Annotated in this window: 105 protein-coding genes (2 of these 105 only partly in view); 46 read left to right on the forward strand and 59 right to left on the reverse strand. The window is 37.6% G+C overall.

Translation table 11 applies throughout. The features are described 5' to 3' along the window. Both DRF60_RS01485 and hflX read right to left on the reverse strand, forming a co-directional pair. A protein-coding gene (locus tag DRF60_RS01485; RefSeq protein ID WP_116010348.1) for a DUF4919 domain-containing protein crosses the window boundary here: on the reverse strand, positions 1 to 441 show its 5' portion. Its footprint begins 189 nt before the window's first position; 441 of the gene's 630 nt are visible here — the first part of the coding sequence; its start codon is at positions 439 to 441; the stop codon falls past the left edge of the window. Further along, positions 441 to 1,667 carry a GTPase HflX gene (hflX, locus tag DRF60_RS01490; RefSeq protein WP_116010349.1) on the reverse strand — a complete coding sequence of 409 codons (1,227 nt, stop codon included), beginning with the start codon at positions 1,665 to 1,667 and terminating at the stop codon, positions 441 to 443. Before hflX ends, DRF60_RS01485 begins: the two co-directional genes overlap by 1 nt. Before the next feature lie 204 nt (positions 1,668 to 1,871). Between hflX and DRF60_RS01495 the strand changes: the two genes are divergently transcribed. The 4 genes from DRF60_RS01495 (at position 1,872) to DRF60_RS01510 (ending at position 6,207) form a co-directional block, all read left to right on the forward strand. Continuing rightward, complete coding sequence (locus DRF60_RS01495) at positions 1,872 to 2,579, forward strand: LytR/AlgR family response regulator transcription factor (RefSeq protein WP_238639949.1); 708 nt, start codon at positions 1,872 to 1,874, stop codon at positions 2,577 to 2,579. Between the two features lie 162 nt (positions 2,580 to 2,741). Then, entirely contained in the window at positions 2,742 to 3,224 is a 483-nt protein-coding gene (locus tag DRF60_RS01500) for a T9SS type A sorting domain-containing protein (protein WP_116010350.1), read from the forward strand. Positions 3,225 to 3,228: 4 nt separating this feature from the next. After that, positions 3,229 to 5,775: a beta strand repeat-containing protein gene (locus DRF60_RS01505; RefSeq protein WP_116010351.1), complete on the forward strand. Its 2,547-nt coding sequence runs from the start codon at positions 3,229 to 3,231 to the stop codon at positions 5,773 to 5,775. 6 nt (positions 5,776 to 5,781) lie between these two features. Further along, positions 5,782 to 6,207, forward strand: coding sequence for a hypothetical protein (locus DRF60_RS01510; protein ID WP_116010352.1), 426 nt, complete (start codon positions 5,782 to 5,784; stop codon positions 6,205 to 6,207). 108 nt (positions 6,208 to 6,315) lie between these two features. Here DRF60_RS01510 and DRF60_RS01515 read toward each other — a convergent pair whose 3' ends face one another. Beyond that, the gene (locus DRF60_RS01515) at positions 6,316 to 6,750 is read right to left on the reverse strand and encodes an META domain-containing protein (protein ID WP_116010353.1); all 435 of its coding nucleotides are present in this window, start codon (positions 6,748 to 6,750) and stop codon (positions 6,316 to 6,318) included. An 86-nt stretch (positions 6,751 to 6,836) separates the two neighbouring features. Here DRF60_RS01515 and DRF60_RS01520 point away from each other — a divergent pair, with 86 nt between their 5' ends. Together DRF60_RS01520 and DRF60_RS01525 are read left to right on the forward strand one after the other, a co-directional pair. After that, positions 6,837 to 9,047 carry a S46 family peptidase gene (locus DRF60_RS01520; protein ID WP_116010354.1) on the forward strand — a complete coding sequence of 737 codons (2,211 nt, stop codon included), beginning with the start codon at positions 6,837 to 6,839 and terminating at the stop codon, positions 9,045 to 9,047. A gap of 74 nt (positions 9,048 to 9,121) precedes the next feature. Beyond that, entirely contained in the window at positions 9,122 to 9,595 is a 474-nt protein-coding gene (locus tag DRF60_RS01525; RefSeq protein ID WP_116010355.1) for a YdeI/OmpD-associated family protein, read from the forward strand. A gap of 67 nt (positions 9,596 to 9,662) precedes the next feature. Here DRF60_RS01525 and DRF60_RS01530 read toward each other — a convergent pair whose 3' ends face one another. The 14 genes from DRF60_RS01530 to DRF60_RS21490 all read right to left on the reverse strand — a co-directional run bounded on the left by DRF60_RS01530 (position 9,663) and on the right by DRF60_RS21490 (position 30,938). Further along, positions 9,663 to 12,764: a non-ribosomal peptide synthetase family protein gene (locus tag DRF60_RS01530; protein WP_116010356.1), complete on the reverse strand. Its 3,102-nt coding sequence runs from the start codon at positions 12,762 to 12,764 to the stop codon at positions 9,663 to 9,665. 427 nt (positions 12,765 to 13,191) lie between these two features. After that, positions 13,192 to 14,727 carry a YifB family Mg chelatase-like AAA ATPase gene (locus DRF60_RS01535; protein ID WP_116010357.1) on the reverse strand — a complete coding sequence of 512 codons (1,536 nt, stop codon included), beginning with the start codon at positions 14,725 to 14,727 and terminating at the stop codon, positions 13,192 to 13,194. A 224-nt stretch (positions 14,728 to 14,951) separates the two neighbouring features. Continuing rightward, a complete protein-coding gene (locus DRF60_RS01540; RefSeq protein ID WP_116010358.1) occupies positions 14,952 to 16,931 on the reverse strand; it encodes a right-handed parallel beta-helix repeat-containing protein in 1,980 nt (659 codons plus the stop codon). 189 nt (positions 16,932 to 17,120) lie between these two features. Beyond that, the gene (locus tag DRF60_RS01545; protein WP_116010359.1) at positions 17,121 to 18,083 is read right to left on the reverse strand and encodes a T9SS type A sorting domain-containing protein; all 963 of its coding nucleotides are present in this window, start codon (positions 18,081 to 18,083) and stop codon (positions 17,121 to 17,123) included. Positions 18,084 to 18,125: 42 nt separating this feature from the next. Continuing rightward, the gene (locus tag DRF60_RS01550; RefSeq protein ID WP_116010360.1) at positions 18,126 to 19,523 is read right to left on the reverse strand and encodes an outer membrane beta-barrel protein; all 1,398 of its coding nucleotides are present in this window, start codon (positions 19,521 to 19,523) and stop codon (positions 18,126 to 18,128) included. Further along, on the reverse strand, positions 19,516 to 20,082 hold the full coding sequence (locus DRF60_RS01555) for an RNA polymerase sigma factor (protein WP_116010361.1): 567 nt from the start codon (positions 20,080 to 20,082) through the stop codon (positions 19,516 to 19,518). Before DRF60_RS01555 ends, DRF60_RS01550 begins: the two co-directional genes overlap by 8 nt. A 93-nt stretch (positions 20,083 to 20,175) precedes the next feature. After that, complete coding sequence (locus DRF60_RS01560) at positions 20,176 to 20,757, reverse strand: DUF4840 domain-containing protein (RefSeq protein ID WP_116010362.1); 582 nt, start codon at positions 20,755 to 20,757, stop codon at positions 20,176 to 20,178. Between the two features lie 343 nt (positions 20,758 to 21,100). Continuing rightward, positions 21,101 to 21,454, reverse strand: a complete 354-nt coding sequence (locus DRF60_RS01565; RefSeq protein WP_116010363.1) for a hypothetical protein — start codon at positions 21,452 to 21,454, stop codon at positions 21,101 to 21,103. A gap of 191 nt (positions 21,455 to 21,645) precedes the next feature. Then, positions 21,646 to 22,149, reverse strand: a complete 504-nt coding sequence (locus DRF60_RS01575; protein ID WP_123902611.1) for a hypothetical protein — start codon at positions 22,147 to 22,149, stop codon at positions 21,646 to 21,648. Between the two features lie 212 nt (positions 22,150 to 22,361). Beyond that, entirely contained in the window at positions 22,362 to 22,724 is a 363-nt protein-coding gene (locus DRF60_RS01580) for a hypothetical protein (RefSeq protein ID WP_116010366.1), read from the reverse strand. A gap of 13 nt (positions 22,725 to 22,737) precedes the next feature. Continuing rightward, positions 22,738 to 25,143: a DUF3990 domain-containing protein gene (locus DRF60_RS01585; RefSeq protein ID WP_116010367.1), complete on the reverse strand. Its 2,406-nt coding sequence runs from the start codon at positions 25,141 to 25,143 to the stop codon at positions 22,738 to 22,740. A gap of 60 nt (positions 25,144 to 25,203) precedes the next feature. After that, positions 25,204 to 25,683, reverse strand: coding sequence for a hypothetical protein (locus DRF60_RS01590; RefSeq protein WP_116010368.1), 480 nt, complete (start codon positions 25,681 to 25,683; stop codon positions 25,204 to 25,206). Between the two features lie 19 nt (positions 25,684 to 25,702). Then, complete coding sequence (locus DRF60_RS01595) at positions 25,703 to 27,265, reverse strand: hypothetical protein (protein WP_116010369.1); 1,563 nt, start codon at positions 27,263 to 27,265, stop codon at positions 25,703 to 25,705. A 31-nt stretch (positions 27,266 to 27,296) separates the two neighbouring features. After that, positions 27,297 to 30,938: a hypothetical protein gene (locus DRF60_RS21490; protein WP_238639951.1), complete on the reverse strand. Its 3,642-nt coding sequence runs from the start codon at positions 30,936 to 30,938 to the stop codon at positions 27,297 to 27,299. Between the two features lie 635 nt (positions 30,939 to 31,573). Between DRF60_RS21490 and DRF60_RS01605 the strand changes: the two genes are divergently transcribed. The 8 genes from DRF60_RS01605 (at position 31,574) to DRF60_RS01640 (ending at position 36,285) form a co-directional block, all read left to right on the forward strand. Beyond that, the gene (locus tag DRF60_RS01605) at positions 31,574 to 32,137 is read left to right on the forward strand and encodes a hypothetical protein (protein ID WP_116010370.1); all 564 of its coding nucleotides are present in this window, start codon (positions 31,574 to 31,576) and stop codon (positions 32,135 to 32,137) included. A gap of 11 nt (positions 32,138 to 32,148) precedes the next feature. Continuing rightward, a complete protein-coding gene (locus DRF60_RS01610; RefSeq protein WP_123902612.1) occupies positions 32,149 to 32,793 on the forward strand; it encodes a hypothetical protein in 645 nt (214 codons plus the stop codon). 11 nt (positions 32,794 to 32,804) lie between these two features. Next, positions 32,805 to 33,575 (forward strand): sensor histidine kinase, encoded by a 771-nt coding sequence (locus DRF60_RS01615; RefSeq protein WP_116010372.1) that lies wholly within the window; start codon positions 32,805 to 32,807, stop codon positions 33,573 to 33,575. Beyond that, positions 33,572 to 34,216: a response regulator transcription factor gene (locus tag DRF60_RS01620; protein ID WP_116010373.1), complete on the forward strand. Its 645-nt coding sequence runs from the start codon at positions 33,572 to 33,574 to the stop codon at positions 34,214 to 34,216. Before DRF60_RS01615 ends, DRF60_RS01620 begins: the two co-directional genes overlap by 4 nt. 170 nt (positions 34,217 to 34,386) lie before the next feature. Further along, a complete protein-coding gene (locus DRF60_RS01625; RefSeq protein WP_116010374.1) occupies positions 34,387 to 34,896 on the forward strand; it encodes a hypothetical protein in 510 nt (169 codons plus the stop codon). After that, complete coding sequence (locus DRF60_RS01630) at positions 34,893 to 35,240, forward strand: tRNA-binding protein (RefSeq protein WP_116010375.1); 348 nt, start codon at positions 34,893 to 34,895, stop codon at positions 35,238 to 35,240. Before DRF60_RS01625 ends, DRF60_RS01630 begins: the two co-directional genes overlap by 4 nt. A gap of 13 nt (positions 35,241 to 35,253) precedes the next feature. Beyond that, positions 35,254 to 35,955, forward strand: a complete 702-nt coding sequence (locus tag DRF60_RS01635) for a 3'-5' exonuclease (RefSeq protein ID WP_116010376.1) — start codon at positions 35,254 to 35,256, stop codon at positions 35,953 to 35,955. A gap of 3 nt (positions 35,956 to 35,958) precedes the next feature. Next, positions 35,959 to 36,285, forward strand: a complete 327-nt coding sequence (locus tag DRF60_RS01640) for an SUF system Fe-S cluster assembly protein (protein ID WP_111954157.1) — start codon at positions 35,959 to 35,961, stop codon at positions 36,283 to 36,285. Positions 36,286 to 36,925: 640 nt separating this feature from the next. On the opposite strand, the gene DRF60_RS01645 is transcribed toward DRF60_RS01640, so the two are convergent. From DRF60_RS01645 to DRF60_RS01700, 12 genes are all read right to left on the reverse strand, one after another. Further along, positions 36,926 to 37,762, reverse strand: coding sequence for a sulfurtransferase (locus DRF60_RS01645; protein WP_116010377.1), 837 nt, complete (start codon positions 37,760 to 37,762; stop codon positions 36,926 to 36,928). Between the two features lie 181 nt (positions 37,763 to 37,943). After that, a complete protein-coding gene (locus DRF60_RS01650; protein ID WP_116010378.1) occupies positions 37,944 to 38,792 on the reverse strand; it encodes a hydroxymethylglutaryl-CoA lyase in 849 nt (282 codons plus the stop codon). Between the two features lie 193 nt (positions 38,793 to 38,985). After that, positions 38,986 to 40,509, reverse strand: coding sequence for a TSUP family transporter (locus tag DRF60_RS01655; protein ID WP_116010379.1), 1,524 nt, complete (start codon positions 40,507 to 40,509; stop codon positions 38,986 to 38,988). Positions 40,510 to 40,584: 75 nt separating this feature from the next. Continuing rightward, on the reverse strand, positions 40,585 to 42,258 hold the full coding sequence (locus tag DRF60_RS01660; protein ID WP_116010380.1) for an NADPH-dependent assimilatory sulfite reductase hemoprotein subunit: 1,674 nt from the start codon (positions 42,256 to 42,258) through the stop codon (positions 40,585 to 40,587). Positions 42,259 to 42,275: 17 nt separating this feature from the next. Further along, positions 42,276 to 43,985, reverse strand: coding sequence for a diflavin oxidoreductase (locus DRF60_RS01665; RefSeq protein WP_116010381.1), 1,710 nt, complete (start codon positions 43,983 to 43,985; stop codon positions 42,276 to 42,278). Next, a complete protein-coding gene (gene cobA, locus DRF60_RS01670) occupies positions 43,975 to 44,820 on the reverse strand; it encodes a uroporphyrinogen-III C-methyltransferase (protein WP_116010382.1) in 846 nt (281 codons plus the stop codon). The genes DRF60_RS01665 and cobA overlap by 11 nt, the downstream gene beginning before the upstream one ends. 24 nt (positions 44,821 to 44,844) lie before the next feature. Next, a complete protein-coding gene (gene cysK / locus DRF60_RS01675; RefSeq protein WP_116010383.1) occupies positions 44,845 to 45,756 on the reverse strand; it encodes a cysteine synthase A in 912 nt (303 codons plus the stop codon). A gap of 29 nt (positions 45,757 to 45,785) precedes the next feature. Beyond that, a complete protein-coding gene (gene epsC / locus DRF60_RS01680) occupies positions 45,786 to 46,616 on the reverse strand; it encodes a serine O-acetyltransferase EpsC (protein WP_116010384.1) in 831 nt (276 codons plus the stop codon). A gap of 3 nt (positions 46,617 to 46,619) precedes the next feature. Then, the gene (locus DRF60_RS01685; RefSeq protein WP_116010385.1) at positions 46,620 to 47,858 is read right to left on the reverse strand and encodes a sulfate adenylyltransferase subunit 1; all 1,239 of its coding nucleotides are present in this window, start codon (positions 47,856 to 47,858) and stop codon (positions 46,620 to 46,622) included. A gap of 52 nt (positions 47,859 to 47,910) precedes the next feature. Continuing rightward, on the reverse strand, positions 47,911 to 48,819 hold the full coding sequence (gene cysD / locus DRF60_RS01690; RefSeq protein ID WP_116010536.1) for a sulfate adenylyltransferase subunit CysD: 909 nt from the start codon (positions 48,817 to 48,819) through the stop codon (positions 47,911 to 47,913). A 10-nt stretch (positions 48,820 to 48,829) separates the two neighbouring features. After that, entirely contained in the window at positions 48,830 to 49,543 is a 714-nt protein-coding gene (locus tag DRF60_RS01695; RefSeq protein WP_116010386.1) for a phosphoadenylyl-sulfate reductase, read from the reverse strand. 84 nt (positions 49,544 to 49,627) lie between these two features. Further along, positions 49,628 to 50,044, reverse strand: a complete 417-nt coding sequence (locus tag DRF60_RS01700) for an RrF2 family transcriptional regulator (protein ID WP_083996783.1) — start codon at positions 50,042 to 50,044, stop codon at positions 49,628 to 49,630. Positions 50,045 to 50,201: 157 nt separating this feature from the next. On the opposite strand from DRF60_RS01700, the gene pepT reads away from it, so the two are divergent. The 6 genes from pepT (at position 50,202) to DRF60_RS01730 (ending at position 55,022) form a co-directional block, all read left to right on the forward strand. Then, positions 50,202 to 51,449 (forward strand): peptidase T, encoded by a 1,248-nt coding sequence (gene pepT, locus DRF60_RS01705; RefSeq protein WP_116010387.1) that lies wholly within the window; start codon positions 50,202 to 50,204, stop codon positions 51,447 to 51,449. Positions 51,450 to 51,454: 5 nt separating this feature from the next. Next, on the forward strand, positions 51,455 to 52,024 hold the full coding sequence (locus tag DRF60_RS01710; RefSeq protein ID WP_116010388.1) for an energy transducer TonB: 570 nt from the start codon (positions 51,455 to 51,457) through the stop codon (positions 52,022 to 52,024). A gap of 151 nt (positions 52,025 to 52,175) precedes the next feature. Continuing rightward, complete coding sequence (locus tag DRF60_RS01715) at positions 52,176 to 52,415, forward strand: hypothetical protein (RefSeq protein WP_116010389.1); 240 nt, start codon at positions 52,176 to 52,178, stop codon at positions 52,413 to 52,415. Positions 52,416 to 52,565: 150 nt separating this feature from the next. Next, on the forward strand, positions 52,566 to 53,162 hold the full coding sequence (locus DRF60_RS01720; protein WP_116010390.1) for a porin family protein: 597 nt from the start codon (positions 52,566 to 52,568) through the stop codon (positions 53,160 to 53,162). Between the two features lie 77 nt (positions 53,163 to 53,239). Beyond that, on the forward strand, positions 53,240 to 54,298 hold the full coding sequence (locus DRF60_RS01725) for a sensor histidine kinase (protein WP_116010391.1): 1,059 nt from the start codon (positions 53,240 to 53,242) through the stop codon (positions 54,296 to 54,298). Beyond that, positions 54,288 to 55,022: a LytR/AlgR family response regulator transcription factor gene (locus tag DRF60_RS01730; RefSeq protein WP_116010392.1), complete on the forward strand. Its 735-nt coding sequence runs from the start codon at positions 54,288 to 54,290 to the stop codon at positions 55,020 to 55,022. Before DRF60_RS01725 ends, DRF60_RS01730 begins: the two co-directional genes overlap by 11 nt. A gap of 177 nt (positions 55,023 to 55,199) precedes the next feature. Here the strand turns inward: DRF60_RS01730 and DRF60_RS01735 are convergent, their stop codons facing one another. The 11 genes from DRF60_RS01735 to DRF60_RS21495 form a co-directional block, all read right to left on the reverse strand. Then, a complete protein-coding gene (locus DRF60_RS01735; protein ID WP_116010393.1) occupies positions 55,200 to 56,102 on the reverse strand; it encodes a DUF6268 family outer membrane beta-barrel protein in 903 nt (300 codons plus the stop codon). Between the two features lie 140 nt (positions 56,103 to 56,242). Next, complete coding sequence (locus tag DRF60_RS01740; protein ID WP_116010394.1) at positions 56,243 to 57,433, reverse strand: multidrug effflux MFS transporter; 1,191 nt, start codon at positions 57,431 to 57,433, stop codon at positions 56,243 to 56,245. A 181-nt stretch (positions 57,434 to 57,614) separates the two neighbouring features. After that, positions 57,615 to 58,433 (reverse strand): helix-turn-helix domain-containing protein, encoded by an 819-nt coding sequence (locus DRF60_RS01745; protein ID WP_116010395.1) that lies wholly within the window; start codon positions 58,431 to 58,433, stop codon positions 57,615 to 57,617. A 350-nt stretch (positions 58,434 to 58,783) separates the two neighbouring features. Further along, on the reverse strand, positions 58,784 to 59,293 hold the full coding sequence (locus tag DRF60_RS01750) for a hypothetical protein (RefSeq protein WP_116010396.1): 510 nt from the start codon (positions 59,291 to 59,293) through the stop codon (positions 58,784 to 58,786). Positions 59,294 to 59,296: 3 nt separating this feature from the next. Then, on the reverse strand, positions 59,297 to 59,719 hold the full coding sequence (locus DRF60_RS01755; RefSeq protein WP_123902613.1) for a hypothetical protein: 423 nt from the start codon (positions 59,717 to 59,719) through the stop codon (positions 59,297 to 59,299). Further along, positions 59,680 to 60,354 carry an RHS repeat domain-containing protein gene (locus tag DRF60_RS01760; protein WP_116010398.1) on the reverse strand — a complete coding sequence of 225 codons (675 nt, stop codon included), beginning with the start codon at positions 60,352 to 60,354 and terminating at the stop codon, positions 59,680 to 59,682. The genes DRF60_RS01755 and DRF60_RS01760 overlap by 40 nt, the downstream gene beginning before the upstream one ends. A 294-nt stretch (positions 60,355 to 60,648) precedes the next feature. Further along, complete coding sequence (locus DRF60_RS01770) at positions 60,649 to 70,887, reverse strand: SpvB/TcaC N-terminal domain-containing protein (RefSeq protein ID WP_116010400.1); 10,239 nt, start codon at positions 70,885 to 70,887, stop codon at positions 60,649 to 60,651. 63 nt (positions 70,888 to 70,950) lie between these two features. Continuing rightward, positions 70,951 to 72,918 carry a T9SS type A sorting domain-containing protein gene (locus DRF60_RS01775; protein ID WP_116010401.1) on the reverse strand — a complete coding sequence of 656 codons (1,968 nt, stop codon included), beginning with the start codon at positions 72,916 to 72,918 and terminating at the stop codon, positions 70,951 to 70,953. Between the two features lie 11 nt (positions 72,919 to 72,929). Next, complete coding sequence (locus tag DRF60_RS01780; RefSeq protein ID WP_116010402.1) at positions 72,930 to 75,170, reverse strand: S8 family serine peptidase; 2,241 nt, start codon at positions 75,168 to 75,170, stop codon at positions 72,930 to 72,932. Positions 75,171 to 75,284: 114 nt separating this feature from the next. Further along, positions 75,285 to 76,124, reverse strand: coding sequence for a TMF family protein (locus DRF60_RS01785; protein WP_116010403.1), 840 nt, complete (start codon positions 76,122 to 76,124; stop codon positions 75,285 to 75,287). Between the two features lie 65 nt (positions 76,125 to 76,189). Then, on the reverse strand, positions 76,190 to 77,239 hold the full coding sequence (locus DRF60_RS21495) for a hypothetical protein (RefSeq protein WP_238639953.1): 1,050 nt from the start codon (positions 77,237 to 77,239) through the stop codon (positions 76,190 to 76,192). Positions 77,240 to 77,679: 440 nt separating this feature from the next. Here DRF60_RS21495 and DRF60_RS01795 point away from each other — a divergent pair, with 440 nt between their 5' ends. Next, positions 77,680 to 79,395: a helix-turn-helix domain-containing protein gene (locus tag DRF60_RS01795; protein ID WP_116010404.1), complete on the forward strand. Its 1,716-nt coding sequence runs from the start codon at positions 77,680 to 77,682 to the stop codon at positions 79,393 to 79,395. A gap of 89 nt (positions 79,396 to 79,484) precedes the next feature. On the opposite strand, the gene thiL is transcribed toward DRF60_RS01795, so the two are convergent. Both thiL and DRF60_RS01805 read right to left on the reverse strand, forming a co-directional pair. Next, the gene (thiL, locus tag DRF60_RS01800; protein ID WP_116010537.1) at positions 79,485 to 80,549 is read right to left on the reverse strand and encodes a thiamine-phosphate kinase; all 1,065 of its coding nucleotides are present in this window, start codon (positions 80,547 to 80,549) and stop codon (positions 79,485 to 79,487) included. 77 nt (positions 80,550 to 80,626) lie between these two features. Beyond that, a complete protein-coding gene (locus tag DRF60_RS01805) occupies positions 80,627 to 81,118 on the reverse strand; it encodes an acyl-CoA thioesterase (RefSeq protein ID WP_116010405.1) in 492 nt (163 codons plus the stop codon). 113 nt (positions 81,119 to 81,231) lie between these two features. Between DRF60_RS01805 and DRF60_RS01810 the strand changes: the two genes are divergently transcribed. The 5 genes from DRF60_RS01810 to DRF60_RS01830 are packed head-to-tail and all read left to right on the forward strand — an operon-like array spanning position 81,232 to position 84,841. Then, on the forward strand, positions 81,232 to 82,437 hold the full coding sequence (locus DRF60_RS01810; RefSeq protein WP_116010406.1) for a BaiN/RdsA family NAD(P)/FAD-dependent oxidoreductase: 1,206 nt from the start codon (positions 81,232 to 81,234) through the stop codon (positions 82,435 to 82,437). Then, complete coding sequence (locus DRF60_RS01815; protein ID WP_116010407.1) at positions 82,434 to 82,853, forward strand: energy transducer TonB; 420 nt, start codon at positions 82,434 to 82,436, stop codon at positions 82,851 to 82,853. Before DRF60_RS01810 ends, DRF60_RS01815 begins: the two co-directional genes overlap by 4 nt. Positions 82,854 to 82,861: 8 nt before the next feature. Continuing rightward, on the forward strand, positions 82,862 to 83,500 hold the full coding sequence (locus tag DRF60_RS01820; protein WP_116010408.1) for a DUF2306 domain-containing protein: 639 nt from the start codon (positions 82,862 to 82,864) through the stop codon (positions 83,498 to 83,500). Then, positions 83,497 to 84,417, forward strand: coding sequence for a YARHG domain-containing protein (locus DRF60_RS01825; RefSeq protein WP_116010409.1), 921 nt, complete (start codon positions 83,497 to 83,499; stop codon positions 84,415 to 84,417). The genes DRF60_RS01820 and DRF60_RS01825 overlap by 4 nt, the downstream gene beginning before the upstream one ends. Then, on the forward strand, positions 84,383 to 84,841 hold the full coding sequence (locus tag DRF60_RS01830) for an energy transducer TonB (protein ID WP_123902614.1): 459 nt from the start codon (positions 84,383 to 84,385) through the stop codon (positions 84,839 to 84,841). Before DRF60_RS01825 ends, DRF60_RS01830 begins: the two co-directional genes overlap by 35 nt. Here the strand turns inward: DRF60_RS01830 and DRF60_RS01835 are convergent. From DRF60_RS01835 to DRF60_RS01845, 3 genes are all read right to left on the reverse strand, one after another. After that, positions 84,828 to 85,229, reverse strand: a complete 402-nt coding sequence (locus tag DRF60_RS01835) for a ribosomal maturation YjgA family protein (protein ID WP_116010411.1) — start codon at positions 85,227 to 85,229, stop codon at positions 84,828 to 84,830. The genes DRF60_RS01830 and DRF60_RS01835 overlap by 14 nt on opposite strands. 152 nt (positions 85,230 to 85,381) lie before the next feature. Continuing rightward, positions 85,382 to 86,041 carry a thioredoxin family protein gene (locus tag DRF60_RS01840; RefSeq protein WP_116010412.1) on the reverse strand — a complete coding sequence of 220 codons (660 nt, stop codon included), beginning with the start codon at positions 86,039 to 86,041 and terminating at the stop codon, positions 85,382 to 85,384. 12 nt (positions 86,042 to 86,053) lie between these two features. Continuing rightward, a complete protein-coding gene (locus DRF60_RS01845) occupies positions 86,054 to 86,542 on the reverse strand; it encodes a TlpA family protein disulfide reductase (protein WP_116010413.1) in 489 nt (162 codons plus the stop codon). 149 nt (positions 86,543 to 86,691) lie between these two features. Here DRF60_RS01845 and DRF60_RS01850 point away from each other — a divergent pair, with 149 nt between their 5' ends. After that, positions 86,692 to 86,856, forward strand: coding sequence for a bacteriocin (locus DRF60_RS01850; RefSeq protein WP_116010414.1), 165 nt, complete (start codon positions 86,692 to 86,694; stop codon positions 86,854 to 86,856). A gap of 29 nt (positions 86,857 to 86,885) precedes the next feature. Continuing rightward, positions 86,886 to 87,044, forward strand: coding sequence for a bacteriocin (locus tag DRF60_RS01855; RefSeq protein WP_116010415.1), 159 nt, complete (start codon positions 86,886 to 86,888; stop codon positions 87,042 to 87,044). Between the two features lie 92 nt (positions 87,045 to 87,136). Here DRF60_RS01855 and mutS read toward each other — a convergent pair whose 3' ends face one another. Both mutS and DRF60_RS01865 read right to left on the reverse strand, forming a co-directional pair. After that, a complete protein-coding gene (mutS, locus tag DRF60_RS01860; RefSeq protein WP_116010416.1) occupies positions 87,137 to 89,725 on the reverse strand; it encodes a DNA mismatch repair protein MutS in 2,589 nt (862 codons plus the stop codon). A 65-nt stretch (positions 89,726 to 89,790) separates the two neighbouring features. Further along, entirely contained in the window at positions 89,791 to 91,344 is a 1,554-nt protein-coding gene (locus DRF60_RS01865) for a T9SS type A sorting domain-containing protein (protein WP_116010417.1), read from the reverse strand. Between the two features lie 223 nt (positions 91,345 to 91,567). Between DRF60_RS01865 and DRF60_RS01870 the strand changes: the two genes are divergently transcribed. Further along, positions 91,568 to 92,098 carry a GNAT family N-acetyltransferase gene (locus tag DRF60_RS01870; protein ID WP_116010538.1) on the forward strand — a complete coding sequence of 177 codons (531 nt, stop codon included), beginning with the start codon at positions 91,568 to 91,570 and terminating at the stop codon, positions 92,096 to 92,098. 160 nt (positions 92,099 to 92,258) lie between these two features. Here DRF60_RS01870 and DRF60_RS01875 read toward each other — a convergent pair whose 3' ends face one another. Then, positions 92,259 to 93,128, reverse strand: coding sequence for a cupin-like domain-containing protein (locus DRF60_RS01875; RefSeq protein WP_116010418.1), 870 nt, complete (start codon positions 93,126 to 93,128; stop codon positions 92,259 to 92,261). Between the two features lie 478 nt (positions 93,129 to 93,606). Here DRF60_RS01875 and DRF60_RS01880 point away from each other — a divergent pair, with 478 nt between their 5' ends. Further along, complete coding sequence (locus tag DRF60_RS01880) at positions 93,607 to 94,488, forward strand: bestrophin family protein (protein WP_116010419.1); 882 nt, start codon at positions 93,607 to 93,609, stop codon at positions 94,486 to 94,488. Positions 94,489 to 94,496: 8 nt separating this feature from the next. Here the strand turns inward: DRF60_RS01880 and DRF60_RS01885 are convergent, their stop codons facing one another. Next, entirely contained in the window at positions 94,497 to 95,096 is a 600-nt protein-coding gene (locus DRF60_RS01885; protein ID WP_116010420.1) for a hypothetical protein, read from the reverse strand. A gap of 55 nt (positions 95,097 to 95,151) precedes the next feature. Here DRF60_RS01885 and DRF60_RS01890 point away from each other — a divergent pair, with 55 nt between their 5' ends. The 11 genes from DRF60_RS01890 (at position 95,152) to DRF60_RS01935 (ending at position 103,139) form a co-directional block, all read left to right on the forward strand. After that, on the forward strand, positions 95,152 to 95,772 hold the full coding sequence (locus DRF60_RS01890; RefSeq protein WP_116010421.1) for a toxin-antitoxin system YwqK family antitoxin: 621 nt from the start codon (positions 95,152 to 95,154) through the stop codon (positions 95,770 to 95,772). Between the two features lie 6 nt (positions 95,773 to 95,778). Further along, positions 95,779 to 96,309: an RNA methyltransferase gene (locus tag DRF60_RS01895; protein ID WP_116010422.1), complete on the forward strand. Its 531-nt coding sequence runs from the start codon at positions 95,779 to 95,781 to the stop codon at positions 96,307 to 96,309. 187 nt (positions 96,310 to 96,496) lie between these two features. After that, positions 96,497 to 97,147: a CBS domain-containing protein gene (locus DRF60_RS01900; RefSeq protein WP_116010423.1), complete on the forward strand. Its 651-nt coding sequence runs from the start codon at positions 96,497 to 96,499 to the stop codon at positions 97,145 to 97,147. Between the two features lies 1 nt (position 97,148). Continuing rightward, positions 97,149 to 98,015 (forward strand): NAD kinase, encoded by an 867-nt coding sequence (locus DRF60_RS01905; RefSeq protein ID WP_116010424.1) that lies wholly within the window; start codon positions 97,149 to 97,151, stop codon positions 98,013 to 98,015. Positions 98,016 to 98,086: 71 nt separating this feature from the next. After that, positions 98,087 to 99,157 carry a class II fructose-bisphosphate aldolase gene (gene fbaA / locus DRF60_RS01910; RefSeq protein ID WP_116010425.1) on the forward strand — a complete coding sequence of 357 codons (1,071 nt, stop codon included), beginning with the start codon at positions 98,087 to 98,089 and terminating at the stop codon, positions 99,155 to 99,157. A gap of 97 nt (positions 99,158 to 99,254) precedes the next feature. Then, positions 99,255 to 100,109, forward strand: coding sequence for an acetyl-CoA carboxylase, carboxyltransferase subunit beta (accD, locus tag DRF60_RS01915; RefSeq protein ID WP_116010426.1), 855 nt, complete (start codon positions 99,255 to 99,257; stop codon positions 100,107 to 100,109). A gap of 53 nt (positions 100,110 to 100,162) precedes the next feature. Next, positions 100,163 to 100,672, forward strand: a complete 510-nt coding sequence (locus DRF60_RS01920) for a DUF6973 domain-containing protein (protein ID WP_116010427.1) — start codon at positions 100,163 to 100,165, stop codon at positions 100,670 to 100,672. A gap of 190 nt (positions 100,673 to 100,862) precedes the next feature. Next, on the forward strand, positions 100,863 to 102,266 hold the full coding sequence (locus DRF60_RS01925; protein WP_116010428.1) for a nucleoside recognition domain-containing protein: 1,404 nt from the start codon (positions 100,863 to 100,865) through the stop codon (positions 102,264 to 102,266). 66 nt (positions 102,267 to 102,332) lie between these two features. Further along, positions 102,333 to 102,491, forward strand: a complete 159-nt coding sequence (locus tag DRF60_RS21705) for a four helix bundle protein (RefSeq protein WP_262510852.1) — start codon at positions 102,333 to 102,335, stop codon at positions 102,489 to 102,491. 59 nt (positions 102,492 to 102,550) lie between these two features. Continuing rightward, positions 102,551 to 102,688, forward strand: a complete 138-nt coding sequence (locus tag DRF60_RS21710) for a hypothetical protein (RefSeq protein ID WP_262510853.1) — start codon at positions 102,551 to 102,553, stop codon at positions 102,686 to 102,688. 58 nt (positions 102,689 to 102,746) lie between these two features. Next, a complete protein-coding gene (locus DRF60_RS01935; RefSeq protein WP_116010429.1) occupies positions 102,747 to 103,139 on the forward strand; it encodes a hypothetical protein in 393 nt (130 codons plus the stop codon). Between the two features lie 12 nt (positions 103,140 to 103,151). Here the strand turns inward: DRF60_RS01935 and DRF60_RS01940 are convergent, their stop codons facing one another. The 4 genes from DRF60_RS01940 to DRF60_RS01955 form a co-directional block, all read right to left on the reverse strand. Beyond that, the gene (locus DRF60_RS01940; protein WP_116010430.1) at positions 103,152 to 104,039 is read right to left on the reverse strand and encodes an energy transducer TonB; all 888 of its coding nucleotides are present in this window, start codon (positions 104,037 to 104,039) and stop codon (positions 103,152 to 103,154) included. 33 nt (positions 104,040 to 104,072) lie between these two features. Then, positions 104,073 to 104,471, reverse strand: a complete 399-nt coding sequence (locus DRF60_RS01945) for an ExbD/TolR family protein (protein ID WP_116010431.1) — start codon at positions 104,469 to 104,471, stop codon at positions 104,073 to 104,075. Positions 104,472 to 104,566: 95 nt separating this feature from the next. Beyond that, positions 104,567 to 105,271 carry a MotA/TolQ/ExbB proton channel family protein gene (locus tag DRF60_RS01950; protein ID WP_116010432.1) on the reverse strand — a complete coding sequence of 235 codons (705 nt, stop codon included), beginning with the start codon at positions 105,269 to 105,271 and terminating at the stop codon, positions 104,567 to 104,569. 169 nt (positions 105,272 to 105,440) lie between these two features. Next, positions 105,441 to 105,902 carry a hypothetical protein gene (locus DRF60_RS01955; protein WP_116010433.1) on the reverse strand — a complete coding sequence of 154 codons (462 nt, stop codon included), beginning with the start codon at positions 105,900 to 105,902 and terminating at the stop codon, positions 105,441 to 105,443. Positions 105,903 to 106,070: 168 nt separating this feature from the next. Here DRF60_RS01955 and DRF60_RS01960 point away from each other — a divergent pair, with 168 nt between their 5' ends. From DRF60_RS01960 to DRF60_RS01975, 4 genes are all read left to right on the forward strand, one after another. After that, a complete protein-coding gene (locus DRF60_RS01960; protein ID WP_116010539.1) occupies positions 106,071 to 107,867 on the forward strand; it encodes a DUF885 domain-containing protein in 1,797 nt (598 codons plus the stop codon). A gap of 93 nt (positions 107,868 to 107,960) precedes the next feature. Beyond that, positions 107,961 to 108,407, forward strand: coding sequence for a DinB family protein (locus tag DRF60_RS01965; RefSeq protein WP_116010434.1), 447 nt, complete (start codon positions 107,961 to 107,963; stop codon positions 108,405 to 108,407). Between the two features lie 37 nt (positions 108,408 to 108,444). Next, positions 108,445 to 109,047: a hypothetical protein gene (locus tag DRF60_RS01970; protein ID WP_116010435.1), complete on the forward strand. Its 603-nt coding sequence runs from the start codon at positions 108,445 to 108,447 to the stop codon at positions 109,045 to 109,047. Beyond that, the gene (locus tag DRF60_RS01975; protein WP_116010436.1) at positions 109,034 to 109,702 is read left to right on the forward strand and encodes a glycosyltransferase family 25 protein; all 669 of its coding nucleotides are present in this window, start codon (positions 109,034 to 109,036) and stop codon (positions 109,700 to 109,702) included. Before DRF60_RS01970 ends, DRF60_RS01975 begins: the two co-directional genes overlap by 14 nt. Before the next feature lie 81 nt (positions 109,703 to 109,783). Here the strand turns inward: DRF60_RS01975 and DRF60_RS01980 are convergent, their stop codons facing one another. From DRF60_RS01980 to DRF60_RS02000, 5 genes are all read right to left on the reverse strand, one after another. After that, complete coding sequence (locus DRF60_RS01980; protein WP_116010437.1) at positions 109,784 to 110,614, reverse strand: DUF6625 family protein; 831 nt, start codon at positions 110,612 to 110,614, stop codon at positions 109,784 to 109,786. Positions 110,615 to 110,682: 68 nt separating this feature from the next. Beyond that, positions 110,683 to 110,865, reverse strand: coding sequence for a TIGR04149 family rSAM-modified RiPP (locus tag DRF60_RS01985; protein WP_116010438.1), 183 nt, complete (start codon positions 110,863 to 110,865; stop codon positions 110,683 to 110,685). Between the two features lie 61 nt (positions 110,866 to 110,926). Then, positions 110,927 to 112,564, reverse strand: coding sequence for a vitamin K epoxide reductase family protein (locus tag DRF60_RS01990; RefSeq protein ID WP_116010439.1), 1,638 nt, complete (start codon positions 112,562 to 112,564; stop codon positions 110,927 to 110,929). Between the two features lie 20 nt (positions 112,565 to 112,584). After that, on the reverse strand, positions 112,585 to 113,373 hold the full coding sequence (locus DRF60_RS01995) for a GLPGLI family protein (protein WP_116010440.1): 789 nt from the start codon (positions 113,371 to 113,373) through the stop codon (positions 112,585 to 112,587). A 302-nt stretch (positions 113,374 to 113,675) separates the two neighbouring features. Then, positions 113,676 to 114,296 (reverse strand): endonuclease III domain-containing protein, encoded by a 621-nt coding sequence (locus DRF60_RS02000; RefSeq protein ID WP_116010441.1) that lies wholly within the window; start codon positions 114,294 to 114,296, stop codon positions 113,676 to 113,678. A gap of 33 nt (positions 114,297 to 114,329) precedes the next feature. On the opposite strand from DRF60_RS02000, the gene bcp reads away from it, so the two are divergent. After that, the gene (gene bcp / locus DRF60_RS02005; RefSeq protein ID WP_116010442.1) at positions 114,330 to 114,779 is read left to right on the forward strand and encodes a thioredoxin-dependent thiol peroxidase; all 450 of its coding nucleotides are present in this window, start codon (positions 114,330 to 114,332) and stop codon (positions 114,777 to 114,779) included. Positions 114,780 to 114,870: 91 nt separating this feature from the next. On the opposite strand, the gene DRF60_RS02010 is transcribed toward bcp, so the two are convergent. Next, positions 114,871 to 115,343: the 3' portion of a GNAT family N-acetyltransferase gene (locus DRF60_RS02010; protein WP_116010443.1), read on the reverse strand. The gene runs 61 nt beyond the window's last position; 473 of the gene's 534 nt are visible here — the last part of the coding sequence; its start codon lies off the right edge, out of view — the gene reads right to left on this strand; its stop codon occupies positions 114,871 to 114,873.

Below are 115,343 nucleotides of genomic sequence, written 5' to 3' on the forward strand. Positions count from 1 at the left end.
GGAATTCTTTATCCCTTCGGTAAGCAAACGGAACTGGTTCAGATGATGCATAAAATTGCTTCCGTCTTTCCGGGAATCATAGGCCCTTAGAAGAACAAGAAGTATATCCAGATTAGTAGGATCTTTGCCATAAAGAACTTTACCCAGCCTGATGCATTCTTCGAAATTACCCTGCTTAAAAGCCTCCGTCAGATTCTTGAAGCTTTCATCAATCGCTGAAACCTTATCATTTCTGAAATTCCGACCATAGTAAAGGTATTGGGCCTCAACACTATCCAAGGATTTAGGATATCCTTTGTATTTAAAAATCAGCTTCTCATAATTATAGGGAGAATCAGGGTTTTTAAGGTTTTTCTCAATATTTTTCAAATCAACCTTTGACTTCTGGCTGAAACCGAAAACCGAAAGGAAAACCAATAACAGGAAAAATTGATATTTCATTAATCGTTGTTTTCTTCTTCCTCATCATTATCGAAATATTCAAAAAGGAAATCATTGTAAGGGAATCTGGAGATATGTATCTTCATTACCTCATCGTAGATCATTTTCTTCATTTCCGGGAAATTTTCTTTCGTCAGCGCAGAAATAAATACTGTCGGATATTTAGATTTAGCCATCCATGTTTTTTTCCACTCCTCCAGAGAAATGTTCCTTTTTGTAGACGGTGTAAGATCATCATCATCCTTCTTATCGTAACTGAAATCATCAATTTTATTAAAAACCATGATCATCGGTTTCTGATGAGCATTAATTTCCATTAACGTCTGATTAACAGATTCTACCTGATCTTCAAAGCTTTCATGGGAAATATCCACCACATGAATAAGCAAATCCGCCTCACGAACCTCATCCAGCGTAGATTTAAAAGATTCTACAAGCTGTGTCGGAAGCTTCCTGATGAATCCTACCGTATCGGTAAGCAAAAACGGTAAATTACCAATAACCACCTTTCTTACCGTTGTGTCTAAGGTTGCAAACAATTTATTTTCTGCAAAAACCTCAGATTTGGAAAGTGCATTCATCAGCGTAGATTTCCCAACGTTGGTATATCCCACCAAAGCGGCACGTACTACTTTCCCACGGTTGTTACGTTGGGTGGCCATCTGTCTGTCGATGGTTTTCAGTTTGTCTTTTAACAGGGAAATCCTGTCACGGATGATACGGCGGTCAGTTTCAATCTCTGTTTCGCCGGGACCTCTCATCCCGATTCCCCCTTTCTGGCGTTCAAGGTGAGTCCACATTCTTGTCAGACGTGGTAAAAGATATTGATATTGTGCCAATTCTACCTGGGTTCTTGCATAGGAAGTCTGTGCTCTCTGTGCAAAAATATCAAGAATAAGATTGGTTCTGTCCAGAATTTTCACTTCTATTTCTCTTTCGAGATTTTTAAGCTGGGAAGGAGAAAGCTCATCATCGAAAATAATGGTTCCGATTTCATTTTCCTTTACATATTCTTTTATTTCCTGGGCCTTTCCGCTTCCAATAAAAGTTTTGGAATCCGGCTGAGTTAATTTCTGAGTAAATCGTTTTTGAACCGTTGCCCCTGCTGTGAAGGCTAAAAACTCAAGTTCATCCATATATTCCGTTAGCTTGTCTTCATCCTGATTTTGGGTAATAACCCCTACCAAAACTGCTCTTTCGTAATTATGTTGTTTTTTATCTAGCATTAATTTCTGTCTATGTTTGTGATTTCCACAAGATACCAATTTTCAGGAAAAAAAACAAAATCATTTTTTAATTTCCCTTTATTTTTTAATGTAATTTAAGTTTACAATATCTTTCATTTATAAAAAATTAATACCTTTATGACGCAGATTTGTAATTAATAAACATTTAAAATTACAAATACTGCAAAAACTAACACTAAGATCATGAATTCCCATATTAAATGTATGATTATTGATGACGATGAACTGGACAGGCTGGTTCTTCAGCACCATATCAGGCAGTACGATAATATAGAGATTATTGCATCTTTTAACTCGGCGGAAAAGGCAGCTCCTTACCTGGAATACCCAATTGATCTGTTGATCTGCGAAACTAGACTTAGCGGAATGAGCGGATTGGAATTCAGGAAAATTGCTTATAAAATTCCTGCCTGCATCTTCGTAAGCTCCCAACCGGAGCTCGCAGCAGAAGCATTTGAAATTGATGCACTAGATTTTGTCACAAAACCCATTAAAGCAGAGCGTTTCCAACATTCTATAGAAAAAGTCTTCAATTTTTTTGAAATGAAAAAAAAATGCGAATGCTTCGATGCCCTTCTCGGTGAAAACTGTATTAAAATAAAAGAAAACGGTAACATTTCTCAAATCAGACTTACCGATATTCTTTATCTTGAAGCTTTAAAAGATTATACCCGGCTTGTCACACATGAAAAGAAGCACTGCGTTCTGGATTCCTTGGGAAATCTTCTTCATAAAAGCTTTTTTGATTCTTTTATAAGAATACATCGCAGCTATGCCGTACCCCGCCATTTCATCCGCGGAAAAAGCAGCCATGAGATAGAACTGATCCATCAGATCAGGCTTCCCATTGGTAGAACTTACAAAGAAAGCCTGTCCTTCCTCAACCCTTAAAAGCTGAATATCAACATTTTTATCGTAAAATGCCGTTGGTCGATTTTTTTTACCGTTAGTCTATTTTCCTTCAATCCGGTTGCGATATGTGGTAATTTAGTGTTCACAAATTTCTTTTTTGAAAACTTGGATAACCAATTATTAACCACAAAAATATTATACATGAAAAGAACATCTATTCACTGCTTCTTTCTCATTCCGCTCACCTTTTCCGTCAGTATTCTGAGTGCCCAATCGGCAGTTCTGGCCACGGGAACAAATGCATCAGGAGGCAACGGCTCGGTTTCTTACAGTGTAGGCCAGACAGCTTATCTGTATAAGGGAACCAATTCCCAGGTACTGGAAGGCGTACAGCAAGCCTATGAGATCACGACACTTTCTGCCAGTGAAACCACAACAAAGCAAGAAAGCATTCTACTCTATCCGAATCCGGCCAAAGATTATCTGTACATAGATTTTTCTTCTGTTCCATATAAAGGATCGGAATATCAGCTGTTCGACTCTCAGGGCAAACTGATCAAAAAGAACATGATCTCCCAGTCAAAGTCCGAACTGAACCTTTCATCTCTTCCTTCTGCGGTTTACATAATCAGGATCAACCAGAATGGAGAAAATCTAAAAACCTTTAAAGTCATAAAAAAATAACGCCATGAAAAAAATATTACTATCTCTGGGGATCATGCTAGGTCTCTTTCTCGGACACGCTCAGGTACCGGAAAAAATGAGCTATCAGGCCGTTATGAGAAACGGAGCAGGCCAGCTGCTGACCAATCAAAATATCGCTGTAAAAGTAAGTATAATCACAGGTTCTCTTATTGGGCCACTGGTCTATTCTGAAAGACTTACAGGAAGTACAAATGCCAACGGGCTGATTAGTCTGGAAATAGGAACAGGAACAGTGCTTTCCGGAACATTTTCAACAATCAACTGGTCTACAGGAAACTATTATTTAAAAACTGAAACCGACCCGGCCGGAGGTACCAATTATACAATAGCAGGAACAAGCCAGCTATTAAGCGTTCCTTATGCCATGTATGCTAAGTCTGCGGGCGGAACAGGTGGAAGCTTCACAATTCCGTACACCAATACGGTAAACAATGCTTCCTCTTTATTTTCACTGACCAATGATGGAGACGGGACCTCTGTAGAAGCGATAAATACTACAACGACTTCCAACATTGCCTCATTACGGGGTATTGTAAACAACGTGGCACCAGGAGGTTTTTCCAGTGGTGTCCGTGGTATCAATAACGGAACAGGAGGTCTCGGTGTTGGTGTATGGGGGAGCCAGAACGGTAGCGGATGGGGTGTTTATGGCGTTACTCCCAACGGTCTTGGAGTTTATGGAAACTCATCGGCCGCAGGAACAGGAGTATATGCCAACAGTAATACCGGAACAGGTCTTACCGCAACCAGTAACAACGGTATCGCGGCAAGTATATCTATTTTCAATAATGCCAATAACAATAACGTTCTGAATGCGAACACTCTTGGAAACGGAACGGTTCTTAATATTTCTTCTTCCGGCACCGGTGCAGGTGTTTTAAGTTCTACAGGAAGCGGTTTTGCAGTGCATGGTATTACTTCTGCACAGACTTCTGCAGGTATCATTGGTGATAATAATGGAGCCGGTGAAGCGGTAGTCGGCAGGACAACCAGTGATATTGCAGGGGCTGTAGTAGGTCGTAATGATGGTGGCGGATATGGGGTAAGAGGATTTGTAAGCGGCAATGCTACCGGAACTTCAATAGGGGTTTTGGGGCAGGTTGGACTTAATAGCGGAAAAGGACGCGCAGGAAGATTTGAAAACATTAACGCCACAAATGATTTTAATACTTTCGAGGTAAAAACCAACGGTAACGGGAATATTCCGAACAATACACAAGGTAATGCAGCTTCCTTCTTAGTTGACAATACAAACAGTGTAGGAGCGGCAGTAAGGGGTGAAGTAAATACTATTTTCGGCAACTTTGGAGCGGCAGGTATTTTTGGAATTTCTTCAGGAACAGGAGGACGTGCAGGGTTATTCTATGCATCAAATCCTTCGGGAAACGGAGCTGCATTAATTGCTTTGACTGATGGAAACGGAAATGCGATCACCGCCAATGCAGGTAAAGACGGAAACGGTGTTGAAACCAATATCGATGGTGCAGGAAATGCCCTGTATGCATGGGTTCCTACTTTTGCAACGGGGCGGGCGGGAAAGTTTAATATATTTAATAACGCCAATACAAGCGATGTAATAACGGCAACCACAGTAGGTAACGGTACTGCAGGAAATTTTAAGGTAGACAGGATAACAGGAACCTCAGCAGCCGTAAAAGGTGAAGTAAATTCACAGTTTGCCAATTTTGGCACTGCTGGAGTATATGGCCTTTCATCTGGCACCGGAGGATATGGAGGTTTGTTTTATTCCTCCAACGCGAGTGGTAACGGTCCTGCTTTATTGGCGCTTACGGAAGGTAATGGAAATGGCATTACCGCCAATGCAGGCGGCAACGGTGATGGTGTAGAGGCAACAGTGGACGGAACGGGATCGGCAATTTATGGCTGGGTGCCTAATTTTGGTACAGGTAAAGCGGGTAGATTTGCTAACTTTAATAATGCCAACGCCCAGCCTGTAGTCCATGTAACAACTACCGGCACCGGTTCTACCCTGCTTGTTAATCATCAGGGGCCATCAGGCAATATTTCCGTATATCAAAGCGCATCAGCAAACATGGCCCGTATCAATAAGGCGGGACGCGGATTCTTTAACGGAGGCACACAGAGCAGCGGAGCAGACGTTGCAGAAGTCTTTGATGTGGAGGGTAATATTTCTGAATATGAAACCGGAGATATTCTTGTGATCTCTACAAATACGGATCGAACTGTAGAAAGATCTTCGAAATCCTATTCTACTCTTGTAGCAGGAGTATATGCGACCAAACCGGGGGTATTGCTTACTGAAGAACATATAGATTCTGATATTTCCGGTAAAGTTCCTATGGGAGTTATCGGTGTCATTCCTACGAAGGTATGCCTGGAAGGCGGTAAAATTAAAAGGGGAGATCTTTTGGTAACCTCCTCAAAACCGGGAACCGCCATGAAAGCGAATCCTAAGAAAGTGAAAATAGGACAGGTGATCGGAAAAGCACTTCAGGACTATGACCAAACTTCAACTGGTAAAATTAAAGTATTGGTAAACATTAAATAAACTATCATGAAATCACTATATATCATTACATTTTTAGCATTAAGCGTATCCGTTTATGCTCAGGAAAACAAGAAAACTCCTGAATCTGAAGATCAGGCCCAGATCGTGAAACAGCTCAGAGAACGGGAAGCCCAGCTGGCAAAATCGTCTCAGGAAAATGCACCTAAAAAACAAAACGTAACCACACTGGCTTCAGAACAGGGTCTTGAAGTAAAAAAACAGGACACAAAAACTCAGGATTCCAATTTAAATAACACTTCAGGAAAACTGCTGCCCAATACAGCAACGTTAGCCGAAATAAAAGCTTCTATTCCCAACAGACAGGCATCCCGAACCAGTACAGCGAATTCCAGGAACACAAATAGCAATACCGTGGGTCTACCCAATACAGCAACATTAGAGGAAATAAAGAAAACAATTCCGAAAAACTAATAACCATAACCAGATTTAAAGTAAAAGTCCGCTCAGCGCGGACTTTTTATATTTTCATATTCGATGATTTACTTAAAAATTCAAGCTTTCTTAGCCCAAACAGTATTTTTAATCCCAATCCGCAGCTACGAATTTCATGGAGTTTCCACCGCCATCTGATAAGGTCAGAAAATGCCCTTCTATGGAATAATTGGTCATTTTATCAAATTTCTGGATAAAAACGTTTTCCAGTTCCATATTCTGACAGGTTTTCAATGTGCTCCCTACTCCTGAGATCTTTACTTTTCCGTTGGTTTTAAATTCGGAAGTAAAAAACATACTGTTGCATCCCATGTGGGCTCCACCCTTAATTTTCCCTTTTTCCATTATGCCTGTGAGGTTGATTTCCGCCTTATTTTTCACCAATTCCTCTTTAGAAAATTTATCAAAAGAAACAAGCATCCACTGTCTTTGAAGGCTTGGATTTTTTTCAGGGACTGAAGAGCAGCTGACCACAACCCCGAGAAGTAAAACTGCAAAAAATGATACAAGTATTTTTTTCATGGGGATTATCCTTCCATTTTCATACCATTCCGGGACAGAATATCGTAAAAATTAGTAAATTAGCGACACAAAAATTATTTTATAAAATGAAAAGACTATTTCTACTGTTCACTTTCTTATTGGGCTTTGCTCAGATGAGGGCGGATGAGGGGATGTGGCTGTTAATGCTCATCAAAAGACTTAACGGGGTCGACATGCAAAAAGAGGGACTGCATTTGACGCCTGAAGAAATTTATTCAGTAAACAATTCAAGCTTAAAGGATGCTATCGTAAGCTTCGGAGGTTTTTGTACTGGGGAAATTGTTTCTGACAAAGGACTTATTTTCACGAACCACCACTGTGGTTACGGTGCTGTAGCTGCCGCTTCTACTCCGGAAAAAGATTATCTGAAAAACGGATTCTGGGCTATGAAGCAGAAGGACGAATTTAACGCAAAGGATCTTTATGTAAGATTTTTAGTTAGGATGGATGATGCTACGCAGAGAATCACTTCCAAGCTAAACAACAATATGACCGGAGCAGAGAGAAAAGCAGTTATTGATGCTGAAACAAAAGCAATCCAGACTGAAAACTCTGAAAACGGAAAATACACAGTAGTAGTAAAAGATTTCTTCAATGGAAATGAATTCTATTATTTTGTATACCAGGATTATAAAGATATCAGATTGGTAGGTGCACCACCTTCATCATTAGGTAAATTCGGAGGTGATACAGATAACTGGGAATGGCCAAGACATACTGCTGACTTCACGGTATTCAGAGTATATGGAGATGCAGCAGGAAATCCTGCAGAATATGCAACAGGAAATGTTCCTTTGAAGCCCAAGCACTTCCTTCCGGTTTCTCTTAAAGGAATTAAGCCTGGTGATTTCTCTATGATCTTAGGATATCCTGGAAGAACTAACCGTTACCTTACGTCTTACGGAATCCAGCAGATGGTAAATAAAGACTATCCGGCTTGGGTAGAAGCTTCAAAACTTGCTATGGATGTTATGAAAAAGTATATGGACAAGGATAAAGCGACTCAGCTTAACTATGCGTCTCAATATGCTTCTGTAGCTAACTACTGGAAAAACAGACAGGGAACTATCGATGCAGTAGATAAAAACGGAACGATCGCCGACAAACAAAAGATTGAAGATACTTACAGAAAATGGTCTGCAATGCCAGGAAACGCAGAATATGATGGTATTTTAGAAGATATCGGAGCTTATTACAAGCAGGTTTCTGACAGAAATGTTGAAAGAAACTATGCTTCTCAGTTCTCAAGAAATGCAAAGTATATCACTCTTGCTTTACAGGTAGGATCTGTTCTTAAAGCTTATGCTGCTCAGGATATGCAGGGAAGACTAGCGATGAAAGCTAAAACTGAAACTGCAATTAAAGAAGCTTATGAAAACTTCAATCCTTCTCTGGAGGGAGAAATGCTTGCTTCTATGGCTGGACTTTACCAATCAAGAGTGACCAATAAAGAGGTGGCATCTGCTACTATTTTAGGATTAGACTCTAAGACGCTGTCTAATGTAGCTTATTCTTCAATTTTTGCGAATAAGACTTCTGCTACGAACTTCTTATTAAACCCAGACGCATTGAAACTTGATGCTGATCCACTTTGGAAAATCGCAAACGGAATTGTTGCTGACCAGAAAATGAGCATGGAGAAGTATTCTAAAGTTGATGATAACTTCAACAAGAACAACCGTCTATTCTTAGCTGGATTAATGAAGGCTATGCCTGAGAAAAAATTCTATCCGGATGCTAACTCTACAATGAGATTAACTTACGGAACGGTAGATAAACTTCCTGTAAGAAATGACAGAAATTACTTCGGAGTTACGGACAATTATTATACTGATATGACCGGTCTTGTAGGAAAATATAAGAAAGGTGATGAAGAATTTGATCTTCCGCAAAGAGTAATTGACCTTTATAATCTTAAGGATTTCGGACAGTATGCTGATGCTGCAGGATATATGCCTGTAAACTTCCTTTCTAACAATGATATCACGGGTGGTAACTCCGGTTCTCCTGTTATTGACGGAGACGGAAACCTTATCGGTATCGCATTCGATGGAAACAGTGAAGCCTTAAGTGGTGACATTGTATTTGAACAGAACTGGCAGAAAACGATCAACGTAGATGTACGTTTCGTTCTTTGGACGATCGACAAATATGCAGGAGCAAGAAGATTAATCGACGAATTAAAGCTTGTAAGAGGAGAAAACACACCTCCTGATACAAAGTCTAAAAATTCAGGAACTACTCAGATGCCTAAGAAAGCAAAAAAGGTAAAATAATCTTTTCTGATAAATTTTTAAAACCGTGAACACAAATTCACGGTTTTTTTATTTTTGAGCTCTAAATCTTTGTGATGAAACAGAAAATAGAATTTACAGGAATTATAAAGCAAAATGGATCCATGAATGCCGCTTTTGTAGAGTTTCCTTTTTCTGCGGAAGAATTGTTCGGCAAAAAAGGACAGATCAAAATTAAAGCAACATTTGACAATAAGGTCGAATACCGTGGAAGCCTTGCTAAAATGAAATCTGACTGTCATATTTTAGGTTTGACCCAGGAAGTCCGAAAGCAGTTGGGGAAAACATTTGGTGATGAGATTGTTGTAAGCCTTATTGAAGATCAAGAGGAAAGAATTGTTGAAATTGCTGATGATATTACGGTTGTTTTTAAGGAAAACCCTGTAGCCAAATCCCTGTTTGACAAAATGAGCTATACACACAGAAAAGAATACATCCGCTGGATAGAGGAAGCCAAGAAACCGGAAACCAGGGAAAATAGAAAAATTAAGATGATAGAAATGATTTTAAATGGAAAGAAGGGTATATAAAATCCATAAATAACGCTTGTAAAGAAGCCGGGCATACATCCCGGCTCTATTATTTCAAAATTTATTCCTACACAGGAATTCCCAGATACTTCAGGTATGCATCCAGCATCTTCCTATCAAATAACGGCTCCTCAATACCAGAGCCTTCCAAAAACTGAATGACATTGGAACAGTCCCAGACATAGGTATTCTGATATAATTCCACTGTAGAAAGCCCTTCATGCATATTATCTTTAAACAGACTAGTGAGTGGATACAAACGGTTCCGGCTGTCATCTTCCCACTGTTTCCTCCATTCTTTGTAAGGAAGCCCTTCAAGGGTAAGCGGATAATACTTCTTCAGGAGTCCAAAGAAACTTTCAAGAGTAAGGTTAGTTTCCGGTCTTGCGATCAGATTGAACTTTTTACCAACCGCATCTTTATTTTTTGTGATGTGAGCCATAGATCTGGTCATATAGTCTACTGTGATTAGTCCTTCTCTTAATTCAGTGAGTAAGGGATATGATTTAAATTCGACACAGTTTTTCACAAGACCGGACCACCATTGATAGGGAGCACTGGCACCCGTTTCACTGTGGCACATGGCATAGCCAAGACGGTAAGTAATTAACGGAAGGCCTTCTTTAGCCGCAAGATCTGCAACCGCCTCCATTACCCATTTGCTTCTTACATACCCGATATCTTTACTTACGGACATCAGGTTCTGAGCAATATCATCACTTTCCATCATCACGGTTTTCCCGGTGAAAATATGTCCCCAACTGTAAACCGAAATGGTAGACAGCAGGGCAAGGCATTTGGTTCTTTCAGCACCGGCAAGTTTTATGATTTCTCTTAATCCTTCTACGTTCGGAGCTTTCATATAAGAATAGGGCTCTATAAAATTAACGGAGCTGCCAGAGTGGTAAATAAGATCCAGTATTCCTGCAAGTTTTTTGAACTGGTCTTCAGAAAACCCTAACAACGGAAGGGATAGATCTCCTATTACAGGAATGATTCTCGATTTCTGCTCTTCTTTTCTATCGATATGATACTGTTTGTAGCAGCGGTCAATTTTGTCCATTGCATGAAATTCATCCTGAGCCCTTACCAGACAATAAATATCAGCTGATGTGGTATCTAAAAGTTCCTGAAGCAGATGGATCCCGACAAATCCGGTAACCCCGGTCAGGAATATGGTTTTAGGATTTTCCAGTTGTTTGGGATCGAAACCACCTGCAAAAACAGTTCCCGGAGCGAGATAAACATCCTGCTGAAGAGCTACATAAGGCTCTACATCTTCTTTCGGAATGACTTCACGGGCTTCTTTGGCTCTGTTGATCAATTCATCGGCAAGCTGCTTGAGAACCGGAAATTGGTAAATATCCCTCATGTAAACCTTGGTATCCAATCTTGAATTCAAGGCAGTTGCAACTATGGCGACAAGGAGGGAGTTTCCACCGATATCAAAGAAATTATCCGTCATATTAATCACCGGACGTTCTAGTTCTTCGGCCCAAATATCTGCAATAATTCTTTCGGTTTCATTGGTAGGAGGTTCTGTAAACATCAGTTCTTTTGCCTCTCTGTCTGCCAATTCCTTTAGCAAATGAGTGTCTGTTTTTCCGTTGGCCGTAAGTGGTATTTTATCAATATTGATGATCTGAGCTGGAATCATATAGCCGGGCAGCTCTTCTTTCAGCTGCTGTCTTACCCATACAGTATCTGCTTTTTCACCGGGCTTTACCATGATAAAGGCTACAATATATTTATTATTTCCATGCTCTTTTGTAATGACTGCAGCTTCCTGTATTCCTTCCAAACGGGCAAGGCAGCGTTCAATTTCGCCCAATTCGACGCGGAAACCTCTAATTTTCACCTGATTGTCTATTCTTCCTAAAAATTCAATATCTCCATCTGACTTCCAACGGGCAAGATCACCAGTGCGGTAGAGTTTTTCGTTTTCCCTGAATGGACTGTTAATGAATTTTGAAGATGTGAGTTCTTCATTATTAAGATAACCCTTAGCCAAAAGATTCCCTCCTATATGCAGCTCTCCCACGGCACCTACCGGCAACAGTTCGCTGTTTTCTCCTAAAATGTAAGCCTGTGAATTGGCTATGGGCCTTCCGATTGAAGAAACATACTGTCCATTCATATCTTTAACTTTTTTGAAGGTGGCATAGACCGTGCATTCAGTGGGACCGTAATAATCAACTAACTCATAACTTAATTCGCTGGTAAGTACAGGTTTAAGCTTTTCTCCTGCTGTAAAGAGGTATTTAAGTTTAAGATCACTATACTTTCGTGTTTCTTCAACAACAGAGGGAGCAAGAACAGAAGGAGTAAATCCATGGGTGATCCGGTTTTTACGGTAAAAATTCACAATCTCGGAAGCTCCTACTCTATCTTCATTGGCTGCGATATAGATTACAGCACCAGCAATAAGTGCTGACCATGTTTCCCATACAGAGATGTCGAATGCCAATCCGGCAATAAGGGTAAGGTGTGATGTGTCATCAACATGAAAATACTGATTGTGCCATGTCACTAAATGCTGAATGCTATGATGGGAAACCATGACCCCTTTAGGATTTCCTGTTGAGCCGGATGTGTAAATGGTATAGGCTAATGCATTCTGAGATATAGTAATATCGGGTAGTTTGGTAGATAAATAGGACAGGCTTTCTGTATTATCCAGATAAAAAATTTCAGCATTAATTCCTTCTGTCAGTGAATTTCCCCGCTGAGTATCGGTAATAAGTATTCCCGCTGAGGTATCGGCAAGGATATATTCTACACGTTTTACAGGATAAGCAGGGTCTATAGGCACATAAGCTGCTCCTGTCTTTAAAACACCCAGAATGGCAATCAGCCACTCCAGCGAACGGTCCAGCCAAACAGGAACAAATATTCCTTCTTTTACTCCTTTTTCTAACAGTACATTAGCAAGCTGGCTACTTTTCTGATCAAGCTCACGGTAGCTGATACTGCTGTCCTGATAAACAGCTGCAAGATTTTCGGGGTGAAGGAGTGTCTGGTTTTTGAAAAGGGAGATCAGTGTTTCTTCTTTGTGGTAATCCCAATTTGTATTATTAAAATCGTTGAGAAGCTTTTCTCTGTCTTCAGGGGATAAAAGAACCTGTACACCTGCGGGCTGCCCCGATGGCATTGATATTGTATTTGGCATATTAGTTTTTGGTTTGTTTGGTGATAGTAGTTTCAGATGAACTGCATTATGGCAGAACTGTAGACGTTTATAAAAACAGCCTAGTACATGTAAACAGCAAAGAATAGTATACATTCTATGCGATCAGTAATCAGAATTGATTTGCTTAAGCCTTATCTGTTGATTTTTCTTTCATAATGTAATACTTTTAAAAATTTGACATTCAAATTTAACATAATATTTAAAGAGGAGAAATAAATAATCGTAAATTTTCTCCAAATTAGGATTTAAATATTGCCATATTATGTATAATTTAAATCAAAAATATAATAAAAATTAGATCAGATCAGGAAAACAGAAGAAATAGCATTCTCATGATTAACAAAAATGTAGGAAACATTAAATAAGTCAGAATGTATTTTACAAAATCATATTGAGAATTTCATAATTACACATTCCAAAATTCCCTGTCCAGGCTTCTGTATTGTATGGCTTCTGAAATATGATGGGATAATATATTTTCAGTTCCTTCCAGATCGGCTGCAGTTCTGGCCACTTTCAAGATACGATCATAAGCTCTTGCTGAAAGATTCAGCTTCTCCATAGCGAGCTTAATGAGGTGCAGGGATGCTTCATCCAAGCTGCAAAATGCTTCAATTTCCTTAGGACCAATCTGGGCATTATAACTGATATTGAGGTTTTTATAGCGTTCATTCTGAATATTACGTGCTTTAAGTACCCGTTCCCTGATATCTGAGCTTTTCTCGCCTTTTCTTTTTTCTGCCAGCTGTTCAAATTCAACTTTTTGAACTTCTATATGAATATCGATCCTGTCTAATAAGGGCCCTGAAAGTTTATTCATATACCGCTGCATTTCGTAAACGGATGAGGTATTACCCGGGTCGTCCGGGAAAAAACCGCTGGGACTTGGGTTCATAGAGGCTACCAGCATAAAGCTGGCAGGATAGTTCACGGTAAACCGGGCTCTGGAAATCGTTACTTCCCGATCTTCAAGAGGCTGTCTCATGACTTCTAAAACCGTTCTTTTAAACTCGGGCATCTCATCAAGAAATAGGACCCCGTTGTGTGCAAGTGATATTTCTCCAGGCTGGGGATAGCTTCCGCCACCTACCAACGCAACATCTGAAATAGTGTGATGCGGCGACCTAAAGGGCCTTACGGTCATAAGAGACGTTTCTGCTCCCATTTTACCGGCTACAGAATGTATTTTTGTTGTTTCTAAAGCTTCTTTCAGGGTTAATGGAGGAAGAATGCCCGGTACTCTTTTGGCAAGCATGGTCTTTCCACTTCCCGGAGGACCGATGAGAATGATATTGTGTCCACCTGCAGCGGCTATTTCCATAGCTCTTTTTGCTGTTTCCTGTCCTTTAACTTCAGAAAAATCAAATGGAAAATCATTCACTTTTTCCTGAAATTCTTTTCTGGTGTCCAGTATTACTCTTTCGATAGGTTTTCCTTCGTTAAAAAAATCAATTACTTCTTTGATATTTTCTACCCCATAAACCTCCAGATTATCTACAATGGCAGCTTCACGGGTATTTTGTATGGGAAGTATAATTCCTTTAAAACCTTCTTCCCTAGCCTGAATTGCTATTGGCAACACTCCTTTTATAGGCTGCAGGCTTCCATCCAGGGAAAGTTCACCCATAATAACATATTCATGGATATTTTCGGCAAGGATCTGATCTGAAGCGGCAAGAATTCCTATCGCAATGGAAAGGTCGTAAGCAGCACCTTCTTTCCGAAGATCTGCAGGCGCCATATTAATCGTAATTTTCTTACCGGGAATTTTGTACCCTACATTCTTCAGGGCCGCGGAGATTCTGTAGCTGCTTTCTTTAATAGCGTTATCGGGAAGCCCTACGAGATGGTACCCTACTCCTCCTGTGTCTACATTTACCTCGATAGTAATGGTTTGTGCAGCTACTCCGAAGATGGCACTTCCATAAATTTTAACTAACATGATTGGTGTTTTTTGTAAAAATAGGATATTTTTCAATCCAAATTTTAATCGGAGTTTATAAAAAGTAAAAGAAAACTACCTTTTTAGTTTTTGTATAAATAAAATTTTAAACCATCTAACGGACATCAATAAATATTAGCATAAAAAAACCGGCAATCGCTGAATTACATTCAATGGTCACCGGCTTTTGGTTTATGCTATTAAATTTAAAAAAAATGAATTTATCATCGGATGTCATGTATTGTAACTGTAGGATTTGATATAATCTGATCCGGTCCGAAATTACTGTTGTTATGAGAATGTAGTGTTCTGAATGTACAATAATTTATTTGTGGTGATTGCGCAATAATTCCGACCGGTAGTGTCACAAGGTCCGGATAGTTGGCCAATATATTGTTTTCACAAATAATTTCGCTGGCTTCGCCCTCTATAACAATATGTCCATATTCAGTATTATTATCCACCAGCCCTATGTTATTGGTCTTATTTGCGATAACTGCCGTTCTCTTAATGTCCCCAATTTTTATTCCGTTAGTTCCGCTTCTTAAAATACTATTGTTTTCTATGGTAAGGAAAGAATGCCCCAGCAGATCTAAACCACTTTGCTGAACTGACTTCAGGGTATTGGCTTTAATGATAAGATTTTCTTTCTTGCTATCCGTATGATCATCTATAATGCACGTTTTAAGGGTTTCAATATAATTTCCTTCAAGCGTTATATTGTCACCTGATTTTCTAATTCTGACTCCATCTCCGTTTCCTATCATCTCCAAATCACTAATTTTCACATTGTGTACTTTGTACAAATCTACAAGTGGATAATCAAATGTATTTTCTATCCTTCCGTTTCTTATTTTAACACCATTTGTTCCCTCTATAAAGATCTGTGAAGCATGGTTTCCTGAAGATGTCAAATTATGGATGTTAATATTAAAGATTGTATGCGAATAGGAATCTCCTTCTGTTTTACAGGCAAAGCCATCTCTGATATTATTCCTTGTTGTTAAATTTAATATGTTTACATCTCTAATTGACGACAAAGAATCCGGAGTCGTAATTAAAACTCCATACCCTTCATTTCGATCGCAAGTGCAGTTAATAATATTCACGTTTCTAACATGGTTTTCAGAGTTAGGTTCAATATCTATTCCCGACTCCGGAGTTGTTCCAACAGTATTATTAAACTGGCTGTTCAATATATTGATCCCGTCACCACGGATAACTGATGCTCCCTGACGGCGATTGTCACTACATTTAACATTAACTATATTTCCATTGTAAGCATTATTTATATAGATTCCGTCTCCCCAGCATTCAGATATTTCAACATCCTGAACATGGAAATTTTCTGCATTCAATACACTTATTCCAAATCCCCACTCACCTAAATCCGTATTATGAATGACTTCATAGGTTACTGAGCCGTCCAATACAGTGACCTGAGTATTCTCATTATAACCGGGATTACAGTTAGATGGCACCAATTCAGGAGTGACAGATTCACATTTTATATACAATGGAGCCCATGGTTTTTCCCCACCGCTGGTCCCTGCACTGACTACTTTCAGAGGGCAGTTGTTTACATATATATATTCTCCTACCTGGTAGGATTGGTAAGCACGCCACATTTTATAATAGCTTCCATCCGGCGCTTTAAAGCTGTATTTATTTCCTTTAACTTTTCCTCCGGTCAGCTTTGTGTTTACCGTCTGTGCAAAGGATATCAGTTCATAGCCATTTGTCCTTCCCGGCATCGCCTCAACTGTTCCATTCAGGAAATAGTTTGTATCACTCTGAAGCTGAATTTTAGCCCCACTATCAACGTCTATTTTATTGATTCCTGTAATTGTAACATTCTTTACTTTCATATTGTAAAGTCTTACCAGAGCTTTATTTATTGCAATAGTTTCATCATTTATACCATCCCCTTTGATTCCGCAGTAAGCGAGGCTCATACTATCTCCAAAACTAAGCTCCAATTTATATTGACTGTTGTTTACGAGGTTAATAATACTAAAGCCATCATCCTGAGCGGTAGTTTCTGATAAATAATAAACAACTGGCCTATCATAAGGGGTTCCCGGATAGTACCCCATAAGCTTTATATATTCCGGCTTTCCTGTTGCTAGTGAAGCTATTAATACTGATATTTCTGCTCCGCTTACATTGCGAAGCTCATCCATTGAATTTTTTACTATTGCCATAATTCTTTTTTTTAATTAATTATTTTCCAAAAGTACATGGCAACAGCGACAAAACCTGTCGCTTTTTAAATTGATTGTATCAGGAGATCTGCTTTGCAAATAAATTAAAAAAGACAAGCCGATACAAACCACCTCTGTACCGGCTTATCATGATTAAAAAAAAACTAACTAAGGATTGATTTTATGCTATTATTTTTTTATGAATTTATTCTTATAGGTATTCCCTTCTGAGTCTTTGGAAAGAATAATATAGTTTCCGGGTAAGAGCCTGCTTACATCAATAGCTTCATTAAAACGGTGCTCATTTTTCTGAAGAACTACCTTTCCTGACATATCAATAATGGAAATAGCTTTGTATATTTTGTCCGATTCTTTTCCGATATAAAGGAACTGTGCTGTAGGATTCGGGTATATTTTCAGGCTGTTTTCCTTCCGTTTTGTTTCGTCTGTTCCCAGGCTGCAAAAATCCCAGTTTCCAAAATTCAGCTTTACAAAATTTCCTGTCCCTAAAAATTCACACTGATCCGGGCAATACTCTGTACAGGCATAAAATCCATATTCTCCGGATTCTGTAGCGATATAGGTATCACCAACTGCACCATTTATCACACATGGATCTCCATTGGAAGGCGGCGGGCTGCTGGGAATGCACTTATACCATACATGACTTCCATAGAGATCAGGAAAGACATCATCAAATTTTACGGATGCTCCGGCACAAATATTATATTCTCCAGGTCCTACCTGGGAAAAAGTTCCGGGTGTAAATGTGCTGAGCATTGCAGGAAGCGCATACATAAATCCGTCTGCCATAACCGCCGGGCTTTCTGCCACACAGTCGCCCTGTGTAACTGCCACTTTAAAATAATAAAGCTGGTCGTCATTTCCATTGATAGTCAAAGTTTGTGAAACTGCTCCAGGAATTGGGGTCCACGGATTGGTATTAGGTGTTTGCCAGGTCCATTGCTGTTTGTACCATTGATAGCTTCCGAATGTTTGTGTAGAAAGTATCTCTGTTTCGGTATTGCAGAACAGAATTTTATCCGGGAATTTTACGCCCAGCCTGGGGCTTGTGATGGTTGGGTTACACTGTGCTTTTATATTCAGAATGGTCATGAACAGAAAAGCCAAAAAAATCAGTTTTGGTTTCATATGTAAATATTTAATGGTTTGATTTAGTCTTATTCAGTGGCATCAGTCCAGTAATAGTCTGATCCCGAACTTCATATTAAAGTTTAATGGTTTTTCTTTGTAAAGGGTATTGAGCTGATTCTCATTTTTAAAATGATACCCTATACCGGGCTCTGCATATATCCCGATCTTATCAATGATTTTCACCTGCAACCCTACTGCCGAATTCACTGAAAACTGTACGGGTTTAACATCAAGCCGTTCGCCCTGCTCGTCCTGCACTTCATTATTTACTATATATTTTGTCTTAAGTTTTCCTGCTATGGCTTTTTCGGCAAGTATTCCGCCGGTAACATATCCTGTAAAGCGTCCTTTCTGAATGACATTATAGTTGGCCTGCATCGGAATCCCTATATAATGAATGCTCTGATCCCCTTTTATATAATTTGAATTGCTTCCGGAGTGAAGTTCTGAGGTAAGTTTTGTATAATTGATACCCGTTCCTATTCCCCATTTTTTTCCAAGGTTATAATACACGGAAATACCAAATGTCACAGGGATTTTATGTCTTATCCTTGCTTCAACCTCTTTGCTTTGGTTAGCCAGCAAAACTTCTGTAAGCGGATCGGGATCTGTACCGGAGATCCATACGTCACTGAAAGTCATAGGGCTTCCGCTGATGGAAGTGTAGCCCGGGAACTTCTGTTCGGAAGAATTTGAGGAAACATTTCCTGTAAGCATGCTCAGCATCCATTTTTTGGGCTGACGACCTGAAGCTTTAGGTTTATCGTTGACAGCATACTTTTCCGAAAGTTTATTTTCATCATTATAAAGGACTTCATCTTCATCTTGTTTCTTTTTCAATACAGGATTTCCATTGAATGAAGAAAATGGATCATATAGAGGTGATTCTTCTTTTGCTAATGGGATTAAACTGTTTTTATTTTCCGTAGATTTTAGTATGATATTATTGTTATCAATAGTTTCTTCATTAAATATATTTTTTAAAATAGTACCCATATGAGCTTTTCCTGTCAATATATTTCCCTGTCCACTATATTTTCCACCTGATTTGGTATTGATTTGCTCATTTGTACTTGCCTTTACTGATTCTTTGATTTTTTTGCCATCTTTTTTAATGTTATCAGCATTTTCAGAGTTTACCGCTATTTTAGGTTCTGTTTCTGCATTCATTTCCAGTAAAAACTTTCCTGTAAAGAACAGCATGGTAACGGCAGCAGCCATTCCAACAATACGGTAGAACAGAGTGCTTTTTTTAGTTACAGAAATAGTTTTACTTTCTTTTTTATCATCAGCTTCAGGCATTATTCCTCCTGCCATTCCGTTTTCTTCCTCTCCGGCAAAAAGTTCATCTTTAATATCTTCCCACAGCCCATCCGGAATATCCTCTTCGTGGTCTTCCATTTTCCTGTGCAGATCATTGAGCCACCGACTATTCATATTGTGCTTTTTTTGACATTTTAAATTCTTTAATTTTCTGAATCAGCATTCCTTTTGCCCTGTGAAACTGTGAGGCGGAAGAATTTTCTGCGATTCCTAAAAGCCCGGCAATCTCTTTATGGCTTTTTTTCTCAAATACAAACAGGTTAAAAACGGTTCTGTACCCGTCAGGAAGTGAACGTATCATTTTCATAATGGCTGCCTGGGGAATTTCCTCTAGGTCCGGTTCCTCGTCATTGGGAATGTCTGGAAACTCCGTGAGATCATCATTTGTTGTTATGCCGGAATGCTGCTTTATATGTTTTAAAGCTTCGTTTACGGTGATCCGGATCATCCATGCTTTCAAAGACCCGCTTCCTCTGTATTCAAATGTTGCTATGGAGCGGAACATTTTGATAAAGCTGTTCTGAAGAACGTCATGAACATCGTCTTTTCCTGAAAGATAACGGGAACAGACCCCGGCAAGGTTTCCGGAATAGTTTCCGAAAAGTTCTTTCCAGGCAGCTTCTTCCTTCGTGAGAAGGCGTCTTATCAAAATCTGCTCCTTGTTTTCTTCCATGTACGACTAAGGTCCGGTTTAGCACCGATTAAAATTTTAAAGCAAAAATAGACCGCATCCGGCAAACCACAATCTATTGTTTATATTATCTTATCAATTAGTTTTTATACAGTACGGGAAATTGTAGTTAATCGCCTCGAAGGGGCTCAACTCCGTTCCATTTACCGTTATTTTTTCTGCTGCCAAAGCAAATCTCAGCGTGTGATCCAGTCCTACAAAGTATCCTTTTTGCTTTGCCACTACCGTTACGACTGTGTTTTTGACCACTCCGTCTACCGGGATCTGAAGCTCAAGCACCTTGGGTTCAAAAGTAAGCTCTACCCAGTTTTTCTCAGCATTTAATACTGTTGTATAATTCAGATTATATTTCACTTTTCCCATCGCCGCTATGGCATTCTGGGTTTTTACCGGATCTTTTACTACCGCCATTACGATTTCTTTTAAAGGAAATTCCGGAAATGTCAGGGTATCTTTTTTTATTTTAAAGTCTACGATTTTCTCCGCTCTAAACTCTCCCTGCACCGTGATAAGCCTTCCTTTATAATTACCGTTAACGTCTTCCAGCTTTACGGGTGGTACTTCTATCCTGTCCTCGTTCATACACGAGAACAGGGAGAAGATAATTGATAAAATTAAAACGGCAGTAATAACCTTAAGTACTATTGAATTCTTCATTTCATTATTTTTTTACATTAAACATTAATTGTATTGAGTACTCATCTATAAAACCCATTTTTTGGAAAATCTTGCGTGAGATTTTGAAAAAAGAATGAAATTATATTGTAAAGCATTGGTTTACTGTGAATAAAATTTGAAATTTATTTTTTGGAAATAAAAAACCAGTGTGGGTTTCACGCTGGTTTGGGGTATTTAATGTAAAAAAATTATAATGCATCTATTTCTGATAGCTTGATCAGATAATATTTGGTAAAATGTTTATTTAGTTTAAAAATAATATCCTGCCTATAAAAGATCTTAAAAACAAAATACGGCAACTTGTGGTTGCCGTTAAATAATTTTATCTACCATTTTTTTGTAAAAAATCTTTAAAATCTTTTAAAAACTGGACAAATTTTTCCGTAGACCAAATAATATCTGCTTTTTTTTGCTCTCTATTCAGAAGATTGAATAAATGTGTTTCTTCTTTATCTGCAACTATCAATAAATGACCTACTTCTACAGAATACTCAAAATCTTTATTTGTGATTGAATTAATCTCATCCAACATATTTTGAACTTCTTCGGATGTCCAAGACCAAGATTCAATATGTTCTAAAGCAGAAATTGTTTTGTCGGATACTTCAACTCCATATTGCCAAAGAGGCTCAATATTTGGAGCGCTATAACTTATTTTTTTAAATTTATAACTCATTTTTAAATTTTATTAATTTACTATTGGATAAGCACTGGTTAGGTTGCCTAATTCATCGAATTCAATTTGAATCCTGAAAGAGCCATTACTGCAAGGAAAATCAAATTTTCTATTTGTTGCTCTGGGATCATATACTCTTCCACTTTTTAACATTTGATCATATACTAAAGCAATTTCCTCTTTTACTCTTTTTATATCCCAGTTTTTTGGAAAAAAAGAAGATGTATTTTTCTTTTCACAATACCACTTCCATATTTCATTTCTACATTAGCTTTGAAGGGAATATCATCTGGTAAATCATGAAAACTTTTTATTCCCGGTGATTTTCTTATAGGACCTAGTTGTATTTTAGTTCCCACCACATCGTGGTTGTGTGCTCCGAAAAGTTCTAAAACATCTTCTCCACTTTTTTGTTTAATTAAAATCTCTCCATCAAAGTGATGATGAAACTTAATCTTAAATTGACCTTCATATTTAATATAATTCTCAAATAGAAGATCCTTTAATATTTTCTCCCCCTTCTCTGCATTAGTGCTTGCTCTTTTTAAATACATTAAAGTCTTTTGGTAAGCTTTGTCATACCGGCTTCCTTGGGCTATAATTTCTCCTTCGTAGACTAATGCAAATTTCCTGTTGCTGCTTATTGAGCCTATAACATCCGGATTAATCCCATTTCCTTTATTAATGTTTTCCATAATAGTCGCCGCATCTAAAAGCACCATTCCGAACCAAAGCATCGCACTCTGCAGTTTTTGAAAAGAACCCTGCGCTTGGGATTACCCATTCTGTAGGACTAAACACACGAAGGTCTTTCCTTTGGAAAACTCCGCTATTCAAATCCAAAAATAAGGAAAGTATAAAATGAAAAGACCGCCCAATTCATTGAGCGGTTAAATTGTTATACAAATTATAACGGAATATTATCATTGCCTATAATAAAAGACCCTAAATTATTTTGTCTTCTAAAATTCGTTGAAATTTCCTTCATTCTTTCATCATAATTAAAAGAGTTTTTAGTATTATCATTTTCTATAATACTTAATGCCCAATAGGGAGGCATATAATGTTCAACAAAGTATACACCATGATAATCTTCTAAATTATTTAATAAATTCACAAAATAATTGTAAAAATCATTTTCTATAATTTCTTTTTTATAATAATCAGTAATTAAAAGACTTACAAATTCAAAATATTTTTCTCTCAGAAAAATTTTCTTTGTACCATCGTCATCAATAAATGTAAATTGGCTGTTTTTGATTGGATTCATTTTATTATATTATTTATTTTTGCAAATATTTAGTGAGAACTTTAGCCCCTTTTTCACTCGTTATTGCTATTTGAAACTCTTTGTGCGCTTTCGGTAATGCAATTCCTTCCTTTACATCCCAAGGATTTTTTAGTTTCGGTCCTATTACTATATCATATTCATGTACTATATTTCCGGTTCTAGCTTTGGTTACAAAATCTGCCCATTCCTCAGTTGGAGTATCAAATACTTTAATGTTTAATTTTAACAATTCCTTCTCAGGTATGTCAAACTGTATAATATCTGATTGTAATCCACGACTGCCAAATTTATACTTGTTATAGCCAACAGTTTCTTTATAGGATGAACTGGTATAAAATGCTCCTTGTCCTTTTGTGTTAAAATCCAACTCAATAATATTCGCTGATAATAAAACACCATTTTTCCTTATTGAAATAACTGCATTAGGACTTGTTCCATGAAAAACATCTAAACTTCCTTTATTTTTTATCAAAAATTTTACTTCTAAAACACTCTTAACCTTCTGCACGTCATAGCTCGCCCTTCTTAAATTCGCTAATGTTTCTTGATATGCTTTATCATATCGGCTTCCTTGGGCAATAATTTCCCCTTTGTAAACTAATGCAAATTTCCTATTGCTGCTTATTGCACCTATAACATCCGGATTAATCCCATTTCCTTTATTAATGTTTTCCATGATAGCCGCCGCATCTAGTTCCATAAAGAAAGCACCATTCCGAACCAAAGCATCGCACTCTGCAGCTTTTGAAAAGAACCCTGCGCTTGGGATTACCCATTCTGTAGGACTAAACACACGAAGGTCTTTCCTTTGGAAAACTCCGCTGTTCAAATCCAAAAATAAGGAAATTGCCATTGCTTTCAAACCTTGCTGCACATTTTTTGCAGCTTTTGGGATTAGTACAAAAATGCCTCTGTAAGCAGATACTATAAGTTGAGGAGCAGCAATAATAATACCTCCCACTCCATAAATAAGATCCCAGTCCTCCAGAAAACTTTCCCCTCCGGGTAATTTTGCAATCTCTTGCCGAAGCGCCTGTACAGTAAGATCTATTCCTGCCAAACTAAGATCTGCCATAGCAGCCAATATCAGATATGGATTTCCTGTGGTCGCCAATGTAACAATTCCAAGGGTAACCGCCAAAATATCTGCTGTAATACGAATAAAGTAGTTTATTTCTTCCCATTTTTCAGCATCAGCCATCGCTTTTACATAAATAGCAGGAACGATCATGGTTACCGGTGGCATTTGCTCACCTGTTTCCGGATTGATGTATTTTTCTTTTTCATTTACAAAATATACCATTTCCAATGGATGATATTGTGCTCCATCATTCAGATTTTTCATCCTGCTTTGGCTTTTTACAGTGGTAGTAATTCCTAAATCATCTGTTTCATATTCTGCAGACTCATCGGAAATATATTCCTGCTGTTGTTGCAGGAAAAATGTTTTGGAATCAGACTGTCCGAAGCCCAACCAGTTTCCAGATAGTTCCATTACATCTGTGTTAATTTTGTAACCTTTCCCTGTTAGAAACGTCGATGCATCTAATTTTGGACGGTTTTGGGAAAATAAACAGAATTGCTGCAGGATATTAGCAAAAATCACTCTGTTTGGCTGTGGCTTTCCATCAATATAACTTATCCCGTCTAAGCCATAGTAGATTTTATTACAAAGCTCCGGCTCTTTCTTAAACCTTTCCAATAAATAGATATGGCTGGAAAAAGCTTTCAATACATTCACCAAAGCAGAGCTTCCATCTTTCCACCCACTCCAAAATCCTGTGTCATCATAATCTGCGAGAGTAATAAGATGATCCATTACTTTCTCATTATCTAACAACATTCTTTCAAAGACAAAATCCGGAGTATTGGTATAAAGAAATAGAAGCTCTTCCGGTGTGCTTGCTTTCTGAAAATAAAACTGATAGACCTTCGTAAAATAGCCGAAATAATCATATGAAGTTCCCTGCTCAAAATCACCATAACCTACATACTGTATCAAATTCCTGAACTCTTCGTACGAAAAAGTCTCTAATACAATAGCTTTTCTTCGACGAAGGTTTTCATTATCTGCCTGCCTGCGAAAAAAATATTTCAATCGAAAACTCATTTTTTTTTCAGTCAGATCAATATCAAATTCTATTTCAGATTGACTTTGAACTAAATCTACCAGCTCTTTATTTTTATTGAGATAGGTTTTTAGCCTTATCACATTTTTTTCGTCTTTTATAGATAATTGTTCCGCATGCCAATCATAATCGTTTATGTCATATTCCAAAATAAAATGATTGCCAATGGTATTGCTCCTCCGAAGGTTATAACACAATTGTTGCTTGTTAATAAAATTATCAGTACGCCATTCGTTGCTTAATATATCTCTGATTTCTAGTGTGTCCATAATTTTTTTTCCCTTTTTGAAAAAGGCAGAGCATTACGCTCTGCCATTCATTAATACTTCTTAGGAAAGCTTGTCCAATGCTTCTTTGTGAGTTTTCACAAATTCATCCAGGTAAGAAGCCAGAAGCTCCGTAAAGCCAACCTTCTTATTCTTCAGCAGCCAAAGCATATATTGATAACTGGGAACTTTTACCTTGTCTGCAGCCATGCCATCTGTAGGTTCAACCAAAGGCTGCTCAATTGGTGCGCCGTAATTATCACGGAGATAGCTCCATGTTTCCTTATAGATGACCCACTCCGGGGCAGGAAGAGCTATATTAATCTCTTCGCCGGTTTCTTTGTCTTTCAGTACCTGCTCATAGCTGAAGCATATAAACTGCTGTTTAGATTTGGCATCAATATCCAGAACACGAATACTCCTATTGAATTGTGGAAGCTTCGGATGTTCAGATAATGGTAATTCTGCAAGATTTAATTCAACATTTTCGATGTCATTGATTAAAGCCTGTATTTGAGTCGTTATTTTTAATTGTTCGTTCATAATTTTTGATATTTTAAATTTAGAAAAGGGTTAATTCTGTAATGTTAAAGGAAATGTTTGCATTTACGCTCATATTGGTATTGAACATCGCAAATGAAAGTGCATCGGTTGAAATACTTTTAGAGTAATTGAGAACCGTACCATTTTTTGTAAGAACAAAATAGACTACAGATCCCCTTCTCATAATGGTATAATTAAAAGTTTCGGGATTTATCGGAGCTTGCGCATGCGTAATCGAGCTATTATCTAAATAAACCTGACGGCCCCATGAGTCCTGTCTTCCTACAACTCTCACACTAGCAATATTAAGATTAAGAAGGTCTAATGATGTAGAACTGAGCATCAAACCGATAGAATGATATGGAACTGTACTGCTGGGAGAGCTAAAGTTTACACTTACATCAAAACTTAAATAAAAATCCTGATTGGCTTCAATAATTTTTGAAGATTTAAGTGCCGATACCACCACAGCCTCATTAGCATAGGCTTTTACATTTGGATTACTCTGGTACTGCCCTGCGCCTGCATTTCCAAATACACTATCATTAGTAAGGTTATTGTAGATCTTTTTTGACCATACAATAGTACTCAGATCGAAGTTGTTGGATGAGGCCGATACAGTAACAATACTTGTCGTTCGGTGTACCTGAACAGTTGGAGTTGAAGTTCTGATAACAATATTATAATTTTGATTTGCAGAAAGAGAATCTCCATATAAAGTTACCACCATAGATTTTCCATCAGCAAAAGTCTGAAACCCTAAACAGTCAACTTCTCCAACTCCCAATTGGTTCTCTTGTGGTATAAATTTTACCGAAGTGTTTGCTGGATTTAAGTTTAAATTTAAGCCTTGTAGTACCAAATATTTTACCGTGTGTTCATGTTTAAGAATAGAAGGGGTGATAGAGTATACATTAAGTGCTGCATTACTGTATTGATTATTCCATGCAAGCCCAAATTGTTCTTTTTCTGCTGTTGTTAAAATATTTGGAAGCTGCAGAAGAAGATTCTTTCCGTTTGATTTTCCCAGCCTGCCGGATGCATTTTGAGCTAATAACATATTAAAAGTCGTATCACTCGAAACATCGGCTAATCCGGTTACTGAATAATAAAGCCCTGATGTATTCAATGTCCAGTTGGCACCGAGTGTCAGTCCGGCACCGGGTACCGTAGTCAGAGAAGAATTGGCAACGTTTTTTCCTAAATCACCAGCAGGTAATTTCGCTACATTTCCATTGTCATCCAAACCCACAATTTTCGGATAATCTAAAACATTACCATCTGTGGAAGGTATATCCAACTTCTGATTTAATTTTTCGCGTGTATTGGCGTTGTAGTCTCGTTGGTTTATGATTCCCTCCGCAATAAAAGAAGGGTTTGAAATCGAAAGATGAGTATCTGCCAGTTCCAGAGGAATACTTCCATCAGTAACAGCATGTGTTTTCAGATCTCCATTTTGATCAATGGCATAATCTGTATAAATGGGAGAGCCAGACTCGGCGACCTGGTAAATGACATTAGTTTCCCTCTCTTCAACCGGTGGTAATTCATTTACTCGTATAATTTTTCCTATTATAGACATATTTTTTATTTTTTTAAATTAGTAATTCTTGTTATTGCCAGTCTCCTGAAATAACTTTCTGTCCTTCAGTAGTTTCCACTCCAAGAAGATGATCGTTGGGTAAAAAATTAGTTTCACATATTGATCCCAATTCATCATCAAACTTTACTCCGGGCTCACAGTTACAAGGCAATGCTTTTTCCACTTTCAGCCCGATGGAACCCGCCTGGAGAATAGTAAGCGAAGTAGGAATCTTCTCTCTCCATGGCTCTCCTTCTTTTGTGGCTTTTGGTGAACGCAATTCGTCCACAATAGACAGGAACAGAGGATCATCAATTACCGGAATTTCTCCTCCGTTCCAGATTTGTCCTGTAGCTAAGAAATGTCTTACCGCTTCTTCAAATCCCGGTCTTACAGTAACGATAACTCTTGCCATCCCCGACTGCATAAAGGCTCTGAATACAGGATCATTATCATCAAACTGATAAAGATCCCCCCAGTTAGCTCTATTGCCCCAATAATAAGGGTACAAATAATAGCTTATGAGTTCCCATTCAAAAGCCTGTTCCATGAATTTTATAAAGGCTGCATATCTGTCCAGGGTTCCATCTACTTTTATTTCGGTATTGGTGAAACTTTCCGTAGAATTATCTGTCTGGTAATATTTATTTTTCCCGAATGTTAATTCTGCGTTTGGATTTTGACTCAGCATATAGGAAATACAGTTCCTTCTCAGGATGGTATTTTCTATTTTCCTGTAGAAACCTGGATTGGAACCTTTGATCTGGGCTCCTAATGCTTTTGCATCTGCTAAAGCAGCTTCATATTTAGCCAAATCAATTTCGTACGCTTCAATGATCTTATTGAAAGCTGTCTGGAGCCATTCATTTTTAGCTTCTGTAGTCAGTTTACATTTTACACTTGCATTAACATCAATGGCATGGGATCCAATCAAGGAGAAAGAAACAGGAACTACCTGATAGAAATTTCTAATCGTTACTTCCGAGCCATCCATATAGGTTCCGCCAATTCTTAAACAAGGGCTTAACACTCCTTCTCCTCCTGTCTGTATTACTCCTATAGCTGCAACGGTTACATAGTTTTCAGGGATCTGGATTTCCGCACCTCCGGCGATAGCTTCATCGTATTCTGATTTTCCATTTGAATCCCCGACCGTATTGGAAAAGGCTTTACCTACATAAATGATTTCTTCTGGCTTTTTATCAATATCTACCTTGTATTTGCTTAACCAGTATTTTAAAACCATATCTCCTGAAGCTCCATCCAAGGATGCAAAATTCTCCATCTTGTTAACGGTGGATGTTCTGGGGTCTATAGGCTTTATCAATAGGTTTTCAGTGGTTTTGCTGGCTTTCATTCCTAAATTATGGAGCTTTGCCGGTTCGGGAATCATAAATTCAAACATCATACGCTTACCATAGTTATAGATCTGGTTTTTTACCACTTTATCTACCCATCGGTAAACGCCCACTACATGGTTGCTTCCTTTGGTGTTGTCAAATCCATGTTTGTTGTTTTCTTCATATTCTTCCAGGATTTTATCAATACGCTCTTCCTTCACCTTGGTAACAATCCTGTCCAACGCCCTTGCTGTTATATCTTTGGCATCAGTGACTGCCTGACGGTTACTTTCTTCTTTGGAATTGTGGGTAGCATAGTTAGCTCCGGTACTTATACCGTATTTTGCGGAACCGGCTCCCCATGAAGCATTAAAACCAGCCTGTGTGGCAAAGTCTTTGGATTCCTGAAGTATTTTGGAAACTTCACTTTGCATTTCATGCCTTTCGGTAGAGGTAGTATCTGTCAGCTTTTCTTTTTCAGATTCTGATGATCTGGTGGTTTGGGATTCGCTACGCTTAAGTCTTCGTGTTGCTCTTTCTTTATACTCTCTTGCCATGATATTTTCGATGTGAGCCACATCTCCCTCCACATAGCAATATGTACTTTGTTCTACTTTTCGATAATCAGCAATACCTATATTTTTCATTCCGAAGCCTGAAGGAATAAATGCGCCTTCAGAGGTAGGATTGGCAGGGTTTTCCGGGTCCGTAGGATCTGTTGTCCTGTCTTTAGGGGTAAATATTCCGCGTCCCTGAAACAAATGTACATCATCATTGCTCCTGCTTAATGTCACCTGCATTGTATAGGAAAGCCCGTCACTTAAGACAACAGCTCCTTCCAGCTCTATAACCTCTAACTTTTCAATATCCACATGAGGAATTTTATTATTGTGAAAGAGGGAAGTTACGTTAGCGGCACCACTCCACGGGTCGGTACCGGAACCTGACGCAATGGTCTGTCCGCCTACTTTAACCTGATAATTTCCACTAATAATCTGTTTGGGCTGGTTTATATCCGTAGTAACAGCTATTGAATGTCCAATACCAGGCATAAGCGGAACCCTGCGAGTCGTTGTCGTGAAGGGGATAACTCCATTATTATTCAGTGAATTGGTAACAGGAACTAAAATGCCTCCTATATTGGTAAATGTAGGCTGGTTAATCACTGTATTGTTTAGGATCTGCTGCTGCTGTAATTGACTGTCTTGTATAACAGCTCCGGAAACTTCTGCAAAAGTAGAAATTCCTTCTAAAGCCTCACTGACAGATACTGCTCCGAAGATTTTACTTAATGCGTACTTGCTTTCATCGGTTAAAGCACGTTCCAGTTCTTCAGGATTAATTTCCGGCCTGAACTCAAAGCTAAACTCCGGTAAGTTAAGTGGAGACACGTGAAGGCTTAAAAGTTCTTCATTTAACCTGGATAATTCTTCTTTTAAGCCCGGATTTGAATCAAATAATTCAGGATTAGCAATGCTCAGCTCGGTAAGGTACTTAACTCTGTTTTCAATAACTTTTTTTCTGTTCTCTGTTTCTGATAACTGTTTCTGATAGTCGGCCTGAATGGGTTTTACTTCTTTCAGATAATTTTCATAGGCCACTTTATAGGCTTCCTGGTATTCTTTCTGATAAACTTTTTCCAGCTTATTCAGTGATGCTGATAAATCCTGGTTCAGATGCAGGTTACCCACTGCTTCTGTATACTTCTGGCCTTGTTCGTTGTAGAAAGGTTCACCCAGTTCTCCTTCTCCCGCTACAGCCATTCTGGAGAAACTCATTGCTTGGGAGCCACTTCCGGCCTTGAAAAGTTCTTTTGGAAGAACTACTTTTGCTTTTATCACATATTCATATCTTGATTGGGAAAAACCATCATAATATCTTAAGATATGATCAAGGTGTAAAAGATGCATCAATGTTTCCTTGGCATAAAAGTCTTTTTGAGTAACCACCTGATAAACAAGGTTATCCCAGATTTTAGAATCAATACGAATAATTTGTTGGTGGTATTCTCTATAATGGCTGATTTTAGCATCAAACTCCTCTTTAGTCGCTTTGGCTTTATTTCTTGCTACCCAAACAGCAAGTTCATAGAATGCTGTATCCTGCGCTTTTAAGGATTCTTCAGTTTCGATTGTTAAACCTGTAATTTCTTCACAAGTTTTCTGTAAAGATTCGCCAGCTTCAACTCTAGGGTCAATGACTCCTTTTTGAGTGGCATAATCTCTGAAAACAAACCTTCTTTCTTTGTTTTCGTGATCAGATAGCTCAGCATTACGCATAGTAGCGAACCTGAATAGTGTTTGTGAGCTATTATTTTGATTAATTTCTTCCATCTTTTTTTGTAAATTTGTTTGATTTTATAAAAAGGTTAAGGTCTGAAATCCTTTTTAGTAGGAGTCTTCAGGTTTTAGCCTTATTTTTTTAGGTGGTTTCCGGCTAGGATGTCCACCTTAATTTTTAATGTCAATTTTCATTTATGTGTTTTTCTTGAAGCAAATATCAGAGCCGGAAGCGACAGAACTTGACGTGTTGAAAATAAGTTTTGAATTTTCTTCAATTAAAATTTCACGTCTCACTGAACCCATTGAAAAATTAGGATATTTATTCTGACAGCCACAGGATTGCCTCATTTTATAGCAGCTCAAAAAAACCCTTCTCATTTAAATTTAGAAACTAAACATTTAGTTATTAGGATTGGGAGAGGAAAAGATAAGTATGCAGTTCTTTTTGGAATACTTAACGATCTGTACTCAATGATAAGAAGCCTTAGGTTTATTTCAAATAGTAGACAATGAAAAATAAAGTCTAAGAAGATAATATTCAGAAGCATTATCAAATAATAATTCATATCTCCTTGAAATTCAAAACAAAATGTCGTAAATTTATTCTTCACAAAAACAGTGTTTTCCCCCTTTTATAGAGTTGAGTAGTTACCTAATTTTGTTTTATAAAATTAAAAACCATAAAAATGAAAACTCCTTTTTTATTGAAAAATCTAAGCTCGCTTCTTGCTGTGCTTATTTTAAGTTTTTGTATGCTAAGCTGCACACGCTGCTCCGAACCTCCTAAAGAACCCGTGAGTGACAGCTATAAAAAGAAACTGATAAGTTACCGTGAAGGCAGAGTGCTTTATGATGAATACTCCAGGACCAACAATGTAATTCTTACAAAATACAGAAACGGAGAGCCGGATTCACGCTGGTACTGGTTTTCTGTAGAAGATATGGAAGGCTATCTTAAATATGTAAAAGAAACCGCCAAAAAACAACACCTGAAAAATCCGGGAATCAGAATTTATATGGGAAAATATCCCCAGAATCATCCTAAAAGCAAAATGGCAAAACCTGAATACGCCGGCTACCAGACCATTTTCTTAGTTCCTACTGCTCAGAATCTTAAAAGAGATACCTCAGGAACCATGTCCAGAGCAATAATGTCCACGGATGAAAATCTGAATGTAAAGGAGATGGAAGTTCTCAATATGACCAATCTTGCTCCTCCACCTAAAGTTTCCACCGCAGATATGCCGTAAAAAAGAAAGCCATGAACTGGAATATAGAAATAGGGAAGCAAATATCTATGGTTTTATCCGTTGTAGTGATGGTCTTAATGATTATCAAATACAGGAAAATCTGGAAAGAGAATTTATTTTTTGTCGTAGGATACATATTATTTTCCCTGATTGATATTTTTTGCTATTTCTATTTTAAAGCTATGAACCGGTCTACTGAAATATTTTTTGTGATTGGCTTTTTAATGATCGTGTTTTTCCTATATCTGCTGTATTATTATCAATTACTGTATTGGCCTCTTTTAAAAAAATTGCAGTTGATCCTTTTGATCCTTTTTGTTGTCAATATTGTTGTTATGTTTTATACAGAAGATGATCTGCTGCATCGCTTTTCTTTTAATATGCTGTATACTGATATCCTTTTGTTGCTGTTTTCCATTATTTTATTTTTATACCAGACGTTTAATTCTGATAAAATACTGGAACTTACTAATTATTTGCCTTTTTGGATTTCAGTCTCTTTACTGATTCTTTTTATTGGAAGTATTCCGATCCTGTATTTCAGGACTACCGTTTCAGAGCATATCTATTTTTTTATTTTATTTATGCTAAATCTTATCAGTAACGGAATACTTATATTGGGATTGATTTGGAACAGACAGAATAAACTTAGATAAGACTTTACAGTATGGAAGAAAACAATTTGGTCATTACCTTTACCATTACCTTACTTATTGTCGTTTTAATGATGATCTTCATCTATGTAGTTTTTATCAAAAAGAAGACAACCCTTCTGATCGAGCAGAAAGAAAAAGATATGCGGTTTGAAAGAGAGCTCGCAACCTCCCAGGTCGAAATAAAGGAACAGACACTGAATTACATCGGGCAGGAATTACATGATGATGTAGGTCAAAAGCTCTCCGTGGTCCGTTTGAGACAAAATCAGCTTATTTCCAAGCTGAAAAATGCAGAAAAAGAAGAACTGAGCGAGCTAAGTGAATTGTTGGGCGAATGTATTCAGGATATCAGAAATCTATCTAAAACCCTGATTACAGAGCAGATCATTCATTTCGGACTGACGGAATCCATTGAAAGAGAAGTAAAAAGAATACAGAAATTAAAATTATTAAAGATAGACTTCATCACCCAGAAACACGATATTGATATTGCTCCCAAACACGGTCTGATTCTTTTCCGGATCATTCAGGAAAGCATCAATAATATTTTAAAGCATTCCAGGGCCAAAAATGTATCTATAAAACTTGAAGATAACCAAAATTCATTAAGAATTAATATCTCAGATAACGGAAAAGGTTTTAATACCGACAAGATACAGGACGGTTCGGGACTGAAGAATATGGAACTGAGAGCCAAACTGATCCATGCGGAATTTTCCATACAGTCGGAACTTGATAAAGGAACACAAACCTCAATAACCTATTACAAACACTTCATATGAAAACTATTCCTATAGCTATCGTTGATGACCATACGTTAATGTCTAAGGCATTGGAAAATATGATCATGGAAAACCCTCAGTACAGCGTGATCATGAATCATCCCAACGGTGAAGATTTTATTGCCGCCATAGAAAAAGCTTCAGAATTACCTGCTGTAGTGCTGATGGATATTAATATGCCTTATAAAAATGGTATAGAAACCACAGAATGGCTCACCGAACATCACCCTGACATAAAAGTGATAGCCCTGACCATGGAAGATGATGAAAAAGTTCTTATCAAAATGCTCAAAGCTGGCGCGAAGGGATATCTGCTAAAAGATATGCAGCCAGACATCCTTTTTCAGGCAATAGATACCGTATTTGATAAAGGCAGCTTCTATACCGATTTCGTCGCTCAGAAATTATTAAAGGTAAAAACAGAAGACATTAAAAATGCGTCTCTCCTTTCCGAATTAAAAGGCCGGGAAAAAGAATTTATAAAATGGGCCTGCAGCGAGCTTACTTACAAAGAAATAGCAGACAAAATGTTTCTCAGCCCAAAAACCATTGATGGATACAGAGACTCTGTTTTCCTGAAACTGGAAGTAAAAAACAGAGTTGGGTTGGTTCTTTTCGCCCTAAAACATGACTTGAGCTGATCTAATTTTCTTTCTTTAATCAACATAGCCCAAAACCATTTATAACTCACTCATCCGGTAGATTTTCAAAATTTACCGGATTTTTCATTTTCGCTTTATTTATCATCCATAAAATAGTTCAGTTGTAAAAAATAAATACTTTTAATACATTTGTTTAAAACATATTCTGAATGAATTTCGAGCAGATCAACTTACACCTTGAGGCTTACAAAAAACACGACCAAATTCTGGATGCCGCCCGATTTTTAATCCATTCCTTTGACCTGGAACATGAAAACTTTGCAGGTTTTGGATTCAGGGAAGAGCTCTCTCCCACTTCTATGCTGTTGACCGCAGAAGGCGTACTGGGAGGGCCTCAGACCGTAATGATCCCAAAGAATTTATTTGATTTTGATCTGAACCTCGTTCTGAATATGGTTGCCCATGAAATGCTTCATGTACGGCAGAAAGCACCCGGACAGGTGATCGAAGACAAAAATGAGCGTGAATTTCAGGCGTATTATGAAATGCTTTTCCATAAAGTCTTTCCACAGATTCCGGAAGTTTCGGATCATTATAAAAAATTCTTTGGCGGTCAGGCACTTGAATATTACAGAAGAATGGGCGAAGGATCGGGACTGCAGCAGAAATATAAAGCAGAAAAAGCTGAAGTGGAACATTTAATCAATTCATTACTATGACGATAAAGCCGGAAATATCCTGGGCAGACTTTGAAAAAATAGACATGCGATGCGGAACGATAATTTCAGTTACCGATTTTGAGAAAGCAAGAAACCCTTCTTACCAACTGGAAATTGATTTCGGAGATCTTGGAATCAAAAAATCCTCTGCACAGATCACCTCTCTTTATCAAAAAGAAGAGCTCATAGGAAAGCAGGTAATGGCTGTTGTAAATTTTCCCAGAAAACAGATCGCTAATTTCTTCAGTGAATGTCTTGTAATGGGAGTGTATGGTGAAAATAAAAAAGATGTTACCCTTTTAACACCTTCACTACCCGTAAAAAACGGAATGTCGATAGGATAAAACACAAACATATATGATACAACACATTCCATTAGAAAAGATCTTATTCCTTGATATTGAAACCGTTCCGGGATCCGGATCATGGGAAGACCTTCCTGAAACAGAACAGATGCTTTGGGAAAAGAAAACAAGATTTCAGAGAAAAGAAGACGTTAGTGCAGCAGAATTCTATGACCGTGCCGGCATTATGGCCGAGTTTGGAAAAATTATCTGCATTACCATCGGAATGGTCGAAAAGAATGAAACCTTAAAGATCAAAAGCTTTTCAGGTCACGATGAGAAGAAGCTGCTTCGGAAATTCGGAGAAATCTTCAACAGCCCGAGACTGAATAACGTAATTCTCTGCGCCCACAACGGAAAAGAATTTGATTTTCCATGGATTGCGAGAAGGTATCTTATTAATGGAATCCAGCCTCCGGTTCCGTTCCAGATGTTTGGAAAAAAGCCCTGGGAGATTCCGCATATTGACACGATGGAGCTATGGAAATTCGGAGATTATAAAAGTTTTGTTTCCCTGGAACTGCTGGCCCATGTCTTTGGAATTCCTACTCCCAAGGATGATATAGACGGCTCAATGGTTTCATCAATCTACTACATAGAAAAAGACTTGCAGCGAATAGTTGACTATTGTGAAAAAGATGTCTTAACTTTGGCAAATGTTTTCCGGCGGATGCGTCAGGAAGATTTGTTGAAAAGGAATATCAATCTAGATTAAAAAATGAAATTTACAGACGATCAAATTGCTGACATTGGTGAGGAAATCATCAGCGTCTTAAAATCCGTATACGACCCGGAAATCCCGGTAGATATTTACGAATTAGGACTGATATATGATGTACAGATCTCCGAGGATGGCGATGTAAAAATTATAATGACCCTTACTACCCCGAACTGCCCGGTTGCAGAAAGTCTGCCTCAGGAAGTAAAAGACAAGGTAGGAGAAGTGGAAGGAGTGAAAAGCGTAGATTTAGAGCTTACTTTCGAGCCTAGCTGGAACAAGGATATGATGAGTGAAGAAGCAAAGTTTGAACTGGGAATGCTTTAAATTCTGGTAAGAAAGATGGAAGCAGGAAGATGGAGGTTTTCGGAATTCATAAAACTACTCTCTTCCCATAAAAACTCTTTTTTTACACAAATACAACATAAACCCCGGAAATTTCCGGGGTTTTCTATATTAGATTAAATTTTCACGCAGATTAATCAGATACTGCAGATTTTACATTAATCCGCTTTATTTGCATAATTGGGATAAAAAAAGAACCGTTAAGATTTAATTTAAGTTGTTAAGAATATTAAGTTTGAGCTTTGCTTTAAGGAGCTTTTGGTTTAAAAAAATTTTAGATTTTCCTTAATTATTCTTATCTCTTTCACAGATCATAATGTTTCAAAAAATATACATCGCCATCTGAGAAAATCTGTGTATTCTGAGCTTAAAAATATTAACCACAAAAGCTCAAAAGTTTTTTAACACTTAAGTTTAATTAAGATTAAATTGATGCTGCGAAAAAAGTTCACTCAAGTAAAAAAAATCAAAGATTTTGTGCATCATCCTAAATCTTCTCTTCTGCTTAATCTGCGTGAGCAAAGCTATCATAAAATCTAAATAAAGAAAGGTATACTTTTTAAAATCAAGCTGCCAGAAATAATAAGCCTGACAGTAACTTCCAGCGTCCCTCTTCCAGCCTTTAACCCTCTTTTGCAATCTCTTTTCCTTCTCTCCGGCTCCATTCGCTCCATGAACCTACATACAAATCAGGAATAGGAAAACCCGCATAATCCAGTGCTAAAATAGTGTGGCAGGCCGTAACTCCAGATCCGCAGTGGATGATGAGATGTGGAGGTTTATTTTTTAAAAGCTCCTTATATTTTTCTTTTAAAACTTCAGGTTTCAGGAAGCTTCCGTTCTCATCAAGATTTTCAGAAAAAGGAATATTAATTGCTCCCGGTATGTGTCCGGCTACAAGATCAATAGGTTCAGATTCGCCTTTGTAACGGTAAGCATCTCTTACATCAACAATGGTCGACGAATGGTTTATTATTTCATTCTCAACATCTTCCAAGATCTTAACCGGAAGAAGCCAATCTTCTTTTTTAATGACAGAAACTTTTTCAAGAGTTTCCTCACCAGATGAAAATTCTATACCTTCTTTCTCAGCAGCCTGAAATCCTCCATCCAGAACCTGAACGTTTTGCAATCCGAAGGATCTCAGCATCCACCATGCTCTTGCCGCTGCATTGGCTCCGTTTTTATCATCATAAATCACAACATGTGAATCTTCAGAAATCCCAAGCCTGGAAAGTGTTTCTGCAAATTTTGTAATATCAGGAAGTGGATGCCTTCCTCCAAAAGCAGCATTTTCTCCGATCTCTGCCAGATCTTTATCAAGATCTATAAAACGGGCATCTTTGATGTGTTTCTCAAGGTAAGTTTGATGTACATCTTTTCCTACTCTGGCATCAAGAATGATGAGGTTTTCTGGTGAAAGTTTTTTTAGCTGGGATGATGAGATTATGGGTGACATTTTTGGTGATTTTGGGGTTAAATGATAAGTTTTAGTTAAAGCCAAGCGAGTTTAATATAGGAGAGTTGATTAAAACCCGCTCCTATTGATATTTGTTTATTCCAGATTACGCAGATTTTTTATGCTTTAAAAGCAATTTCATCCGATCCATCTGCTTGATTTGCGAGATGCTATTTCTTAACTAAAAATGAAAGATATCCTTCGCTTTATTATATGAACTTTCAAAATTTAATAAATTCAACTTGTGCTCCACTTTTTCTACGCTCATAAAGTTGATCACCTGTTCTGTAGGCATATTTCCTACCAGATCATCTTTGGCCATAGGACAGCCTCCGATTCCTTTGATGGCACTGTCGAATCTTCTGCAGCCTTTATCGTAAGCAGCTTTCAGCTTTGAATAGGAATCTTCGTAACGGTTATGGAAATGTCCCCCGAAATTGATCTCAGGATATTGAGAAGGAATTTTTTCAAATAAAAGGGCAATGGTTTCAGGAGTGGCAACGCCTGTAGTGTCCGAAAGCAAAACATCTTTAATTCCAATGTCTGAAAACCTTTTGGCCCAGAAATCTACATCTTCCCATTTCCACATTTCTCCGTAAGGATTTCCAAAGGCCATAGAAAAATAGATATTCAGCTGCTTTCCTTCACTTTTTACGAGCTCAAGCATCCTGATGATTTCTTCAAAAGCCTCTTCCTGGTTTTTGTTGGTGTTCCTGTGCTGGAATGTTTCCGAAATAGAGAACGGAAAGCCTAAAATATCTACATTCTGATGTTTTAATGCTTTTTCAGCACCTCTGTAATTCCCGATGATGGCAGAAACTTTCGTATTGGATAAGGATTTATCTATATTTTCAGCCACCTCATCGGAATCAGCCATCTGTGGAATTGCTTTCGGGGAAACAAAGCTCAGACAGTCCAATACATCGAAGCCAACCTCCATCAGAGAGTTGATATAATCTATTTTTTTGCCGGTAGGGATAAATTCTCCCCAACCCTGCATGGCATCTCTAGGACATTCAGTAAGAAACATTTTTACTTTTTGATTTTCTCAAATATAATAAAACTAAACAAGTTTATAGATGAGGCATACAAATCTAACATTATTTTGATTTTCAAATATTTATATTCAATTTAAAATTTCGATAACTGATATGTAATTCCGGATAAACCAGACCAGACATGAAAACCGGTGTTTATCTCCAATATTCTGATTCAAAAAATAGCTATGTTAATGATTTTACAATCGTAATCAGGCTCATCACAATCACCACTACACCTACTACCGCAAACATTTTTTTGGCAGGCAGCCTTGAAGCAAACATCGCTGAAAAAGGAGCTGTAAAAACACCTCCCAGAAGAAGGCCAAGCACAATATTCCAGTGATGAATCCCAATGGTGAAAATAAAAGTCAGTGCACTGACTACGGTCAGTAAAAATTTAGCCATAGTCGAACTGCCCACTACATACCGCGGCGTTCTTCCCTCTTTAATCAGGGTTCCAGTCACAAGCGGTCCCCAGCCTCCTCCGGCAAAAGAATCAATAAACCCGCCTGCCAATCCCAATACCCTGAGATTTGTCCTCTTTTTCTGTATGTTGTTTCCTGATTTTTTATTCTTCCTTTTAAAAGCATTTCTAAGGATGTTGATTCCCAAATAAAGAGTGTAGCAGGCGATGACCGGCTTTACAATATGAGCATAGTGCTCCCCGAAATGAGACAGCGCAAAAGCTCCGATAAAAGCCCCCACAGCAGCCACAGGAAATAAAACCCAGACCATTTTTTTGTTGACATTTCCTAATTTATAATGGCTGATACTTCCCGCTGCCGATGTAAATGATTCTGCGGAATGAATACTTGCGCTCACCACCGGAGGCGGAACATTCAGGAGCAAAAGGATCGTTGTACAGATCACTCCATATCCCATGCCCATAGATCCGGCGACAATTTCTGCCAGAAATCCGGCCAACAGCATCCAGTAAAAAATATGCCCGTCTTTACTGAGAAAACTCTGGATATCCCCGGACAGGTTAAACTGGTAAATAATCAGTGCAAGGACACCTACCATTGTCAGGACACCTATAATTCCAAGGTAAATATTAGCTCTTCTCTGTACTGTTTTGGTGATGTTGATTAGTTTTTCCATCTCCAGTTTTCTTTCCGGCTGATCTTTTTTTTCACCCAGATATTGTGTTGTAAGCCTGTTCAGTTCTTTTACCTTGTATGTAAAATCTCCTTTTAGCTGGTTACGGATGTTTTGCATATTGTCTAAGAGACCGTCCATTTCTTCATCGGGAATTGTTTCCGTTAAAATCTCACGCAACCGTTTAGCAACCGTTGGAGATTTTCCATTGGTAGAAACTGCAATTTTAAGATTTCCTTTTCTTACAATGGAGCCCAGATAGAAATCACACAGATCCGGCTTATCGGCAATATTCACCAGTGTATTATTCTGATGAGCCCTGTCACGGATCTGCTCCGCTACAAAAATATCATTAACCGCTACAATCGCAAGATCGGCACTGTTAAAATCATTATCGGTAAAAGACCTCTCGTGCAGAGTAAGGTTGGGATAATTCTGTTTTAATTCTTTAACCTGGTCACTTATTTCCAGGGCTACCAGCTTAATGCGTGCTCCCGGAGAATTGACAAGAACAGATTCCAGTTTTTCCAAAGCAATATTGCCCCCGCCAATGACAAGCAGTGATAATTCCTCCAGTTTTAAGAAAATGGGATATAAAAAGTTACTCATCTATTTAAAGTTTTAGATCATAGGGCTGACAATATTTTTGCTTTTTCTGCCGGTAAAGAAGGGTGATCCTACGTTCTATTTTACGGTTTGTAAATAGCGGTAGGAGAAATCACCAAAGGTTTCTTCTGTATTTCTCTCTTCCGAATAGATTCTGAAAAGCTGGTCGAGGGTTTCTATGATTTCTTCCTCACCGATGCTTTCTTTAAATTTTGTATTCAGGCGTGTACCCAGTCTGTCCCCGCCGATATGAAGATTATATTTGCCATATGCTGTACCCACAAATCCAATTTCGGCATTGGGTGATCTTCCACACCCATTGGGACACCCAGTCATCCTGATGGTAATATCTTCGTTTTGAAGGCCATATTTTTCAAGGACAGGCTCTATTTTGGTGACTAAAGAGGGTAAATAGCGCTGAGCTTCTGCCAAAGCCAATGAACAGGTATTCAATGCTACGCAGGCAACGGAATTTTTACGCAGGGCACTAGCTTCGTCAGTATAGGTGGATATTCCTGATTCTTTAAGCAGGGCCTCAATTTCAGCTTTATCATTTTCCGAAATATCAGACAGAATCAGGTTTTGATTACAGGTAAAGCGGAAATTGACTTTCCCGGTTTCAGCAATTTTTAACAGCCCTGATTTTAAAGGATATTCATCTGTATCCAGTACACGTCCGTGCTCTACGAATAAAGTATAAAACCATTTTCCTTCATGATTCTGTACCCAACCGTAACGGTCTTTTCTCTGCTCAAACTTAAATTCCCTGGCAGGTTCAAAACTGAAACCACATCTTTTTTCTACTTCAGTTCTATATCCTTCGATGCCAAGTTTGTCTATTGTATATTTTAACCTTGATAATTTTCTGTCACTTCTGTTCCCGAAATCACGCTGTACCGTGATAATTTCATACACAGCTTTTAATACTTTTTCTTCTGTGTCTACAAAACCCAGGAGAGATGCCAAGCGTGCATAGGTTGCTTCATTCCCATGTGTGGCTCCCAATCCTCCGCCTGCCGCAATATTATAACCGACAATTTTATTATTTTCAATGATCGCAATCAGCGCGATGTCATTAATAAAAACATCCACATCGTTATTGGGAGGAACGGCAATTCCAATTTTCAGCTTTCTGGGCAGATACCTGTCCTGGTATAGAGGATCTTCTTCAGCTTTTCTGTCAACGACCAATTCGTCATTGATCCACAGATCATAATACGATTTTGTTTTGGGCAGGCACATTTCGCTTATTTTTCCCGCCAGTTCATAAGCCTCCTGATGCAAAGGCGATTCGGAAGGATTTGAGGTACAGGTCACATTTCTGTTCACATCACCACATGCTGCAATGGAATCCAGATGCTGCAAATTGAAACTCTGAATGGTGGGTTTTACATGAGATTTTAAAATCCCATGCAGCTGAATAGTCTGGCGTGTGGTAATTTTGATCACTCCTGTGGAATGATTTTCTGCAATTTCATGAAGTCCTGCCCATTGTTCAGAAGTTAAAAATCCTCCCGGAAGCCTCAACCGAATCATATAGGAGTACAGCCATTCCAGTTTTTTCGCGACTCTTTCTTCACGCCTGTCCCGGTCATCCTGCTGGTACATCCCGTGAAACTTGATTAGTGTTTGGTCATCTTCTCTGATGGCCCCTGTAAAATCGTCCAACAGGCTTTCTTTTAAAGTTCCTCTTAGCCCATTACTGGCTGTTTTAATCCTTTCTACGGGCGAAAGGTTATTATTATCTGTCATATTGATCCATTTATGATTTAGTACACATCTTTTACATATCTGCCGCTGAGTTCCAGTTCTTCCAAGTAAGCCTGAGCTTCTTCCACACTATGTTTTCCTTTATCCTGAATAATATTCAGAATGGTTTTTTCAACATCCTTGCTCATAGGATCTCTTGTTCCGCATACATAGAGTGATGCTCCGCTTTCCAACCAGTGATAGACCTCCTGTGCTTTTTGCTCCAGCCTGTGCTGAACGTATATTTTTTCGGCTGTATCTCTGGAAAAAGCAAGATCCAGATGGGTCAAAGTCCCGGTTTTCAGAAAGTCCTGTAGTTCGGCCTGATAAAGAAAATCTGAAACGAATGTCCGGTCACCAAAGAAAAGCCAGTTTCTCCCTTCTGCACCAATCGCATCGCGCTCATACAGAAAAGACCTGAAAGGCGCAATCCCGGTTCCGGGACCAATCATAATGATATCTTTATCCGGCTTGGGTAATCTGAAATGTTTGGCTTCCTGAATATAGAATTCAAGAGTTTCTCCTTCCTTAAATTCAGCCAGGAAATTACTGCAGAGTCCGTTCTGCTTTTTATCATTAATAAAAAACTCGGATTTTGTTACTGTGATGTGAATTTCTGCATCGCCATGAGCTTCCAAGGATGAAGAAATGGAATATAAACGTGGCGACTGCCCGGTTAAAACCTTAAGTACCTGTTCAAAATCCTCTGCATTTTTCACCGGATAGATCCTCAGCAGATCAAGAAGACTTAATCTTACTTCAGGAACATGCTGTCCTGTGATTTCTGCATATTGTGCAACTGTACTTTTAAGCAGATAACTGATATTAAGATGTTTGTAGAGAAGTTCTTCTGCGCTTGCTGTAATTTTAGCCGTTGTAATCTGTTTCTGAGGATTAATCCCGGTAAGGGCAATGATCTCATCCACTTCATGTTTCGGGTTGAGGGCAATAACGCCCAATGCATCCCCTGAGCTATAGGTTAATGGCTCTTCTGTCTCTATTTCAATATGATAGGTTTCTTTATCAGATCCTATATCATTTAAATTGATGATTGCTGAAATTTTGCCCTGATATTTTTTTCTTCCCGTTGTTGTCTTGGGTGCAACCGTAGTTTTCTGAGTAGTTTCTTTTGTTTTATTAGCCACATCCAGAATATGGTCAGCCCAGTCATGAGCTTCCTTTCCATAATCAATATCACATTTTTTCAGAGGAAGAATGCGCTGGGCACCCAATACTTCAAAACGGGAATCAATGTCCTCTCCTGTCTTGCAGAACAACGGATAGCTGCTGTCTCCCAGAGCAAGGATTCCGAATTTCAAATTACTGATGTTCAAGTCATTTTCATGAATATGATCATAAAACTTCTTCGCAAGAATGGGCGGCTCACCTTCTCCCTGTGTGCTGATGATGACAAAGAAAAGGTCTTCTTTGGCAAGATCTTTAGGCTTATACTGGGAAAGGTCTGCCAGCTTTACCTGAATGCCTTTTTTCTTGATGATCCCCGCAAGTTCTACCGCAAGTTTTTTACTGTTTCCGGTTTCAGTACCGTAGGCAAGGGTAATTTTCTTTGCAGAAATCGTTTCTGCATGAGCAGCAAGAGGAATAGTCTCTCCTAATGTAGCGGATGATCCTGCAAGGCCTGCCAGAAAACCACTGGCCCAGACTGCTTCATCCCTAGAAAAATCACCGGATATTTCTTTAAGGGCTTTTAATTTAATTTCAGACAGCATATTCAAATAGGTTTTGATGGTTTGATACTAAAGTTCCGTTCGTTACAGATTTAAAGTAAATCCCTTCCTGTATAGGTGTTTCCAGCCACGAAAATTCTTCATGCAGATTAACAACCTTTCCTATCACGACCAGCGATGGGGATACAAAGTCTTTATTCCCAAAATTTGCATGAAAATCTTCTATGGATGAGGTATATACTTTCTGATAAGGCGTAGTAGCCTGCTCAATAACTGCAATTTTTTTGTCACCGGTCTTCCCTAATGCTAAAAATTTATCTACCAGTCCGTTAAGGTTTCCTTTAGACATATAAAAGACAAGGGTATCCTCTGATGTTCCCAGTTCTTTCCAGTATTCATCACTGAGAATTTCTGTTTTATAATAGGTCAGGAACCGAACCGATGTGGCATAGCCTCTTGCCGTTAAAGGTATTCCAGCATAGGCCGCTGCTCCTGAAGCTGCTGTAATTCCAGGGATGATTTCAAATGTGATATAATGCTCTTTGAGGGCTTTCAATTCGTCCAGAACATTGGAAAAAAAGGAGATGTCGCCACCTTTAAGCCTTACCACGGTTTTTCCCTGAGAAGCATAGCCAACAATTAATGTATTGATGCGGGACTGCGGTGTAGAGGCATTTTTACTGCATTCTTTTCCGACATATATAATTTCTGCTTTTTTATTTGCGTAACGGTCTATTATCTCAGAACTTACGAGGCGGTCACACAGGATAACGTCGGCCGAAGCAATGGCTTTTACAGCTTTTACAGTGATGAGATCGGGGTCGCCGGGCCCTGCACCTACAAGGAAAACCTGTGGTGAATTACTATTTTGTTTCATTTTTAATCTTTTTATTAGAGGTGTCTAGAACAGGCCTTCTATGGACAGGTATCTTTCGCCTGTATCATAGTTGACCGTTAGAATGGTAGATCCTTCAGAAATTTCAGGCAGTTTCTTTGCTACTGCAGCTAAAGCTGCTCCTGTTGAAATCCCAACGAAAAGGCCTTCTTTTTTGGCGGCATCTTTTGTGTATTCAAAAGCTTCATCTTTATTGATCTGAACAATTTCATCTAATATGGCGGTATCCAGTATGGACGGGATAAATCCGGCACCCAACCCCTGCAGAGGATGTGGAGCGGGAGCACCTCCACTAAGTACGGGAGACAGTTCGGGCTCAACAGCAATTACTTTGATATTGGGAAACTTCTGCTTAAGGACCTGGGCAATTCCGGTGATATGTCCTCCGGTTCCGACTCCGGTGATAAGGTAATCAAGTCCTTCCGGAAAGTCTTTGAGGATTTCTTGGGCTGTGGTTTCTATATGGACTTTTACATTAGCCGGATTATCAAATTGTCTCGGGATCCATGAATTTGGGGTTTCTTTTGCCAGTTCTTCTGCTTTTTCAATGGCTCCTTTCATTCCTTTTTCTCTTGGAGTCAGAACGAATTCTGCTCCGTATGATTCCATAATTTTACGGCGTTCCAAACTCATACTTTCGGGCATCACGAGAATCAGCTTATAGTTTTTTACAGCAGCTACCAGGGCAAGTCCAATTCCTGTGTTCCCGCTTGTAGGTTCTATAATGATGCTGTCTTTATTCAAAAGACCTTTAGCTTCAGCATCTTCGATCATTGATAAAGCAATTCTGTCTTTGATGCTTCCCCCCGGATTTGCTTTTTCCAGTTTGATCCAGACGTCATGCCCGGCACCGAAAAGCTTATTAATTTTTACGACCGGGGTATTTCCGATAGTTTCTAATGTATTTTGGAACTTCATACCGATTCAATTTTATATTGTTTTGTTGTTTATATCACAAATGTTAAAGATTCGGGAAGAGGTCCGTTATCTTTTATTTTTATTTCACTTTTATTATAGACTAAGGAATTGGAAGGTACATTTTGGGTGATCCATACATTTCCTCCTATGATGCTGTCTCTGCCGATGGTTGTATCTCCTCCTAAAATGGTTGCCCCTGAGTAAATGATCACGTAATCTTCAATATTGGGATGCCTTTTCTCATTAGCTTTATCTTTTGAAACATTTAAAGCTCCCAGCGTTACTCCCTGATATAGCTTCACATGATTGCCAATCACTGTTGTTTCTCCGATCACTATTCCGGTTCCGTGGTCTATAAAGAAATGGTCTCCAATGACGGCTCCGGGATGAATATCTATTCCTGTCCTGCTGTGCGCATATTCTGAGATGACACGTGGCAGTGTTTTTACTTTTTGAACCCAAAGCTGATGCGAAATCCTATAGACATAGGTTGCAAAAAAACCTGGATAAGAGAGAAGTATTTCTTCCAAAGACTCTGTTGCGGGATCAAATTCCAGGATAGATTCAGCATCGAGAATCAACTTATCATAGATATTTGGCAGGGCCAGAAAAAAAGCATTGGCCTGATTGTCAACGGAAACCTCATCAACCTCTGTACTTCCTATTAAATCAAAAAGAAGCTTATTCAGCATTTCAAAATCCTGATCAAGCTGATCACCCGTGTTTATCTGTTTGGGAAGAAACAGGAGGTTATACAGCTCCATGACAAACTTTTCCATTTTGTTCTGATCAAAGAAACTGATAGAGCTGTTTTGCTTTTTTTCAAGGATTCTCTTAATAAAATGATCTGATATCTCCATTTTCTACTGAATTATACAGGCTGCTACGGTTGCATTGGATGTTTCATCTACCAGAATAGCGGAACCTGTTTTTTTATTGCTTATAAAATCATCAAATACTAAAGGCTGTGCCATCCGTATGGTTACTTTTGCAATTTCATTGAGTCTGATGTCTTCTTCTGCCGTTTCTTTTTCCAGTGTATTGACATTAATTTTGTAGTCAACCTGTTTTACCACGGCTTTTAACTGTCTGCTGTGATGTTGCAGCAGGTACTTATTGCCCGGCTGCAGGGCTTTATGATCAAGCCAGCACAGCAATACTTCTATTTCTTTTTCAACATTCGGAAGCTCTTCTGCCGAGGTAAAGAAATCTCCTCTGCTTACATCTATATCATCTTTAATCTGGATGACAGCAGGCTGTCCTTCAAATGCTTCCTGTACTTCAGCTCCGTTAATTTCTATTGCAGAAATTTCTGTAATGATCCCTGCCGGAAGTATAGCTATTTTATTTCCTTTCTGAAAGCTTCCGCTTACAATTTGCCCGGCATAACCGCGGTAATCATGCAATTCTTCGGTTTGCGGACGGATAACATACTGCACCTGAAAACGGCTGCCGCTGTTTTGCACCTGATCAAGCTGTACTTCTTCCAGGTATTCAAGAAGGGAACTTCCTTTATACCAGTCTGTAACAGGAGATAAGGCAACGATATTATCCCCTTTCAATGCTGAAATCGGAAAATAGGTAACATCATTCAAACCCAGCTCTTCTGCGATCTTAGAATATTCTGCTTTTATGGTTTCAAAAACATCTTCTGAATAATCCACCATGTCCATTTTATTGATCGCAACAGCTACTTTTTTCAGCTTAAGCAATGAGGCAATAATGGAATGTCTTCTAGTCTGCTCAATAACTCCTTTACGAGCATCGATGAGAATGACCATAAGATCTGAGTTAGAGGCTCCGGTTATCATGTTTCGGGTATACTGAACATGTCCCGGAGCATCTGCAATAATAAATTTTCTTTTTGATGTCGAAAAATATCGGTAAGCAACATCAATGGTAATTCCCTGCTCTCTTTCTGCACGGAGCCCATCCGTTAAAAGAGCCAGGTCTACCCCATCATCGTTTTTATTTTTAGAGTGTTTTTCAAGTACTTCCAGCTGATCCTGCAAAATACTCTTGCTATCGTAAAGCAGTCTTCCGATGAGGGTACTTTTACCGTCATCTACGCTTCCTGCTGTTATTAATCTTAATATATCCACGATTTTTTATTTATGAGTGATACATGATAAATAATGTCTGATTGATTATCTATTAGAAATAGCCTCCTTTTTTCCGGTCTTCCATGGCCGCTTCTGTAACACGGTCGTCAATTCTGGTCTCTCCTCTTTCTGATATTCTGGTGGCTACAATTTCTTCAATTACCCGGTCAACGGTAGCCGCTTCAGATTCTACGGCAGCGGTACAGGTCATATCTCCTACTGTGCGGTAACGGATCCGTTTTGTTGTTACAATGTCACTTTCTTCCAGTACGGCAAATTCAGAATTAGCTATCCATTGCCCATTAAGGTCTACAACTTCTCTTTCATGCGAAAAGTAAATAGATGGCAGGTCTATATGCTCTCTGCGAATGTAGTTCCATACATCCAATTCGGTCCAGTTACTTATCGGGAAAACCCTTACATTTTCACCTTTATGAATTTTTCCATTGAAAATATTCCACAACTCCGGTCTTTGAAGTTTGGGGTCCCATTGCCCGAATTCATCCCTTACAGAAAATATTCTTTCTTTTGCCCGGGCTTTTTCCTCATCTCGTCTTGCTCCCCCGACGCATGAGTCGAATTCAAACTCTTCAATTACATCAAGCAGTGTAAAGGTTTGCAGCCAGTTACGGCTTGGAAACTTGCCTTTCGGTTCAGTCAGTTTTCTTTTCTGAATAGTATCTTCCACTTTCCGTACAACCAGGTCCACATTCATTTCTCCGGCCAGCTGATCTCTGAAATCTAAAACCTCCTGAAAATTGTGTCCGGTATCTACATGTACAAATGTAAAAGGGATCTTTCCGTGTGGAAATGCTTTTGCTGCCAGATGGGCCAGAACAATGCTGTCTTTTCCGCCACTGAACAGTAAAGCAGGTCGCTCAAACTGTCCCGCTACCTCTCTCAGGATATAAATGGACTCGGATTCTAGCTGGTCTAAATAATTTAAATGATATAATGACATAGTATATTTTTTATTGATGAACATGTAAGCCGCATTCTTTCTTATCGGCATCTTCCCACCACCATCGGCCGGCTCTGAAATCTTCGCCCTCTTTGATCGCTCTGGTGCAGGGTTCACATCCGATGCTTACAAATCCTTTCTTGTGAAGATGATTATAAGGAAGGTGATGGGTTTTTACATAGTCTGCCACCTGTTCTGTGGTCCAGTGAAGGATAGGATGAAACTTAATAATCTGATGATCGGAGTCCCACTCCAGCTGCGGCATTTCTTTCCTGCCAGCAGAATGCTGAGACCTTAAGCCTGTAATCCAGACTTTATATCCCTGAAGGGCCTTTTTCAGAGGCTGAACCTTTCGGATGTCACAGCAAGCTTTTCTATTTTCTACTGACTGGTAAAAGGAATCCGGTCCGTTTTCCGAGACGAATTTCTGCAGTGCTTCCGGGTCGGGGTAATAGGCTTTGATGTTCTTTTTGAAAAAAGCCCTGGATGAGGTCCAGGTTTCGTAGGTCTGTTCAAAAAGTCTCCCGGTATCGAGCGTAAAAACATCAATATTAATATTTTTTATCAGATGATTCACAACCTGATCTTCATAGCTGAAGCTGGTAGAAAATATAACTTCCCCTGGAAATTTTTCTGCCAGAACATGCAAAAAATCGGCATTAAAAACACCTGTAGTGGCATTTTCAATAAGGTTATTGAATTCTATTTTCAGAGCGTTTTCCATTTTTAATTGAAATTAACTTCTGCAAATATATACAAATCCTATTTATCCTACCAAATTAGTAGGATATAAAAATTAAAAAAAATTTCAACTGTTTTTTATAAAGGAAGTAAGGGTAGCTTCCATCATGCTTTTTCTGGTTTTTTCTCTTACTATGATCAGTTCATTTCTAAGATAGCATGTCGCTTCATCAACACAGTCGTCACAAGGTTCATAAAAATTTATTGAAATACAGGGAGTTAACGCAATCGGGCCTTCAAAAATACGGTAAATATCTGCCAACGAGATGTCGTCAGGAGATTTCAGGAGATAATAGCCGCCTGCTGTTCCCTGCTTACTGTTGACCAGCTTGGCTCTTTTCAGCTCAAGAAGAATCTGTTCTAAAAACTTTTTGGAAATATTCTCATCCTGTGCGATAATAGCAGTTGACAAAAACCCCTGATTGTAGTTTCTTGCTAACCTGACCATTGCTTTTAAAGCATATTTGCAACGTTTGGACATCATAATTGATGCAAGTTATGATAATTTATTTGATTATCGAAATCACTGTCTGGAATTGAAAAAACAGAAACTCTTTTACGGGTTGCAATATGCCAGAAAGATGGCCTAAATTTGAAAATTGAAAAATTTACATTGTATATTTGTTGGAAATTTATGATTGATGAGTATAATAGAATTCAACCCATTGTGGAAAGAGAAATTATTAAACCGTTTTCTCGCGTATGTAAAAATATATTCAACCAGTGATGCAGAAAGCGAAACGACTCCTTCTACTCCACGCCAGTGGGACATTGCAAAATATATTACTGAGGAACTGAAAACTATTGGTCTGGAAGATGTTTCTCTTGATGACAATGGTTATATTATGGGATATATTCCTTCTAACCTGGAAGATGATAACAGACCTACCATTGGTTTTATCTCACATTATGATACTTCACCGGATTTCAGTGGTGAAAATGTGAAACCACAGATTTGGGAAAACTATAACGGAAGCGATCTTCTGTTAAATGAAACCACCGGATTCACGCTGTCTTCTTCAAAATTTGAAAGCTTAAAACAACATATCGGGCAAACGCTGATCACTACAGACGGAAATACGCTTTTGGGAGCTGATGACAAGGCTGGCTGTGCAGAAATTGTAACGGCTGCCGAATATCTTATAGCGCATCCGGAAATTAAGCACGGAAGAGTTGCTGTAGGATTTACGCCTGATGAAGAGATTGGAAGAGGAGCCCATAAATTTGATGTAGCTAAATTCGGCGCGGAATGGGCTTATACTATGGACGGCAGTGAAGTGGGAGAATTGGAATATGAAAACTTCAATGCTGCAGGAGCTGTGGTAAAAATCCACGGATTGAGCGTTCACCCGGGTTACGCTTACGGAAAAATGGTGAATGCCGGTCTTTTAGCCGCTGAATTTATCCAGATGCTTCCAGAGAATGAAACTCCGGCTATAACTAAAGGTTTTGACGGATTCTATCATTTAATGGATATTACAGCTGATATTTCTGAGGCTAAGCTTCAATATATCATCCGTGATCATGATGAGGAAAAATATGAAGCCAGAAAAAAATTCATGCAGGAAAAAGTAGCTGAATTCAATCAAAAGCATGGGGAAGGAACCGCTGAAGTTGAAATCAAAGAGCAGTACAGAAACATGAAGCAGCAGTTTGAAGGAAAAATGCACATCATCGACCTTGCTGCAAAAGCCATGAAAGAAGCTGGTATTGAACCTAAAATCAAAGCGATCAGAGGAGGTACAGACGGAGCCCAGCTATCATATATGGGACTTCCTTGTCCGAATATTTTTGCAGGAGGAATGAACTTCCACGGTCCTTACGAATATGTTGCTCTGGAAAGTATGGAAAAAGCAACTGAGGTGATCATTAATATTGTAAAAGTTTAATACCTATGAAAAAACTTTCAGCATTAGCATTCATTCTGTTTTTTACATTCAGCAATGCCCAGGTATCTGAATTCCAGAAGGCAGATTCCAGGTATGAAAGAAAAATAAAATCTTTATACAAGAAATATCCGAAACCTAATGATGAAAGAACTAAGCAGGAGTGGCTAATTACTGAGGAAAAAATATCGGCATATAAAAATGCTTTAGAGAAAATTTCTGAGGAAGAAAAGAAAATGATAACGGACGCTCTACCTCCTATGGAGCCTAAGATCACCAGGGAAGCAGAATATGAGGCAGGAAAAGCTGCTTTTCAAAAGCTTTTAAATGAAGCGGTCGATCTTACTTTCCTGAATTTTGCAGTCAATCCCTATAAAATAAATTTGAAATTTACTTTAGACTCTAAGGGAAATGCTTCCAATGTGAAAGTAAAAGGAAATAATGAAGATGTGAATGCATTTATAGAAGCTGCTTTTTACCGGATCAGGGACAAAGGCAAATGGAAGCCTGCAGAATCGAATGGACGACCTGTTCTTTCTGTGGTTAATCTTCCTTTACAATTAAATTTCAGTAAATAATAATCAAACCCGTTGTGTAGACAGCGGGTTTATAATTTCATACAACTAAAAAAAATTACCCTCTATTATTTCTCTTATTAATGAAAAATAAATGTTTTTTTTGATTATATTTACTTCAACATCAAATTTTTAACTTTAAAAATCAATTATTATGAGAAAAATGAAAAAACTTTTGAGAAAGGATCTGTCAACGATTCTCGGTTCCGGAATAAGCGGATGTCATATGAATGGTGATTCTGCGTATTGCTGGACAGACTGTGAATGTGCTTTCGGGAACGGCTGTGAATTATATGAAGACGGAAATCCGGGAAAATGTATTACCATAGGCGGTGGAAATCCTGGTGGAGGTGGATGCATTCCACCAACCATTTGTGAAGAAGAGCCTTTTTAACGAAAATTTATCGGAAGTTAGATCTTCCGATTTTTTTATCCTTTTTCAGATAAAACCAGAGTCTTATCCAGGCATTACTGCCGTTCATCAAATAAAATTTCATCGTTTCCCACATAGTTGTTGTTTTGCATCAAATTATTACAGCAATTTATGAAACAACAAATTTTAGCACTAAGCTCACTTTTATTATGTATTACCTGTTCGGTTGAAACCAAAGCACAGCAAACTCCGGCCTTCCACATTGGGATAAAGGGGGGAGCAACCTATACAAAAACCTCAACGGAGTCTTCTGCATTGGAAGGAAAATATGGTTTTGGATATCAGGGAGGAATTATGACAAGAATGGATATTGGAAGCCTCTATGTGCAGGGGGAAGCTTTATTCAACAAAAGAAAGACTTCTTACAATTCCAAAGACGGAAGTTCTCCAAAGCTGACCTGGAACTCTATTGACATTCCTATAGTAGTCGGTTATAAATTGATCAATACCAAGGATTTTAATGTAAGGGCATTTGCCGGAGGAGTTTACAGCTATGCATTCAAAAACAATCTGTCGACATCCAGAGCATTGCAGGAAGGTTTTAAAAGCTTTGATAAATCAAACATCGGAATTACCGGAGGTATCGGGGTAGATTATAAAAATTTCACAGCAGACCTTAGGTATGAGACAGGACTTACGAGCATCAGTAAGGAGTTTAAATCCAAGCCCAACGGCTTTACGCTCGGAATAGGATATTTCTTATTCTAAAAACTTAAAAGTACCTTTACCTATTAGAAACTGCGCCCAGCGGTTTCTAATTTTTTATAACCTACGTTATCTTATCCATGACAAAACCTTTTATTTTAAGAAAATATTTTTTTGTTACGATTTTCTGGCTCGTTTTTGCCATTGCAGTATATATCAACTTTCAGGCGACGTCTGATAAGACCTCTGCTGTATTCCAGACGATCGTCCTTGCCATTAGTTCATTTCTTTTTACTCATTTTCTCACAACAAGGCTTCTTCCTGATGCCTTGCGATCGAAAAGGATGAAGGTATTTCTGATTCAGGCCACCGGAATTATACTATTACTGAGCTTTATCTATTCCTTAATCTTCACCTATATTGAGATCAATTCAAAAAACCAGCTACCTGCTGATTTCGTGGATCATCTTCCGTTTTTATGGAAAGGATTTTATCTGGCCCTTCCTGCTTCTTTTCTTGTTAACGGATCTGTCTGCGGCATCAAGTTTTACCAGGAGCACGGAAAAATAGAACGGGATCATATTCTTCTTCAGCAGGCTCATTTAGAGAATCAGCTTAAACTTCTGCAGGATCAGATCAACCCTCATGTGGTTTTCAATATTTTGAATCATATTCATATTCTGATGAAAACAGATACAAAACTTGCTGATTATCTGCTTCTTAAATTTTCAGACATTCTCCGTTACCAGCTCTATCACTGCAGCCAGAGTCTGGTTCCTCTGGATAAAGATATTGACCATCTGCAGAATCTGGTAGAAGTTGAAAGATTAAGATGGGGAAATGAGCTGGAGGTGAATGCAGACTGGAGTACCGGAAATAAAAAATCATTTATAGCTCCTCTTCTTCTGGTTCCATTTATCGAGAATGCATTTAAATATGTCTGCAGACTGCCTGGGCATAAAGGTTATGTAAAGATTTCCTGTATAGAGAAGGACGGTTTTCTTTTGTTTTATGCCGAAAACTCTTATTCAGAACCGGCAACCTATAAAAAGGACGGCTTCGGCGGAATTGGGCTTCAAAATGTACAAAAACGTTTAAAATTACAGTACCCGAATGCCCACGAACTTACCATTATGGCAGCCGATAATGTATACAAAGTAACCTTAACCCTACAATTATCTGACAATAATGAGCAGTAATATCCCTAAAATGAAATGCCTGATCATCGATGATGAGCCTCTGGCCAGGTTTCACCTTAAAGAGCTGGCGGACCAGATCGACTTTTTATCCGTTGAAGGTACCTGTGCCACAGCACTGGAAGCTGATGCAATAGTAAAGGAAAAAGAAATTGACCTTCTATTTCTGGATATTAATATGCCTTATTTAAGCGGTCTTGAGTTCCTGGAACAGCTTGAAAATCCTCCTTTATGTATTCTCACAACCGCCTATTCCGAATATGCCCTGGAAGGCTACCGGCTGCAGGTTGTGGATTATCTTCTGAAACCCATTGCCTTTAACCGTTTTTATCAAGCAGTGAACAAAGCACAACAGCAGTTTATTGTTTCTGAAAAGATGAAAAAGAGCTCTCCTTTTGATGATCCTTTTCTGTATGTAAGGCAATCTGATACCTTTATAAAAGTCTCCTGGGTAGATATCCTGTATATTGAAAGCATGCAGAACTATACGAAACTGCACTTTAAAGACAAGTCTCTGGTCATCCACCAAACGATGAAAGCTATTGAAGAATCTCTGCCATCCGAACATTTTTTCAGGATTCATAAATCTTTCCTGATCAATATTATCCACATCGACATGATCTCAGGCGGACGTCTTTACATCAATAAAACAGAGCTTCCTATTTCCCGCACCCGAAAAGAAGAACTGCTCAATCAGGTTGTGTATAAGAAGCTTATTAGTAAGTAAATTTGGAAAGGAAGAGGGATGATGGAAGTTATTATTCTCGAAAATTAAATGTTCTACTTTTCTATTTAAACCTATCTCATCAAATTATATGAATAAGGATGGGAGATTGGAGCGGGAAGTTATTGAAGCCGTTAAGAACATCTCTCTTCTTCCTGCTCCCATCTTCCATCTATACTCTTAAGGCAAATTCCACCTCAGCGATACGGCTACATAAAATGTGGTGGCAAATTTGGGATCTGCTATTTTTTTGTCTTTGAAAATACTTTTGATCTTCCTGTCATTTTCATTGAAACTTCTCAACAGGGCTGTTCCTCCTGTAAGGCGGATACTCAGCTTGTCATTCAGTTTCAGTTCCGGCCTGATTCCGGCTGTGACCTGTTGGTAACCCAGTAACATTGATTTTCCGTCTTTATTTCTTTCTACAGTCATTCCGCTGAGGTTTACTACGGCTTTTAAAGCAAATCTGTCTGAAAACAGGTAGCCCGCTTCCATTCCTTCCGGGAAATTGATGTTGAATTTAATTTTACCGTTTGTTTTCCAATCAAAATAGATCCACGGCAATATCATAGGAACTCCAAAGGCAGTTGTCAACACGGGCCCTCCTCCCAAAGCGAGATTGGGGTTGAAATGTCTGATAAATAATACACCTCCCTGCCCGAGAATATCATCAGAGCTGATCTGCTCAAGATCTGTATAAACTCCTACTGTAGCTGTCATCATCATGCTCCATTTTTTCCCTAATGGTCTTATGTGCTGGATTCCGGCCTGTGCATTCAGCATCTGATCAGGAAACAGCTGCTTTTCATAGTCTTTATGAATCATTTTCGCGTATGATCCGCTAAGTAAAAGTGACCAGGCTTTTATCTTTCCGCTGCTGTCCTTTTTTACTGACAATGGAATGCTGAGGTTAAGATCTGCTCTTTTAAAGTTACTTTTGGAATTGGTTTTCACACTGTCTTCCGGACGTATGTAACTGGAAAAAGGTATATATTCGGTCTTAAGCTCTCCTGATATTCCGGATTGTCCACTGACCCAATATCCGAGCAGGCAGCAAGACGCTGCCAAAAGATTTCTCTTCATAATTTAAATTTTATGCAAAGAGATACTTTTAGAAGGCGGTCACAAAAATTACTTGATTAAGTGCTCGAATAGTATGACCAAACGGAAAACCAGTATGATAATATAAATACCTCACCCTATGTAAGATCAAAGCTACTAGGCTATATCAAGTCTTTTTTATTCTTAAATGAACGGTAAGCAAACCAAACCGCAATGAGTGCAATGCCTGCACGCAGAATAACCATTGGCATAATGGAATCTGCCTCTAAAAATCCAACCAGTCCTGAAAGTAAAAAGGTAACCATCAGCTGCATAAAGCCCATTACAGCAGCTGCTGTACCACGCCCTTCTTTAAAAGGAGACAACGCATGAGCAGAAGTGATGGGAAAAAGAATTCCTATAGCCAGCAATGACAGGTACAGCATTATAATTTCTAAAGTCACAGAAAGATCAGACGCAGCTATCAAAACATGAAGGGTACAAACCACTAGCAATAGAAAAGTGGCTGTCAGTAAAAGTTTTGTATCACTTATTCTCTTTATTAATTTAGGAGTAAGGTATGCTGCCGTTATCAGTGCCAGTGAATTAAACCCAAATATCAGACTAAAAATACCGCTGGAAAATCCGTGAAGTTTCATGAATAAAAACGGTGCATTAGAAATATAAATAATCAGAGAAGCGAAGGCAATACTTCCAATCATCGTGCTGTTAATAAATTCTTTATTGGAAATAATTGCTTTTAAATGGCTCTTTAATTCTTTTTCGGCTTTGGTAAGATTAGGAAGAGATGTTCTTGAATTGGTCTCAGGAACGTATTTATAAACCATGAAAAGGGTAATTAGTCCCATTATTCCCAAAAAAGCGAACGAACTGTTCCAGCCCCAAAACTTAAGGAAAACACTTCCCAGAAGCGGTGCAACAATGGGAGCAATTCCGCTGATCTGAGACTGCTGGGAAAAGATGGCTACAGATTTCTGCCTGTCATAAAGGTCGATAACGATTGCTCTCCCGATCACAATTCCTGCACTTCCACCGAATGCCTGCAGAAAGCGCATCCCCCAAAGCACGTAAATATTTTCTGTGAAAAATATCGCTGTAGCACCTATAATGAAGAGGAAAAGTCCGCAGTACAGCATAGGTTTACGTCCTGTCCTGTCAGACAAAGGTCCCCAAAGTAATTGTCCGAAGGCAAATCCTGCAAAAAACACAGAAATTGAAATCTGAATATGTCCGATATCAGTTTGAAAAATCTGGGCCATGCTCGGAAAAGCAGGCAGATAAAGATCTATACTAAGTGATTCCAGGGTGTTGAGCAGTGCCAGAATAAACACTACGATACTTAAGTTTCTCATAAAGGGGTTCAATCATTCAACGATCTACACAGATCGTTTTTTCTCCTGGCAAAATTCCGGTAAAAAACATAGCTTTTCAATACAGTAACTGAAGGAAGACCAGCACAAACTGAGGATTACATTTTGTAATTTTTATGAAAACTTATTATTTTAAAATGAATTTAAAAGAACTTTCTGAAGATTAAGCTTTTCCTTCTTTAAATCCCTCCGGATTCCGGCCGGTATGTTTTTTGAAAAAACGTGAGAAATAAGACGCGTCGCTGAATCCCAGTTTAAAAGCAATTTCTTTAACGGTTAAAGCACCAAAGCTAAGTTCCCTTTTAGCTTCCAAAACAAGTCTCTGAGCAATCATTTTTTTCACAGTCGTTCCTCTGGACAAACGAACAATATCGTTGAGATGATGGGTGCTTATTTTGATCTGATCAGCATAGAAACGGGTATCTTTTTCAGCTGTATAATGTTCTTCAATCAGGCTTACTAGCTCTTGAATACGCTGCCTGTCATTAATTGATGGGTTTTGCAGACTAATCTGTTCTGTGATGATGATGCAGAATGCCCGCAGATAGGATTTTAATAAATCTAACCTGGAAGATCCATTATATTCTTTTTCCATCAGTGAGATGATTGTACTACAGGTTTCTCCGCTTTGAGGATCTAAAGAAAAAGGACATGTTCCTCCTGTGAGGATTGTTTCTATATCGCTGGCTTCCTTAAAGATTTCCCTGCTCACAGCGAGTACATACCCCTTTTCACCTCTCAGTTTCATATTGAATACCTGTCCCGGCGCAATAATGCAAATCTGGTTATTTTTAAGGATATGACTTTCAAAATCCAGTTCCAAACTGCTGTTTTCTTTCACATGACTGAACCAGATAATCTCAAAGAAATTGTGACGGTGAACATCATTAAAATTTTCCGGATGTCCTGTATCAAGAGTCATCAGCTGAAACTGTTCGGAGGTGAGATGATGGGTGGGGATATTTTTTTCTGATGGATTCATCGGTCAGTTTTTTATAAGATAAATAAAAACCTCAACAAAGAAATGCTGGGATATCTGCTGATTAGCTGTTTGATTGTTTTTTATAAATGTAGAAAATTTATTTGCTTTATGAAAAGATCAGCACCTTTTAAATTTCGACCATTTTACCCGTCCCTGCCTACGAGAGCATACTTCGTATAAAGGATTCTCAAGAAGCTACCAAAAACTTACCTTACAAAGAAAAAATTTAAAGACTTCTTTAATGAAAATGTAGCTGCTTTATAAAACACAAAACCACCGCTATTGCAGTGGCTTTTGTTTTACTATAGCTCAAAGTCACAGACTTTGCGCAGCGGGGGGCAGCGGGTAGACTAACTTATATAATCTTTCATATTGACTCTATTACCCCATCCATTTTTCTGATCAACAGTCAAGTTGGCAATGTAATCACTTTTTGGAAGCTCCAGCTTATTATAATTCATAATTTCAATAATATTCTCTAAATAGTCTAATGTTAATTCTGATTTAAATTGTCCATATAGGTTACCTATCCCAATAGGTATCAAATTGTCTATTAAAGTTAAACATTCTTGATTTAAGCTTAAATAATACTCCCGAAGTTCATTGTAATAATTGAAGTCTATTATTTCATAATATTCTGAATTAAAATCATTATTAAGAATTATTGATGGTGGAACTTCTTCAACATTCTCATGCCATGTATCTAATTCACCTGAAATTACAAACTCCTCTATATCTTTTTCTAAGGTATTTGGTAAAGGCTGAAACCCTTTATCTCGCATATACTTCTTTAAACATAAATATCCATAAATATATCTACCTCTTATCGAAATTTTTTCAAAATCAGATTTTTTTTTCATAATCTATTCACTAGTGGGTTTTATACTTTTAAATGTTTGTTGGCAATTTTGACATCTTGTGAAATCAATATATTTGCCATTTTTAAACTGTATCGTATGCATATCTTTCAAGTTTTTCCATTTTGCCCCAGCGTTTAGGGCACTATTAAAGGCATCACATTCCGCACAATTATAGGTAGACCATTCCTCTAAACTTTGCTTTGGTAAATGGGACTTTAGAGTTGGGTTTACTTCATTCATTGACTTTATAGTTCTATTAGTTCCATAAAATACTCTTCCAGTTTCAGAATCTATAACTGCTGATATAACATATGGTTTCTTACCTGAAGAAGATAAAATATCTCCTGCTTTATCTAGCAAGGCTCTTCTTGCAACACCTGTACTGCTTACAGAGAACGCTTTAGAGAACCCAAAAAGACCCCCCATGAAGATGCAACATCTGGTATAGCTCGCGCCGTTCTTGCACCATCCAATGTATACAATCCTCCAACAAAATTAACTGTTCCTCCAACCAAAGACGAAGAAAAACTATTAATTTGATAATATGGATCCAATTGTCTACTCCAACTAATTTGGTAAGGACTAAAGTCGCTAACTTTTGGAGTTTTCATATTTGGAGAATATCCATAACCCGCATGATTAGGATTATTAATTATATGCCTTGCAACTCCTAGTGCTCCTCTGCCCAAAGATCCTAAAAAGCTTTTCCAAAAGCCTGGTTTCGGATCTACCGGCGACATTCCATCAGGATCAGTTAAATTAATCGGATTACTAAACGTATATTCATATGGAGATCTTCCAGGAAACTCTTCTGCCAGCGGATCCACATTTAACCAAAGAGAAACTCTAGGATTATAATACCTTGCTCCATAATAGTAGTACCCAGTTTCAGCATCAAGTTCCTTGCCATTAAATTTATATGGGCTGTTATTACTTGCTTTGTTATGGTTTTCTACAAACAGCTCACCACTTGGGAAGTATTCTATATTCTGGGTTACCTCTCCGTCTGCTCCTGTAATATAGCTGCTGGAACTTAAATGATCCGGATGGAACCAATAGATTTCCTATCCTTTATACCGGCGTTTAAAAAAGCCACTGCAATTGCAATGGCTTTTTTTATCAACTCAAAGTCACAGACTTTGTGCAGCGGGGGCGACTACCTCTTAATTTTTTTGATTATCCATTTTACTATATAATACATAGACACAATTGCTAATGCAATTAAAAATAAATCCATATTCCTCTTTTCTCCTAATGGAAAATGTTTTATAAATAAAATAATAATAGCAGAAAACAATAGTCCTGCAAATGCAAATGCAAGTATAAATAAAATTAGTTGAAAATTATTTTTCATCTTATTCTCTGATTATAGTACCAACTGGCATTCCAACATTTAAAGTTACTTTTTGATGTCTATGGAGTTTTCTATTGTATATCCATCTTGTAGAAGAATTATACCAATTTCTAAAATAATCGGGTACATTTTTAGTTCCTACATATCCTGTTGTAGCATTTGAAACAACAGAACCAAATACATTTGTAGACCTATTTAGAAGTCTCGAAGCTGCTGTTTCTCCCGTTTTTTCCCATAAAGACGCTTGAAATCTACTAGTTGTTGAAATAGCAACATTTCTAGTTAGCCTATCTGCAATAGGATATACAACTCCATTTACAACCCTACTTTTTACTAATGCCTGTCCCATTTTCGTACTAGCCCCTCCAAGAGCTGTACTTACAGCAACCGCAGTATAATTTACTTGCTTTAAATCACCTCCATTAGAGATAAGCTGATCTCCCAAATTACCTAAGCCATTTGCAGCCATAGCTACTTCTACGTGTCCTGTCGCTCCAGCTATGAATCCAGATCCTGCTGCAACTCCAAGTCTAGCCCAAGTTTTTCCACTAGAAAAATCTAGCTTTCCTTCTTGTGACTGTACCCAAATATTGATACCTACATTTATTGCTCCTCCAATTAATCCCGTAATAACAGGAATTGGCAAGGCTCCTTCATAATCTGTATACTTAACAGGATTCTGAAATGTATAGCTATACATATTCAATGTGCCAGAATTAAGTATTTCAGGATAATCCTGATATAATAAATAACTCTCAGCAAGTGGGTCAACATTTAACCAAAGAGAAACTCTAGGATTATAATATCTTGCTCCATAATAGTAATACCCTGTTTCAGCATCAAGTTCCTTGCCATTAAATTTGTATGGGCTATAGTTACTATTTCTGTGGTTTTCCACGAAAGTTTCGCCACTTGGGAAGTATTCTATATTCTGGGTTACTTCTCCATCTGCACTTGTAATAAAGCTGCTGGAACCTAAATGATCCGGATGGAACCAATAGATTTCTTTTTCTTTATCTCCTGCATAATCATTAACACAAGCTCCGTTGTATCCTGCATTTTGTCCGTAATTAGGTGGTGGAGTGATATTATTCTGCTGCATTACCGCGAGAGTAGCCTGAGTAGCTGTCTGCAGAATGACATTTGATGTATTGACCGGATTAATCGGCGGAGTACTTCCTGCAAATGGAATGATCAGCCAGTTACAATCAAAAACTCCAATATTATCGCTTGTTCCATTCTTAGTTACTATTCTTTGGCTTCCTGCATAATAATGTTTTGTATAACGAGGAAGTGATACACCTCCAAGACTATCAAAATAAAGGTTCATCGTCAACAGTCCATTCGGGTAAATAGTTGCTGAATGGTACGTCATAAGTGTCTGCGGCCATGTATTTGTCTGTTCTGCTCTTGTTCTGAAAAGCATTCCTGAATACATCACATCTTTAATAATTCTTTCTCCTCCCGCATCATAAGTGTAGATCGCTGCCCCGTCAACTTCAGGAGTAGAAGGATTGGTATCTACAAAACGAAGGCGATTTTCTTCATCCCACTGATATACTGCTTTTGCTTCAGTATAAGTACATGTTTCCTGTTCAATCGTCGTAGGATTTCCTTTTGCATCGTATTTATAATGTTGGAACTTCACTCCCGGATCATCCGTGTTACAACATGTAGATGATGGTACTAAATTAGGTTCATCTACAATGGTTGTAGGAGCGTGTGGATGTGAAGAATTTTCATATTTGTAGTTCAGCCTGTAAGAAGTTGGTTCCATTGCCGTCCAGTTATTGTTGCTGGCACCTGTCGTCCACTCATGCTTCTGGGTTTTGCTCATGATATTGTGCATATTATCATAAGACATGGCAACGGTATACCGGTGGCGTTCTTCCTGAGCCAATGTATTGATTCCTCTCCAGTTTCCTGAAGCCGAAGTCAGACGGTATAAGTCATCATAACCGAATGCATAATTGGTTCCTCCTCCTAAAAGACCATTTACGACAGGAGCATTGTTATGAACCTGCATTACGTTAGATACCACATCGTACTGGTATACATTCTGCATGAAGAACCTGTTGGTATTGGTATTCTGGGCATACATTTTCAACAATCTCCTGCGGTTTGTCTCGTATTCGTATGTTGTTTCCGTACCGTTTCCATTTTTCAGGTATACTCTCTGTTCAAATTTATCATATCCTAGACTATTGATCATCGGATAGGAATTACCGTCTTTTACAGAGGCAACATTGTTTAAGTTACCTGCTCTGTTGTATTTGTATGTTAATTTTTCTCCATCCGGATACGTAATGGTTTTCACACGATTCCAAGTATCATACTGCCATTCTGTTCCGAACCAGTAAACCTGTGCTCCAGGCACTGCAACTGAACGTCTTTGGTAAGTAAGTTCACCTAGTCTTCCGTATTTCAGATACTGTGTACCTGTAGCATCTGTCTGATACCATAATCTCCCTACTGCATTATTATCCATCGCTGAAGCATCCAGTGCATTTCCGTAGTAATATTTTACGTTGTTTTCAGGATATAAAGGATATTTAACTTCTTTCAGCCTTGAATAATCATATTGATATTCTACCGTCTCATTGGCTGCATTGGTTTTGGAAGTCATGTTATTTGCCGGATCATACTTGTAAGTGGTCACTCCACTATCAGGATGAGTGTAAGAAACCCTTCTTCCCAAATCATCATAAACGGATGTTGTAATATTACCATTTACATCTTTTACCTGAAGAATTTCGCCGATAGCATCATGGGTAAACTGAGTTTTGATATCCCCGGTGTTTGAAACTTCATGAACCGAAGTTGTTCTTCCTTTGATGTCAGTATATGTTTTCTTAATGCTTCCCAATTCATCTTTGAAGGTTGTTTGAAACATATTTCTTCCCTGCACATCTGTTCCGAAACCATAAGAAATTGTTGAGAACAGGTTTTCTCCCGGCAGTTTGGTATAAACCACCCTGTCTAATACATCATATTGGTTGATGGTAGGCTCAATATTATCTACGGCAGCATTATACTGTGTATTATTTGAACCAACACTTTCAACTGTCGGATAGTAAGTTTTTAACGCTCTTCCAAAGGCATCTTCTTCTACTTTTCCTCCTACAATATATTTTACTCCTTCATTATGAATATCTCCGGTTTTCTTCACCTGAACCGCCCCTCCGAAACCATCTGCAATGGTAATGGTATTGATAGTACTGTCTGTATATTCCGGATCATAATGTTTGGTTGTTGCAAAAGATTGTGCATTTGTCGCATTAATCGGAGCATCCGTAATCGGATTATACTCAAATTTTATAGTCCATGGAATGTTGTTAAATAATTCGTATGGCCCTGTAATTTCAGTAGTTCTTGCTTTGGCATCATATGCATACTTCATTGGCTGCAGGTTCATATCCTCAGTGTAAGTCGGCACTCCGAAACGGAAATCATACTGGGTTTTGCTGCTGTATCCAAAGGCATCCTGCACTTTTACCGGATAAGTTTTTACATTATCATCATAAGTATACTGCTGGAAGAATCTTTGATTCTGCACATTTGCAGGCCCTGTAGATTTAGTTATATTTCCATAAACGTCGTACTCAAAATCATAAACAGAATAATTCACGCCCTGATTAAGGACCGTCATCTTAGAAAGATTACCATTAGCGTTATATTCTGCTTTTTTCTCTCTGGTTACACCACTTGCCGTATTTTTCACTGAGGTTGGCATAATGATATATGCCGACGGATTGATTAAAGTGTATACTACTTTACTTGTTAATATTTCAGATGCTCCAATATCCGGATCTCCTGAATCTTCTAAATCTGTGGCATTACCCCACTGGTCATATGTATTTATTTTTGTAATTATATTTTTCCAGCCGGTATCGCCCTCACGGAATATAGATTGGTTTTGAAATAATGCTACAAAACAAGCGTAATTTTGATACGTTTTTTCATCTTCATTGTATTTAATAAGAAAATTATTATTTGTATTTTGAATTTCTTTTAAAGAATAATCATTGGTTTTTATTGTCCATGTTTTATCGTTAGCATCAAAAAGTCTTTCTGTGCTTAATAATCCTCTTAAATAATAGTTTCCATTGTGAAATCTTTGTATCGTTTTTCTGTAAATTACATTGGAAGAGGCGCCACCCTGTTTTGTATCAATCTGATTGATGGTAACTTGTCTGAAGCCATAAAATGTTCTTTCTCTTCGGCTGTGATAAGGTTCTTCATAATTTACTGTAATTTTTGATACATCCGGACTGTAAGCATTATCCCCGGTAAATCCGTCATTGGTAATTACACTTTTTAATACGTATTTACTTTGAGGCATATTATAGGTATTTCCTACTCTTTCATAATCAACTTCCCAAGAGCCCCCCATTGGCGTGGTCACTTTTTTAAGAAGATTCGTAACCCCTGTTTGGTTAAGTTGTACCTTAATATTATCTGTATCATCAGAAGTTACCAGATCTGGATATCCATCTCCATTCATATCTCTGAACGTAGCATGAGATCTTGAAGTTGAATTTCCTTTTGAAACCCCTAAAGTCACATTTAGTTTCAGCCCGCTTACTCCTGCAATAATAGGAATAGGAATTAAAATAGTTCCTGCTGCATTTCCTCCAACACTGATAGATACATCTTTATGAATATCATTTCCATTCTGAAAATTTAAATTTAGCGGAGTGCTGGACATTCTATCTCCTAAGTTTAGATATACTGTTGCACTATTTCCTGTGTATAAAACCTTGTCTGCTAGTCCATCACCATTAATGTCAACCAGTTCTTTTGTCGTTGTACTTGTATTAGAGCTAAAATTAACTCCAAATTCAAAACTTCCTCTGAATAAACTGATTCCTCCTCCCAGTCCAAATCCATTTCCTACACCTTCCGGTTTGATATCTGATCCCCAAGAATCATTTCCTGCAAACCCATTTCCGATATTCAGTTCAAAATTATTTGTATTAAATTTATCAGGAAGACCATCTCCATTAATATCTAAGAATGTTTGTTTAGAATTTTCACTTGAAGTTTCTCCATTTGCACTGATTGAAAGCTTTGTTGCTGCTTGTTTACTTTTAACAGAACTATCTATTAAATTCTCATTAAATGATTTATTCTTAGGGTTTTTACCCGCCGTCTGTATAAATGCCATTCTAGTGGATTCCCCATGTACAAATGAATATCCGGATGAAATTCCAGTAGAACTGGCTTTTGAAATCGACTGGCTTCCCACATTTAAGGAATTTCCAGATAAAAACCCTACCGGATATGTGATTTTTACATTGGTTTTACTGAAATCATCCGGGAAGCCGTCTCCATTGTAATCTAGTACATTTCGGACAGATTTGGCCTCAGAAAAAAGAGTTTGTGACACATTTACTCCAGCCACTCCCGCACTTACTCCGGCACCAATACTTACACTTTGATTTTTCAACTGAATATTTGGTGCATTCAATTCAGATCCGACGGCCTGACTTAGTGAATGGTTATCAAAATTAGAATCTATATTATGTATTCCTAAACGTGAAGTATTGATCGTATTTTGAGAGATGTATATGGTTGGGTCAACATCTGGTAATCTTCCTTTATCAGTATTATTAACATTAGAGTTGATCATTAAGAAATAGTTTTTTGATAATGCCCCATCATTATCTGCAATGGTAATATTTCCATCAGGATCTATTATAGGGTTGTTAATTGTAGGGTTTATACCCTGATCTGTACCATAAGCATTGCTCAGCTTCAAGCGGGTTTCATCTACCTTCATTTCGGCAGCAGTTCCTCCATTGGCAAAGTTATTATTAATATCATAGGCTTCTACAATGGTATTTTTACTTAAATTATTCCCATTTACGATAAAGCCTCCCCAACCGCGATAAAGTATACCGAATCTGTTGTCATATTCATTTGAACTTAATGCAGATGTTGGTGTTTGCGACCCCAGAATTGGTTTATGCGGCGGTGAATTTGTAAAACTTGTTATGGTAGTTTCACTGCCCGGATTTTCAATATATAATTTTGTAAATGCTGATGGCGCGCCACCAGGAGAAAATGTCAGCGTATAGCTATAGGTCCCCGGGTTCAGCATTGTTTCCGAATATACAGGCATTCCTGATTGTCCGGATAAAGTTCCGTTAGGGAAAAATGTATTTATACCAAGTGTTGCTGATGTTCCTGCAACATAATTTCCTAATTCAAACTTCAACATTGTAGCCTGATTGATTACAATTGTTCCTGTTTGCTGCACTGTATTTGAACCGGACAACTGTACTGATAAATTATTCGGGTTGTCTATATAATTGAGACCATTGTTTATTAGAGTGCCGGTAATGCTTGTTATATTATTTATAAAGTCTCTGTCTTCACTACTTACTGTTGTTTCCAGGTATATATTCTCATTTAAATCCTGAGAGACTATAGTATATGGCGTTCCAAAAACTGGAGTTACATTACCGTTAACAACATTATAAACTGTCTTGGTTAATAATTTATTTTTAATTTTTGCAGAGATAACAACCTTTCCGCTTTTCCCGTTAAAATTAGGAAGGGATGATGCTTTTACAGAAATCTTTTTTCCAATATCTGCCGATTGAGTTGCATAGGTTACAAAATTTCCTCTATCATTATACATACTGTACTCTACCTGCAAATATGTTTTTTCACCGCTTGAAGTCTCGGTAAATTCAGGAATTAATTTAAAGTTTGACCAATCTATCTGGGTATCTGTATATATTTTTACAGACACTTTATCATTAGGATTTAAATTCACCTGTGAACCAATAACACTATTGCTGTAAGTAGAGCCAGAGGCGATCGTCATTGGGAACTGAGGATAATCCACATCATTGATTGTCAGAAATATTTTAGCATCATCTGACAGCGGGATTGTTTTATTTAAATATAAATTTAATGTCCCGGCATTTCCCACCATGAAAGAGCTTGTACCGGAGTTTACAAAATCTTCCTGTGATTTGTAGGTTGACAAATCTCTGTTATCACTATCAACAACTGGAATATTTGGGGTTGAATAAGTTATTTCGGGATTCCATATAACCTGATCCATTGTCCCGTCATATTTAGAAGAGACCCTGAAATACAATTTTTCTCCTTTGCCAATATTTATCACCTGATCTCCAAAAGAATGTAAGTTATAATCCCCTACATTGATATTATTAACCAGCGGATCATTATCTTTATACTGAAAAGAGACTGCCACCCCATCTGCCTTACTACAGTCTTCTTCCGGATTACACGATATCTGATTCAATTTGAAAGCATTTTTAACTGTAATCGTTCCGGATTTTGGAGCAACCCACACACGAACAACGTCGTGCAGTGGATTTTGTTCCAGCATCATCTTTTTCTCTGCTTTATCCTGATCATCAAATAATGAGACTGAAGGCTGCACACCGGTCGCTGTAACATTAATAGGATATGGAGTCAAACCACTATTAGGATCAAACGAAGGAACATTTCCTACGAGTCTGTTAAAGTATACTTTCCCATTTTTAACAAAATCTACCAACCCATCATTATTGAAATCCATAAAATAGGATGAGGTGGTATTAGTGCTATTGGAATAATCGAATCCAAGGCTTCCCCCACCAAAATTAGCATCAATTCCTACTCCCCACGATGAGTTCTTGGACTTTCCTATATCCTGTAAATTTCCAACATTTACCACAGGGCCAAATGCCTGAACCCCGTTTGTTGCCGTTGATAAATTTTTAGAATAAGAAATAACCCCGTTATTCTGATATACTCTGTCCGCCAGGTTATCCCCATCTATATCTATTAAAGTAATCTGATTTTCTGAGGATGAATTACTGATGGAGCCATGTGCCCCAACAGTTCCTTGTCTGAAACTGAATAAGCCAGTATCACTTGTAGGAGGAGAGGAAAAATTATATACTCCTACACTAATGCCAAAATTGGTTCCTGTAGATTTTCCCAAGCTTCCTGAAAGCATGGTATACCCCTGGAATAATTGTCCTGAAGAAAGCAAACCGGAAAAACTGGCATGATCCGGCGCTCCCCAAGACTGAGGTGCACCAAACATATTGGCGGCATCAGGAGCCTCATTATATTCTATCTTGTTAGTATAAAAAACAGCGCCTGCCGCATCTTTCTCCGTTATGTTTTTTAATAAGGATTTCCTGAAAGTTTTATCATCATTTTTATACCCGAATTCATAACTCCTTACGTTTTCATCACCATATTTGATTTCAACTTTGCTTAGCCTCTTTGATTCTATCTGAAGGAAACCTAATCTTCCATTAATCTGAACATCTTCTCTACCAGTAGTTGTGGTAAATAGAACTGTATATTTTTTTGCCGAATTTTGTGCATTGTGTAAAGTGTAATCAATTTGAGAAATATGCAATTCCTGTCCTCCATTTCCTGGATTTCCGGTATAAGTTGATTTATCATACGTATACAGCACATAATTTCCATTGGTATCAACAGTTTTATATAAAGCCCAATGTCCTATATTTCCATTGGCATCTTTAAGAACGGCATTATCAATTACGCCGGCCTCTCCGCCAAAAAAAGATTTTGTCCCGTCTTTAGATGTTACAATCCAAAAATAATTTTTAGGACTTGTCCCTCTTCTTACAATATTATTATAAGCACCTTCAATTCTAGGATAAAATTTTCTGTGCGGTATTCTTCCTTTTTCAAACCCTTCATTTCTGTTAGGCATAGCAAATATACCCGGGCTTGTTTCAAAGGTCAACTGTTCTCCTCCCAACGAATAGATTTCGGTTTCCGTTCCTCCATCATATCTCGGTACTCCCCATCTGGTATCAATGGAAACTGCAGGTATTGACATATCCCATCCCAATCCCATCCAGCCGTTTCCTCCTTCACTGCTGTAGCTTACCCCTAAAGACGGCTGCATTCCCGCTCTACCTGCGGGAAGTTTAATTGGAAAATTAGTGGTAACACTTCCCATACTGTTAGGAGATGGTGGTGCAATGCTTACAATTCCCTCGGAAGGGTTTGCGGCTTTAATATCTTTAATAGAGTTAGGAGCATAGCTTCCCGTTTCCGGAGATTCGGGAACTTTTAAAACCCCATTGACCATGTCTGTAAAGTGGGTAGTTTTTGACACCAAAATGTTCTGCTGCAGATTGACACTGTCTTTGTCTAAAGCAATCCATTTTTTCTCTGTCCTGTCAAAATAAAAAGTTTTGATATCCTGTTCCGTATAACCTGTTGGTATTTTACTTTTATCATATCCTAAAGATACTTTTGCAGGAGCTGAAAAATGGTCTCCATGAGGAAGGAAACGATACCCCGCATTTTCAGATGTTACGTTTACCATTTCAGGAGTAATCGCAGGCATATCTATGTCTCTAAGCGCTGTGATTGAAAAGTTTTCTGAACTTTTAAGGACTCCTTTTGGAATGTTTAATTCCGCGGAACCCAGATTAAGTTTTTCAGAATTACTGATACTTCCAACAAATTTTGAAACAGACTGGGCATTGTATTTTACGCCGATACTATTTTCAAGATTCTGTTTTTTATTAGAAATTCCTATCCTAAGGTTTTTTACCTTATAGCTATAGTCTGCAAGATAAGGCAAGGTAAAAATTACCGTATTCTTTCCTTGTTTGATAGATTGACCTGCTATGGGTTCCGACTGGTGGATCCAGGTCGTATTTTTTTGGATATTTTTTCCGCCAATAGCTAAATCATCATTGATGACTTTACTGACTTGTTTATAGTTGTCGACTCCATACAAATCATATTCTAAGGTATACTGATAAGCAGGATTGATTTCTTCATCTACAGAAATCGTAAAGACGTTATCATAGATCTGATCAATCGGATGTTCTGAATTCGTTCCTATTATCCCTTCTCTGATATCAGAAATATAGTACCTTTTTTCATTGGATGCAGATACAGATGCCTTACTGCTGATCGTTTTGGTAACAGGAACAGGCATTCTATTGGTTGAATTCTTATTCTTTCCATCAAAACTACTTTCCGGAATATTATCGGATACCTTAGAATCTTCAGTAACATTATCACCGGAAATTTCTTTATTCGTATTGTTTCTTAATGCATCATCAATTTTCATTATGGGCACCACGCTTTCCTGCTTACTCAGATAATATGAATTAGCATGGGCATGAACCTGGGACCAGCAAGTGAAAAATATAATTGAATTAAGAAGTTTCGTATTCGTTCTTAAGACGCTTAATAAAGATCTTTTCATTCTTTTATATGTATTTTTTTTCCAGGGCTTTCCTTTTTTATCGGGATTGCCCTGGACATGATATTAGTTTTGTACAATTAGCTTGAATACTTTGATTTCAGACGAAGTCTTAACGATAATTAAGTATACCCCTTCTGTTGGAAGTGTATCTTTTATTTCATAATAATCCTTGCCTTTGTCCTGGATGGTTTTTACCAATCTTCCCGATCCGTCATGGATTTTTATATCTACCGTTTCTATTTTATCTGAAATAATTCTAATGGTAAATGGCTGTCCTTTAGGTACCGGATTAGGGTAAATTACAATTCCGTTTTCACGTTTTCTTGTCACTTTTACCGTATCTTTTTTAATACATCCATCTGATGTTGTTACCGTTACAGTGTATTCGCCCGGTTCATAAACATTAATTTCCGGAGAGCTGCTCGTAAATCCGTTATCAGAAGTCCATGAGTATACAGCATGAGGATCTGTAATGTGTGAGGATGCATTAAACTGGGCCGCATTTCCTGAAGAAATTGCCACATCCGGACCAAGGTCTAAATTAATAGTACTGAAATCGCTGACTGAAAAGTCATAGGATGTCATATTATTATCAGCATCTTTAATTACCAGGTGATAATTGCCGATTGCTAAGTTCGGAAATGATACCTGTGAAGTCTGAACGGTGATATTCTGCGAAGTCCCGTTACCGGTAAGAGCCACATTAAACGGGGCTTTCCCTCCTTTAATATTTAAATTAAGCGTTCCGTTTGTAACGGTACATGTAGGCTGGGTAATCTCGTAGATAGATAAAATCTTATTTCCTAAAGCAAATGAAAAAACATCCGTTCCTGATAAGTCCTGATCAAAAACAACATCTTTAAAATGCACACCCTGATCATTATCAATATGATCCATTGGATAGGCTTCAATGTTGGAGGAATTAAAATTTCCCTGCCCTGTTCTATCCACCAGGAGCCAAAGTTTTTTATCTGCCGGAATTTGCTGAATAATATCTTTAATGGAAAAAACCACTTCCGTTGGAATTGTTTGTGAGTTTTCAGAGGTAAATCTCGCTTTCCATTTTCTTTTTAACAATTGATATCCGAAAGTATCATTATCCAGCTCCAAGGGCTTTTTATTATCACCCCAGACCAAAAAGCTCTGATCTGCAAATTGAGCATCATTTGACCTGTTGTCTGCCGCTAATTTCTTTGCTGCAATAATCAGTCTTTTGGGTTCTGATGAGCTGGTAGCCTGTTTTTGATAAAGATCTGAATATCCGTCTCTTGCAATACCCGTGATACGGGCGGGATAATCATTAAAATCGGCCTGTCTCCAGATTTTTTTATTTTTAGAACTCAGGTATTCCGTATAAGGCATGGTAATGGCATATTTTACAGCCAGATAGGAATTCACCCTGTTTCTTTCATTAAGGGTAAGAATCTTTCCGTAAGCAAAAAACTCAGGAAGCTTTCCCTTAAAGTTTTGCCATTGATGGCTTCCTTCATCTTTTCCGATATACATTGATGAAAGCCCGGTTTTACCTATAACTTTAGTGATTTTAGCTGAAGGGGTTCCAAACTTTGAGTACAGACTGAAAGAAGCCAGAGTATCTATTGTACTGGTATTAATGAAATTAATCTGATCATTATTATATCTGAAAACATTTTTAGTACTGTAAAACAGCTCTTTCTCATCTGTATTATCTGTTGTAAACAAAGCAGATTCCTGTGTGGGATTCTTGTTCTGATAAGCGGTGAAAAAATTCAGCTTATCCATTGTTTCTATCACAAAAGGAAACTTTAAAAAATCATCTGTTCCATCAAAATTTAAACATTCATTATAATTAAGTAATGAATAGGCCGGTTTATTGGCTCCTGTTAAAGCTTGTATCTGATGCTGGTTGCCGCTGTAATCCTGATACATCAGAGAAGGGGTCTGAAGCGAGTTGGTTTTATACCAAACACTTGTACCACCTACTCCGCCGGGAGACTGGGCATTCGAAATACAGACAAGTAAAACGCTGAGAACCGTAAATATTTTTTTCATGTAAAGCGTTTTTATTTTATTATCAGTTTTTTTGTTTCCTTATATTCTGCAGTTTCTATAGAAACCATATAGATTCCCTGAGAAAAAGATCTTGTATCTATTGTCTTTATGAATTCTCCTTTTGGAAATTTCGTAGAGCTCTGATCCGTTGATACCAGCTTACCTGAAGCATCATATACTGAAATTTTGATTGCAGATTCGCTCTGTAGGAAAAATCTGATATTTACTTCTTCTTTTGCCGGATTTGGGAACAGGGTAAAATGCTCGAGTGCCACACCGTTGCTGGTTGCGGAAAGAGCTCCTGCACCAACCCTTTGCTGCGCCATATACCTGAAAGCAGAAATAACATCAAAACATGGTGTTATAAAAGCATGAAAACCAGCTCCCTGCTCAACCTGGAATCCTGGAAGTAAAAGAATATCCCTGGATGCGATATATTCAACACCTTGTACCGGAGCAATGACTTTATTGCTTGCAACGATCTGTTTCGCTAATATTGTCTGAGTTGTTGTAATATCATCTGCAGGGCTTACAAGGGTTTTCAGATCTTCTTTATAGCAGAAATCTACATTCGAAACTACAATTGAAAATGTCTGATTCCCATTTGGTAACAAAGGAGTTGTATTTGTTTTTGGGGAAACAATAATCTTATAGGTTACTTTCTCAGGATTCTTAATATCAACCCTTTCTATGGTATCTACATCGTTTGTAGATGTATTTGTTGCAGCTCCTGTCAGATTGCTCATCCCTCCCAATTTCCACGGGTAGTATGTACTCTCCGTTCCGTTCGCGTTTATTTTTACAATCTTCAAATCCAAATCATTAATTACATTCGGATTGCTGAGGTCTACCACATTATTCACGGTATTTCCCTGAGGGTCTGTCCATGAAATTGTAGCAGATAATGGCTGAGTGGTTTCATAGGGAACCACATACAGAGTATATTTATTCCCTTGATTTAAAGTAACTTCTTTTATTAATGTTGATTTTTTTTCATTATTAATAATTCCCTCAATATTATTATAAATGGCTTCAGATGCTCTTTTTGCATCTGCCAGTCCCCAACCGTATATATAATCGGGGCCTTCACTTCCCTTATCGTTTGCGGTATGGGCCAGTAATGCTCTTACTGTAGAAGAAAGCATATACTTTTGTGACGGGCTTACAGATTTATAATATTGCTGAAGGAGTGTAATGATCCCGGAAACGACAGCAGCTGCCGAAGAGGTTCCCCTGTAGGTGCCATATGCTGCGTCATATGTTTCAATGGATGAATATATATTTTCTCCAGGAGCACAGATATCAGGCTTTATCCTTCCGTCATCTGTAGGTCCATAGCTGCTGAATGCTGAAATATCAAACGCTTCATCAGAACTCATATTGATATTCTTCTTTGCTGAAGCTACAACCAGAACGTTTTTGGCAACTCCTGCTCCTTCGAGCAAGTCGTATCCATTTTTAGCAGAAACCTGAGGGACAATACCGGGATCTATTTCTCTTGCGTTTCCGGCTGCTTTTACAATTTGCAGATACGGCTTTAGATACATCAGATTATCCCATGATTGTGCCGTTACATTGTATTTTCCAAACTGATAGGTCTGGAGATACATAGGGTCGAAACCATAGCTGTTATTGGCAACTAATATTCCTGTTGTCCCGTTATAGGCTTCGGAGAGCATTTCCTGAACATCATTTACCCAGTCATAAGCATTGATTTTTGCCTCGTAAGCAATTCCCCTGGCTTCCGCCTCACCGTTATTCCCAGCCAATGTCCCTGCTATATTAGTACTATGCCTGGAAATCGTTTGATTTTGTGAAGTATCATAAGTATTGATTTTTCCGGTTAATAACTGATGGGTTATTCTTGGCTTGGAATAATCCCACTGACCAATAACCATATTGTTTCCGGTTATATTCAGTCCAATTCCGCCACCCGGATAGAGATTATCAGCCTTTGTCATTTTTGCTGCTCCGGCATTAAGAGTGGTATAATACATTGGCTTTCCGCTCTCGTCAGCTCCTATAAGCTGTTTTTCATTCCCATTTTCAGAAATGAATTCTTTATGACCTAAGCCTTTAAGCCTTTGAATTTCATTTTTTTGCTTTTGTGTATAATCCTGTACTTTTTTCTGAAAAGCCTGGATTTCGCGTTCCTGCGGATCTGTTTTTAATCCATCTTTGGTCTGTCCGTAGGATGAAAAAAAGAACATCACAGCAATCCCTAATATAGATTTATGGTAGATTTTCTGCATGTGGAAAGGTTTAATGTGTGTTTGTTATAAAAGATTGGGAACAGCCTTACCATTGTTATCCGATAAAGGCAGCTATCATAAGTGGCAAGAAAAGATTGATCCCTTTCTCCGATTCTACTTGCTCAGTGATTCTACTGTTTTTTTAAGCTCCTTGTTTTCGTCCCTTAATTGTTTTACGTCTTTATTAAGCTGGATAACATATAGGGTTAACTCCTCTATTTTTTCAAGAAGTTTAGCATCCATTTCCCCTAAATTGATTCCGTTTTCTTTTACTTCTTTAGCAGAAGGGATATTCGGTAAGTGTCCTTTTTCATCAATATGCTTTTCAACCGATTCTAAACTGTTAAGCTTATAATCTTTCTTGAACACATAATCGGCCCAACCGTTTGCAGAAGGGCTTTCAACTTTTATCTGTTCTGCTTTTATCCCTTTTCTCACATAGAAGATATAGTTAGGATCGCTGTCGTACTGATCTGTTCCTACTGTTACTTTTCCTGTATTGAATACTACAAGGTTGCTTTTATGAACACTATCCGAAAATTTTATTTTTGTAATTCCCGGTGAGTTAGGAGTGGTTACATCTGAATTTGGATCAATTGCATTGTTATTGGGCATATGAAATTCCATATTCCTGCTCCCCAGATTTCTAATAACAATATCTGAGGGTACTGACCAGTTAGAGGCACAGCCGTTACAAAGTACACTCGCAATTTCCAATCTTCCTCTTGCTGTACCTGTTGCCGTTACATTGCCTATCACCATACCGTTAGCATAAGGGCCAGCAAAAACCCTTAACCTTTCCATATTATTAGTTTTAATGACCAGTTCCTTATCGTCGATTGTTCCAATAAAATTATCAGTTGGATTTGTTCCCGAATTTCCGGTTAAATTCCAAGATTGAGAAAAATAAAAATTCGAACATGAAACTAATGCGAATAATAGAATTTTTTTCATAAGAAGTTTTTAGTTTTATTATGTTAGCTCTTCGAGCCACATGATTATTTAATTTTGATAATAGTTTATTTAGCAAGAATACTGTTGTTTCTGAGTTTGTTATTCTCTTCCTCAAGCTTTTTAAAATCCTTGTTAAGTTTAATGACATATAGTGTGAGCTCTTCTATTTTTTCAAGAAGTTTAGCATTCATTTCACCCAGATTAATTCCGTTTTCCACTACTTCTTTAGCAGAAGGAATATTTGGTAAGTGTCCTTTTTCTTCAATATGCTTTTCAACATATTCCAAACTGTTGAGTTTATAATCTTTTTTGAAGACATAATCTGCCCAGCCGTTTGCAGAGGCTATATCTACCTTTATTTTTTCAGTTCTTATCCCGTTCTTTACAAATAGTCTGTAGTCATTACAATCTGAGCAAGAAATATTACTGGAAGTCCCTAAAAAAAGTTTGCCGTTTGCTTTAAGTGAAAACATCAGTTCATAAGCACTGGAAGTTGGCCAGCCTGCAACATCCAAAACTCCGGGATTATTAGGCTGATACTGACCATATCTTAAAAAAACAAGGGATGAACCGCTACCAATATTCGAACCCGTATTCCCAACATAAAAAGTATCACTGTCTATATCTGTAATAACCTGGGCTCTTCCATTTACTTTAAAAGCTATATCAGGGTGAGGTTCTGTTTTAATTCCCACATTCCCTCCTACAAACATTTGCCCGTCATGCCTTAATGAGAACGTTACATCTTCGATTCCTGTCCCGAATATTGTATTTTTCATAAAATATCTCTCGGGATTTCTTAGATGACTTGTTCTTAATTCTAATTGACTAGATCCTGGGGCTCCATCGTGATGCACCGTTAGTTTTGATGAAGGATCACTCGTCCCTACACCTACATTACCATTATTCAAAAGCTGAATCCCTACCCCTGCAGATGTCTGAAGCTTAATACCTCCATACCAGTTAATATCTAATCCATCTGAGCTGGTTACAGGATAATGTCCTAAATAATAATGGGTTGGATCTGAATTGCCATACAGTTTGTCAAAAGCAATGTTCTGGGAAAAAAGTGAACCAAAGATAATTAAGCCCAAAATTGATAAAGATTTTTTCATAAAGCTTTTTTTATAGACTATTATTTAGTTTACTACTTACAGAATTCAACTCTTTAAAGATTATTTGACATTCAAAGATTTAATTCTATAATGATTTATAATGTGCTAGAATTCTAATTTTATATTTCTATTGAGCACATAAACTTGTAAAAAACTGTCATTATTCGCTAAGAAATCCAGAGTAAAATTCTTTCATCACTTTATTAGAGTTTTTAAATAATATATCTGAGTAAAACTATTCAAACTTTAAATTCTATAAAACGGGATATACATTGAATTTATAAATTCATTGAATGAATTTATAAATTTGATTACAAATAAAATATTGAATATCAATCAATTATTATAAGTTACCGTAATTTTTATCACCAAAAAGTGTCCTATTTGTATATCTTGAATATAATTTTTGAATAAATTTGAAAATACAAACACACGCACAAATGATTTTAATAAAAAAAGTACTAATTGTACCTATTTTTCTTATAGGCCTAAAAACATTTTCTCAAAGTACGGCGGATCAAAAATTCTCAACAGAAATAGATGGATTAATAAAAAAAGATCAGATGGATCTGGTGCATTTCAAACTGAACAGTGAAAATATAAAATTCAAACGTCTTTCTGAATATCCATTGCGTTATGATTTACTGATTAAGCTTGATTCTGCCTCTACTATATATAAGGAAGGTGAATATCTGAATGCAGAGAAGGCTTTCTTATCTATATTGAATAAGATTGAAAAAAATAAGCCCCAACTTAAATCTGCAGATTATGAAAATCTGAAACATATTGGCATATCAGGACTGTTTTATATTGAAAAGAGACTAGGGAATGTTTCAAAGGGATTAAAATATATTCAACTTTTTTCTAAAGAAATGAACCCTGTACAGAAGAAAAAACAAAGGCTGTTTTTTGCTGTTGCGAATATAGAATTAGGAAACTACAAAAAAGGAATTCAGGCCCTGGATCTCAGGCTAAATGACATACGGCTGGATACAGAAAATATTCTTTATAGTCATTTTTCTAAGCCGGAAGAGATTGCTGTTACTTATAATGCAAAGGGAGATGCATTTATTAAATGGTTTAAAGATACCGGCAAAAAGACGTATCTGGATTCTTCAAAAATTAATTATGAAAAGGCTTATAATGTACTGAGAAGCTCACTAAACTACTCCCAACATTCCAAAAATATACTTATTGACCATCTGGCAAATATTGCTCTGCTGAAAAAGCAATACCGATATTCATTATCTCTCTACAATACATGTGAAAAGGATTCAATACTTATGAAAGAAAATATTTCAAGCGAGGCAACCTGGCTTGGAAAAGCGGAAATATATACATTTCTCAATAAAACTGACTCCGCATTTTACTACATCAATAAGCTAAATAATAAAGTAAACCATACCTATGAAAGCAAATTAAAAATGTGTCATTTACTGAGCATTAACTATGAAAACACTGGAGATCATAAAAAAGCCTATAAGTTTGCAAAAATCAGCCTGGCTGAAATGGAAAAGAAAAAAAACTGGGATACTTCAGGACATTCTTTCCTGATAATGCATGAACAGCAGGAAATAAAGGCTTTATCCGAAGAAATGGTAAAAGAAAATAAAAGGTATAGTTTCCTGTCAATTGCTTTAATCGTATTGATATTCTCCATAATAATACTTTATATCACTTATAGAAATAATAAAAGAAAAAAGATCACCTTCTCAGAGTTACCCAAAAGGACTGATTCCGTTAATAACTCCAGTATTTATCCTGTTATAGCTCAAAAAGAGGAAGTTCCTTTGATAATAGAAGATGAACTGGTCAGACGGATTCTTAAAAAAATTACTTTAATGGAGCTGGATAAAAAATTTCTGGCTAACGATTTCAAGCTTTCCCATATTGCAAAGCAGGTTAATACGAACACCACTTATTTGTCCCAAATAATAAATCAGCATAAAGGGATGACATTTTCAGAGTATGTAAATGATTTGAGAATCAGTTATATTTTAAAAGAATTAACTGAAAATCCTAAGCTCCGGAAATATACTATTAAAACAATATCTGAAGAGATTGGTTACAAAAGCGCCTCTACCTTTATCAATGCTTTTAAAAACAGGGCTAAAATGACCCCATCGTATTATATTCAATTATTGGAAAAAAAATAAAATCTATAAGATCGGAGAATTACTGCCTAGAAAAAGCCACAGCGGGAATGCTGTGGCTTTTATAATCTTCAAGCTAAATGCGATTTAACTTATCCGTTCTGCTGATTCCCTAAAAAAGCATCCCAGCCCTGTGCCGTCAGAGGAACAAGCTGATTGGAACCTCTTGCTACCATATAATTTCCTTCCTCCTTTTCTACCGCATGACCGATAATAGTGAAATCAGGGTGATTCTTAATCTTATCAAAATCATTGGGCGAAATGGTGAACAGCAGTTCATAATCTTCGCCACCGCTTAATGCAGTCATGACCGGGTTAAGATTCATTTCGTCCGCTGTGGAAATCGTGAGACTGTCCATTGGGATCTTTTCTTCATATAATCTGAAACCGGTTTTAGACTGGTCAGAAAGGTGAAGGATCTCTGAAGCCAAACCATCAGAAATATCAATCATTGAAGTAGGTTTGATATCCAGTTCTTTCAAAATCCCTTTAACATCCGTTCTGGCTTCCGGTTTAAGCTGTCTTTCCAGAATATAGTCGTAGCCTTCCATTTCCGGCTGCATATTAGGGTCTGCAAGGAAAATAGCATGCTCTCTTTCAAGGATCTGAAGTCCCATATAAGCCCCGCCAAGATCTCCGCTCACAATCAGAAGGTCATTCGGCTTGGCACCGCTTCTTTTTACAATGTTCTCATCATTTTCAATCCCTACGGCAGTAATACTCATCACCAATCCTGAATTAGAGCTTGTGGTATCCCCACCAATCAGATCTACTTTATATCTTGTGCATGCAGCCTGAATTCCTGAATAGATCTCTTCCAAAGCTTCCACCGGAAAACGGTTGGAAACTGCCAGAGAAACCAGAATTTGCGTAGGTACAGCATTCATCGCTGCAATATCGCTGAGATTTACTACAACTGCTTTGTAGCCTAAATGCTTTAAAGGCACGTAGCCTAAATTAAAATGAACGCCTTCTGCAAGTACATCCGTTGTAAGAACAACTTTCTTATTTCCAGGATTGATAACTGCCCCATCATCTCCTACTCCGAGTTCCGAAGACTCATTCAATAGTGGAAAATATTGTGTCAAATGCTTTATAAGACCAAACTCTCCTAATTTAGAGATGGGGGTCAGTTCCTGTGATTTATCTTCAAACATAATTTCTTTTGTATTAATGTCCAGTGTAAAATGTACTAAAGACATTCAACATTGAACTGTGAACTTTAAACTTCGAATTAGCTAAATTCTGCAGGATCCACATTATTTGGCTGGAAAGGAAGCTTTTTGAAGTCTTCCCTGTTCATGACTATGGTTTCAGGGCTTTTATATTTATTCATTGCTTCTACCACATCATCTGGTGGAGTAGTCATTTTTCTCAGCATCATATCGATCCAAACTCCCGTAGCCTCTGCCGTGGCACAGTGCACTCCGTCCGGTGTATAGAATTTATGGAGAAATCTGTAGATGGAAGAATCATCCGAACATCCGTCGATCTCAAGACTTACAATTACTGTCTGGTCGGCATATATCTCCTTGAAAAAAGAATATCTTTCATGCAGGATTACTGGTCCGATTCCCCATCGGCTCAGCTGGGTTACTCCCATCTTTTCTTTGGTCATAAAGGCCATTCTGGATTGGGCGCAGTATTGTACATATGATGAATTGGCTAAGTGCTTGTTGGCATCAAGATCACTCCAGCGTACTTCAAATTTATGGTAAAAAATCATGTAAAAGTTGTTTTTAGTATGATTAAATTATAATCTTCAAAATTACTCAAATAAGATGGTTTATAAAAATTGTACTTTTGAAAAAATAATCTTCAGCATAGGATTACCATTACATGAAACAGATCATCATTATCGGAGGCGGTGCGGCAGGCTTTTTCTGCGCATCGAATCTTGACGAAAAAAAATATAAAGTCACCATCCTGGAGCAGAACTCGGATGTACTTCAGAAAGTAAAAATTTCCGGAGGCGGACGTTGCAACGTCACACACGCCTGTTTTGATCCCCGGGAACTGGTGCAGTTTTATCCGAGGGGAAATAAAGAACTGTTGAGCGTTTTTACCAAATTTCAGCCGGGAGACACGATGGAATGGTTTGACCAACGCAATGTACCTTTGAAAATAGAGAATGACAACCGGGTATTTCCGGAAAGCAATTCTTCACAGACGATTATCAATACGTTCCTGAATGAAATTCAGAATAAAAAGGTTGAGGTCAAAACAAAGTGTTCCGTTAAAGAAATAGAAAAGCAAGATGAAAAATACCTTGTTAAAACCAGTTTGGGGGATTTTCAGGCAGATTATATCATTTATACAACAGGAAGTTCTCCGAAATCACTAAAGATCGTTGAAAATTTAGGCCACAAAATTGTGAATCTTGTTCCGTCGCTTTTTACCTTCAATATTAAAGATGAGCTTTTACAGGATATTCCCGGAACCAGCTTTGAAAATGCTGAAATCTCAATTCCTGCTTTAAAAACTGAGGAGAACGGACCTTTACTGATTACGCACTGGGGACTTTCAGGACCGGCTGTTCTGAAAATTTCCGCGTGGGAAGCGATAAACCTTGCAAAATTGAAGTATCAATTTGAAATTGAAGTGAATTTTATTTCAAAATCTATGGATGATGCTGAAGAAAGCTTCCATAATTTTAAACAGTCAAATCCCAAGAAAACGATCGGACAGGCAAAGATTTTTGAAATCACCAACAGGTTCTGGCAGAAAATATTAACCGTTTCACAGATTGATCTTAATAAACAGATCTCGAATATTTCAGGGAAAGAAATGCAGAAAATTCTTGAAAACCTATGCAATAAAAAGCTGAAAGTAAGTGGGAAGTCTACTTTTAAAGACGAATTTGTTACTGCCGGAGGTGTTGATTTAAAGGAAATTAACTTCAAAAACATGTCCTCAAAACTTCTCCCGAATTTTCACATTGCCGGAGAAGTTCTGAATATTGATGCTGTGACGGGAGGATTTAATTTTCAGGCATGCTGGAGTGAAGGATGGCTTATTGCACAACATTTAAATAATTTATCATGATGAAAAAAATATCAATGTTATTTTTGCTTTTAGGAACTCAGTTGGTCTTTTCACAGGTCTCAACAAAAGAAAAAACACCGGAGCAGCCGAATGCTCTTGAATCTGTTGTTTCTCCACTTCTTGAAACAGACATTCCTGCTGAATTTCCTGGCGGAATGACAGCTTTGAGAAGACATATCTCATCTGAATTTGACCATTCCAGGCTTAATGCCTCAGGAAAACTGAAATCTGTTACAAAATTTTTAATTCATCCTGATGGCAGTATGAGTTCCATTTCAACAACAGGCGATGAACCTTCCATGAATAAAGAAATGACCCGTGTGATTAAGAGGATTAAAACAAAATGGAAGCCTGCCATGCGTAACGGCCAACCCATTAAGACCTGGTATGAAATCCCTATGAGTATAAGTATTTAAAGATAAAAATGCTTGCCATTAAAAAAAATATTCCTCTTTTATTAAAAACCCTTTTGATGTTTGGGTTTGGATATTTCTTTTGGTTAATGCTTAAAATTACGCTGGAATACGTTCCTTTCAATCCTAATGTGAGTTTTCTGATGATCAAGCAGACGGAAGTTCATGACAGACCGGAATATCTTTCTTTTTTCTACACCCATGTGTATACCAGTATTTTTGTGCTAATTTCTGGATTTCTGGCTATTCTCAGAAAAAATTTCGGGATTGAAAATTTTCACAGGAATATTGGCAAAGTCTATATTTTTTTAATTCTGATTCTGGCCGCACCGTCCGGAATCTATATGGGATTTTTTGCCAACGGAAGCTTTTTATCTAAAGTTTCGTTCGTTATTTTAGGATCTCTTTGGTGGTTTACTACGTATAAAGCCTATCAATCGGCAAGAAAGAAAAGGTTTAAAGAGCACAAACAATGGATGTGGCGAAGTTTTGCACTTACTTTATCTGCGCTCACCTTACGGATCTGGAAAGTTATTATTGTATATTTATTCCACCCAAACCCTATGGATGTCTACCAGATCATTGCATGGCTGGGCTGGATTCCCAATATCCTTTTAATTGAATATTTAATTGCAAAAAAACATATATGAAAATTCTAAATTACACCCTCGCTTCCATGCTGGCAGTTTCTCTTCTGAGCTGTAAGAAAGATGGAAAAATGAGCGAAACAGGAAAAGATTCGGTGATCGCCAAAAAAGATTCTGTAGCAATTCCTGAAAGCTACAAAGAATATTACGGAATTTATACCGGAGATTTTGCCGGGGTGGAAAAAATGGTAGATGAAACCGACGGCTCTGAATATGAAGGCACCATCAATAAGAGAATTTCGTTAAAAATCAACAGAATAACGAAAGACAGTGTTTACGGACAGAGTATTGTTAATGGAAATCAGAGGCCCTTCAGAGGCATTTTTAATGAAAGCACAAAATCTTTTGTACTGGATGAGCCTGGAAATGACAAAACAGACGGCCGGTTTGAAGTGAAATTAAGCGGTGACAGCATCACTGGAAAATGGAATGCTTTTAATAAAACAGCAGTAAAATCACCTTTAAAAATCATTAAGCTTTCAAAGAAAGATTTTGTATACAACCCGAATTTTATGCTGGATAAGGATTCCGATCTCGTCGACTGGTCCAATCCAAAAGATTTTGTGGAAAAATATACAGATGAAGAAACCGGAAAAACGGAAAGCTATACGACTTCTAAAAACAGGGTAGCTTCTGAAGCGATTTTTAATTTGAATGCATCGAAGCAAAAGCTATCTGAAAAAGACCTGAAAAACTTACGGAAAATAGATCTTGAAATCATCAAAAATTCTGTTTTTGCAAGGCATGGTTATTCTTTTAAAAAGCAAACCTACAGGTATTTCTTTGAACAGACGGACTGGTATATTCCTGTTTCAAATAATGTTGATAAGGAACTTTCTCCAATGGAAAAGGAGAATGTAGCCTTGCTTAACCGCTTTATAAAATATGCTGAAGATAAATATGACAGCTTTGGAAGATAAGATTTACCTTATGAAAAAATATTTGCTTTTTATTTTGTTATTCTGGACTGTTTCTATTGCTGCCCAAAAAGATTTAACTGTAATTCCGGATCCGAAGCCATCGGTAGATGCAGAACCCGGGCCATCGCAGATTGCGTCGTTTCCTGGCGGACACCAGGCATTTGTAAAGGAAATTTTAAAGAATTTCCGGACCTCTCCATTAGTAAAAGCCGAGATTATGAAAGCTAAAGCTATTGCTACTTTTATTGTAGATGCAGAAGGAAATATGGTAGATATTAAAATAGAATCCTATGAATATAAAATGGTAAGAGATGAATTTTTAAGGGCTCTAAAAATGATCAAAACACAATGGATTCCTGCGGAGCAGAATGGCAAAAAAGTCCGGAGCATCATGAGGCAACCTTTGGTATTCAGCCTGCAATAGTCTGCTTCTCTTTTTTCGATTGGGTAAACTTCAGTCCAAGGAAAAGCAGCAGGCATCCTGCAGCATAACACAGAATATCTATCCATGAGAAAGAATTTCCAATTACAATATACATCAGGCTTCCAGGACGGAAGCCTAATTTTTCTGCAACCATAAAGTATTGGGCAAATTCTACGATGCAGGAAAAAATCAAGATCCCAAGGATAAGCTTTTCATCATTAATCTTCACGAAGGTTTTAACAAATGTGTACAGAAGCATAACGACTATCACGTCACCAAGATAGGCCCTTACAAAGAAAATATCCGCCAGTTTTGTAGCAATCAGAACTTCTGTCAGGAAAATGAAGATGGTGAGAAGAAGATAGGTAGGGCTGAATTTAAATTTCATGTGTTTAGATTTCGGCTAAAGCCTTTAACTGATTATTAGTTAAGCGGGCTAAAGCCCGCTCCTATTGAATAATGCAGCAGAATTCAATTTTTAGCGATAAAAAATCAGTATTCTTGGAATACCGATTCAGTATAGATGGTAAAGCAAAGATATTATTTCTTCACTTTAATTGTACATCCTATGGCTACCGTTTTTGTCATTTTTACAGGCTCCCCCTTAATCAGGGCATTTACGGCATCCTGAACATAATATTCTGATACATCGTCCGGATTTTCATAATTGTTGTCGATAGCACCAATATACTTTACAATATTTTTCCCGTTTTCCTTCTGAAGGACAAAAACATGAGGCGTTTTTGTCGCTCCATACAAAGGATAAATCTTCTGTCCTTCATCCACCAGATAAGGAAAAGTAAAGCCCTTCTGCTTAGCCCTTTCGATCATCTGCTTGTAGCCATCTTCCGGCTGTACATTGGGATCATTGGGATTAATGGCAATAACCGGATAGCCCTGATCCTTGAACTTTTTATCCAGCTCCACGATCCTTTCTTCATACTTTTTCGCGTATGGGCAATGGTTGCAGGTAAATACTAGTATAAATCCTTTTGCACTTTTAAAATCGCTTAAAGAAACCATTTTACCGTCAATATTCTTCAGCTTAAAATCAGCGGCTTCATCTCCAACTTCATATCCTTTTACAGAAGACTTTGCAGATGTATTTTGAGAGGCTTTTGCTTTATCATCTGTTGTCGTAAAACTCAGAAGCCCAAGCCCGGCAATAAATGCAGCCATTAAAATTTTCAGATTTTTCATATGATATTTTTTTTATTTTAAATTGTTATTGATGGTCTTCTCAAGGTCTTCTTTACTCATTTCACCATCATTGAAATGCACTTTTTCTCCATTTTTATAGAAGATCGTTACCGGAATATTTCCGTCCCAGCTTTTTTCAAACCTTGGAATCCAGGTATTCATTCTTTTAATATCATCCAGCAGGATCACTTTGGCGGTAAGATTTTTATTTTTTATAAATTTCAATACTCTTTCTTTATCCGCAAGCCTGTCCAATGAAACTAAAATCATTTTAAAATTTCGTTGATCTTTCAATTTGTTATTAATCTCCATAAAATGAGGCAGTTCTTTCACACAAGGAGCACACGTGGTCGCCCAGAAATTGACAACCAGTAACTTATCGTTATCCTTCTGAATACGTTTTTCAAGATCTTCATATTTCAAAATGGAAACTTTTGTCTGCTGAGCACTTAAAGCAGCAAAAGATACAAAAAGGATGAATATACTTAATAATTTCTTCATGCTTAAAATTAGTAAATGCTTTCCTTTTCTTTAAGTATCAATCTGTTAAACTTTGTTAATGATTTTTAATTTTTTATCAATTTTTTATCACCGATAATAGAATTATATAAAATAAAATGTAAATTAGCTATAACCAAATTAAAATTATTATGAAAAAATTAAATCTTCAACCAAGAAAGCTTTCAAAAAAAGAATTGAAAGAAATCAGTGGAGGCTTCAGACCTGTATGTCCAAGAGTCGTAAGCTGTATTGATCCGGTGACCGGAGTAGAATTGTATGGCGTTTATGGTATTCAGGACGGATACTGCTGTTAAGAATTTAAATTAACCATAAAATAATTGGTATGAAAAAATCAAACTTTCAAAGCAGAAAACTTACAAAAAAAGAGCTGAAAGAGATCAACGGAGGCGCTTCATGTGCTGAAGGCCTGTGTAAACTCAGAGGAGTACCCAGTCATTTCATGATTATCGGACCGAAAGGTAGTGATGGATACTGCTGTTAATCGCCATAATAAATATAAGGAAATGACCGGAATTTATCCGGTCATTTCCTTATATTTAGATTGATACAGATCGATCAAAAAGGCTGCTCAAACTAACCCCCAATCATTTTTTTTATCGAATTCAGCTTCATTAATGCTTCAATCGGTGTTAATGTATTGATGTCTATTTTCGTGAGTTCTTCACGTATGTTTTCCAGAACAGGATCATCAAGCTGGAAAAAAGAAAGCTGCATATTTTCTTCGGTTACCCTTTTGATGCTTTCGGAAGTTCCCGTACTCTGTGTGCGGCTGGCTTCAAGGGTCTTCAGGATCTCATTGGCCCTGTTGACCACTTTTGCAGGCATTCCTGCAAGTTTGGCCACATGAATACCGAAGCTGTGTTCACTTCCTCCCGGAATCAGTTTTCTTAAGAAAATGATATTTCCTTTATTTTCCTGTATAGAAACATGAAAATTCTTCACCCTTTCAAAATTCACAGTCATTTCATTCAATTCATGATAATGTGTTGCAAAGAGTGTTTTTGCCTGCGTAGGATGCTGGTGAAGGTATTCTGCAATAGCCCATGCGATAGAAACCCCGTCGTAGGTAGATGTCCCACGGCCTATTTCGTCCAGAAGGATAAGGCTACGTTCCGAAATATTGTTCAGGATATTGGCAGCTTCATTCATTTCTACCATAAAAGTAGATTCGCCAGCCGAAATATTATCGGTAGCCCCTACCCTTGTGAAAATTTTATCTAAAATCCCGATCTCAGCATGTTTTGCGGGAACAAAACTTCCAATCTGAGCCAGAAGACATACAATAGCCGTTTGACGCAGAATTGCTGATTTACCGGCCATGTTCGGGCCCGTCACCATAATGATTTGCTGAGAGTCTTTGTCTAAAAAGATGTCATTCGGAATATATTTTTCTCCCAGAGGAAGTGCATTTTCAATGATCGGATGCCTTGCCTCTTTAAGGTCAATGGCATATCCCTGATTAAGAACAGGCTTCGTATAGCTTTCTGAAACAGCCAGTTCCGAAAGTCCCACCGCTACATCAAGCTGTGCAATAATATTGGAATTTCCCTGGATCTGATCCATATAGACCATTGTTTCGGCACACACATTTCTATACAGCTCATTTTCCAGAACGCCTATCTTTTCTTCGGCACCCAGAATCTGGCTTTCATATTCTTTCAGCTCTTCGGTGATGTAACGCTCTGCATTGACAAGCGTTTGTTTTCTCAACCAATCAGCGGGAACTTTATCTTTATGAGCATTCCTTACTTCTATATAATATCCGAAAACGTTATTAAAATCGATTTTAAGGCTTGAAATTCCCGTTCTTTCTATTTCTCTCTGGCACATTTCATCCAGGAAACCACGGCCTTTACTTTGGAGATTTCTCAATCGGTCAAGCTCTTCCGAGATACTTTCTTTGATAATATTTCCTTTGGAGATATTCACCGGAAGTTCATCATTAAGATGATTCTGCAAAAATCTGATCAGTTCCTCCATATCAAATAACGGCTCCAGCCAGGCCAGAACATCAGCATGCGGATGAAGCAACTCTTTAATCTGATGAATATTGATCAGACTCTGGCGCAGATAGCCAAGTTCTTTCGGGGATATTTTTTCTGCAGCCAGTTTTCCCATCAGACGGTCCAGGTCTGAGATGGATTTCAGCAGCTGGCAGATCTCATATTTCAGATGATCATGCTCATTCAGGAAATCAATCAGGGAAAGTCTTCTCATAATCTCTTCCACAGATTTTAACGGAAGAATAATTCTTCTTCTCAACAACCTCCCACCCATCGGGGTAGATGTTTTATCAATAATATCCAGGAGCGATTTTCCCTGTGGATTACTTGGATAAACAATTTCAAGGTTTCTCAGGGTAAAGTTGTCCATCATCAGGTAATCTTCCTGCGGAATGATCTGAAGCTTTGTGATATGAGCCAGCAGATTGTGGTGTGTATCTTCTACCAGGTAAGCGAAAATGGCTCCCGCTGCTGTAATAGCCAGTGGAAGATTTTCTGTACCAAAACCTTTTAAAGAATTCGTTTTAAAATGGGAAGTCAGTTTTTCGTAGGCAAAATTATACTGGAAAGCCCAGTCTTCAAGCTTAAAAGCACTTTTATTTTTGAGCTGTTCCGGCAATTGAACACTTCTTTGATACACAATTTCGCTGGGATCAAAAGTATTGATGATATGAAGGATCTTTTCCAGATTTCCTTCGCTCACCAAAAACTCGCCGGTAGAAACATCCACCATGGCAATTCCGTACTTCTCTTTTTCTTTATGCAGAGAAAGAAGGAAATTATTCTTTTTTGAATTTAATACCTGATCATTGAATGTAACCCCCGGTGTCACAAGCTCTGTAACACCTCTTTTTACAATTCCTTTGACCATTTTGGGGTCTTCCAGCTGATCACAGATGGCCACCCTCATCCCTGCTCTTACCAATTTTGGAAGATAGGAGTCTACTGAATGGTGTGGAAATCCTGCCAGCTCTATATGTCCTTCTCCATTAGCTCTTTTGGTAAGAACAATGCCCAGGATCTGAGATGTTCTTACAGCATCCTGCCCGAACGTTTCATAAAAGTCTCCAACCCTGAATAACAGCAGTGCATCAGGGTATTTCGCCTTGATGGTATTATACTGTGTCATTAACGGGGTTTCCTTCTTCGTTTTTGCCATAATAAAAAATGAGCCCCAAATTTAAAAAATAAATTTGGGGTTATAGAGTGCTGAAAATATAAAATTTATTTCTTTATAAACTTCAATGTCTCTTTCCTATCCTTACTTTGAATTTTGATAATATAGTTTCCGGAAGGCAGTAAAGAAAAATCTAATTCTGTATTTCTTTGAGTAATGATAATTTCTGATATTTTCCTTCCATCTGCACTGTAAATGGCTGCAGAGGGTTTATCTTTTACCTGGCTCATCATTAATTGTGCTTTATCGGAAACAGGATTAGGTACCAGCTCAACTTTTGCAGACGGCTTTTCTGTTTCAACTGATGAAAGCGTAGTGGTATTATATAAAATTTTAGCTATACGTCTTGATGTTACCCCTAGTAAATAATTATCATGAATATACCAGTTGGGGTTTTTTATGTCAATAGCAGATGATACATCAAACACACCATAAGCCGTAGAATAAGGATTAATAACCATTCCTCCAAAACCAATATCTCGATCTCCATTGGGGTTTAAGCAAAGTAATACTCTACGATCTGAACTTTGTGAAATATCTACAGTTGTTGATATTAAGATTTGATTATTGGGCAGAGTATATGTCCTGTTATCAGGCTGAAATTGTACTCCCGATGGTGAAGTCATAGAAAAAGAGGGATCTACCTGCATATCAGGCAAATACCTTTTAACTACCAAAGGACGGTTGCTTAGTCCTATCAGATGCATACTAACAGTAAGTGCTTTTCCATATTGTACAGTAGAAACTAGGCCATAAGCTCCAGAGTCTCCATTATTCCCATAATTTAGATTCTTCACTCCTGTCTGTAAATCATATTCAGAAATATATGGATAAGAATAAGTTGTACCAGTATTGACTAGTATCTTATTATTATAAAAATATAATCCGTTTATAGCAAATTTATAAATTGATGGAACGTTAAAAGCCGGAATGACATCCAAATGTCCTTGGTTGAGATAAGCGGGATCCACATTAAGATTTTGATCTAAACAAACAATCTCAGCTTTATAATTGTTAAAAATATCTTTATAACTGTTGGTAATGAAAGAGTGATTGTCGTATTCGTATACATTTATAGTTCTATAATAGTATTGTACTCCTTCGAATATCTGTTTAATCCCATTATAACCAAAGCTTGTATCCTGGGTTCCGTCAGAATTCAGTCTTAAAGCCGTCCCATCTCGCGTAAACAATACTGTTTTACCACCTGCTTGCACTTTTAAGCCTACAATAGTGGCACTGTTATTTGAAAGAGGACTAAAATTAGTAAAGCCCCCATTTCCAAATGTAGGGTCTAATTCTCCTGCTGAATTATATTTTGCAACACATAATAATATTTGATCAGGAGAAGTACGGTGAATGGTCCATCCTACATATATATTATCAGATGAGTCTGTGGCTGTTACAACTCCACCAGCATAAGGAAAACCCGGAATCGTTGGTAAATCTTTATACCATGCTATAGTCTGTGCCTTTAAAAGGGATGCAGATAATAAAAAAAGAATAAAGAAAAGATAAATTTTTTTCATAGTGTTTTTTGTAAAAATACAAATTTTCGGATAATTTTCTTCTAATTTGGAAAAAAGATCAAAGTCTTTCACAATCGTGCATTTGTTGTAATAATAAGCTAATTCCTATTTAATACTGCGTCATAAGCGGGGTTTCCTTCTTCGTTTTTGCCATAATAAAAAATGAGCCCCCAATTTAAATAAAATAAATTCAGGATTGGAAATTGTGATGAAATTAATCTCGCTATGGGGATCAAAAGCTGTATTATATGTTCAGAATAAAATATTTGTTGTATTTTTCAGTAAAATAAACTCTATGATCTACCCTGTTTTAGAAACTGAAAGACTTCTTTTAAGACAGCTGGCTCCTGATGATGCAGAAGACCTGTTCGAATATTTTTCCCTGGATGAAGTCATGGAATATTATGATCTTGAAACCTTTAAAACACTGGGAGATGCTCAAAATATTATCAGACATTTTAATAATGAATTTGAAAAAGGAAAAGGCTTCCGGTGGGCACTGGAATTAAAATCTGACAAGAAAGTTATTGGAACATGCGGTTATCACAACTGGTACCCTGAACATTTCCGTGCTGAGATCGGATATGAGCTGAATCCTAAATTCTGGAGAAACTCCTATATGAAAGAAGCTATTCTTTCTATTCTTACTTTTGGCTTTGAAAGCATGAGGCTGCACCGTGTAGATGCATTCATAGATCCTTCCAACATTTCTTCCGAAAAGCTTTTACATTCTTTAAATTTTAAAGATGAGGGAACTCTCCGTGATTACTTTTTTGAAAAAGGAAGGTTTGTAGATGCCAAAATCTTCGGTCTTATTAATAAATAAGAGGGAAGATGGAAGTTTCTGAAGTTCTACAGAACCAATGAATATTTTTTAATTAATTTTTTTAAAACGTTTGACTTTCCTAATTGACTTTCAATTATAACCGTCACAGGAAATATAAGGAGATACATTAACCTCCTGCTTCCCTCTTCAACCTTCAAGACTATTTCCTTTTCTTTTCAAAAGCTTCCGTCCCCTTTTCATAAGCCCATTTCTGCTTGTAATTCACCCACTTAGCTTTAAACAGCTTACGAAGAAGCTTATCTGTATATCTCATGATAAAAACATGGTACATCATATTGGCAAAAACATTCGGCTTATTGGGAAGAGCCCTGAGCGACATAGAAAATCCCGGTTCCAGGTACCTGTTGAAATGCCAGAATGCCCCGGGAATGAAAAGCGCATCGCCATGCTCCATAAAAATTTCATAGCCTTTGGCATATTGTAACGCCGGAAACTTTTCATAATCAGGATTTTCATAATCTATATCATAAACTGTATGAACAGAGAGCGGCACTTTATATAGAAAGGCAGATTGCTTTTGATCAAATAGCAGGATTCTTTTCTTACCTTCGAAATGAATGTGAAGAAAATCGCCCAGATCTACATCATAATGCATCAGCACATGAGCTTCACTTCCACCAAAGAAAAGAGTTGGCAGCCGCTTAAAAAACCTGATTCCAAGGTCAGGATACGTGAAATTTTTCAGCAGTTCCGGAAGCCTGTCTGTGATAATGTAGAAAAAGATACGCAGATCTGAAGGTCCGCTTTTGATCCGGTCAATATAGTCCTTCATTTTCATATTCGTCACAGGAGCATCCGAACTTTTAGAAGCATCAGCCGGTTTATTATCATACAACGGCACGATCTGATCACCGGCCTTTTCACGGATGTACGCAAGATTCCATTTGTCAAAGGCTTCCCATCTGGCCGCAAAATTTTTGATCAAAAGCGGCTTATGCTTTTTGAAATAATTTTTCTGAAAATCTTCTTTACTAATATCATTGACTACATCTACGTTTTCGAGGACCATCTTGTTTGTTATTTAATGCGAAATAAAAATAGTGTTTTTTTGAAATCTGTGAAAATTAAAAAATGGTATCGGGAATTCTGGGCCCTGATTTAAACAACAAAAGGACAAAAGTTTTTAAACACTTTAGTTTTTTTTAGTTTAAAGTATTGAGAATAAGAAGTACACATAAGTTTAAAAATCAGAGATTTTTATAAACAGGATTTAAAACATTAAGATCTGTGAAGATTTTAAGATCATTAAGCTGAGCTTCGCTTTAATAACCAGAGCTAAAAAATCTTAGATTTTCTCCTAACTGTCCTTATCTCCTTCACAAATCTTAATGTTAAAAAAAACTATGCGCAATCATCTGTGAAAATTTGAGAAATTTGTGGTCAATCTGTCTTTTTGCCCTTTTGCTTTATTTTTAATAATTATTTTAAGCTTCATGATAAAGCAGGGATAAAATGAAAAAATTATCTTTGTAAGACTAAGTGTATTTATGAGAGCCTACAACACCAAGCATTTCCTGAAGATTCTTTTCAGTATGCATAAAAGCGATACGATGAAGATCCTTTTTCCAACGATGATCCTCGTTGGGCTTTATTCCTGGGGAATTCAGTATCTTGAAGTAGAATACCTTCATCTTACTACAAAATCAGGAGTAAGCAATGTTGGAATGATTCATTCCCTGCTAGGCTTTGTATTGTCGCTACTGCTGGTTTTCAGAACAAATACAGCTTACGACAGATGGTGGGAAGGCAGGAAACTTTGGGGTAAGCTGGTGAATGATACCCGGAATTTTTCTGTAAAGATCAATACCATCTTGGGCGACAACCGGCAAGACGCGGAACAGATTTCAAGATATTTAAAATACTTCCCACATTTTCTGGCCAAGCATCTTTCCCAGGAATCTACAAGATTGGCTTTAGACGAAGATTATTCAGAAATTGAAAGTTCCCTGAAGCATCATGGCCCCAGTGAAATTGTCATTCTTTTAACTCATAAGCTAAATCAACTGAAAAAAGAAGGAAAAATATCGGATATCGAAATGCTGTATCTTGACACTCAGCTTTCCGGATTTCTGGATGTCTGTGGAGGCTGCGAGAGAATTAAAAACACCCCTATTCCCTACTCTTATTCTTCGTTCGTTAAGAAATTTATCATCTTATATGTCCTGGCACTGCCTGTTGCGTATGTGATTACCATTGGACTGCTGATGATCCCGCTTACTGTATTTGTCTATTATGTCCTGATGAGTCTTGAGCTTATTGCTGAGGAAATTGAAGACCCTTTCAATAACGATGAAAATGATATTCCTATGGAAGTATTGGCACAAAATATTGAGAGGAGCGTACACCAGATCATGGGTCTGAAAAAGTAAAATCAACCTTAAAGGTTGATTTCTTTAATTTCTCCGTCTGCTTTTATTTCTACAAATTTACTTTCGCGGTTCGCAGCAGAATAACCGTAAAAAAAGGTCTGGTATATAGGAGTAGAATACAGATACCCGCCGTAGGCATTATAGGCATCTGATCTTCCTGTCTGCTCCTGATAGCTTGCCGTTGCTGTAAAATTAACAATCGTTTCCAGGTAATATTTTCCGGGTTTTAATTTTTCAAACTTAAACCTCCCGTGATCGTCCGTTAAAGCTTCCAGCCTATATTTAAAGGCATCTTCGGACATATAGACCGTTGTTTTCTTATTCTCATACTTTCTTCTCATGCTGTAAAACTCCTCAAAATAAGGTGTCACAGGAAAAAGCATCACTACGGTTCCTTTAGGTGCATAATGCTTTGTCCCAAGTAAGGGTTTGATTCCCCAGTTGTTTTTCTGCTTTGTGGAAGCCACTCCTTCTATCGTAGAATTTCCAAAGCTAAGCATCTCCCTGGCTAACTTTTTATCAAAAAAAGCCTGCGGATAGTAGGTGTTCTGTGCCCATGAAAACAGAAAGGCGAATACCAACAGCAGTAAAGTGGATATTTTTTTCATGTTAATATTTTAACTCAAATATAAGTATTTTGCTATTTTTGAAATAAAAATATCTATGAAATACTTTTTTCTATTGCTAATGACCGTATCATCGTGGTTAACAGCACAGAAACCATGTGGATTCAAAGACGGACTTCAGGAAGGATCGTGCAAGGCTTTTTATGATAACGGGCAGGTAAAGCAAATCCTTGAATGGAAGAAGGGGAAAGTTGATGGCGATGCCATTTATTACCACGACAACGGAAAAGTTCAGGCTAAAGGAGAATACAAGAAAGACTACAAGATAAAAGAATGGGCCTATTATGATAAAAACGGCGTTCTTACTTCAAAAGAAGTCTTCAGAAATGGTGACAAAAACATTTATGATAATAGCTTTACAGCTACTTTCTACACCCCTTCAGGAGTCGTGGCGGAAATTTCCAATTATAAATTTGCTAAATTACACGGTGAAAGCAAAGTTTTCTACGAAAACGGAAAATCCGTAAAACAGATCGGTCAGTATGAGAACGGACTTGCTGTAGGAAAATGGAAATCATTTTATCCATCGGGAAAACTGCAGCGTGAAACAGAATTTGCCAACGATAAATGGAACGGAACCCGGGTTCATTACCGTGAAGACGGAAGCGTTGAAAAAACAGAGATCTACAGAGACGGAAAATTAATCTCAACAAAATAAAAACAATTGGTACAGAAATTAAAACTGGAAGAACTTAACCGAATAGATATAGAAACATTTAAGAAGGTTGAGAAAATTCCATTGGTCATTATTTTAGACAATCTAAGAAGCATGCACAATGTAGGGGCATCCTTCAGAACGGCAGATGCTTTTCTGATCGAAAAAATAATCCTTTGCGGCATTACGCCACAGCCACCGCACCGTGAGATTCACAAAGCTGCACTTGGAGCTACAGAAAGTGTGGACTGGCTCCACGAAAATGACATTAACACGGCGATTAACGATTATAAAAGACGAGGATATGAAATCATAGGGATCGAGCAGACGACAGACAGCGTTATGATCACAGATTTCAGCATTGACAAATCAAAAAAATATGCGCTGATCTTAGGAAACGAAGTGGAAGGGATAAGTGATGAAGCGCTTGCGAATATTGATACATTTCTTGAAATTCCACAGCTGGGAACTAAGCACTCTCTGAATGTAAGTGTATGCGGAGGAATTGTGATGTGGGAGTTTGCAAAAGCCCTAAAATAAAAAAACTGCATATGTCCTTAAAAGACAGTGCAGTTTGAAATAAATCTAATAAAAAGTAAAAATGAAAGGCGACAAAGATACCTTTTTTTTCTTTACGAACAAATTTTAACATCATTTTTTTAGTTTTTCCAGAAAAAAAGTGATGTTTTGAGAAAAAGTTTCATTTAATTTTTTATAAATTAGCACAATGTTTATCAAGGATTATATCTCAAAAGACTTTCCGTGTTTTAGCCTGACTGACTCAATAGAATCAGCAAGGAATACGTTAGAAGATTTTGGCTATTCCCATGTTTTCATAAAAAAATCCCATCACTTTTACGGAGCCATCGCAGAGGACTTCCTTTATGAAGGTGATGGAATACTAAAGGACCTTGAGCATCAGATCGAGCGTTTTGCCATCCTGGAAGATAACAATATCATGGATAGCATCCGCCTCTTCTATACTTTCAGTGCCAATGTAATTCCGGTGATCAATAAAAATGAAAAGTATCTTGGGTACATTACCTGTGAAGATATCTTCCAGAATCTTTCCCGTTATCCGTTGTTTTCAGAGACCGGAGCTATCCTTACGATTGAAACCCCGGCCAGGAAATATTCAATGACGGAGATCGCCAATATTGTAGAAAGTAACAACTCGAAATTCTATGGCGGATTCATCACTTTAATGTCTGATGAGGTGATTCAGGTAACCATTAAGATCAGCAATGAAAACCTGTCTTCAATAGACGCTACTTTTGACCGGTACGATTATAGAATTGTTGAAAAATACTATTCTGATGAAAAATCAGATCTGTTTAAGGACAGATTTGGGTTTTTCCAAAAATTCATAGAAATATAACATGAAGGCAGCCATATATTCTCAGAAAAAAGACCTCGATACTTTTTTATATTTAAGCAAGTTTATTTCAGAACTTGAAACCAGAGGCGTAAAATCTGTTCTGTATGATGAAATGGCTGAAGCGCTTCAGTTCTCAAAGATATTTGAAACCTTCAACAGCAAACAGGACCTGCTGGATAAGGAGGTAGATCTTTTCTTTACTTTTGGAGGTGACGGTACAATCGTCAATTCATTAACGTTTATTGAAGATCTTGAAATCCCTATTGTTGGAGTAAATACCGGAAGATTAGGATTCTTGGCCAGCTTTACAAAAGAAGAAGCGTTCAAAGAACTTGATGCCATCTTAAAAGGTGATGTTAAAACAAGCCGCCGTGCCGTTATCGAAGTAGTTTCTCCCAAATCCGGTGATTTTTTTCCGTATGCATTAAATGACGTTACCATATCAAGAAAGGAAACAACCTCCATGATCACGGTAGATTCATATATCAATGACGAATTCCTCAATGTATTCTGGGGTGATGGTGTTATCGTTTCTACGCCTACAGGATCTACAGCTTATTCTTTAAGCTGTGGCGGACCGATTATCTCTCCGAATAACGAAAATTTCGTCATTACCCCTATTGCTCCCCACAATCTGAATGTGAGACCTTTGGTGGTAAATGACAAAGTAGAAATAAAATTTAAAGTGGAAAGCAGAGTGCCTCAGTATTCCCTTTCGCTGGACTCCAGATTGGTCCATATAGAAACCGACAAAGAAATCATCATCAAAAAGGCCAATTTTCAAATCCTTCTGGTACAGCCAAACCATTTGAGTTTCTACGAAACAATCCGTCAGAAGCTGCTTTGGGGCAGAGACAAAAGAAATTAGTAATTCCTCAAAAATGATTACCTTTACAGGAATTTTAAAAACGCCTAATAATTTAAAATAAAAAGTAAAACATGAGCAGAATTTTTCCGGCAGGAGTTGCCACAGGTCAATTAGTTACTGATATTTTTCAGTATGCCAAAGAAAACAAATTTGCACTGCCTGCAGTAAACGTAATTGGTTCAAGCAATGTAAATGCTGTTATGGAAACTGCAGCGAAATTAAACTCTCCTGTAATTATCCAGTTTTCAAATGGCGGAGCTGCGTTCAACGCAGGAAAAGGATTGAGCAATGACGGACAGAAATCAGCTATTTTAGGAGCTATTGCCGGAGCAAAACATATCCACACGCTGGCAGAAGCTTACGGAGCAACTGTTATTTTACATACGGACCACTGCGCTAAAAAATTATTGCCTTGGATCGACGGATTGATGGATGCTAACGAAGAATTCTTCAGACAAACCGGAAAATCTCTTTATTCTTCGCACATGCTTGATCTTTCTGAAGAGCCTTTGGAAGAAAACATTGAAATTTCATCTCAGTATTTCGAAAGAATGGCTAAGCTTAAAATGACTCTTGAAGTAGAAATCGGGGTTACTGGTGGAGAAGAAGACGGTGTAGACAATTCAGACGTTGACAACTCAAAATTATATACTCAGCCGGAAGATGTAGCATATACGTACGAGAAATTAAAGGCTATTTCTGAAAACTTTACCATTGCTGCTGCTTTCGGTAACGTGCACGGAGTTTACAAGCCAGGAAATGTGGTTCTTACCCCGAAAATTCTTGACAACTCTCAGAAATTCGTTCAGGAGAAATTCGGAACAACTGACAAGCCGGTAAACTTTGTATTCCACGGAGGTTCAGGATCTACTTTAGAAGAGATCAGAGAGGCTATCGACTACGGAGTAATTAAAATGAATATCGATACTGACCTTCAGTTCGCTTATACGGAAGGGGTTAGAGATTATATGGTTAACAATATTGATTATTTAAGAGCTCAGATCGGAAACCCTGAAGGAGAAGAGAAACCAAACAAAAAATTCTACGATCCAAGAGTTTGGGTAAGAAAAGGTGAAGAAACTTTCTCTACAAGACTGGTTAAAGCGTTTGAAGACTTAAATAACGTAAATACTTTAAAATAATTTTTTGTAAAAAGTAGGATGTATAAAGTACAAAGTAGATTTAATGCTTTTGTCTTTATACATTTTACCTTTTACATGATACATTAATACAATCAAAATGGCATTCGACTGGTTTAAAAGAAAAGCAAAAAACATTACCACCTCTACTGATGAAAAAAAGGATGTTCCCAAAGGCCTTTGGCATCAGACTCCATCAGGAAAAATTGTGGAACATGATGAATTGAGAAGAAACAGCTACGTTTCTCCTGAAGACGGATTTCATGTAAGAATAGGAAGTGCGGAATTTTTTGAGATCCTTTTTGACGAAGGTAAGTTCACCGAATTGGATGCCAATGTTGAAAGTATTGACATCTTAAATTTCAAGGATACCAAACCTTATAAAGACCGCTTAAAAGAAGTAAAAGCTAAAACAAAACTTACAGACTCTATCAGAAATGCTGTAGGAACCGTAAAAGGAACTGAAATGGTAGTTTCTTGTATGGATTTTGCTTTTATTGGTGGGTCTTTGGGCTCTGTAATGGGAGAAAAAATCAGAAGAGCAGTAGATTACTGTATCGCCAATAAACTTCCGTACATGATCATCTGTCAGTCCGGAGGAGCAAGAATGCAGGAAGCCACATACTCCCTGATGCAACTTGCTAAAGTACAGGCTAAACTGGCTCAGCTTTCTGAAGCAGGACTTTTATACATTGCTTACCTTTGTGATCCTACTTTTGGAGGAATTACGGCTTCTTTTGCTATGACAGCTGATATTATTATGGCTGAACCGGGAGCATTGATCGGGTTTGCGGGTCCGAGAGTAATCCGTGAAACAATCGGAAGAGACCTTCCTGAAGGTTTCCAGACCTCTGAATTCCTACAGGAAAAAGGGTTTGTAGATTTTATCGTAAAAAGAACTGAAATTAAAGATACGGTAGCTAAAACAGTCAATTTATTAGCTGTAAACGCTTAAGATCTGTAACAAACAACATACAGTCTCTCTCTAATTAGGGAGAGATTTTATTTATGAGGACTTTCAAGATATTTTTTAATACCATCCGGAGCATGAGTCTGAAAAAGATCATGCGTCTTTTATCCCTTATTCTTCCACATCCTCTTTTTGCTTTATTAAGCTTTCATGCCACGGTACAAGCTTTTACCATTGCACAGAAAAAATTTCCCACAACAGCCTCAAATAATGGCATTGGAAATGCTTTCAGGCATGCGCTGTGGTGCTGTTTCATCATGATGTATTGCTGCAAGGTTTCCTCACCCCAAAAAGCATTGGATTTCTGCAAAAGATTAACGGATATGCATGAGGAACTTTTCCCCAATGAACCTTTGGAAACTAAAATGGACCTTCATAACAATAAAATCGGGATGGATTATTTCATGGAATTGCTTCCGGGAATCCACCGGCAGTTTTTTGAGAAAGGCTTTTTTATTGATAGCCTGGAAAAGAAGATGGCTGATGCAAAAGTTTTGAAAAGCCTGGATGATGATTTTGAGGGATATCTGGTTTACTTAAATGACTAATATTTAGAACGCTCGATTTCGCTCAGCATTACATTTCAATTTGTTTTTAAGAAGCAGAACAACTTGCCCGCCATCCTGAGCGAAGTTAAAGCATCTCAATATAAATCATAAAAATCAACGGAGTTTGTAAAGATCTTTTCTTCAATTTCCTTTTTATTTATTATCTTTTCTTAAATTTTAATTTAATCGAATGGTCCTCAGCAGAATTTGGTCGGCTTTCATTATCATTGCCATTGCCATTGCCAGTATAAAATACGTTTCGTCTGGTCACTATAAAAACATCTTCAATGATATGGTGGTTGGAAAAGGTGGTGACACCGTTCAAATCGCTTCACAGCCTATGAATACGCTTATCCCCGTTATCAGAGACAGTCTGATGAAAAAAAATGATTTTGCAGACAGCAGGATTCATTATAAAACAGATTCTTTAAAACAGAACGTAAATGTTTACAGGGTTCAGGAAGCAGACGGTGTGATTGGAACTTCCGAAACAGCGGTAAAGATCTGTATCGGCCTTATTGGGATCATGACTCTCTTTATGGGATTTATGAGTATTGCTGAAAAAGCAGGCGGAATCAATCTTTTGAGTCGCTTTATCCAGCCTTTTTTCTCAAAACTATTTCCTGATATTCCTAAAAACCATCCGGCATTCGGACATATGCTGATGAATTTCAGTGCCAATCTTCTGGGATTGGATAATGCAGCTACCCCATTTGGCTTAAAAGCCATGGAAAGCCTTCAGACTTTAAATCCTAATAAAGACACTGCCAGCAATTCACAAATCATGTTTCTGTGTCTCCATGCAGGAGGAATGACATTAATTCCAGTTTCTATTATCGCGATCCGGGCTACCATGGGATCTAAAACTCCCACCGATATTTTCCTTCCTTGCATGATTGCCACTTTTGCTGCAACAATGGCTGCTATGATCATCGTATCTCTGTACCAGAAGATCAATCTGCTTCGTCCTGTAGTAATCGCTTATGTGGGTGGAATTTCAGCTCTTATTGCGCTTTTGGTTGTTTATTTAGTTCAATTAAGTAAAGATGAGTTGGATACTTTCAGTAAAGTATTAAGTAACGGACTGATTCTCTTTATTTTCCTCGCAATTGTTCTTGGGGCTGTTTATAAAAAAATTAATGTTTTTGATGCATTTATCGAGGGTGCGAAAGAAGGCTTTACGACCTGCGTTAAGATCATTCCTTATTTAGTTGGAATGCTCATCGCGATTTCTCTTTTGAGAACTTCGGGCGTTTTTGATGTAATTATCGACGGAATGAAATGGATGGCCAACACCGCCGGCCTTGATCCAAGATTCGTGGACGGACTTCCGACTGCACTGATCAAACCTCTTTCAGGATCTGGAGCCAGAGGAATGATGGTGGATACTATGGCCACATTTGGAGCAGACAGCTTCCAGGGGAAACTGGCAGCGGTTCTTCAGGGAAGCTCAGATACTACATTCTACGTGATCGCAGTATATTTTGGTGCAGTAGCTGTGAAGAATACGAGATATACGGTAATTGCTATGCTTCTGGCAGATTTGGTCGGGGTTATTACTGCAATTGCGTTGGCGTATTTGTTTTTTGCTTAATTTGTTGTCAGTTGTTGGTTCCTAGTTTTTTGGTTCCTTACCATCGGTTTATTAAAATAACATTTTATGAGCTATCAAAAACTTGACATTTATAATATTGCTTTTGAGCTTTATATTGAAACACATAAGCTTTCATTAAAATTGCCAAAATATGAATTGTATGAACTCGGAAGTCAATTACGCAGATCTTCTGATTCAGTAGTTACCAATATAGCTGAAGGTTAAATTACAAGGGTGATTTCATTAGATTCTTAATATATTCCCAGGCAAGCTGTGACGAAACCGTGAGCCATTTATCAAAAATAGTAAGACTTTATCCTGATTTATGTTTAGATTCAGATGAAAAAACACAACAATATCAACTTTTAGGAGGAAAAATAAATAAATTTATAAAATACGTACAGGTAAGCTGGCGAACATAAAAACAAGCAGCTGGAAACTAAAAAAAACCAGCAACCAGCAACAAAAATTAAAACTATTATGATCACAGATAAAGAATTCACATTAAGATTAATACGTCAGTTAACTCAAGCGTTGGAAAAGCTGATTCTGGACAAGCCTGAAGAAAGTATGATGCAGAAAGAATTGGACTTTGATTCTTTGATGAAAGATATTTTCAAAATAGATTTCACGGAAATTTCTTCAAAAATGAAAGAAGAGATCATTTCAATGGTCAATGAAAGACAGGAAAGGGACCACAAAGACTACTATGAAATGCTGGGAAACCTTTTTTACTTTAGAGGTAAGCAAGAGAATAACAAAGATTTTTTAGACAAGTCAAAAACATTTTATGAGCTTTATCTCCAGGCCAGCGGAATTTTTGCCCTTCCTGTGATCAACAGAATTAATGAAATGAAAAAAGCACTTGAATAAAGTGCTTTTGTTTTAGAATGTAATTTTATAAGTTCCGGTAGAGGATGTACTTGCTTTCTCGGCTTTCACATATTTTTTAACCCAAGCTACCGATGTGGAAACTACACAGGGATCTGAAATTCCTCCTGCCCTTCTTGCAGAAACCACATTACCCGCTTTGTCTACAGTATAAGCAATAGTAATAGATCCTCCTGCTGTACAGCTGTGAGAAGGCTGTGAGCCACCTCTTCCCATTGTCCCCGGAATGTATCCTACAAGCTTTCTGTCAATTCCTACTTTGCTGTCTCCGTTTCCATCTCCTCCCAGAGGGTCTCCTGCATTTCCTATTCCACTGCCAGTACCCTGGCTTCCTGCTTTTGTTCCTCTCCCCCTGATCAGGTTTCCGATCGCTGCGTTTCCTTTTCCATCACCGCTTCCTGTTTTAGAATTAGCGGTTGTTGCTCCCGCTTTTTTAGTATTCTTCGAAGCGCTTGAACTTGTTGACGTCTTTTTATCTGCTTTTTTTGATTCCTCTTTTTTCGGAATACTCACTTTAGAATTGTTTCCTGTAATTACTTTTTCCTTTACCTCTGTTTTCTTTGGTTCAGGTGCAGGTTCAGGCTTTAAAACGGTTTTCGTTTCCGGCACAGGGGTTTCAGCTGGTTCAGGAGTTACTTCTTCTGTGGCTGCAGCCAAACTTCCCGGCTGATCGGCAGGTTCTTCAATGCCGTTTCCGTTCCTGTTGTCCCCGAAATTAACAAGCATTGTTGTCATCACCTCATCTGGTTGTTTATCCAGCTCAGGCTTCAATTTATAAAGAAAAACAAAAAGCAAAATTGCAGACCAGATAAGGATAGAAAGTATAGCACTTTTTATCCTGTCTTTATTTTGCTCATTTTTGTTTACAGTGTAACTTCTCATGTTAAATGATTCTTTCCGGCAGTTCCGTAGACGTTATTTATCTTTAACCGTTGCAATAGCAATATTAAATTTATTCTTTTCAGCGATTTCCATGACAAAGACAACATCTTTATGCATGGTATTTTCATCTGCACGGATGGTAAATGACTTATTTGTCTGACCCGTTAATTTACTGACAATTATTGATTCCAATTGTTCTCTCGTAACTGGATTATCATCAACAAAATAAGTTCCATCCGGCTTAATACTTACCGTTAAAGGATTGGGAATATTATCTTCGATCGCCCCCGCTTTTGGCAACTTTACATCAATCGCACTTTGATTGGCTGCTGAGGAAGTTATCATAAAGAATATCAGCATCAGCAAGATAACGTCTGTCATTGCCGCCAAACTGAATTCCGGGTTCGCTTTATTTCTTCTCTGAATTTTCATCTGTTTCTTTTTACTTTTTTAATGGTCAGATGAAACTGCTAGTACATTATTATTGGAAAGATCAATAGGTTTGTAAGCAATTTCATAAGAAAGATTTATAAAGGTTTGTTGATAAGGTCTAAAAATTCTCCCGACATATTCTGTGCTTTCAATACAAACTTGTCAATTCTCGTTAAAAGTATATTGTAAAAAAAGTTAGCCGGAATAGCTACAGCCAAACCTACTGCCGTTTGTCCTAATGCCGTATAAATACCTTCAGACAATGTTTTAGGCGAGAAAGATCCTGTGGCATGAGAAAGGTTGAAGAAAGCGATGATCATCCCTATAACCGTTCCTAAAAGCCCCAGCATCGGCGCAATACTCGGTACCACGGCCAAAAGGTTCAGATTCTTCTCCATATTCGCTACTTCTATCTGGGCCTGTGATTCCATGGCGCTTACAATATCAGAAACCGGACGTCCCAATCTTGAAATCCCCTTTTCCAAAATTCTTCCTTCAGGAGAATTCTGTCTTTTACAATAATCCGCTGCCGATTCAATTTTCCCATCTTTGATAAAATCTTCAATATTCTCCATGAAATTGGAATCTGTTTTTGAAGTCAGTCTTTTGATAAAGAAAAAACGTTCAAAGAACAGATACAGTGAAAATACACCCAAAGTGAGAACAACAAACATTACAATTTTAGCGAAAGCCCCTCCGTGGAACATAATCTTCCAAAATGAAAATTCTAAATCGTCTGTTGCAACTGCAGGGGCAGTAATTTGTGCAAATAAAATCTGAGTAAGTTCCGTTAACAGCATTAATGTGAATTTTTATAAAATTTTAACGACAAATGTAGTGGAATATTATGAATTGCTCTCTTAAAAATTGTTTAAAAACAACTTAAAATTTTTAATGATTAAGAAACAGCAAATTTCTTTCCAAAAAGAAGTTTTGAAAAGAAATCTGCTGTAAAAATGTTGAGAAAGGTTAGTCTTCGTCTATATCAATACCGTCCTGCTTAAACTCGCATTTTAGACGGAATGGGATTGGTGTATCTGATCCTGTATAGAAATCGTCAATCGTTCCTTTCCAAATCACCTGAAGTTCACCCTCTTCATTTTTCTCAAACTGGAGCTCATTATCGTAGATAAAGGCGTCCTCATCATCAAATAAATCCACTTCTGTATAGGTTTCTTCATCAGAATCATCTATTTTAATCGTTTTCCCTTCAATCTCCTTCGATTCGATCGGAAAATCAAAAATTTCAAGTGAAAGCTGCGGAAAGTTGTACTGTAATGAATCATCATCTACATGATCCAAACTGTCATCCGTTATAATTTCAACCTCTAATAAATGCTGCTGGTTGCTGTAGACTGCTTTACAATAAGTGTTTCTAATATTGTATTTTAGGGTCTCCTCCGGATGGTAAATTTTTAAAATCCCTTTCATTATTTCTTAAAAAAGAGCTGTAATAATATGATTGTTAAACGTTTTAGACAAAGATAAAAAATTGATTCAAAGTTGAAAATATTTTGAAAATTATTTTTTTAAATCATTATGATTGATTATTCCGTATATACCAATAATACTTACTTTTGCTTCATAAAGATTCTGAAAATGAAAAACATTTTATCAAAAGGTATTTTAGTACTGGGAATGATGATCAGCCTGGCAGCCTGCAAAAAATCTGATTCTCCTTTAACCAAGGTAACGCCTACCAATATGGATTCTATTGCATCCAACTATTACGAGCAGTATCTTAAATTATATCCTTTAGAAGCTACTTCTCAGGGAGATACGAGGTATAACGACCAGCTTCCCATCAATATTGACAGGGATTTTATTTCCGGAGAGATCGCTTTTTATAATTCTGTCCAGAAACAGCTGGAAAATGTTGACTATAAAGGTCTTTCAGATGAGGAAAAGATTGTTTATGATGTTCTGGATTATACTTTAAAAGATAAAATAGAAGCTTATGCCTATCATCCGGAATACATTCCATTTACACAGTTTGGAGGCCTTCCACTAAACTTTCCCCTGTATGGAAGCGGAGAGGGAAGCCAGCCTTTTAAAACAGAAAAAGATTACGATGACTGGCTGAAGAGAATGGAAAAATTCCCGGATTGGATGAATGCAGCAGCAGAAAACTTCCGTGAAGGAATCAGCAATAAGATCGTCCTGCCTAAAAAGCTGGTTATCAAAATGATTCCTCAAATGAAAGCTGAGGAGATCACCACAACCGATATGGAAAAAAATATTTTCTACGGACCTGTTAAAAAATTCCCGAAAAACTTTACAAAAGCCCAACAAGATAAGTATTCGGCTCTTTATGCTGATGCTATTACAAAAAAAATTATTCCTGCTTATACCAAAATGGGAGCATTCCTGGAAAAGGAATATCTTCCGAAAGCAAGGGATACGGACGGCTACAACAGCCTTCCGAACGGGAATGAGATTTACAGATATTACGCTAAAAGCTGGACAACAACAAAGAAAACTCCTGAAGAGATCAATAAAATAGGATTGCAGCAGGTGGCAATGCTCCGCGCAGAAATGGAGAAAGTAAAGCAACAGGTTGGCTTTACCGGGACACTGGAAGAGTTTATCAACTTTGTAAAGACAGATCCAAAAGCAATGCCTTATAAGACTTCTAAAGAGGTTTTGGATGGATTTAACGGTATTTTAGCGAAGATTACGCCTAAGCTGAAGACAATGTTCAGTGTAACTCCTAAAACGAAGTTTGAGATCAGACAAACGGAAAAATTCAGGGAGGCAAGCGCCAGTGCGGAATACATTCAGGGGACTCCGGATGGAAAAAGACCGGGAATATTTTATATGCCGCTTCCGGATCCTGCCAAATTCAATGTAACCTCAGGGATGGAATCCCTTTTCCTTCACGAAGCTATTCCAGGGCACCATTATCAGGTTTCTCTTCAGCAGGAGAACACCAAGCTTCCTAAGTTTATGAGATTCGGATGGTTCGGTGCTTATGGTGAGGGCTGGGCACACTATTGTGAAACATTAGGTCCTGAGTTCGGACTGTATACGGATCCTTACCAGAAAATGGGCTACCTGAGCGACCAGATGCTGAGAGCGGTAAGACTGGTAGTGGATACGGGACTTCATACGGGAACAATGAAAAGAGAGGAGGCTATTAAATATTTCCTGAGTAATATTTCTTATGATGAAGCCAGCGCAACTGCAGAAGTGGAAAGATATATGGCGATGCCTGGCCAGGCACTGGGATATAAGATTGGCTCTCTCCGTATCCGGGAGCTTAGAGAAAAGTATCAGAAAGGACTTGGAAGTAAATTCAATCTGGCCAGTTTTCATGATGAAATCTTAAGCCAGGGATGCCTGCCTCTTGAGGTTTTGAACAGAAAGATGGAACTTTGGGCAAAAAAACAGAAATAAATTACTTTAAACAGATCATATTAAAGATGGGATGATTAATTTTAATATCCCATCTTTTTTGTTTGAAAAGCTTAACGAGTTAATAATATTATCATGATCATAGAAAGTCTGAAATCTCTCTACAACAGAGATCTAAATAAATTAAGGGTAGAAATAGAATCTTACCAGAATGAAAAAGCTGTTTGGAAAACAGATAAAAACATTGCAAATTCTGCAGGAAACCTTTGCCTGCACCTGGTGGGAAATCTCAATAATTATATAGGTGCAGAGCTTGGGAAAACCGGCTATATCAGAAACAGGGAACTGGAATTTTCATTAAAAGACACTTCAAAGGCTGAACTTATTGAAAAAGTAACAGCAACAACAGCTATGGTAAATGATGTGCTTAGCAAATTAACAGCTGAAGATCTTGAAAAGGAATATCCTCTTGTTGTTTTTGAAGACACCATGACAACAGGCTACTTTTTAATTCATTTGATTACCCATCTGGATTATCACCTGGGCCAGATTAATTATCACAGAAGGCTGCTTGACTTCTAATTACTTACCTTTTAACCTTGAAAATCAAATCATTTTAATGAAAAAAACATTTTTTTTCACTTCATCCTCGAATGAATCTGCCAATGACATAGAGTCGTTCATAACAAATGGTTTTGAGGTGAAAACCATTCTCCAAAATCAGGCTAACAAACTGGCTAACTGCATACAAGACACTGTCAAAAATAACCGGAACGAGGATTATATTATCATCTGTACTTCCCATCATCAGTTCACCCCTCATTTTTCGATGGCCTATTTAGATAACTGCATTGAAAAGGTACAAAAACTTGGCGGTAACCTATTGCTGGGAGGACTTCTTGGCTTCGAAAAAGCAATGGAAGTCACAGATCATATCTTTTGGGTTGACGGCTTTAAAGGTGCTCAATTCATTGTTATTTTCAAAAAAGTATTTGAATATCTCCTGCAAAGAGATGTCATGGATAAAATTCCGGCTGAAATGTTCTTATCACAGCATCTGGATGACATCTTTGTAATGCATCCTTTCATTTCCTCTTATAAGAACGGAGCCCTCAACTCTTTCGAAAACACAATAGATTTTCAGGATTTGAATGAAGATCCGGAAGAGATTTTAGCAGAGCTTTCTCAAATAAAAAAATACTATTCATATGAGCCAAAATGAATTTGATGATATCATGATTCCTACCTACATCATTAACCTGAAGCACAGAAAAGACCGATTGGAAAGTGTTTTAAAGGAATTTAAGGGCAAACAGGAATTTGACTGCCACATTATAGAGGCCTGTGAGCATGAAAAAGGAAACATCGGTTTATGGGAGAGTATCAGAAAAACTGTACATCTTGCAATTGACAATGCTGATGATGTGATCATTATTGTAGAGGATGATCATATTTTTACAGATGATTATGACAGGGACTTTTTTATTGAAAATATTCTCGCTTCTAATGAACAGGGGGCAGATATATTGTCAGGCGGCATTGGCGGGGGCTTCAGATTTGCGGTTCCTATTACAGAGAACAGGTTTTGGATTAATCACTTTTGGTGTACTCAGTTTATGGTGATATACAACCGCTTTTTCGAGCAGATTCTGAATGCGGATTTCGGGCCGGATGATACGGCAGATAATTTCTTATCCCAGCTTACGGCCGACAAAATGGTGTTGTATCCTTTTATCTCGGTGCAGAAGGATTTTGGATATTCTGATATAACAGCAGAAAATAATATTACCGGCAGTATTGAAAATTACTTTAAAACGGCGGATCATGCTTTAAAACAATATCAGGAAAAGTACATAAAATTTGTTTTACATCAATAAAAAGAGGGAGCAAGGTTGCTCTCTCTTTAGCTTTTAATACCTTTCAACCGTACCTTATTATTTTATATCCAACTACATCCGTTACCAGTAAATCCTTGTAGGGCTAATGTTGTAGGTAGTGGGAATTTTCTTTGGAACTTTTGTAGGATTGTAGACTTTTTTAAGCCAAAACATATGAAACATGATAGCTTCATATTTATTTTTATAGATGATTTTACCATTGTCAAACTTCACTCTTCCGGTATAGCCTTCCATCAGAATAAAATCAAAGTGAGTTCTTAAGATTCCATCTTTTTCGGCTTTCTTCATAATATGGGTAAAACTCTCGATTTCTGTTTGAATTTCAAATATTGAAACTCCTTCTGCGAGGTCATCCCAAACGAAATTGCATTCGTCAAAACAAAAATGATCAGCTTCCGAGAAAACTTTTTTATAATCTTTACTCCTCTTGAAAAAGCTATTCAGCATTTTATTGTTACGGTACAAACCGAAGCAGCCGGTCGTGTAATCATCCCTGACACTGATATAATCGAAGTCATTTAAAAAGTCATTGGTAAAAAAGGCCCTGATATCTCCATAAATCAGATCAAGGTCACAGTGTCCCCAGAAGTCATAGCCTTCTATAAGATCAGGAAACATAAACCCGTATGCAGGTTTAAAATCGCACAATTTATAGGGATTATCTATATTGATCTGAAAGCCTAATTTATTGGAAGTATCATAAATGATATCGTTCAGGCTTTTGTGTATTATTTTTACATTATCCGGAACATCTTTCAGTTCATCGGTATTATCTGTTATAATAACAAAATCAACACTTGGATTGAAAGCACAGGAATGCAGATAATAAGGTAAATACCATGGATATTTCCCGTACCAGCAGGTAATTAAAACTAAACTCGGTGTATTCATAAGTTGAAAAAAAATCTGTAATTGCAGAATTGCAATTACAGAAGTTGTTTTAGATTAGCCTTTTCAGATTAGCAGCATTTTGCTGGAAATCCGCTTCCACATATAGCTCTCATACTATTCATATAGCAGTATTGTGAATTACAGTTACAAGTTCCAGGTGCTCCTGATGAACCCGCTTTGATAACTCTCATTTCGTTTCTGCTCATTTCGCTTTTCATAGCATTTAAGCTCAGCTTTTGTAATTTTTTCATAGAATTTTGTTTTAATTTTTTGCCTACTCTTTAGATTTTCAGCTTCCTCTTTATTATAGTTTTAATTTTGGTCAACCATTTGTCCGTATTGAGTTTCAAATTCTTCAACAGGTATATTTTCATCAATACTCCATTGATCTTCAATAAGATCCGGCATAAACAACTCAATATATTTTTTATTCAATCTCACCGGAAATTCATAATTATTTATAAAATAATGCGGTGTGAAAAAAAAGTTATTCTGCAGGTTTTCATAGGATACAGAAACCAGCTTATTCAAAAGAAATGTTCTGTTTGTAAGTTTTGTACTGTATTCTTTCAACCATTTATCGGCTTCTCTGTGGCTATACCAGTCATGGAGTGCCTCTATGAATTTCTGTTCTCCTTTTGTATGGTAAATATTCAGGAGCTGGATCAGCATTTCTTCCACTTCCGCTGTAACGACTCCCGTCATATTGAATCGGATCTTAATATTGACCTGGTCTTTATAATGGGTGTGAATTTTTTGTAAAAACTCATGAGCCTCCTTACAATAGCTGCATAATGGACTCGTTATGAAAGTAATGGATACTGGTGCATCAGGATTTCCTACCATAATTGGTTCTGCCTTCAGCAGTACCGGATCCTTACTGGTCAGGATTCCTTTAAAATATGGATAATGTCTTATATATCTGGAATCAAAGTCTGCATCTTTTTTCAAGCTGCTGTAAGATAAAAGTGCTTTTTTAATCAAAAAGTATGCGCCAATAAAAACAGTTAAAACACCCGCAAAAAGAGAAATGGTTTTAATATCAAGAGTAGAATTGTTTAGAATTTCTCTGCTGTTAAAGGACAGATAAATAATCTCTGCATAAATAACTCCGATAATGCTCAGACATATGGGGCACCATTTCTTTTCTACTTTCATCTGGAAATAAAAGGAATACAGTGTAAACGGAATACATGCAAGCAGAGAGATAAATGTCAGAAAATAATAGTCATTCAGTAAGCTTCTGTTAAAAATGATCAGTAAAAAAAGTTGAGTTCCAAAAAGAAAAACACTGAGGTCACTTAATTTAAATCCTGCAATCTTCCCTTTTTCAGAATTAATGATCTGGCTGCAGCTGGATTTCTCACTGCCATCACAAAACTGATTGGAAAAACCTGATTCAAAACCCAGCTCTGTTTTAATGGCCTCAAAGGAAAAAAACATACCCAACACCGCAATTCCTGTAAACCCCATCAGATACCACCCTCCAATGAAATACATCACCGCGAGCCCCGCTAAAAAAACAAGTCCCGGAAGTATCTTATTATACAGTGTGTTGGAAGATTTAACAATCTGATCATTACCTTCTGCTACTAAGATTGCCCCTGTCCATAACACGCTGATCTCGGAAGCGGTAATATCTTTTTTAACACCCTCATTATCAGTATATATAAAATGGCCGCCTTTTTTTTCAATATAAGACAAAATTAAATGCCCTTCCCCTAAGTTCAATATAGTAAGAAAAGTTTCCGGCAAAACCTCACGCTCTTCAAAATCAACATTAAAGGCTCCGTTTGGAATACCAAAAAAGCTAAAAGCATCACTAAAAGCCAAAAGACTTGGTGTTTCAGGATGCGATTCTACCTGGTAGATATAATCGTCCTTATCAATTCTTACATCAATTGATTTCAGATATAAAAAAACAGCATTGATTTCTTTTCTTAGTTCCATGGTTATAGGCAAGTTTTAAGCTATCTTTCGATAGAATTATCATTATCCTGATAATATTTCTTTAGCGCTTCAGCCTGCTGGCGCATATTATTCATTGCTTTGGTATCTTTTGTGACCCCAGACATGGCCTGCATCAGAATGGGCAGTGGATCTTTCGTGAAGTTTACTTTATTCTTGATATAGGCTTCTTTTGAGACTAATCCTTCACCTTCCATAACTGTTTCGGTTTGCAACTCTGACTGGCTGATTTTTTTGTTTCCAATTAGCCTCCAATGGTATTCATTGGCAGAATCTTCTATTTCCACAATCAGTCCCGGTAGCCCCATAAATACATACGGCCCATCAAAAACCGGGATATCGGCAGCAAACCATGCAATCCAATGCCTGCCCCCATAATCTGCTTCCGCTTTCTGTACCTTTATATTATCCAATGCTTTTTTCTCCTGGGAAAGTTTCCATTGAAGATGTATGGATTCTTTATACGAAAGCACTCCTGCCAGCAGATCATCTTTAAGAATAATGGATTTACTTTGAAGGTCTTTTACCACTTTAAAGTTCATTGTTCCGAAAGAAGAAAAAGTGGAGTTGAAATTGATATTGACAGCAAGTAAAGAATCCTCTTCTTTTTTTTCTTTCCGGATAAATACAGATTTGTTTTCAAGAGTATCCAGATAGAACAAATCCTTCTTCATCTCCTTATTCCGGGTTGAAGGTTTATAAGTCAGCTCATAGTAAAAACGGTGAATCTGACTATGGCACGAAAAAGAAAAAAATACTGTAAAACAAAACAGTAAGATATTATTTTTCATTTCAATATCAATGGTATCGAGCCAAATATATCCCTTTTTTTTGAATTACAAAATATCCGTAATCCTTTTAAATAAAAGAAAATAAAAAATAAAACTCATTGTCTCAAAATGGTATTATAAATCAACAAGATACATTTTAAAAAAGAAAAATATTTTTTATTTTTTAATCAAAAAATATCCTAATCAAGTGAATAAACAGATAAAAAAACGGTAATTATCCATAAAAAAAACACCATAAAAAATGATGTTTTATATTAAAATGTGGAATTGATAAATTATTTTCTATTCTTAATAATAACGTATTATTTTTCGAACATCATTTTAGTAATAAAGTCCTTCTCTCCTTTTCCTCTGGCTGGTGAATATTCTCTTCCGTAGTAAATAATCTGAAGATGGAGCTTGTTCCAGACTTCTTCAGGAAATATTGCTTTAGCATCTTTCTCTGTTTCTACAACATTTTTCCCGGAAGTAAGCTTCCATTGTGTCATGAGTCTATGAATATGGGTATCCACAGGAAAAGCCGGAAATCCAAAGCCCTGGCTCATCACTACAGAAGCTGTTTTATGTCCTACTCCCGGCAGCGCTTCCAGTTCTTCGTAGGTTTGGGGAACAATCCCGTTATGTCTTTCCAGTAAAAGTTCAGCCATTCTTTTAAGGTTTTTAGCTTTGGTATTGGATAATCCAATCTCTTTAATGAGCTCCTTGATCTGATATTCCTCCAGCCTGGCCATCCTTTGCGGCGTTCCTGCCACTTCAAAAAGGGCGGGAGTTACCTGGTTTACTTTTTTATCCGTGGTCTGTGCAGAAAGCGCTACAGCTACCATAAGTGTATAAGGATCGGTATGATCCAGCGGAATGGGTGTTGTAGGATATAATTTATCCAATTCTATCTGAACAAGCTCCGCTCTTTGCTTTTTTGTCATTTAACCATTAAATTTGAACAAAATTAATTCATTATGCTGAAAGTAGGAGATAAATTACCTGAATTTGAAGGAACAAATCAGGATGGAGAAACAATAACCTCATCGAAATTACTCGGAAAGAAACTAGTCGTTTTCTTTTATCCTCAAGCCAACACTCCTACATGTACTGTGGAAGCCTGTAACCTGAGCGACAATTATTCAAAGCTTAAAAAAGCCGGATTTCAACTTCTGGGCGTGAGTGGCGATGGAGTAAAGAAACAAAAGAATTTTCACAGCAAATTTGCTTTCCCCTATGATCTTCTTGCTGATGAAAACCATGATGTCATCGAAAAATTCGGGGTTTGGCAGGAGAAAAAAACATTTGGAAAAACATATATGGGCATTGTAAGAACTACCTTTATTTTTGACGAAAATGGCGTTTGTACAAGAGTAATAGAAAAAGTAACGTCAAAGACTGCTGCTGAGCAGATTCTGGAAGGATAATTTTTTTTGAAACACAGATATCACTACTATTTTCACAAATAATACAATTTACATCTCTGTGTTATTTGTGAAAATATTTTTTATGGATTTATTATTCGGTTTCATAATAGTTTAATTCTTCGGTTTCTCCAGGAAGAATGACATTTTTTTTGAATTTTAATCCTAATTTTTCGATCAGTTTTTGGGAAGAAATATTATCTTTTGAAATGATAGCAGATATTTTTGTTAACCCAAATTCATCCATTCCGATAGATTTTACCTTCTGAGCAGCTTCAAAGGCATATCCTTTTCCTTCAAATTCTTCCAATAGAGAATACCCGATATCCACAATATCAAGACCTTCTCTTTCGAAGATTCCTACTGCTCCTACTTTTTCGTTTCCTTCTTTAGTTACTAAAAGATAGTTTCCATATCCCCGTTTTTCAATCTGTGGAGCAAATCTGTTCAGGATATAATTTTCTGCATCTTCAATGGTGTTCACATTGCGGTTGCCGATATGTTGAATAAATTTTGGTCTGTTATAAAGTTCAAAGACAAAATCTTTGTCTTCACGAGACATAGGGC

Source organism: Chryseobacterium elymi (genome assembly GCF_003385495.1).
In the GTDB taxonomy this organism is placed as follows: Bacteria; Bacteroidota; Bacteroidia; order Flavobacteriales; family Weeksellaceae; genus Chryseobacterium; species Chryseobacterium elymi.

What these genes read in the sequence shown, in the direction of transcription:
- DRF60_RS01695 (WP_116010386.1), bottom strand. Translation starts at nt 49,543, where the DNA reads ATGGAAAACGCTCTGAAAATAGAATTCAATAACCTTATTGAAAATGCC.
- DRF60_RS01770 (WP_116010400.1), bottom strand. Translation starts at nt 70,887, where the DNA reads ATGAAAAGATCTTTATTAAGCGTCTTAAGAACGAATACGAAACTTCTT.
- DRF60_RS01715 (WP_116010389.1), top strand. Translation starts at nt 52,176, where the DNA reads ATGAGAAAAATGAAAAAACTTTTGAGAAAGGATCTGTCAACGATTCTC.
- DRF60_RS02000 (WP_116010441.1), bottom strand. Translation starts at nt 114,296, where the DNA reads ATGACAAAAAAGCAAAGAGCGGAGCTTGTTCAGATAGAATTGGATAAA.
- DRF60_RS01775 (WP_116010401.1), bottom strand. Translation starts at nt 72,918, where the DNA reads ATGAAAAAAATATTTACGGTTCTCAGCGTTTTACTTGTCTGTATTTCG.
- DRF60_RS01520 (WP_116010354.1), top strand. Translation starts at nt 6,837, where the DNA reads ATGAAAAGACTATTTCTACTGTTCACTTTCTTATTGGGCTTTGCTCAG.
- thiL (WP_116010537.1), bottom strand. Translation starts at nt 80,549, where the DNA reads ATGTTTGAAGATAAATCACAGGAACTGACCCCCATCTCTAAATTAGGA.
- DRF60_RS01710 (WP_116010388.1), top strand. Translation starts at nt 51,455, where the DNA reads ATGAAAAAACTTTCAGCATTAGCATTCATTCTGTTTTTTACATTCAGC.
- DRF60_RS01830 (WP_123902614.1), top strand. Translation starts at nt 84,383, where the DNA reads ATGCTGAAGATAAATATGACAGCTTTGGAAGATAAGATTTACCTTATG.
- DRF60_RS01750 (WP_116010396.1), bottom strand. Translation starts at nt 59,293, where the DNA reads ATGAAAAAAAAATCTGATTTTGAAAAAATTTCGATAAGAGGTAGATAT.
- DRF60_RS01545 (WP_116010359.1), bottom strand. Translation starts at nt 18,083, where the DNA reads ATGAAACCAAAACTGATTTTTTTGGCTTTTCTGTTCATGACCATTCTG.
- DRF60_RS01510 (WP_116010352.1), top strand. Translation starts at nt 5,782, where the DNA reads ATGAAATCACTATATATCATTACATTTTTAGCATTAAGCGTATCCGTT.
- DRF60_RS01605 (WP_116010370.1), top strand. Translation starts at nt 31,574, where the DNA reads ATGAAAACTCCTTTTTTATTGAAAAATCTAAGCTCGCTTCTTGCTGTG.
- DRF60_RS01620 (WP_116010373.1), top strand. Translation starts at nt 33,572, where the DNA reads ATGAAAACTATTCCTATAGCTATCGTTGATGACCATACGTTAATGTCT.
- DRF60_RS01565 (WP_116010363.1), bottom strand. Translation starts at nt 21,454, where the DNA reads ATGAGTTATAAATTTAAAAAAATAAGTTATAGCGCTCCAAATATTGAG.
- DRF60_RS01935 (WP_116010429.1), top strand. Translation starts at nt 102,747, where the DNA reads ATGATCACAGATAAAGAATTCACATTAAGATTAATACGTCAGTTAACT.
- bcp (WP_116010442.1), top strand. Translation starts at nt 114,330, where the DNA reads ATGCTGAAAGTAGGAGATAAATTACCTGAATTTGAAGGAACAAATCAG.
- DRF60_RS01615 (WP_116010372.1), top strand. Translation starts at nt 32,805, where the DNA reads ATGGAAGAAAACAATTTGGTCATTACCTTTACCATTACCTTACTTATT.
- accD (WP_116010426.1), top strand. Translation starts at nt 99,255, where the DNA reads ATGGCATTCGACTGGTTTAAAAGAAAAGCAAAAAACATTACCACCTCT.
- DRF60_RS01505 (WP_116010351.1), top strand. Translation starts at nt 3,229, where the DNA reads ATGAAAAAAATATTACTATCTCTGGGGATCATGCTAGGTCTCTTTCTC.
- DRF60_RS01980 (WP_116010437.1), bottom strand. Translation starts at nt 110,614, where the DNA reads ATGAATACACCGAGTTTAGTTTTAATTACCTGCTGGTACGGGAAATAT.
- pepT (WP_116010387.1), top strand. Translation starts at nt 50,202, where the DNA reads ATGAGTATAATAGAATTCAACCCATTGTGGAAAGAGAAATTATTAAAC.
- DRF60_RS01955 (WP_116010433.1), bottom strand. Translation starts at nt 105,902, where the DNA reads ATGAAAGGGATTTTAAAAATTTACCATCCGGAGGAGACCCTAAAATAC.
- DRF60_RS01575 (WP_123902611.1), bottom strand. Translation starts at nt 22,149, where the DNA reads ATGGAAAACATTAATAAAGGAAATGGGATTAATCCGGATGTTATAGGC.
- DRF60_RS01985 (WP_116010438.1), bottom strand. Translation starts at nt 110,865, where the DNA reads ATGAAAAAATTACAAAAGCTGAGCTTAAATGCTATGAAAAGCGAAATG.
- DRF60_RS21705 (WP_262510852.1), top strand. Translation starts at nt 102,333, where the DNA reads ATGAGCTATCAAAAACTTGACATTTATAATATTGCTTTTGAGCTTTAT.
- DRF60_RS01725 (WP_116010391.1), top strand. Translation starts at nt 53,240, where the DNA reads ATGACAAAACCTTTTATTTTAAGAAAATATTTTTTTGTTACGATTTTC.
- DRF60_RS01655 (WP_116010379.1), bottom strand. Translation starts at nt 40,509, where the DNA reads ATGAGTAACTTTTTATATCCCATTTTCTTAAAACTGGAGGAATTATCA.
- DRF60_RS01745 (WP_116010395.1), bottom strand. Translation starts at nt 58,433, where the DNA reads ATGAATCCATCAGAAAAAAATATCCCCACCCATCATCTCACCTCCGAA.
- DRF60_RS01610 (WP_123902612.1), top strand. Translation starts at nt 32,149, where the DNA reads ATGAACTGGAATATAGAAATAGGGAAGCAAATATCTATGGTTTTATCC.
- DRF60_RS01785 (WP_116010403.1), bottom strand. Translation starts at nt 76,124, where the DNA reads ATGAAAAAAATTCTATTATTCGCATTAGTTTCATGTTCGAATTTTTAT.
- DRF60_RS01945 (WP_116010431.1), bottom strand. Translation starts at nt 104,471, where the DNA reads ATGAAAATTCAGAGAAGAAATAAAGCGAACCCGGAATTCAGTTTGGCG.
- DRF60_RS01940 (WP_116010430.1), bottom strand. Translation starts at nt 104,039, where the DNA reads ATGAGAAGTTACACTGTAAACAAAAATGAGCAAAATAAAGACAGGATA.
- DRF60_RS01885 (WP_116010420.1), bottom strand. Translation starts at nt 95,096, where the DNA reads ATGAAAAAAATATCCACTTTACTGCTGTTGGTATTCGCCTTTCTGTTT.
- DRF60_RS01780 (WP_116010402.1), bottom strand. Translation starts at nt 75,170, where the DNA reads ATGCAGAAAATCTACCATAAATCTATATTAGGGATTGCTGTGATGTTC.
- DRF60_RS01995 (WP_116010440.1), bottom strand. Translation starts at nt 113,373, where the DNA reads ATGAAAAATAATATCTTACTGTTTTGTTTTACAGTATTTTTTTCTTTT.
- cysK (WP_116010383.1), bottom strand. Translation starts at nt 45,756, where the DNA reads ATGAAGTTCCAAAATACATTAGAAACTATCGGAAATACCCCGGTCGTA.
- DRF60_RS01835 (WP_116010411.1), bottom strand. Translation starts at nt 85,229, where the DNA reads ATGAAATTTAAATTCAGCCCTACCTATCTTCTTCTCACCATCTTCATT.
- DRF60_RS01975 (WP_116010436.1), top strand. Translation starts at nt 109,034, where the DNA reads ATGAGCCAAAATGAATTTGATGATATCATGATTCCTACCTACATCATT.
- DRF60_RS01920 (WP_116010427.1), top strand. Translation starts at nt 100,163, where the DNA reads ATGAGGACTTTCAAGATATTTTTTAATACCATCCGGAGCATGAGTCTG.
- DRF60_RS01590 (WP_116010368.1), bottom strand. Translation starts at nt 25,683, where the DNA reads ATGAACGAACAATTAAAAATAACGACTCAAATACAGGCTTTAATCAAT.
- DRF60_RS01730 (WP_116010392.1), top strand. Translation starts at nt 54,288, where the DNA reads ATGAGCAGTAATATCCCTAAAATGAAATGCCTGATCATCGATGATGAG.
- DRF60_RS01555 (WP_116010361.1), bottom strand. Translation starts at nt 20,082, where the DNA reads ATGGAAGAAAACAAGGAGCAGATTTTGATAAGACGCCTTCTCACGAAG.
- DRF60_RS01525 (WP_116010355.1), top strand. Translation starts at nt 9,122, where the DNA reads ATGAAACAGAAAATAGAATTTACAGGAATTATAAAGCAAAATGGATCC.
- DRF60_RS01990 (WP_116010439.1), bottom strand. Translation starts at nt 112,564, where the DNA reads ATGGAACTAAGAAAAGAAATCAATGCTGTTTTTTTATATCTGAAATCA.
- DRF60_RS01815 (WP_116010407.1), top strand. Translation starts at nt 82,434, where the DNA reads ATGATGAAAAAAATATCAATGTTATTTTTGCTTTTAGGAACTCAGTTG.
- DRF60_RS01580 (WP_116010366.1), bottom strand. Translation starts at nt 22,724, where the DNA reads ATGAATCCAATCAAAAACAGCCAATTTACATTTATTGATGACGATGGT.
- DRF60_RS01625 (WP_116010374.1), top strand. Translation starts at nt 34,387, where the DNA reads ATGAATTTCGAGCAGATCAACTTACACCTTGAGGCTTACAAAAAACAC.
- DRF60_RS01850 (WP_116010414.1), top strand. Translation starts at nt 86,692, where the DNA reads ATGAAAAAATTAAATCTTCAACCAAGAAAGCTTTCAAAAAAAGAATTG.
- DRF60_RS01900 (WP_116010423.1), top strand. Translation starts at nt 96,497, where the DNA reads ATGTTTATCAAGGATTATATCTCAAAAGACTTTCCGTGTTTTAGCCTG.
- DRF60_RS01740 (WP_116010394.1), bottom strand. Translation starts at nt 57,433, where the DNA reads ATGAGAAACTTAAGTATCGTAGTGTTTATTCTGGCACTGCTCAACACC.
- DRF60_RS01805 (WP_116010405.1), bottom strand. Translation starts at nt 81,118, where the DNA reads ATGATTTTTTACCATAAATTTGAAGTACGCTGGAGTGATCTTGATGCC.
- DRF60_RS01530 (WP_116010356.1), bottom strand. Translation starts at nt 12,764, where the DNA reads ATGCCAAATACAATATCAATGCCATCGGGGCAGCCCGCAGGTGTACAG.
- DRF60_RS01720 (WP_116010390.1), top strand. Translation starts at nt 52,566, where the DNA reads ATGAAACAACAAATTTTAGCACTAAGCTCACTTTTATTATGTATTACC.
- DRF60_RS01660 (WP_116010380.1), bottom strand. Translation starts at nt 42,258, where the DNA reads ATGACAGATAATAATAACCTTTCGCCCGTAGAAAGGATTAAAACAGCC.
- DRF60_RS01960 (WP_116010539.1), top strand. Translation starts at nt 106,071, where the DNA reads ATGAAAAACATTTTATCAAAAGGTATTTTAGTACTGGGAATGATGATC.
- DRF60_RS01970 (WP_116010435.1), top strand. Translation starts at nt 108,445, where the DNA reads ATGAAAAAAACATTTTTTTTCACTTCATCCTCGAATGAATCTGCCAAT.
- DRF60_RS01825 (WP_116010409.1), top strand. Translation starts at nt 83,497, where the DNA reads ATGAAAATTCTAAATTACACCCTCGCTTCCATGCTGGCAGTTTCTCTT.
- DRF60_RS01965 (WP_116010434.1), top strand. Translation starts at nt 107,961, where the DNA reads ATGATCATAGAAAGTCTGAAATCTCTCTACAACAGAGATCTAAATAAA.
- DRF60_RS01640 (WP_111954157.1), top strand. Translation starts at nt 35,959, where the DNA reads ATGAAATTTACAGACGATCAAATTGCTGACATTGGTGAGGAAATCATC.
- fbaA (WP_116010425.1), top strand. Translation starts at nt 98,087, where the DNA reads ATGAGCAGAATTTTTCCGGCAGGAGTTGCCACAGGTCAATTAGTTACT.
- DRF60_RS01700 (WP_083996783.1), bottom strand. Translation starts at nt 50,044, where the DNA reads ATGATGTCCAAACGTTGCAAATATGCTTTAAAAGCAATGGTCAGGTTA.
- DRF60_RS01500 (WP_116010350.1), top strand. Translation starts at nt 2,742, where the DNA reads ATGAAAAGAACATCTATTCACTGCTTCTTTCTCATTCCGCTCACCTTT.
- DRF60_RS01840 (WP_116010412.1), bottom strand. Translation starts at nt 86,041, where the DNA reads ATGAAAAATCTGAAAATTTTAATGGCTGCATTTATTGCCGGGCTTGGG.
- cysD (WP_116010536.1), bottom strand. Translation starts at nt 48,819, where the DNA reads ATGTCATTATATCATTTAAATTATTTAGACCAGCTAGAATCCGAGTCC.
- cobA (WP_116010382.1), bottom strand. Translation starts at nt 44,820, where the DNA reads ATGAAACAAAATAGTAATTCACCACAGGTTTTCCTTGTAGGTGCAGGG.
- DRF60_RS01950 (WP_116010432.1), bottom strand. Translation starts at nt 105,271, where the DNA reads ATGCTGTTAACGGAACTTACTCAGATTTTATTTGCACAAATTACTGCC.
- DRF60_RS01810 (WP_116010406.1), top strand. Translation starts at nt 81,232, where the DNA reads ATGAAACAGATCATCATTATCGGAGGCGGTGCGGCAGGCTTTTTCTGC.
- DRF60_RS01735 (WP_116010393.1), bottom strand. Translation starts at nt 56,102, where the DNA reads ATGAAGAGAAATCTTTTGGCAGCGTCTTGCTGCCTGCTCGGATATTGG.
- hflX (WP_116010349.1), bottom strand. Translation starts at nt 1,667, where the DNA reads ATGCTAGATAAAAAACAACATAATTACGAAAGAGCAGTTTTGGTAGGG.
- DRF60_RS01890 (WP_116010421.1), top strand. Translation starts at nt 95,152, where the DNA reads ATGAAATACTTTTTTCTATTGCTAATGACCGTATCATCGTGGTTAACA.
- DRF60_RS01875 (WP_116010418.1), bottom strand. Translation starts at nt 93,128, where the DNA reads ATGGTCCTCGAAAACGTAGATGTAGTCAATGATATTAGTAAAGAAGAT.
- DRF60_RS21490 (WP_238639951.1), bottom strand. Translation starts at nt 30,938, where the DNA reads ATGGAAGAAATTAATCAAAATAATAGCTCACAAACACTATTCAGGTTC.
- DRF60_RS01595 (WP_116010369.1), bottom strand. Translation starts at nt 27,265, where the DNA reads ATGTCTATAATAGGAAAAATTATACGAGTAAATGAATTACCACCGGTT.
- DRF60_RS01585 (WP_116010367.1), bottom strand. Translation starts at nt 25,143, where the DNA reads ATGGACACACTAGAAATCAGAGATATATTAAGCAACGAATGGCGTACT.
- DRF60_RS01630 (WP_116010375.1), top strand. Translation starts at nt 34,893, where the DNA reads ATGACGATAAAGCCGGAAATATCCTGGGCAGACTTTGAAAAAATAGAC.
- DRF60_RS01645 (WP_116010377.1), bottom strand. Translation starts at nt 37,762, where the DNA reads ATGTCACCCATAATCTCATCATCCCAGCTAAAAAAACTTTCACCAGAA.
- DRF60_RS01870 (WP_116010538.1), top strand. Translation starts at nt 91,568, where the DNA reads ATGATCTACCCTGTTTTAGAAACTGAAAGACTTCTTTTAAGACAGCTG.
- DRF60_RS01515 (WP_116010353.1), bottom strand. Translation starts at nt 6,750, where the DNA reads ATGAAAAAAATACTTGTATCATTTTTTGCAGTTTTACTTCTCGGGGTT.
- epsC (WP_116010384.1), bottom strand. Translation starts at nt 46,616, where the DNA reads ATGGAGATATCAGATCATTTTATTAAGAGAATCCTTGAAAAAAAGCAA.
- DRF60_RS01550 (WP_116010360.1), bottom strand. Translation starts at nt 19,523, where the DNA reads ATGAATAGTCGGTGGCTCAATGATCTGCACAGGAAAATGGAAGACCAC.
- DRF60_RS01535 (WP_116010357.1), bottom strand. Translation starts at nt 14,727, where the DNA reads ATGTTAGTTAAAATTTATGGAAGTGCCATCTTCGGAGTAGCTGCACAA.
- DRF60_RS01665 (WP_116010381.1), bottom strand. Translation starts at nt 43,985, where the DNA reads ATGCTGTCTGAAATTAAATTAAAAGCCCTTAAAGAAATATCCGGTGAT.
- DRF60_RS01495 (WP_238639949.1), top strand. Translation starts at nt 1,872, where the DNA reads ATGAATTCCCATATTAAATGTATGATTATTGATGACGATGAACTGGAC.
- DRF60_RS01795 (WP_116010404.1), top strand. Translation starts at nt 77,680, where the DNA reads ATGATTTTAATAAAAAAAGTACTAATTGTACCTATTTTTCTTATAGGC.
- DRF60_RS01540 (WP_116010358.1), bottom strand. Translation starts at nt 16,931, where the DNA reads ATGGCAATAGTAAAAAATTCAATGGATGAGCTTCGCAATGTAAGCGGA.
- DRF60_RS01880 (WP_116010419.1), top strand. Translation starts at nt 93,607, where the DNA reads ATGAGAGCCTACAACACCAAGCATTTCCTGAAGATTCTTTTCAGTATG.
- DRF60_RS01845 (WP_116010413.1), bottom strand. Translation starts at nt 86,542, where the DNA reads ATGAAGAAATTATTAAGTATATTCATCCTTTTTGTATCTTTTGCTGCT.
- DRF60_RS01820 (WP_116010408.1), top strand. Translation starts at nt 82,862, where the DNA reads ATGCTTGCCATTAAAAAAAATATTCCTCTTTTATTAAAAACCCTTTTG.
- DRF60_RS01755 (WP_123902613.1), bottom strand. Translation starts at nt 59,719, where the DNA reads ATGGGGGGTCTTTTTGGGTTCTCTAAAGCGTTCTCTGTAAGCAGTACA.
- DRF60_RS01905 (WP_116010424.1), top strand. Translation starts at nt 97,149, where the DNA reads ATGAAGGCAGCCATATATTCTCAGAAAAAAGACCTCGATACTTTTTTA.
- DRF60_RS01650 (WP_116010378.1), bottom strand. Translation starts at nt 38,792, where the DNA reads ATGTTTCTTACTGAATGTCCTAGAGATGCCATGCAGGGTTGGGGAGAA.
- DRF60_RS01560 (WP_116010362.1), bottom strand. Translation starts at nt 20,757, where the DNA reads ATGAAGAATTCAATAGTACTTAAGGTTATTACTGCCGTTTTAATTTTA.
- DRF60_RS01925 (WP_116010428.1), top strand. Translation starts at nt 100,863, where the DNA reads ATGGTCCTCAGCAGAATTTGGTCGGCTTTCATTATCATTGCCATTGCC.
- DRF60_RS01635 (WP_116010376.1), top strand. Translation starts at nt 35,254, where the DNA reads ATGATACAACACATTCCATTAGAAAAGATCTTATTCCTTGATATTGAA.
- mutS (WP_116010416.1), bottom strand. Translation starts at nt 89,725, where the DNA reads ATGGCAAAAACGAAGAAGGAAACCCCGTTAATGACACAGTATAATACC.
- DRF60_RS21495 (WP_238639953.1), bottom strand. Translation starts at nt 77,239, where the DNA reads ATGAAAAAATCTTTATCAATTTTGGGCTTAATTATCTTTGGTTCACTT.
- DRF60_RS01855 (WP_116010415.1), top strand. Translation starts at nt 86,886, where the DNA reads ATGAAAAAATCAAACTTTCAAAGCAGAAAACTTACAAAAAAAGAGCTG.